This is a genomic window from Ruegeria sp. R14_0 (assembly GCF_017743975.1).
GTDB lineage: Bacteria > Pseudomonadota > Alphaproteobacteria > Rhodobacterales > Rhodobacteraceae > Ruegeria.
In genome coordinates, this window is the sequence record NZ_JAGHRC010000004.1 from 230,687 (window position 1) to 346,029 (window position 115,343).

At 57.6% G+C, this 115,343-nt stretch carries 97 protein-coding genes, 1 tRNA gene and 3 pseudogenes (2 of these 101 running past the window's edge); 55 read left to right on the forward strand and 46 right to left on the reverse strand.

Annotated features, from left to right (window positions below):
• A protein-coding gene (locus J7416_RS13410) for an extracellular solute-binding protein (protein WP_209225356.1) crosses the window boundary here: on the reverse strand, positions 1 to 726 show its 5' portion. It extends 579 nt beyond the left edge of the window; the window shows 726 of its 1,305 coding nt (coding positions 1-726); its start codon is at positions 724 to 726; its stop codon lies off the left edge, out of view.
• A gap of 219 nt (positions 727 to 945) precedes the next feature.
• On the opposite strand from J7416_RS13410, the gene J7416_RS13415 reads away from it, so the two are divergent.
• A complete protein-coding gene (locus J7416_RS13415) occupies positions 946 to 1,959 on the forward strand; it encodes a LacI family DNA-binding transcriptional regulator (RefSeq protein ID WP_209225358.1) in 1,014 nt (337 codons plus the stop codon).
• An 8-nt stretch (positions 1,960 to 1,967) separates the two neighbouring features.
• On the opposite strand, the gene J7416_RS13420 is transcribed toward J7416_RS13415, so the two are convergent.
• The 5 genes and pseudogenes from J7416_RS13420 to J7416_RS13435 form a co-directional block, all read right to left on the reverse strand.
• On the reverse strand, positions 1,968 to 2,633 hold the full coding sequence (locus J7416_RS13420) for a D-lyxose/D-mannose family sugar isomerase (protein WP_209225360.1): 666 nt from the start codon (positions 2,631 to 2,633) through the stop codon (positions 1,968 to 1,970).
• Between the two features lie 17 nt (positions 2,634 to 2,650).
• Positions 2,651 to 3,577 carry a carbohydrate kinase gene (locus tag J7416_RS13425; RefSeq protein ID WP_209225362.1) on the reverse strand — a complete coding sequence of 309 codons (927 nt, stop codon included), beginning with the start codon at positions 3,575 to 3,577 and terminating at the stop codon, positions 2,651 to 2,653.
• A 37-nt stretch (positions 3,578 to 3,614) separates the two neighbouring features.
• The gene (locus tag J7416_RS22650) at positions 3,615 to 4,616 is read right to left on the reverse strand and encodes an ROK family protein (RefSeq protein WP_348540277.1); all 1,002 of its coding nucleotides are present in this window, start codon (positions 4,614 to 4,616) and stop codon (positions 3,615 to 3,617) included.
• Between the two features lie 24 nt (positions 4,617 to 4,640).
• Positions 4,641 to 5,939, reverse strand: a pseudogene (locus tag J7416_RS22655) (GH1 family beta-glucosidase); the annotation flags it as partial.
• A gap of 3 nt (positions 5,940 to 5,942) precedes the next feature.
• Positions 5,943 to 6,974, reverse strand: a complete 1,032-nt coding sequence (locus J7416_RS13435) for a substrate-binding domain-containing protein (protein ID WP_209225366.1) — start codon at positions 6,972 to 6,974, stop codon at positions 5,943 to 5,945.
• A 219-nt stretch (positions 6,975 to 7,193) separates the two neighbouring features.
• Here J7416_RS13435 and J7416_RS13440 point away from each other — a divergent pair, with 219 nt between their 5' ends.
• The 9 genes from J7416_RS13440 to J7416_RS13480 all read left to right on the forward strand — a co-directional run bounded on the left by J7416_RS13440 (position 7,194) and on the right by J7416_RS13480 (position 18,531).
• Positions 7,194 to 8,462 (forward strand): ABC transporter substrate-binding protein, encoded by a 1,269-nt coding sequence (locus J7416_RS13440; RefSeq protein WP_209225368.1) that lies wholly within the window; start codon positions 7,194 to 7,196, stop codon positions 8,460 to 8,462.
• A 67-nt stretch (positions 8,463 to 8,529) separates the two neighbouring features.
• Complete coding sequence (locus tag J7416_RS13445) at positions 8,530 to 9,537, forward strand: sugar ABC transporter permease (RefSeq protein ID WP_209225370.1); 1,008 nt, start codon at positions 8,530 to 8,532, stop codon at positions 9,535 to 9,537.
• 4 nt (positions 9,538 to 9,541) lie between these two features.
• Positions 9,542 to 10,690 carry a carbohydrate ABC transporter permease gene (locus J7416_RS13450; protein ID WP_209225372.1) on the forward strand — a complete coding sequence of 383 codons (1,149 nt, stop codon included), beginning with the start codon at positions 9,542 to 9,544 and terminating at the stop codon, positions 10,688 to 10,690.
• 9 nt (positions 10,691 to 10,699) lie between these two features.
• Entirely contained in the window at positions 10,700 to 12,355 is a 1,656-nt protein-coding gene (locus tag J7416_RS13455; RefSeq protein WP_209225374.1) for an alpha-glucosidase, read from the forward strand.
• A 3-nt stretch (positions 12,356 to 12,358) separates the two neighbouring features.
• Complete coding sequence (ugpC, locus tag J7416_RS13460) at positions 12,359 to 13,441, forward strand: sn-glycerol-3-phosphate ABC transporter ATP-binding protein UgpC (protein ID WP_209225376.1); 1,083 nt, start codon at positions 12,359 to 12,361, stop codon at positions 13,439 to 13,441.
• A 538-nt stretch (positions 13,442 to 13,979) separates the two neighbouring features.
• A complete protein-coding gene (locus J7416_RS13465; RefSeq protein ID WP_209225378.1) occupies positions 13,980 to 15,104 on the forward strand; it encodes an extracellular solute-binding protein in 1,125 nt (374 codons plus the stop codon).
• Positions 15,105 to 15,222: 118 nt separating this feature from the next.
• Positions 15,223 to 16,335, forward strand: coding sequence for an ABC transporter ATP-binding protein (locus tag J7416_RS13470; protein ID WP_209225380.1), 1,113 nt, complete (start codon positions 15,223 to 15,225; stop codon positions 16,333 to 16,335).
• 13 nt (positions 16,336 to 16,348) lie between these two features.
• Positions 16,349 to 17,269, forward strand: a complete 921-nt coding sequence (locus J7416_RS13475; RefSeq protein WP_209225382.1) for an ABC transporter permease — start codon at positions 16,349 to 16,351, stop codon at positions 17,267 to 17,269.
• On the forward strand, positions 17,266 to 18,531 hold the full coding sequence (locus J7416_RS13480; protein WP_209225384.1) for an ABC transporter permease: 1,266 nt from the start codon (positions 17,266 to 17,268) through the stop codon (positions 18,529 to 18,531). Before J7416_RS13475 ends, J7416_RS13480 begins: the two co-directional genes overlap by 4 nt.
• Positions 18,532 to 18,567: 36 nt before the next feature.
• Here the strand turns inward: J7416_RS13480 and J7416_RS13485 are convergent, their stop codons facing one another.
• The 10 genes from J7416_RS13485 to J7416_RS13530 form a co-directional block, all read right to left on the reverse strand.
• The gene (locus tag J7416_RS13485; RefSeq protein WP_209225386.1) at positions 18,568 to 20,484 is read right to left on the reverse strand and encodes a beta-galactosidase; all 1,917 of its coding nucleotides are present in this window, start codon (positions 20,482 to 20,484) and stop codon (positions 18,568 to 18,570) included.
• Entirely contained in the window at positions 20,481 to 21,341 is an 861-nt protein-coding gene (locus tag J7416_RS13490; protein ID WP_209225388.1) for an SMP-30/gluconolactonase/LRE family protein, read from the reverse strand. Before J7416_RS13490 ends, J7416_RS13485 begins: the two co-directional genes overlap by 4 nt.
• A complete protein-coding gene (locus J7416_RS13495) occupies positions 21,338 to 21,943 on the reverse strand; it encodes a 2-dehydro-3-deoxy-6-phosphogalactonate aldolase (protein WP_209225389.1) in 606 nt (201 codons plus the stop codon). Before J7416_RS13495 ends, J7416_RS13490 begins: the two co-directional genes overlap by 4 nt.
• Positions 21,940 to 22,833 carry a 2-dehydro-3-deoxygalactonokinase gene (locus J7416_RS13500; protein ID WP_209225391.1) on the reverse strand — a complete coding sequence of 298 codons (894 nt, stop codon included), beginning with the start codon at positions 22,831 to 22,833 and terminating at the stop codon, positions 21,940 to 21,942. The genes J7416_RS13495 and J7416_RS13500 overlap by 4 nt, the downstream gene beginning before the upstream one ends.
• Positions 22,834 to 22,837: 4 nt before the next feature.
• Positions 22,838 to 23,605: an SDR family oxidoreductase gene (locus J7416_RS13505; protein ID WP_209225393.1), complete on the reverse strand. Its 768-nt coding sequence runs from the start codon at positions 23,603 to 23,605 to the stop codon at positions 22,838 to 22,840.
• Entirely contained in the window at positions 23,605 to 25,311 is a 1,707-nt protein-coding gene (locus J7416_RS13510) for an IlvD/Edd family dehydratase (RefSeq protein ID WP_209225395.1), read from the reverse strand. The genes J7416_RS13505 and J7416_RS13510 overlap by 1 nt, the downstream gene beginning before the upstream one ends.
• 57 nt (positions 25,312 to 25,368) lie before the next feature.
• A complete protein-coding gene (locus J7416_RS13515) occupies positions 25,369 to 26,709 on the reverse strand; it encodes an alpha-glucosidase/alpha-galactosidase (RefSeq protein WP_209225397.1) in 1,341 nt (446 codons plus the stop codon).
• A gap of 22 nt (positions 26,710 to 26,731) precedes the next feature.
• Positions 26,732 to 27,580 (reverse strand): carbohydrate ABC transporter permease, encoded by an 849-nt coding sequence (locus J7416_RS13520; protein WP_209225399.1) that lies wholly within the window; start codon positions 27,578 to 27,580, stop codon positions 26,732 to 26,734.
• Between the two features lies 1 nt (position 27,581).
• Positions 27,582 to 28,505 carry a sugar ABC transporter permease gene (locus tag J7416_RS13525; protein ID WP_170423575.1) on the reverse strand — a complete coding sequence of 308 codons (924 nt, stop codon included), beginning with the start codon at positions 28,503 to 28,505 and terminating at the stop codon, positions 27,582 to 27,584.
• 97 nt (positions 28,506 to 28,602) lie between these two features.
• The gene (locus J7416_RS13530) at positions 28,603 to 29,862 is read right to left on the reverse strand and encodes an extracellular solute-binding protein (RefSeq protein WP_209225401.1); all 1,260 of its coding nucleotides are present in this window, start codon (positions 29,860 to 29,862) and stop codon (positions 28,603 to 28,605) included.
• A 140-nt stretch (positions 29,863 to 30,002) separates the two neighbouring features.
• On the opposite strand from J7416_RS13530, the gene J7416_RS13535 reads away from it, so the two are divergent.
• The 7 genes from J7416_RS13535 to J7416_RS13565 all read left to right on the forward strand — a co-directional run bounded on the left by J7416_RS13535 (position 30,003) and on the right by J7416_RS13565 (position 38,590).
• A complete protein-coding gene (locus tag J7416_RS13535) occupies positions 30,003 to 30,809 on the forward strand; it encodes an IclR family transcriptional regulator (protein WP_209225803.1) in 807 nt (268 codons plus the stop codon).
• Entirely contained in the window at positions 30,806 to 31,864 is a 1,059-nt protein-coding gene (gene ugpC, locus J7416_RS13540; RefSeq protein ID WP_209225403.1) for a sn-glycerol-3-phosphate ABC transporter ATP-binding protein UgpC, read from the forward strand. Before J7416_RS13535 ends, ugpC (J7416_RS13540) begins: the two co-directional genes overlap by 4 nt.
• Before the next feature lie 139 nt (positions 31,865 to 32,003).
• The gene (locus tag J7416_RS13545) at positions 32,004 to 32,963 is read left to right on the forward strand and encodes a dihydrodipicolinate synthase family protein (RefSeq protein ID WP_209225405.1); all 960 of its coding nucleotides are present in this window, start codon (positions 32,004 to 32,006) and stop codon (positions 32,961 to 32,963) included.
• Positions 32,954 to 33,886, forward strand: coding sequence for a proline racemase family protein (locus J7416_RS13550; protein ID WP_209225407.1), 933 nt, complete (start codon positions 32,954 to 32,956; stop codon positions 33,884 to 33,886). The genes J7416_RS13545 and J7416_RS13550 overlap by 10 nt, the downstream gene beginning before the upstream one ends.
• Positions 33,883 to 35,121 carry an FAD-binding oxidoreductase gene (locus tag J7416_RS13555; protein WP_209225409.1) on the forward strand — a complete coding sequence of 413 codons (1,239 nt, stop codon included), beginning with the start codon at positions 33,883 to 33,885 and terminating at the stop codon, positions 35,119 to 35,121. Before J7416_RS13550 ends, J7416_RS13555 begins: the two co-directional genes overlap by 4 nt.
• A 9-nt stretch (positions 35,122 to 35,130) precedes the next feature.
• Positions 35,131 to 36,156 carry a proline racemase family protein gene (locus J7416_RS13560; protein ID WP_209225411.1) on the forward strand — a complete coding sequence of 342 codons (1,026 nt, stop codon included), beginning with the start codon at positions 35,131 to 35,133 and terminating at the stop codon, positions 36,154 to 36,156.
• Between the two features lie 220 nt (positions 36,157 to 36,376).
• Positions 36,377 to 38,590, forward strand: coding sequence for an NADP-dependent isocitrate dehydrogenase (locus J7416_RS13565; protein WP_209225413.1), 2,214 nt, complete (start codon positions 36,377 to 36,379; stop codon positions 38,588 to 38,590).
• Positions 38,591 to 38,836: 246 nt separating this feature from the next.
• On the opposite strand, the gene J7416_RS13570 is transcribed toward J7416_RS13565, so the two are convergent.
• The 13 genes from J7416_RS13570 to J7416_RS13630 form a co-directional block, all read right to left on the reverse strand.
• Positions 38,837 to 39,943, reverse strand: a complete 1,107-nt coding sequence (locus J7416_RS13570; protein ID WP_170464782.1) for a transporter substrate-binding domain-containing protein — start codon at positions 39,941 to 39,943, stop codon at positions 38,837 to 38,839.
• A gap of 40 nt (positions 39,944 to 39,983) precedes the next feature.
• The gene (locus J7416_RS13575; protein ID WP_209225415.1) at positions 39,984 to 41,093 is read right to left on the reverse strand and encodes a transporter substrate-binding domain-containing protein; all 1,110 of its coding nucleotides are present in this window, start codon (positions 41,091 to 41,093) and stop codon (positions 39,984 to 39,986) included.
• A 46-nt stretch (positions 41,094 to 41,139) separates the two neighbouring features.
• A complete protein-coding gene (locus J7416_RS13580; protein WP_209225417.1) occupies positions 41,140 to 42,402 on the reverse strand; it encodes a transporter substrate-binding domain-containing protein in 1,263 nt (420 codons plus the stop codon).
• 22 nt (positions 42,403 to 42,424) lie between these two features.
• Positions 42,425 to 43,210: a PP2C family serine/threonine-protein phosphatase gene (locus J7416_RS13585; RefSeq protein ID WP_209225419.1), complete on the reverse strand. Its 786-nt coding sequence runs from the start codon at positions 43,208 to 43,210 to the stop codon at positions 42,425 to 42,427.
• 3 nt (positions 43,211 to 43,213) lie between these two features.
• Complete coding sequence (locus J7416_RS13590; protein ID WP_209225421.1) at positions 43,214 to 44,188, reverse strand: FHA domain-containing protein; 975 nt, start codon at positions 44,186 to 44,188, stop codon at positions 43,214 to 43,216.
• 201 nt (positions 44,189 to 44,389) lie between these two features.
• A complete protein-coding gene (locus tag J7416_RS13595) occupies positions 44,390 to 46,534 on the reverse strand; it encodes a serine/threonine-protein kinase (protein WP_209225423.1) in 2,145 nt (714 codons plus the stop codon).
• 337 nt (positions 46,535 to 46,871) lie between these two features.
• Positions 46,872 to 48,158 carry a dynamin family protein gene (locus tag J7416_RS13600; protein ID WP_209225425.1) on the reverse strand — a complete coding sequence of 429 codons (1,287 nt, stop codon included), beginning with the start codon at positions 48,156 to 48,158 and terminating at the stop codon, positions 46,872 to 46,874.
• On the reverse strand, positions 48,155 to 50,194 hold the full coding sequence (locus J7416_RS13605) for a dynamin family protein (protein ID WP_209225427.1): 2,040 nt from the start codon (positions 50,192 to 50,194) through the stop codon (positions 48,155 to 48,157). Before J7416_RS13605 ends, J7416_RS13600 begins: the two co-directional genes overlap by 4 nt.
• A gap of 66 nt (positions 50,195 to 50,260) precedes the next feature.
• A complete protein-coding gene (locus J7416_RS13610) occupies positions 50,261 to 51,112 on the reverse strand; it encodes a hypothetical protein (protein WP_209225429.1) in 852 nt (283 codons plus the stop codon).
• Positions 51,113 to 51,135: 23 nt separating this feature from the next.
• Positions 51,136 to 51,537, reverse strand: a complete 402-nt coding sequence (locus J7416_RS13615) for a hypothetical protein (protein ID WP_209225431.1) — start codon at positions 51,535 to 51,537, stop codon at positions 51,136 to 51,138.
• A 30-nt stretch (positions 51,538 to 51,567) separates the two neighbouring features.
• Positions 51,568 to 53,295: a dynamin family protein gene (locus J7416_RS13620; protein WP_209225433.1), complete on the reverse strand. Its 1,728-nt coding sequence runs from the start codon at positions 53,293 to 53,295 to the stop codon at positions 51,568 to 51,570.
• A gap of 8 nt (positions 53,296 to 53,303) precedes the next feature.
• The gene (locus tag J7416_RS13625; protein WP_209225435.1) at positions 53,304 to 55,316 is read right to left on the reverse strand and encodes a dynamin family protein; all 2,013 of its coding nucleotides are present in this window, start codon (positions 55,314 to 55,316) and stop codon (positions 53,304 to 53,306) included.
• 2 nt (positions 55,317 to 55,318) lie between these two features.
• The gene (locus J7416_RS13630) at positions 55,319 to 55,714 is read right to left on the reverse strand and encodes a hypothetical protein (protein WP_247744300.1); all 396 of its coding nucleotides are present in this window, start codon (positions 55,712 to 55,714) and stop codon (positions 55,319 to 55,321) included.
• Between the two features lie 773 nt (positions 55,715 to 56,487).
• Between J7416_RS13630 and J7416_RS13635 the strand changes: the two genes are divergently transcribed.
• Positions 56,488 to 56,572: transfer RNA gene (locus J7416_RS13635), tRNA-Leu, on the forward strand.
• Between the two features lie 513 nt (positions 56,573 to 57,085).
• Here the strand turns inward: J7416_RS13635 and J7416_RS13640 are convergent.
• Positions 57,086 to 59,227 (reverse strand): 3-hydroxyacyl-CoA dehydrogenase NAD-binding domain-containing protein, encoded by a 2,142-nt coding sequence (locus J7416_RS13640; RefSeq protein ID WP_209225439.1) that lies wholly within the window; start codon positions 59,225 to 59,227, stop codon positions 57,086 to 57,088.
• 15 nt (positions 59,228 to 59,242) lie between these two features.
• Complete coding sequence (locus J7416_RS13645; protein WP_209225441.1) at positions 59,243 to 60,451, reverse strand: acetyl-CoA C-acetyltransferase; 1,209 nt, start codon at positions 60,449 to 60,451, stop codon at positions 59,243 to 59,245.
• A 99-nt stretch (positions 60,452 to 60,550) separates the two neighbouring features.
• Between J7416_RS13645 and J7416_RS13650 the strand changes: the two genes are divergently transcribed.
• On the forward strand, positions 60,551 to 61,546 hold the full coding sequence (locus tag J7416_RS13650; RefSeq protein ID WP_209225443.1) for an AraC family transcriptional regulator: 996 nt from the start codon (positions 60,551 to 60,553) through the stop codon (positions 61,544 to 61,546).
• 6 nt (positions 61,547 to 61,552) lie between these two features.
• Here the strand turns inward: J7416_RS13650 and J7416_RS13655 are convergent, their stop codons facing one another.
• Positions 61,553 to 62,710: an acyl-CoA dehydrogenase family protein gene (locus tag J7416_RS13655; RefSeq protein WP_209225445.1), complete on the reverse strand. Its 1,158-nt coding sequence runs from the start codon at positions 62,708 to 62,710 to the stop codon at positions 61,553 to 61,555.
• Entirely contained in the window at positions 62,707 to 63,294 is a 588-nt protein-coding gene (locus tag J7416_RS13660) for a TetR/AcrR family transcriptional regulator (RefSeq protein WP_209225447.1), read from the reverse strand. The genes J7416_RS13655 and J7416_RS13660 overlap by 4 nt, the downstream gene beginning before the upstream one ends.
• A gap of 168 nt (positions 63,295 to 63,462) precedes the next feature.
• On the opposite strand from J7416_RS13660, the gene J7416_RS13665 reads away from it, so the two are divergent.
• The 26 genes and pseudogenes from J7416_RS13665 to J7416_RS22850 form a co-directional block, all read left to right on the forward strand.
• The gene (locus J7416_RS13665) at positions 63,463 to 65,247 is read left to right on the forward strand and encodes an acyclic terpene utilization AtuA family protein (protein ID WP_209225449.1); all 1,785 of its coding nucleotides are present in this window, start codon (positions 63,463 to 63,465) and stop codon (positions 65,245 to 65,247) included.
• Positions 65,247 to 66,866, forward strand: coding sequence for a carboxyl transferase domain-containing protein (locus J7416_RS13670; protein ID WP_209225451.1), 1,620 nt, complete (start codon positions 65,247 to 65,249; stop codon positions 66,864 to 66,866). The genes J7416_RS13665 and J7416_RS13670 overlap by 1 nt, the downstream gene beginning before the upstream one ends.
• A 176-nt stretch (positions 66,867 to 67,042) precedes the next feature.
• Positions 67,043 to 69,016, forward strand: a complete 1,974-nt coding sequence (locus tag J7416_RS13675) for an acetyl-CoA carboxylase biotin carboxylase subunit (protein WP_209225453.1) — start codon at positions 67,043 to 67,045, stop codon at positions 69,014 to 69,016.
• A gap of 270 nt (positions 69,017 to 69,286) precedes the next feature.
• A complete protein-coding gene (locus J7416_RS13680) occupies positions 69,287 to 70,072 on the forward strand; it encodes a TIGR03084 family metal-binding protein (protein WP_209225455.1) in 786 nt (261 codons plus the stop codon).
• Positions 70,073 to 70,147: 75 nt separating this feature from the next.
• Entirely contained in the window at positions 70,148 to 71,197 is a 1,050-nt protein-coding gene (locus tag J7416_RS13685) for an AI-2E family transporter (RefSeq protein ID WP_209225456.1), read from the forward strand.
• Positions 71,198 to 71,333: 136 nt separating this feature from the next.
• Complete coding sequence (locus J7416_RS13690; RefSeq protein ID WP_209225458.1) at positions 71,334 to 71,948, forward strand: DUF4178 domain-containing protein; 615 nt, start codon at positions 71,334 to 71,336, stop codon at positions 71,946 to 71,948.
• Positions 71,945 to 73,246, forward strand: coding sequence for a DUF4178 domain-containing protein (locus tag J7416_RS13695; RefSeq protein ID WP_209225459.1), 1,302 nt, complete (start codon positions 71,945 to 71,947; stop codon positions 73,244 to 73,246). The genes J7416_RS13690 and J7416_RS13695 overlap by 4 nt, the downstream gene beginning before the upstream one ends.
• 2 nt (positions 73,247 to 73,248) lie before the next feature.
• Complete coding sequence (locus tag J7416_RS13700) at positions 73,249 to 73,413, forward strand: hypothetical protein (protein WP_209225461.1); 165 nt, start codon at positions 73,249 to 73,251, stop codon at positions 73,411 to 73,413.
• Positions 73,414 to 73,423: 10 nt separating this feature from the next.
• On the forward strand, positions 73,424 to 73,648 hold the full coding sequence (locus tag J7416_RS13705; protein WP_209225462.1) for a DUF350 domain-containing protein: 225 nt from the start codon (positions 73,424 to 73,426) through the stop codon (positions 73,646 to 73,648).
• On the forward strand, positions 73,645 to 75,186 hold the full coding sequence (locus J7416_RS13710; RefSeq protein ID WP_209225464.1) for a polyamine aminopropyltransferase: 1,542 nt from the start codon (positions 73,645 to 73,647) through the stop codon (positions 75,184 to 75,186). The genes J7416_RS13705 and J7416_RS13710 overlap by 4 nt, the downstream gene beginning before the upstream one ends.
• 190 nt (positions 75,187 to 75,376) lie before the next feature.
• The gene (locus J7416_RS13715; protein WP_209225465.1) at positions 75,377 to 77,116 is read left to right on the forward strand and encodes an ABC transporter substrate-binding protein; all 1,740 of its coding nucleotides are present in this window, start codon (positions 75,377 to 75,379) and stop codon (positions 77,114 to 77,116) included.
• An 83-nt stretch (positions 77,117 to 77,199) separates the two neighbouring features.
• Positions 77,200 to 78,249: an ABC transporter ATP-binding protein gene (locus tag J7416_RS13720; RefSeq protein WP_209225467.1), complete on the forward strand. Its 1,050-nt coding sequence runs from the start codon at positions 77,200 to 77,202 to the stop codon at positions 78,247 to 78,249.
• A gap of 1 nt (position 78,250) precedes the next feature.
• Positions 78,251 to 79,327 carry an ABC transporter ATP-binding protein gene (locus tag J7416_RS13725; protein WP_209225469.1) on the forward strand — a complete coding sequence of 359 codons (1,077 nt, stop codon included), beginning with the start codon at positions 78,251 to 78,253 and terminating at the stop codon, positions 79,325 to 79,327.
• Entirely contained in the window at positions 79,324 to 80,187 is an 864-nt protein-coding gene (locus tag J7416_RS13730) for a sugar ABC transporter permease (protein ID WP_209225470.1), read from the forward strand. Before J7416_RS13725 ends, J7416_RS13730 begins: the two co-directional genes overlap by 4 nt.
• Positions 80,184 to 80,981, forward strand: coding sequence for a carbohydrate ABC transporter permease (locus J7416_RS13735; protein WP_209225472.1), 798 nt, complete (start codon positions 80,184 to 80,186; stop codon positions 80,979 to 80,981). Before J7416_RS13730 ends, J7416_RS13735 begins: the two co-directional genes overlap by 4 nt.
• Before the next feature lie 8 nt (positions 80,982 to 80,989).
• Positions 80,990 to 81,391: a DUF2160 domain-containing protein gene (locus tag J7416_RS13740; protein WP_209225473.1), complete on the forward strand. Its 402-nt coding sequence runs from the start codon at positions 80,990 to 80,992 to the stop codon at positions 81,389 to 81,391.
• A gap of 65 nt (positions 81,392 to 81,456) precedes the next feature.
• Entirely contained in the window at positions 81,457 to 81,852 is a 396-nt protein-coding gene (locus J7416_RS13745) for a BlaI/MecI/CopY family transcriptional regulator (protein ID WP_209225805.1), read from the forward strand.
• Entirely contained in the window at positions 81,839 to 82,936 is a 1,098-nt protein-coding gene (locus tag J7416_RS13750) for a M56 family metallopeptidase (protein WP_209225475.1), read from the forward strand. The genes J7416_RS13745 and J7416_RS13750 overlap by 14 nt, the downstream gene beginning before the upstream one ends.
• A gap of 546 nt (positions 82,937 to 83,482) precedes the next feature.
• Positions 83,483 to 84,394, forward strand: coding sequence for a LysR substrate-binding domain-containing protein (locus J7416_RS13755; RefSeq protein WP_209225476.1), 912 nt, complete (start codon positions 83,483 to 83,485; stop codon positions 84,392 to 84,394).
• A 260-nt stretch (positions 84,395 to 84,654) separates the two neighbouring features.
• Complete coding sequence (locus J7416_RS13760; protein ID WP_209225478.1) at positions 84,655 to 86,577, forward strand: DUF3604 domain-containing protein; 1,923 nt, start codon at positions 84,655 to 84,657, stop codon at positions 86,575 to 86,577.
• 16 nt (positions 86,578 to 86,593) lie between these two features.
• On the forward strand, positions 86,594 to 88,462 hold the full coding sequence (locus J7416_RS13765; RefSeq protein ID WP_209225479.1) for a DUF3604 domain-containing protein: 1,869 nt from the start codon (positions 86,594 to 86,596) through the stop codon (positions 88,460 to 88,462).
• A gap of 53 nt (positions 88,463 to 88,515) precedes the next feature.
• Entirely contained in the window at positions 88,516 to 89,517 is a 1,002-nt protein-coding gene (locus J7416_RS13770; RefSeq protein ID WP_209225481.1) for a transporter, read from the forward strand.
• Positions 89,518 to 89,568: 51 nt separating this feature from the next.
• Positions 89,569 to 90,483, forward strand: coding sequence for a peptidylprolyl isomerase (locus tag J7416_RS13775; protein ID WP_209225482.1), 915 nt, complete (start codon positions 89,569 to 89,571; stop codon positions 90,481 to 90,483).
• Positions 90,480 to 91,490, forward strand: coding sequence for a HupE/UreJ family protein (locus J7416_RS13780; protein WP_209225484.1), 1,011 nt, complete (start codon positions 90,480 to 90,482; stop codon positions 91,488 to 91,490). Before J7416_RS13775 ends, J7416_RS13780 begins: the two co-directional genes overlap by 4 nt.
• Before the next feature lie 26 nt (positions 91,491 to 91,516).
• Complete coding sequence (locus J7416_RS13785) at positions 91,517 to 91,702, forward strand: hypothetical protein (RefSeq protein ID WP_209225486.1); 186 nt, start codon at positions 91,517 to 91,519, stop codon at positions 91,700 to 91,702.
• A 372-nt stretch (positions 91,703 to 92,074) separates the two neighbouring features.
• Positions 92,075 to 92,275 (forward strand): annotated as a pseudogene (locus J7416_RS22850) (integrase); the annotation flags it as partial.
• Positions 92,276 to 92,306: 31 nt separating this feature from the next.
• Here J7416_RS22850 and J7416_RS13790 read toward each other — a convergent pair.
• From J7416_RS13790 to J7416_RS13800, 3 genes and pseudogenes are all read right to left on the reverse strand, one after another.
• A pseudogene (locus J7416_RS13790) lies at positions 92,307 to 92,810 on the reverse strand (YjbH domain-containing protein); the annotation flags it as partial.
• A 112-nt stretch (positions 92,811 to 92,922) separates the two neighbouring features.
• Positions 92,923 to 93,573, reverse strand: coding sequence for a TetR/AcrR family transcriptional regulator (locus tag J7416_RS13795; RefSeq protein WP_209225487.1), 651 nt, complete (start codon positions 93,571 to 93,573; stop codon positions 92,923 to 92,925).
• A gap of 71 nt (positions 93,574 to 93,644) precedes the next feature.
• A complete protein-coding gene (locus tag J7416_RS13800) occupies positions 93,645 to 94,031 on the reverse strand; it encodes a hypothetical protein (RefSeq protein ID WP_209225489.1) in 387 nt (128 codons plus the stop codon).
• A gap of 279 nt (positions 94,032 to 94,310) precedes the next feature.
• Here J7416_RS13800 and J7416_RS13805 point away from each other — a divergent pair, with 279 nt between their 5' ends.
• The 5 genes from J7416_RS13805 (at position 94,311) to J7416_RS13825 (ending at position 99,770) form a co-directional block, all read left to right on the forward strand.
• Complete coding sequence (locus J7416_RS13805) at positions 94,311 to 95,375, forward strand: hypothetical protein (RefSeq protein WP_209225491.1); 1,065 nt, start codon at positions 94,311 to 94,313, stop codon at positions 95,373 to 95,375.
• A gap of 348 nt (positions 95,376 to 95,723) precedes the next feature.
• Entirely contained in the window at positions 95,724 to 95,996 is a 273-nt protein-coding gene (locus J7416_RS13810; protein WP_209225492.1) for a hypothetical protein, read from the forward strand.
• Positions 95,997 to 96,014: 18 nt separating this feature from the next.
• A complete protein-coding gene (locus J7416_RS13815) occupies positions 96,015 to 96,446 on the forward strand; it encodes a DUF2141 domain-containing protein (RefSeq protein ID WP_209225494.1) in 432 nt (143 codons plus the stop codon).
• A 164-nt stretch (positions 96,447 to 96,610) separates the two neighbouring features.
• On the forward strand, positions 96,611 to 98,383 hold the full coding sequence (locus J7416_RS13820) for a DUF1800 family protein (RefSeq protein WP_209225496.1): 1,773 nt from the start codon (positions 96,611 to 96,613) through the stop codon (positions 98,381 to 98,383).
• Positions 98,384 to 98,387: 4 nt separating this feature from the next.
• Positions 98,388 to 99,770, forward strand: coding sequence for a DUF1501 domain-containing protein (locus tag J7416_RS13825; RefSeq protein WP_209225497.1), 1,383 nt, complete (start codon positions 98,388 to 98,390; stop codon positions 99,768 to 99,770).
• A 78-nt stretch (positions 99,771 to 99,848) separates the two neighbouring features.
• Here J7416_RS13825 and J7416_RS13830 read toward each other — a convergent pair whose 3' ends face one another.
• Positions 99,849 to 100,844 (reverse strand): quinone oxidoreductase, encoded by a 996-nt coding sequence (locus tag J7416_RS13830; RefSeq protein WP_209225499.1) that lies wholly within the window; start codon positions 100,842 to 100,844, stop codon positions 99,849 to 99,851.
• 91 nt (positions 100,845 to 100,935) lie between these two features.
• Between J7416_RS13830 and J7416_RS13835 the strand changes: the two genes are divergently transcribed.
• Complete coding sequence (locus tag J7416_RS13835) at positions 100,936 to 101,772, forward strand: LysR family transcriptional regulator (RefSeq protein ID WP_209225501.1); 837 nt, start codon at positions 100,936 to 100,938, stop codon at positions 101,770 to 101,772.
• A 2-nt stretch (positions 101,773 to 101,774) separates the two neighbouring features.
• Here J7416_RS13835 and J7416_RS13840 read toward each other — a convergent pair whose 3' ends face one another.
• From J7416_RS13840 to J7416_RS13860, 5 genes are all read right to left on the reverse strand, one after another.
• The gene (locus tag J7416_RS13840) at positions 101,775 to 102,467 is read right to left on the reverse strand and encodes an SDR family NAD(P)-dependent oxidoreductase (protein WP_209225503.1); all 693 of its coding nucleotides are present in this window, start codon (positions 102,465 to 102,467) and stop codon (positions 101,775 to 101,777) included.
• Between the two features lie 18 nt (positions 102,468 to 102,485).
• Positions 102,486 to 102,863 (reverse strand): nuclear transport factor 2 family protein, encoded by a 378-nt coding sequence (locus J7416_RS13845; RefSeq protein WP_209225504.1) that lies wholly within the window; start codon positions 102,861 to 102,863, stop codon positions 102,486 to 102,488.
• A gap of 25 nt (positions 102,864 to 102,888) precedes the next feature.
• Entirely contained in the window at positions 102,889 to 103,398 is a 510-nt protein-coding gene (locus J7416_RS13850) for a nuclear transport factor 2 family protein (protein WP_209225506.1), read from the reverse strand.
• 64 nt (positions 103,399 to 103,462) lie between these two features.
• The gene (locus J7416_RS13855) at positions 103,463 to 104,416 is read right to left on the reverse strand and encodes an alpha/beta hydrolase (RefSeq protein ID WP_209225508.1); all 954 of its coding nucleotides are present in this window, start codon (positions 104,414 to 104,416) and stop codon (positions 103,463 to 103,465) included.
• Between the two features lie 157 nt (positions 104,417 to 104,573).
• Positions 104,574 to 105,206, reverse strand: coding sequence for a TetR/AcrR family transcriptional regulator (locus J7416_RS13860; protein WP_209225509.1), 633 nt, complete (start codon positions 105,204 to 105,206; stop codon positions 104,574 to 104,576).
• 87 nt (positions 105,207 to 105,293) lie between these two features.
• Here J7416_RS13860 and J7416_RS13865 point away from each other — a divergent pair, with 87 nt between their 5' ends.
• Both J7416_RS13865 and J7416_RS13870 read left to right on the forward strand, forming a co-directional pair.
• The gene (locus tag J7416_RS13865; RefSeq protein WP_209225511.1) at positions 105,294 to 106,454 is read left to right on the forward strand and encodes an efflux RND transporter periplasmic adaptor subunit; all 1,161 of its coding nucleotides are present in this window, start codon (positions 105,294 to 105,296) and stop codon (positions 106,452 to 106,454) included.
• A 12-nt stretch (positions 106,455 to 106,466) separates the two neighbouring features.
• Positions 106,467 to 109,610 (forward strand): efflux RND transporter permease subunit, encoded by a 3,144-nt coding sequence (locus J7416_RS13870; RefSeq protein WP_209225512.1) that lies wholly within the window; start codon positions 106,467 to 106,469, stop codon positions 109,608 to 109,610.
• Positions 109,611 to 109,645: 35 nt separating this feature from the next.
• Here the strand turns inward: J7416_RS13870 and J7416_RS13875 are convergent, their stop codons facing one another.
• The 4 genes from J7416_RS13875 to J7416_RS13890 all read right to left on the reverse strand — a co-directional run bounded on the left by J7416_RS13875 (position 109,646) and on the right by J7416_RS13890 (position 113,146).
• The gene (locus J7416_RS13875) at positions 109,646 to 110,797 is read right to left on the reverse strand and encodes a saccharopine dehydrogenase NADP-binding domain-containing protein (protein WP_209225514.1); all 1,152 of its coding nucleotides are present in this window, start codon (positions 110,795 to 110,797) and stop codon (positions 109,646 to 109,648) included.
• Positions 110,794 to 111,495 (reverse strand): DUF4166 domain-containing protein, encoded by a 702-nt coding sequence (locus J7416_RS13880; RefSeq protein ID WP_209225516.1) that lies wholly within the window; start codon positions 111,493 to 111,495, stop codon positions 110,794 to 110,796. Before J7416_RS13880 ends, J7416_RS13875 begins: the two co-directional genes overlap by 4 nt.
• 42 nt (positions 111,496 to 111,537) lie before the next feature.
• A complete protein-coding gene (locus J7416_RS13885) occupies positions 111,538 to 112,101 on the reverse strand; it encodes a MarR family transcriptional regulator (protein ID WP_209225518.1) in 564 nt (187 codons plus the stop codon).
• Positions 112,102 to 112,267: 166 nt separating this feature from the next.
• Entirely contained in the window at positions 112,268 to 113,146 is an 879-nt protein-coding gene (locus J7416_RS13890; RefSeq protein ID WP_247744284.1) for a LysR substrate-binding domain-containing protein, read from the reverse strand.
• A gap of 120 nt (positions 113,147 to 113,266) precedes the next feature.
• Here J7416_RS13890 and J7416_RS13895 point away from each other — a divergent pair, with 120 nt between their 5' ends.
• Positions 113,267 to 114,811 carry a trimethylamine methyltransferase family protein gene (locus J7416_RS13895; RefSeq protein ID WP_209225521.1) on the forward strand — a complete coding sequence of 515 codons (1,545 nt, stop codon included), beginning with the start codon at positions 113,267 to 113,269 and terminating at the stop codon, positions 114,809 to 114,811.
• Positions 114,808 to 115,343, forward strand: the start of a protein-coding gene (locus tag J7416_RS13900; protein ID WP_209225523.1) for an aminotransferase class III-fold pyridoxal phosphate-dependent enzyme. 754 nt of this gene lie beyond the right edge of the window; only the first 536 of its 1,290 coding nucleotides appear in the window; it begins with the start codon at positions 114,808 to 114,810; its stop codon lies beyond the right edge, outside the window. The genes J7416_RS13895 and J7416_RS13900 overlap by 4 nt, the downstream gene beginning before the upstream one ends.

A 115,343-nucleotide genomic window follows, 5' to 3' on the forward strand; every position in this document is an offset into this window, starting at 1 on the left:
GAACAGACCGTTTTCTTTCCAGTCGGTTACAGCGGTAAAGTGTGCTTTGATGGCGTCGTTGTTGACCAGGATCTGGGTGTCGTTGCCGTCATAGCCGTTGTTGTTGGTCGCGAACGGCAGGTCGTGGCGCGACATGAAGTTCTCGGTGAAGATCCAGGGCAGGTGCGACTGACTGAGTGCGATGTAGCCTGCGTCTTTCAGAGCCGGAGCGGTGGTCGACTGGAACTCTTCCCAGGTTTTCGGCGGGGTCACGCCTGCGGCTTCCAGAGCGTCGACGTTGTAATACAGGATCGGGGTCGACGAGTTGAAGGGCATGCCGATCATCTTGCCGTCGCTGTCGGCATAGAAGTAGCGAACACCTGCAATGTAATCGTTGATGTCGAATTCGACACCGTTGTTGGCCAGCAGATCCTGAACCGGGATGGTTGCGCCCTTTGCACCGATGACGGTGGCGGCACCTGCGTCGAACACCTGCATGATGTTGGGTTGCTCACCCGCACGGAAAGCGGCGATGCCGGCGGTCAGGGTCTCTTCGTAGCTGCCCTTGTAGACCGGAGTGATCTTGTATTCGTCCTGCGACGCGTTGAAGTCTTCGGCAAGCTTGTTGACGGTTTCACCCAGCTGGCCACCCATGGCGTGCCACCAGGTGATCTCGGTTTCAGCGAAGGCTGCGGTCGCGCTAAAGGCGACGGCGGCAGCTGTTGCACAGAGCTTAAGGTTGGTCATTTCATAACTCCGGTTCAGCACCGGCCCCGTTCTTGGGCTGGCGCGTCAGGTTGCGGGGCATGCGCCCCTTGCAGCAAAAAGGTCAGTCGTAAGCAGGCGATTGCCGCATACGATGCACATGATGTGCACACGTGGGCAGATACGGGGAGTGTGTGACAGTTCGGTGAAGCTTTTGTAGTAATATTGACAAATTGTTCCCAAACAGAGGACAGCTTATGCGTGAGTGATGATCAGAGCAAAACGACACACCGTCCGCGCCGGGTAACGGCGCAAACCGTGGCTGACGCCGCGGGTGTTTCCCGTTCGGCAGTGTCGCGCGCATTTACGCCAGGCGCGTATCTGGATGCAGGTAAACGAAAAAAGATCCACGAAGTTGCTGCCAACATGGGATACCAACCCAACGCTTTGGCGGCGGGGCTCAAGGATGGCCGGTCGCATCTTGTGGCCGTTTTTGTTGGGAATATGCGCAGCGCCTATGACACCGAGTTCGTCATGGCTTTGGTGGGAAAACTCAATGCGCTGAACAAGTGGCCGATTCTGATTGATGGCGCGGATCAAACGACCGAGCAGGCAATTCAGCAGGTGCTGCGATACCCGTTGGACGCTTTGATTCTGCGCGGTGGCAGTATGCAGGGCGAAATCGTAACCCATTGCAGCAAGATCGGTGTTCCCATGATTTCCGCGGGGCGCATCGTCGAGGCCAAGGGCGTGGATAACGTTTGCTGCCGCAACGCCGATGGAACTGGCCTTGCCACCACCGTGTTGATTGAGTCTGGGCGCAAAAGGTTCGGATACATCGGCGGACCAGCACAGTTCTACTCGTCCAATGACCGAAGACAGGGGGTGGAGGACGCGTTGTCCAAGGCCGGGTTGCAGTTGGAGGCCATCGCCGACGGGGATTTCACGGTAGATGCCGGGTTTCAGGCCGCGGCAGCATTGTTGAAAGAACGCAGTCTGGATGCGTTGGTTTGCGCCAATGACGCAACCGCTATAGGCGCATTGGCGGCGGCCCGAGACTTGGGAATCGCCGTGCCCCAAGAGTTGTCGGTTGTCGGGTTTGACGACATTGAAATGGCCGGATGGCCGAGCTTTGATCTCTCGACCGTGTGCAATCCGATCGATGACGCGGTCGAGCGCGTCATCAGCTTGTTGGAACAGCGCCTCGCCAACCCTTCAAAGCGAAGCGAAACAGTTTTGATCGATCCGTATTTCGTGCCGCGCGGGACACACTGAGCAGAGCCTCAGTAGTCAGAGACCAGTAGAAAATCCGGCGCGGTATCCTCTTCGATTGTCGCAAATCGCGGGATTGGGTCTTCGAACACATTGTCGGTTCGGTCATCATTCACCGTTGAAACTTCGCCAATCAGACAGTCGCCCTGTTCGGCCCAAAACGCATGCCAGATACCAGGCATCAGCGTCACGCTTTGACCCGGTTTCAACCGCAGCAGTTCGCCCGGTTGGATGGTCACAGGGCAGCTGTCGCTGGGAACAACCACAGGATTGTCCCGGTCGATACCACCTTCGGGGTCCGAGGCGTAGATCTCCATCACCAGATCACCGCCGCCCCGATTGATGATATCTTCGGCTTTGATGATATGGCGATGCATCGGCGACAGTTGTTTTTCTCGCGAAATCAGCAGCTTTTCCGCGTAGAGCATACCGCGACCCTTATTGAGGTCCTGAACGTCGCCATTTCGCAGAGTGAACAGGAACAGACCAAGCTCATCGAACCGGCCCTGGCCATAATCGGTTATGTCCCAACCGAGCCCGCGGTCACGGATGCCCTGTGCCTGCGCGCTTCGCATCTGATCAGGCGACCAGTTGGCAAAAGGGGGCAGGACAGCGCCGAAAGAGCGGATAAACGCCTCGGCCTCCGTTTTGATGTTATTGATGTCCGATCTTTTCATCTTGGTCCCTCGTCGGGTCATAGTTCATGCGCCCAAGGCGGATTGGCTCCGGCGCGGGAAACGGTGATGGCGGCAACTTCTGCACCTTTGGCCAGAGCCGACCGCAGTTCGTCTAGGTCCAAATTTCGCAAATTGGCCTTGGTCAATTGACCTGCGCGATCCAATTCAGCCAGAACGCCAGCGTTGAATGTGTCACCCGCGCCGACAGTATCGACGACCTCGACCGGTTTTACGGGGATCGAGGTTTCTGACCCGTTTGCCAGGTAGCCTGATGCCCCCTCGCTGCCGCGTGTGACGATCACAACAGCAGGTCCGGCCTGAAGAAGTAACGGAACTTTCTGTTCCAGAGGCTCAGGGCCGGGAATGATCCAGTCCAGATCTTCATCCGAAACCTTTATGATGTCGGACTGCGCGATCATATGGTTCAGCCGTGTGCGATACCGGGTCTGGTCTTTTATAAAATCGGGCCGGATGTTTGGGTCCAGCATTACAGCGCGGTCTGGTCCATGGCGGTCCAGTAAGGCAGCATAGGCGTCGGCGCAGGGTTCGCACGCCAGACTGATGCCACCGAAATACAGCGCTGACACCGCTGGCAGCTGTTTGGGTATGTCCTCAGGCGCCAGCATCCGACCTGCCGAGTTTTCGTCGATAAAACTGTAGGTTGCGTGCCCGTCCTTTAGCTGGACAAAGGCCAGCGTTGTCGGGCGGTCAGACCGGATCACATTGCTTGCATCGACATGACTGGCTTTAAGCGCGTCTGCCAGTTGTTGCCCGAACATGTCTGATGAGAGGCCAGTCAGCATACCTGCCGATGTATCAAGGCGGCCCAATGCGATGGCTGTATTGAAGATGGCACCGCCCGAATGGGGCACGAACCCTTGTGCCCCGGAAACGGTGGGCTCGGCGATCATGTCGATCAGTGCTTCACCGCAGCACAGTATCATGCCGTGGTCCTTTCTGTAACGGGATCAGGCGGCCAGTTTACCGCGCGAGCGCACTTTTGCAGAAATTGTTAGCGCCAACAATGCCAAATTCGCTCTGTTCCGACACATAAAGGTTCATGGAACGCCGCAGATCGCTGAATCGCCCACCGGCATTGAACGCATCCCGGAAGGCATCCTTAAACAGCCACCGGTTCTTTTCGGCCACGCCACCCACAAGAAAAACGCCACCTGTAGGCATGAAAGCTACAGCAAGATCGCCCATCAACGCCCCTAGATGGGTTGTGAACATATGCGCGGTCTTTACCGCAACCGGATCGGACTCTGCCAGAGCATCTGCAAGGATGTCTTTTGCGTTGCGCGTCGGTAAGTCGAGTTGACCTGCGGCCATGCAGGCTGCCTGATACAAGATCGGCAAGCCCGTTCCGCTCAGGAACATTTCGGCCTCCAGTACGAGGCTGTCATCAAAGAAACACTCTGGCGCGATCTGGCGCGCGGCTTTGAAGATTGCCACTTCATCCTCGTGGCGGGGTGCCAGGCCGACATGGCCACCTTCGCCGGATGCGGTATGGAAGCGCCCTTGGGAATACAACAACGCGCCTACGCCCAGACCCGTGCCGGGCCCAACCACCAGTCGGGTTCCAGTTGGGGGCGTTTCAGCCCCTTGTAGAACTTCGACATCATTGGCAGTGATTTCCGCGACCGACCATGCCGCAGCGGTGAAGTCATTGATAACAAACGTGTGCTGTGCGCCGGTCGCCTTGCCAATGTCGCGCTCGGACAAGTCCAGGTGAGCGTTTGTCAGCCGGATGGTGCCATCCTTGACCGGTCCTGCGCCAGCAGCGACGACGGCGCGAGGGTCGGTGCCGATTTCGTCGCGAAGGCTATGGAATGCCTCCAGCAGTTCAGGAAGCGTGCCGGTTGGGTGCTTGCGCAGATCGGTGAGCTTTCCATCCGAGATGACGCCCAAACGCGTGTTTGTCCCGCCGATATCCGCCACAAGGTTCCAATGCTCATGCATGGTGCCGGCAGGCTGCGCCATCGGTACGGAGACAGAGCCTCCGGCCAGTGCGGACTTTAGCGCGATGTATGAGGCTTTGGGCCTTCGTTCCAGGGTTTCAAAGTCTACGTCCACCAGACCAAACCGCTTTTCATAGCCGAACGACCACTCGTAGTTGTCCAGCAGAGACCAGATGAAGTAGCCCTTGACCGGAACACCTTGGTCCAGCGCGTCCTGAACCGCTGCTAGGTGTTGGTCGAGGTATTCGATACGGTCGTCATCCTGCCGACGCTCGGGGCTGGCCATGCCGTTTTCAGTGACGTAGATCGGCAGGTCTCCGGTATAGTCCTGCTTGGCGCGGGTCAGGAAGCGAGTCAGCGCGCTCGGCTCGATTTCCCATTCCATCTGGGTTTTGGGCAGCGGGCCGGGGACCTCTTTCAAGCTCGGCCACGCGGTGTCAGCGGGCGCAATCAGTTTGCGGGTATAGTAGTTCAGGCCGCACCAATCGACAGGCGCGCCGATGATATCGAAGTCGTCCTGCCAGCCGGAGGGCAGGTAAGACTCGAGCCCATCCAGCACATTTTGCGGATAGGATTTGTTGAAGACACCCCCAAGAAAGAACCGGTTGTAGATCCCATCATAAAGATCTGCGGCCTTGCGCGCGGCGGCGCTGTCATCAGCGGGTTCGGCCCATTCCAGATTGAACACTGCGCCCAAATTGGACATTCCCAGCCCGCGCATCGCCTCAATCGCACGACCATGCGCAAGCAGGACATGGTGCATGGCGCGAGCCGTGGCGCGGATATCGCGCATGCCGGGCGCGTGATGCCCGTCAAAATGGCTCAGCCAGCTGACGCACCAAGGTTCGTTGATTGGTGCGACGCTGAACATGCGGTCGCCGATCCGGCCCATGATGATCTCGGTGAAATCGGCAAACCAGTTTGCAATGTCGCGATTGCGCCAGCCGCCCAGATCGGCCAGCGGAGAAGGCAGTTCCCAATGATACAAGGTCGCGCAGGGGCGAATGCCACGTTCCAACAGCGCGTCGGCAAGCCGGTCATAATAATCCAGACCTTCTTGGTTTACGGGGCCGCGCCCTTCGGGCAGGACGCGTGCCCAACTGGTCGAGAACCGGTAACAGTCGAACCCCGCGTCGCGAACCAGATCGAAATCCTGCGGAAAACGGTTCAGGTGGTCGCAGGCCAGGTCCCCGTTCTCATTTCGAACGACGTTGCCAGGAGAGGCCGCAAAGCTATCCCAATGGGTTTGCCCTGCGCCGCCCTGTGCGTGCCCTTCAATCTGGTAAGCTGAGGTTGCGACGCCAAAGAGGAAATCTTTGGGGAAGTCCGAACGTGTGTGTTTCATTTTTCAGAGCCTGTTAGGTGCGGGGCCGGTCGAGCCGCCAACTACCAGCTCGGCCTCCAGCAATCTAGTTTTAACCGGGTCGTTCGGAGATTTGATCCGTTCGATCAGCATTTCAGCGGCCATTTCTCCGGCTTTTCGCACAGATGACCGCGTAGCTGTGAAAATGGGCACGTCCTGCCCGTTCTTGAGATAGGACAGGTCGTCATCATGGGCGATGACCGAGACGTCCTTACCCATCTTCAATCCCGCCTCGTTCAGCGCGCGACGCACACCAATGGCGGAAATCATGGATGAGGTCAGAATAGCGGTAGGTGGGTTATCAAGGCCAAGCATATCGCGCGTTTCATGGTGGCCGTATACCTCGGTCATCTCGGCGCTGCGCATCAGCTCCGGATCGGGGGATACGCCTGCCTCTCGCAACGCTTCGAGATACCCGTCCCGGCGGCGCTGTGCGAAATCCATATCCTCAAGTCCGTTGATCAGGGCGATGCGGCGATGCCCGAGGTCGATCAGAAATCGGGTGGCGCGTAGAAACGACCGTTTGTTGTTCACATCGATCCAGTCATAGGGCACGTCCAAACCGGTCGATCTGCCATGCACAATGAACGGCACGTTCATCCGGGTCAGAACTTCAATCCGATGTTCGTTGACCTTGGGACCTTGCAGCACGACGCCATCGACCGCACCGCGTTGGAACAGGCTGCGATAGGCATCTTCGATCGACGTGTCGTCGGCATTGGTGAACATCAGATCATAGCCGTGATCTGCATATTTGCGAGCGGCACCGGCAACAAAGTCACCAAAGATGGGGTTCACCATTTCATGTCGGGATGAGCTTGGAATCACATGCCCGATCACCATGGATCGACCTGTCGCCAGCCCTTTGGCGCGGCTATTGGGCCGGTAGCCATGTCTTTCTGCGGCAGCCTGAACCCGAACGCGCGTATCCTCGTTCACCTCGGGATAACCGTTCAGCGCGCGGCTGACCGTCGTTTGGGAAAGCCCAAGGATTTCTGACAGCTGTTTCAGGTTCATCGGTACTTCAAAGCGCCTTCAAATTCTGCCTGACTGGTGCGTTGCGCGCGGCTTAGACGGCGTAGCCCATACGACGTAGACTGCTTTTTGAATATTAAGTTTAAGGCAATTCGTAAACAGATTATTGACACAAATTGAATGTTAGCGGATAAAGCATGATATCCAAAGCGCTTTGAAAATGAGTCTTTTGAGCGCTTAGAAACGTTGGGAGGAATCTTCATGAAACACTCGCTTTACGCAGGCGCGGCCACGTTCGCCCTGATGGCGGGCGCGGCGCATGCCGACAAGGTCACAGTGTTTGGTCCCTGGCTTGGGCCGGATCAGGAAAATGTCGAAAAGGTTCTGGACGGCTTTGCGGCAGCAACCGGGCACGAGTACGCCTATGTCGGCTCGGATAGTTTTGAGCAACAGATCAGAATCGACGCCGAAGCTGGGTCCGCTCCGAACGTTGCGGTGTTTCCCCAGCCCGGACTGGCATCTGACATGGCCAAGTCTGGCTTCCTGACGCCTCTGGGCGACGGAACGGCGGACTGGATTCGCGACAACTATGCGGCGGGGCAGTCTTGGGTTGATCTTGGCACCTATGCGGGCCCAGACGGTCAAGACCACCTGTACGGCTTCTTCTATAAAGTTGATGTGAAATCCCTCGTCTGGTTTGTGCCAGAGAACTTCGAAGATGCTGGTTACGAAGTGCCGACCACTATGGAAGAGCTAAAGGCGCTTTCGGATCAGATCGTCGCTGATGGTGAGACGCCTTGGTGCATCGGTTTGGGTTCCGGTGGCGCGACCGGCTGGCCTGCGACCGATTGGGTCGAGGACATGATGCTGCGCACTCAGTCACCCGAGGATTACGATGCTTGGGTCGCCAATGAGCTAAAGTTCAACGATCCCAAGGTCGTCGGAGCAATTGAAGAATTCGGCGCGTTCGCGCGAAACGATGACTACGTTGCCGGTGGTGCCGGCGCGGTTGCAACCACGGACTTCCGCGACAGCCCAAAGGGCATGTTCAGCTCGCCTCCGCAGTGCTACATGCATCGCCAGGCGTCGTTCATTCCGGCCTTCTTCCCAGAAGGAACGGTTGTGGGTGAAGATGCAGACTTCTTCTACTTCCCGGCTTACGAAAGCAAGGATCTGGGTAGCCCGGTTCTGGGTGCAGGCACCTTGTGGGCCATTACAAATGACAGCCCGGGCGCACATGCTTTGATCGAGTATCTGCAAACACCCGAGGCGCATGAAACATGGATGCAACTGACCGGCTTCCTGACACCGCATAAGGGTGTCGATACCTCATTGTTCTCGGACCCGACGTTGAAGAAGATGAATGATATTCTTCTGGGGGCCACCACCTTCCGGTTCGACGGGTCTGACCTGATGCCGGGCGGCGTCGGTGCAGGCACCTTCTGGACTGGAATGGTCGACTATGCGGGCGGAACGTCCGCGCAAGAAGTCGCCGATGAAATCCAGTCCTCGTGGGATGCGCTGGACTAAAGGCGTCTGAGACTGGGCAACCCGCGCCGTCGGGTTGCCCGAACCTACCGTCGCAAGGGAGAGCGGCATGCATCCGGCATTTCAAGGCCTACTGACCATCGCAATCGGCGTGTCAGGTTGTGTGGGTTATTTCTACCTATCCAATCAGTTTCTGGACAAAGTTCTGTTCCCGCCCCGCGGGCCGAATGCCGGGCGCAATATCAATCGGGCCAACATAATCCGGCCATGGTTGTTCCTGTTTCCAGCGCTGGCCGCTTTGGGACTGTATCTGGCCTATCCCGTGGTCGAAACACTGCGCCTTTCGCTGACGGATCGGGTCCCGGGCGGTGGTTATGAGTGGGTTGGATTGGAAAACTACATCCAGATGGCAAACGAGCCCAAGTTCTGGGAAGCGATGCGCAACAACATGTTCTGGCTGATTATTGTGCCTGCAATGTCGACCGCGTTTGGTCTGCTGGTTGCGCAACTGACGGACCGTATTCGCTGGGGGAATGTTGCCAAGTCCTTGATCTTTATGCCCATGGCGATTTCGTTCGTCGGGGCTTCGGTTATCTGGAAACTGGTTTACGATACGCGTCCTGCAGAGCAGGATCAGATAGGTATGCTCAATGCGCTCTACCTGTTTTTTGGCGGTACCGAGCCGCAGACATGGCTGACAATCCCATTCTGGAACAGTTTCTTACTGATGGTTGTTCTGATCTGGATTCAGACCGGCTTTGCGATGGTCATCCTTTCTGCCGCACTGCGCGGTATCCCAGAGGAGACGATTGAGGCAGCCATTTTGGATGGTGCGAACCCGTTTCAGATCTTTTTCAAAATCAAGGTGCCGCAGATTAAGACGACGATCCTGGTCGTTTGGACCACGATCACCATCACTGTCCTCAAGGTCTTTGACATCGTCTTTGCCATGACAAACGGCCAATGGGAGACGCAGGTTCTGGCCAATTACATGTACGACAAGCTGTTTCGGGCGAACGACTGGGGCGTTGGCTCGGCCTCGGCCATGGTGATCATGCTGCTGGTTGCTCCGATCCTTGTCTGGAACGTGCGCAACGCGCGTAAAGAGATGGAGTAGGGCAATGAGCGATATTGCAGGAACCAAGCCCGCCCTTAGATGGGTCGTGCATGCCTCAGTCATTTTCCTGGTTGTTCTTTGGGTCGTCCCCACACTTGGGTTGCTGATCTCATCCTTCCGCACGGCGGACCAGATCGCGACCAGCGGTTGGTGGAGATCGTTGTTCCCGTCGGAACAAAACCTGACACTTCGAAGTGCCGCCCCCGAAACGCAGGTGCAGGAAAACGGTCTTTATGTGATCGAAGGCAATTTGTTCGAGGGTGAATCCGCGGCAAAAATCTCGAAATGGGGTGTCAGTTCGCGCGCGGTAGACGCTTTTGTGCCCGGCGAGACAGCCGAGTTGCGGCGCGGCGGTACGATCACCGTGGATGCCGACGGAAATTACCGCATGGAGAACCCCGAAGAGTTCACAGGAAGCCGGGGCGCGCGTGTCTTTGTCACCGCAGAATTGCCGCCTGAATTCACATTGGCTAACTACCATAAGGTTCTGTTGGCCGAGGAAAGCACCGACAGTATGGGCCGGGCGTTTTTCAACACGCTGACCGTGACAATTCCCGCGACGATCATCCCGATCCTCGTGGCGGCGTTTGCGGCCTATGCCCTGGCTTGGATGGATTTTCCCGGACGGGCACTGCTGATTGCTGCGGTGGTTGGCCTGCTTGTGGTGCCTCTGCAGCTTGCCTTGATACCATTGCTGAAATTCCATCTGAATATCGGCATCGGCAAAGGGTATCTGGGCGTCTGGTTGGCCCATACCGGGTTTGGGATGCCGCTCGCGATTTACTTGCTGCGCAACTACATGGCCGGCCTGCCGCGAGACTTGATTGAGAACGCGCGCGTCGATGGCGCGACCGAGTTCCAGATTTTCACCAAGCTGATCCTGCCGCTCAGCTTCCCGGCGCTGGCCTCGTTTGCGATCTTCCAGTTCTTGTGGACTTGGAACGATCTTCTGGTGGCCAAGGTCTTCCTGATCGACGCATCAGGCCAGACCACCGTCATGACCAACCGCATCGTCGAGCTTTTGGGCACGCGCGGCGGAAATTGGGAAATCCTCGCCACGGCTGCGTTCGTCTCGATCGCCGTACCGTTGGCTGTCTTCTTCGCAATGCAGAAATATCTGGTCCGTGGCCTGTTGGCCGGATCCGTTAAATAGAGGCGTCTGATGAACGTGCAGAACACCGTAGTACTCGAAAACGCAACCAAAGCATCCGCCGATTGGTGGCGGGGCGGCGTAATCTATCAAATCTACCCGCGCAGCTTTCAGGACAGTAATGGCGATGGGATCGGCGACCTGCGGGGTATCACCCAGCGCCTGGACTACATCGCGTCGCTGGGCGTTGATGCGATCTGGATATCGCCCTTCTTCAAATCCCCGATGAAGGATTTTGGTTATGACGTCAGCGATTACCGTGATGTCGACCCGATGTTCGGCACGATGGAGGATTTCAAAGAGCTTTTGGATCAGGCTCATGCGCGCGATCTGAAGATCATGATCGACCTTGTTTTGTCACATACGTCGGACCAACATCCGTGGTTCAAGGAAAGCCGGTCGAGCCGCGAAAACGACAAATCAGACTGGTACGTCTGGGCAGACCCCAAGCCCGATGGCACGCCGCCGAATAACTGGTTGTCCATCTTTGGGGGCTCTGCGTGGCAGTGGGATTCCCGGCGTCTGCAGTATTACCTGCACAATTTCCTGACCTCTCAGCCCGATTTGAACTTTCACTGCCGGGATGTTCAGGATGCGTTGCTGGACGTCGCGCGGTTCTGGTTGGATCTGGGCGTGGATGGGTTCCGTTTGGACACAATCAACTTCTATTTCCATGACGAACAGCTGCGCGACAATCCGGGTCTGCCGCTGGATCAGCGCAACGCTTCCATCGCGCCTATGGTGAACCCCTATAACCATCAGGATCACCTTTATTCCAAAAGCCAGCCCGAGAATATCGCGTTTCTCGAGCGTCTGCGCGCCCTGACTGACGAATACGAAGGCCGCGCCTGTCTGGGTGAGGTCGGTGACGCGCAGCGCGGGCTTGAGATCATGGGCGAATACACCAGCGGTGATAAACGCATGCACATGTGCTATGCGTTTGAGTTCCTGGAAAAGCGCGTATTGACAGCCGCTTATGCCAAACAAGTGTTTGACCAACTTGAGCAGAAGGCAGGCGATGCGTGGCCATGCTGGGCGTTTTCGAACCACGACGTACAGCGCCACGCCTCCCGGTGGGAGCTGAGCGATGCGGCGATCCGCCAGCACGCGGTTCTGATGATGTGCCTGCGTGGCTCGGCCTGCTTGTATCAGGGCGAAGAACTGGGCCTGCCTGAAGCCGATGTTGCGTTTGAGGACCTGCAAGATCCTTACGGCATCGAATTCTGGCCGGAATTCAAAGGCCGGGATGGTTGCCGTACTCCGATGGTCTGGGCGGCACAGGATGAACAATCCGGCTTTACGACCGGGGCCCCATGGCTGCCCGTCAGCCAAACACAGGCCGCAAGCGCAGTTGACCGGCTAGAGCATGAGCCGAACTCGATGCTGCACCACTATCGCCGCGCCATCGCGCTGCGCCACGCGAATTCTGCGCTGATGTCTGGACAGCAGATCGATATGTCACAATCGGGCCCGATCCTGACTTTCCTGCGTGAAGACAGCACCCAGCAGGTCTTTTGCGCGTTCAATCTGGGCTCAAAAAGCGCAGAAATCACTCTGCCCGACGGCAATTGGAAGCATATCGGGGAGGAATTGGGCGGTGTCGCCGGGGCCGGAACAGCGACCCTCGACCCCGCCCAGTTCTGCCTGATGATGCGCGAGAAGGAGTAAGCCATGTCTGAACTCAACCTCACGGATGTGGCCAAAACCTACGGCAGCGTCGACGTCCTGAAGAATATCAATCTGGATATCGAACGTGGCGAACTGATTGTTTTTGTTGGGCCTTCGGGCTGTGGTAAATCCACGTTGCTGCGGATGATTGCGGGTCTTGAAAAGATCTCGGGCGGAACGCTTGAGATCGAGGGTCAGGTGATGAACGATGTGCCGCCCGCACAGCGAGGCATCGCCATGGTGTTCCAAAGCTATGCTTTGTACCCGCACATGACCGTGCGCGAGAACATGGCCTTTGCCCTGAAAATCGCCAAGATGCCATCCGCCGAGGTTGACGCCGCAGTCGAACGGGCTGCGCGCATTCTTCAGCTTGAACCGTTTTTGGATCGCTTGCCCAAGGCCCTGTCCGGCGGTCAACGTCAGCGTGTTGCGATTGGCCGGGCCATTGTGCGGGATCCCAAAGTCTATTTGTTCGACGAACCGCTTTCGAATCTGGATGCAGCGCTGCGTGTCGCCACGCGGATCGAAATCGCCCGCCTGAAAGAGGCGATGCCGGATAGCACGATGATTTACGTAACCCACGACCAGGTCGAGGCGATGACCTTGGCCAGCCGGATTGTTGTGCTGGCCAACAAGGGGGTTGCGCAGGTTGGCACTCCGCTTGAGCTGTATGAAACACCTGACAATGAGTTTGTGGCCCAGTTCATTGGCTCACCCGCAATGAACTTGTTGCCGGGTGTCATTACCAAGACGGGCGAGCGTACTGTGGTGCAGCTGGATGGCGGTGGAACAGCAGTGTCCAGCATTCCGACAGACTCCTCCGACGAAGGAAAAAAGGTCAACATTGGTGTCCGTCCCGAGGACTTTCTCCCAGTGGATAGCGATCCGATTTTGCAGGGACTTGTGGACTTTACCGAAGCCTTGGGTGAGGTGACGCTGCTGTATTTTGCAGCCAATGAGGGCGAAGACCCCACCATCGCAAAACTGCCCGGGGTGCAGCGGAATATGCGCGGTCAAACCGTCGCCGTTTCGGCGGAACCCGACAAGGTTCATCTGTTCCACGACGGGATTTCCATGCGCAAGTGACGTGCTTGAGAGCAAACTCATAGAAATTGTCGAATCAAAGTCCTGCTGCGCATTTCCACAGCAGGACTTTTCGATTTGCGGTCAGTGTATTCGTTTTTTCTTTTAAGGGATTGTTTTTTAATCAGTTACCCAAAATTGGGATCAAATTAGGGATCGCGAAAAAAGGCGACCGAAACGCATTAGGTTGAGACACAAGTCGCTTCTGTATAGCCCCGCTTTCTTCTGTCTTCGATTCTGATTGCTCTTTTGCCTGGACCGCGCAGGCAACCGGTTCGACCTTAGAATTAGTGACAAGTGGTGCGATTGGCTTCAGGAATGACCGTTCGACCGGCAAGTAAACCCCGAATTACCGGGACTGCTGTAAAGCCATGAATGCCAAGGGCAGGTGGGCGCCAGATTGCTTGCGAACAAACAAGCCCGGGAATCTGGACTTACTAAAAATGGAAACTGTCACTTTTGGCCTGACAACGTCCTCGCAAAGTTCTAGCGTGACATCCATAACAACAAACAACACAGTCCAATAACGGGAGATCCTACTATGGCTGAACGGAAAAACCTTTCCAGACGCTCGGTCCTGAAAGGCGCGGGTGCGGCTGCTTTGGCGGCACCTCTGTATAGCAAAAGCGCGCTGGCATCGTCGGGGGAAATCAACATTCTGATGTGGTCGGACTATCTGCCGCCCACATTCCTGCAAGAGTTTGAAACTCTGACCGGAATCAAGGTGAATTACACCGGCATCGGGTCGAATGAAGAAATCATCAACAAGATGAAGGCGACCAAGGGTCAGGGCTTTGACATTGTCTCGCCCACGAACAACCGTTCGCTGCAGTGGGAGCCGCTGGAGCTGCTGCAGCCCTTCGATATGAACAAGGTCCCGATTGATCTGGTGAACCCGGCAATGGCGCAAATCGGCACCGATGCATGGAACTTTGGTGACAGCGGCGTGCACTGGCTGCCACATATCTGGGGTACCGAAGGTATCGCCTATCGCACCGACCTTTGGCTGCCTGAAGGTGATGCGCCATCTTATGGCGACGTCTGGTCGGAAGAGAACGCTGGCAAGACAATGGGTCGTGCGCATTCCATGATGCTGGGCGCTGGTCTCTACATGGAGCGGGCGGGCGAGATGGAGCCGGGCTCTGTTTGGGCCGCGTATGGTGACGAAGAAACCATGCGTAAGGTTTGGGGTCAGATCACCGACTGGTGCATCGCGCGGAAAGACCGGATCAAGCTGATCTGGAACGACGCTGACACCCAGAAAAACGGCCTGCTGAACGAAGGCGTTGTGGTCGGTCAGACCTGGGACGGCCCGCCGCTGGCCCTGAAATCCGCTGGCGAGCCGGTGCATTATCAAGCTCCGGTCGAAGGTGCTATGGCCTGGGTCGACGGCATCGCGATGCCAACCGGCGCTGCCAACATCGATCAGATCTATGCCTTCATCGACTTCGCCTATCAGGCGAAACCGGCTGGTGTGGCGATCGACAGCCACGGCTATAACTCGCCGGTTCTGGGCGCCGACCAGTATTCAGGCGACACCTACAAAAAGAACTTTGCCGAGGCCTATCCGGGCGACTCGCTCGCGAACCTCAACCCGTGGCCTGCTGAGGCTCCGTGGTACGCCGAAACTCGGACCGAGTTCGTCAACAAGTTCAAAAGCGCCTGATCGCTATGATAATCTGCCCTCCGCCTTTGTGCGGAGGGCAATGAAACCGCACGCTCATTCGGCGTGACGGACCCTATTTCGGTGCGACGGGGACACGCACCAGACGGAGATACCAAAAATGAGTGCAGGGGTCGGTGTAGATCTTGAAAACCTGTGGATCCGTTTCGGAGACTTTGTGGCCGTACGGGACGCCAATGTGAACATCAACGGGGGCGATTTCTTTTCGTTCCTTGGGCCCTCGGGCTGCGGCAAGACGACGATCCTGCGCGCGGTGTCGGGTTTCCTGGACCCAAGCGAGGGCAGAGTTCTGATCGGCGGCAACGACATGCGCGGTATCGGACCGAACAAACGCCCGACTGCCCTGATCTTTCAGAACCTCGCCCTGTTCCCCCTGATGAAAGTCTGGGAAAACATCACGTTCTCGATGGAAATTAAAGGTGCCAGCGCATCCCAGCGTCGCAAACGCGCTGATGAGCTTTTGGATATGATTGCCCTGCCGGGGCAGGGGGACAAGCTGCCCAGCGAGCTGTCGGGTGGTCAGCGTCAGCGGGTTGCAATTGCGCGTGCGCTTTGTGCCGAACCAGATGTGCTGTTGCTGGACGAACCGCTGTCGGCGCTTGACTTGAAGCTGCGCCAGCACATGCGCACCGAACTGCGCGAGATTCAGCAGCGCGTCGGGATCACCTTCATCTACATTACCCACGACCAGGGTGAAGCGCTGACCATGTCGGACAACATCGCCGTGATGCGGGCCGGTGTGATTGACCAGATTGCGGACGGCAAGACCATCTACAACGATCCCAACACTGCCTTTGCGGCCTCTTTCGTTGGGGAAAACAACGTCTTCCGCGGCAAGATTAAACAAGTCATGGGTAATGAGGCGATGATTGCCACCAACCGTTCCGGCGATCTGGTAGCGCGGATTTCGACGGCGAACCAAGGCAAGCTGCAAGAGGGGGATGACGCAATGTTGTTCATTCGCCCCGAAGCATTCTCAATTGCCGCGGATGGTGCCACGGGCGACCATTTCGTCACTGCACGGGTGACCCACGAAGAGTTCGAAGGCAACGTCTATAACATCTTCACCGAAGGCGAGGGCGGCAAAGAGATCAAGGTCTCGCTACCCAACCTCGGCCAGTCTTTTGAGGATCACACAGGTCAGAACATCACGCTGGAATATGAGACCCGCAACGCGGTGCTGGTTCCGGCGGGTGAACTGGCGGCAGAGTGAGGGGTTAGAACCGATGCCCCGATTTCTGAAAGACTTTTTCAATCGCAACGGTTTTGGCATGGGATTGGCGATCCTCGGCCTTGTCCTGTTCTGGACCGTCGGCCTGATCATCCTGCCGCAGCTGTCGATGCTGGACTTCTCTTTCCGTCCGAACCTGCCACCGCCAGAGATTGGCGGCCCCAAGGACGTCTATACGCTGGAGAACTACAAGTACCTGATCTACGGCCCGGAAGGCGGCAGCCAAGCCTATAACGCGGTCGATCTGAGGGTCTTTTTCCGCACCCTTCTGGCAGCGGTCTGTGTGACGATTTTCAACCTGATTCTGTGCTATCCGATTGCCTATTACCTCGGCCAGTCCAAGGGCAGCCACATTCGCATCTTCGCGATTATGCTGATCATTCCTTATTGGATTAACGAGATCCTGCGCGCCTTTGCCCTGCGCATCATCTTTGGCGAGACGGGTGTGCTGAACACGCTGTTCGTTGGTCTGGGGATTTGGGACACGCCGTTTGACTTCATCCGCAATGACATCGCGCTCTATGCAGGTCTCGGCTATGCCTACATCCTGTTGATGATTTTCCCGATGTACAACGTGATCGAAAGCCTGGATGGCAACCAGATCGAAGCCGCGCGCGACCTTGGTGCGCCGTGGTGGCGGATTCACTGGCGGGTGGTCATTCCCTATGCCAAACCGGGCATCAGCTCGGGCTGTACGATGGTGTTCATGCTAAGCGCCGGTGCGCTGGCTGCGCCGCAGATTTTGGGCGGGCCGTCCAGCTTGTGGTTCACGCAGCTGATCTATCAGCAGTTCAACGACAACAATGACTGGCCGCAGGGTGCCGCTTACGCCATCGTGCTTTTGGTGACCTGTATCCTGTTCGTGCTGGCGATGATGCGCCTGTTCAAAGTGAACATGGGGGATATCGGGAAATGAATAATTCCTTCCTCCGTGTAAGCATCTGGGTCTATCTGGTCATCTTCTTCCTGTACCTGCTGGGCCCGCTGGTGATCATGTCGGTCACGGCATTCAACTCTTCGGCTTTCCCGAGAATGACGCCATGGGAATGCCTGACCTTTCAGTGGTTCGGCGAGCTGTTTCAAGACCAGCGTATCCTGAACGGCATCAAGAACTCGCTGATCATCGGGGCCGGGACGGTTGTTCTGTCGGTGGCAATGGGGCTGGCCGGGGCGCTGATGCTGACGCAGATCTGGCCCAAGTTGCGGGCGACCTACTATACGATCATCATCGCGCCGATCCTGATCCCGGGCGTTGTTCTGGGTATCTCGACGCTGGTGTTCTGGGACCGGATCAACCGGATGTTAGGGCTAGGCGCAGATAGCGTTTTGTCGAACGGGATCTTCCTGACGGTGATCGGCCAATCCACCTTTATCGCCAGCTACTGCATGCTGGTTCTGGTGGCCCGGCTTCAGCGCTATGACGTGGCCCTGACCGAAGCAGCGCTGGACCTTGGTGCCACGCATGCGCAGGCCTTCCGCAAAATCCTGTTGCCCTTCATGCGCCCGGCGATTGCCTCGGCGGCGGTGTTGGCGTTCCTCGCTTCGTTCGAGAACTACAACACTACCACTTTCACCTTCGGCGAATACCCGACGCTGACAATCGAATTGGCTCAAAAAGTTCGCTACGGGATCACCCCCGCAATCTCGGCTTTGGCGTTCATCATCGTGGCGCTGACCGTGTTCTTTGCCCTTCTGAACGAGGCCAAGTTGAAGCGCCAGGAACTGGTGGCTGCTGCACGAAAAAAAGCGACCGTTGAGGAACTGGCAGGCAAGATCAAGCTACCCAGCTTCTTTGCCGGGAACATGGCGGCAGTTCTGCTGGTTGTGTTCGCCGTGGCCACGATTACCGTTGTTGGTACCGCAACCGCCTATAACCCGGGCCAGTGCATCGCCAACGTCAAAGAGCAGAAACGCCTGGAAGCCGAACAGCGCATTCAAGAGCTGCGCAAGCAGCGCGAAGAGCAGCGCAAAAAGCGTGAGGCTGAAGAGGCCCAACAAGGTGGAGCTCAGCAATCTGCGCCGAAGCCGTCGAATAACAGCGGTTTTGGTAACGTGTTTGCGCCGAATACTCTGGGTGGTGACACCGAAGAAGAAAGCTCCGAGCCCGAAACTCCGCCGTCCAACAATGGCGGGTTCGGTGGGGCTTTTGACCCCAACAGCCTGCAAACCGATCAGTAGGCTGGAGGGATTACATAAGGGCCACGCCCGAAGAGGTTACCCCTCTTCGGGCGTTTCTTTTTTCAGAACAACGACGCCGCAGGCATCCACAACCTGACCATTCCAGGCGACCGGCTGGGCGTTGTAGTTGATCAGGAACTCATGGGTCGCGGTTTCTCGGCGGCGCAAGCCATTGGGCAACGGACGCAGTCGCACACCGGTTTCGCGCCCGGCCATATCAATCACCCGGTCCCACAATTGTTCGTCGGGGAATCCGGCCAGATACCAGAGACCGTTCTCACCCAGCAGCGCAGGGTTGCCGTCTGCAAAACGTATCAGACACGGAGACGTCCCAGAGATACGGTCGACCCAATGCTGCGCGGCGCCGCCGCCCTCAACATTGCGGTGCACGCTGGGTGGAAGGGACTCCACCAGTTCGACGTCACAATCCATTCCATTCAGACCGGGGCGTGCTTGCTGGATCTGGAAGTCATGCGTGATCGCCCCGCTGCGGGGCCCGACGATCGCCAGATCGCAGCCTTGGGTCAGGTCTCGTTGCAGATCACCGCCCATTGTGGCCAGCCCAGGCGCGAGAATGATTTTGTAACCAGCTTTCGGAATGTCAGTCGGAGATACAAAGTCCACGGACAAACCCGCTCGCCTCAAGGCGCGATAGGCCGAGAAAACCAATCGGAAATAGTCGAACCCGGCCCCTTGCGGCTGTGTCGCCCAAGCCCAGTCCGATGCATAGTCGAACAGGATGGCAACGTCGGCTTGTTTCTGCACCACGTCACCAAGCCCAGACAACAAGTCCGCGGTTTGTTTCGCCTCGGTTAATGCGGGGGCGGGGCTGTTGTTGGGGGTTAGTAGACCGGCGTGCATTTGCTCTTGCGCGAACGGCGCCTGCCGCCAGCGGAAGTAGCTGACAACCTCTGCCCCATGCGCCACGGCCTCAAGGGACCACAGGCGCACCATGCCGGGTAGGGGGGCGGGATTGTAAGGTGCCCAGTTCACCGGACCGGGTTGTTGCTCCATCACCCACCAACGTCCTCGGCCCACTGCTCGGTAGAGGTCGTGGTGAAAGGCCTGCATGTCTGGGTCGCCCTGCTGCAGAAAGGCAGTCTTGTGCGCCTCGTCCGCTTCAAGCCGGTCGGACAGGAAGCCGATGGGATAGCTGTCCCATGTTGCGATATCCAGATCCTCACCGACCTTGAAATGGTCGAAATCCAGTACGCGTCCCATGTAGTTGTGCAGCAGCGGCGCGTCCGTCAGTTCGCGCAGCACATCGACCTGAGCCTTGTTATACGCCACAACCTGATCCGAGCTGAACCGTCGAAAAGCGAGCACATGGGCCGGGTTGGGTTCAGTAACCGTCAGGTTGGGTAAATCGATTTGATCGAAGTCCCCATACTCCATCGACCAAAAGATGTTTCCCCATGCTTCGTTCAGCGCTTGAATGCTGCCATACTGTTCCCTGAGCCACAGTTGAAAAGCCTGCAAAGCAACAGGGCTGTAGCTAACCGTCGTATCGTGGCAGCCGTATTCATTGTCGATCTGCCACGCCGCAACGTGAGCGTTGCGGCCATAGCGCTCGCCCATGATCTGGGCGATGCGAACCGACTCTTGAACATAGCCCTGATGACTGAAGCAGTAGTGCCTGCGTGATCCGAATTTCCGGGGGTTACCCTGTTCGTCCACCGCCAACATATCGGGGTGCTTCTCGAGCATCCAACGTGGAGGTGTCGCCGTCGGCGTGCCCAGCACGACCTTGAGGCCAGCAGCGCCGAGCGTTTCAATTGCGCGATCCAGCCAGTCAAAATGCAGAACGCCGGGTGTCGGTTCCATGCGGCTCCAGGCGAATTCCCCGATCCGAACCCAGGTTAGCCCGGTTTCGACCATACGGGCCGCGTCTTCGGCCCACATGTCTTCGGGCCAGTGTTCCGGGTAATAGCAAACGCCAAGTTCTGGTTTCATAAAACGACTCTGTGTTCTGGTTGGCCTTTGCCCACATCGCGGGCGGCAAAAGTCATGCCGTTGGTCGGTTGTGTTTCAATGGTCGCTGCATCCAACCCTTCGCGGGCCGTGGTGCAGAACAGGGTTGTCAGGTTGCTGCCACCAAAGGCTGGACAGGAGGCTTGCGCAGCCTCAAACGTGACCGCTTTCAGGAACTGCCCTTGCGGATCATAAGCCGCCACCCTGTTGGCCCCCCACTGGGCGATCCAGATGTTGCCCTCGGCATCCACCACAGCGCCGTCGGGGTTGAGGTTGTCGTCGCGCAGGTCCAGAAAAACCGCGCTTTCGCCCTCGGGCCAGCCGGTTTCGGGGTCCAAAGACCAACGCATGACCAGCTTGGTCACCGTGTCCGTAAAAAACGCACAAGAGCGGTCGGGTGCAAAGCAGATCGCGTTCGATATTGTGACATTCGGTACAAGCCGGCGCAGTTCACCTTGCCAATACCGATAGATCGCGCCTGCACCCGGCTCGGCATTCTTGCCCATCGTTCCGATCCAAAAGCCGCCCCAGGAATCGGCGCGCCCATCGTTGGAGCGGGTCACCGGATTGTCCGCCTCAAGCGGGGCAATCAGGTTTTTTTCACCACTTGCCAGATCGAACCGCCAAAGGGCAGTTTCCGAGGCCATCAGCAATGTGTCCCGATCTACCCAACCCGCTGCAGACACATGTTCAGAAAACTGCCAGCTTTGTTGTTCACCTGATGACTGGGTCAAAAGCTGCTTGTTGACAATGTCGAACCAGAACAATTGTTGCCGCTCGGGATGCCACAAGGGACCTTCTCCGAGTTCACAGGGCCGGTCGTCAAACACAAAGCTCATCCAGCAGCCTCATCATAGGCTGCAACGATCTGCCTGGCCCGGTCCCCGATTTCATCAACGGACATGCCCGGTTTAAACAAGGCAGATCCGATGCCAAACCCGTCAGCCCCGGCCTTGATCCATTCTCCAAAATTCTCGGGGCCCGCACCACCCACAGCGTATACCAGCGCGCCCTTGGGCAAGACCGGGCGCAATGCGGCAAGCCCGGATGGTCCGGCCATGACGCCGGGGAAAAGCTTCAAGCCTGTGGCACCCGCCGTGAGCGCGGCAAACGCTTCGGTCGGGGTGTAAATCCCAGGCCAGCTTTCCATTCCTAATGCGACGGTTCGGGCTATGACCTCAACATCGCAGTTGGGCGACACGATCAGCTTGCCGCCAACACTGTGCACGGCCTCAACCTGGTCTGCCGTCAATACAGTTCCAGCACCGATCAGCGCTTGATCGCCGCAGGTCTTGGCCAAAGCCTCGATGCTGATCAGTGGGTCAGGAGAGTTCAGGGGCACCTCGATCTTGTCGATGCCAGTTGCGATCAGGGCCTGGCCCACATCAACGGCGTCTGACGGGTCAAGGCCACGCAGAATTGCAATGATTGGGCGGCTCATACGGTTTGCCTCGTAAGTTTGCGGGCCTGAGACAAGCCAGCGAGTGTACATTGAGTGGCATTGACGGTGTCAACGAGAGCACCCTGCAATTGCAGAGCACCCGCATAGATTTGGGAAATCTCTTCAGCGCCGATAATTGCGAGTTGTTGCCCCAGCCAATAGGGGCGAGTCGCGGCGAGCTCGGCCCCGATCAGCATGCCCGACAGCTTTGCCCGCGCTGTGCCTTTGTCCTGATCGTGCAGCAAATCGGCGGCTCGCAAACCAAACAGCCGGGCGGCCAGTTGCTCGGGTTTCGACAGCGCATCAGCAACCGCATCAGCAAAAGCGTCCGCATCCCACCCGTCCGAGACCGAGTGCTTTAGAACGGACTGGTCACTGAGCAGTTCGAACATCTCACCGGTCATGAAGGTGCGAAAGCTGACGACCTCTCCGGCGCTGATCTGAACCCACTTCGAATGGGTTCCGGGCAGGCAAATCACGCCGTCCCAATTTGACCGACCGGCCAGAAAACCCGCGATCTGTGTTTCTTCGCCGCGCATGACATCCGGCGGTGTGTTTTGCTTTATGCCGGGCACAACAAATGCTCGGATCCTGGGATCGGTGCCGGGTACCCGGATTGGTGCATCCGGCAGAGGGGCCGACGGAACGGCCGCATAGGGTGCCTCGACCCATCCTTGCCGCGCGCCGACCATGCCGCAGGCGATGACATCAACAGGTTCAGCGCCAAGCCAACCCCCGACCAAGTCCAACAACGCCGGCTCGAAGGCCTCTTTCCTGAGACGCGCCATACCGCGATCAGACTGTGCCTGGTCCAAAACAGTTTCACCCCGCATGGCCCAGACCCGCAGATGAGATGTCCCCCAGTCAACAGCTATCCATTCTGTAGTCATGGTCTTATCCCGTTACTACGACGCCGCCATCCACCGCCATACACTGGCCGGTCATCGCGCGGCTGGCTTCCGAGGCAAGGAAAAGGGTGGGTGCGATCATGTCTTCGGGCGTCAGGTGTTCTTTCAGGCACTGGCGGTCAAGGTGTGCGGCCAAATCCTCGGGCGTGGCCCACATATCCAGTTGTTTTTGCGTCAGAACCCAGCCTGGGGCCAATGCATTCACCCGGATGTTTTGCGGTCCCAACTCGCGCGCCAGCGAGCGTGTCATGCCGGTGATGCCCGCGTTTGAGGTGGTGTAAATCGGATAACCCGCATTGCCCATCATATAGCTGATCGAGCTGAAATTGACGATTGAACCGCCCTTGTTGGCCATCTGGCGGGCGGCTTCCTGACAGGCAAAATAGTAGGCCTTTAGGTTTACCTCGATCATCCAATCCCAGAATTCCGGAGTGGTTTCTTCCAGCGAATGGCGTTTGTCATTGGCTGCGTTGTTGATCAGAACACTCAGCGGACCATGGGCCTCGGAAGCCTTTTGCATGGTTGCGTGAAGCAGCTCGGTATCTGTCATGTCGCCCTGCATGAACAGAGGGGCGCGGCCATGTTTGTCGCGCATTTCCTCGACGAAACCGCTGGCGTCAGACCGGCCGATAAAGGCGACGTTCGCGCCTTGGGCCAGGAACCCATCGGTCAATGCGGCCCCAACACCCGAGCCTCCGCCGGTGATATAGACCGATGCGCCGTTCAGGTCGTGAAATGTGGCTGGTTGATCCATCAGTGGCTCTCTCTGGTCACAAGGCGGGTGTCTTTGCCGACAAGGAAATCAAGGTCTGCGCCCTGATCAGCTTGCAGCACGTGGTCGATATAGAGTTTCGCGTAGCCGCGCGTGTAGTGTGGCGCATCCGGCTGCCACGCGGCGCGGCGGGCGTCCAGTTCGTGTGCATCAACCAGCAATTCCAGCTCTCCGTTGCTGGCCGAAACGCGGATGCGGTCGCCGGTCTTGACCAGCGCCAGCGGACCTCCGGCTTGCGCTTCGGGGCTGACATGCAGGATGACGGTGCCAAAGGCGGTGCCAGACATGCGGGCGTCTGAGATGCGGATCATGTCGCGCACGCCTTCCTTCACAAGCTTGGCCGGGATCGGCATATTGCCAACCTCGGGCATGCCCGGATAGCCCTTCGGCCCGCAGCCCTTGAGGACCAGAATGGTCTCGGGCGTGACTGGCAGATCGTCCCGGTCGATATTGGCCTTGAGGTCTTCGATGCTTTCGAAAACGTATGCCTCGGCTTCGGTTTCCAACAGTTCATCCGTTGCTGCCGAAGGTTTCACGATTGCGCCATTCGGGGCGAGGTTGCCACGCAGCACCCGAAGACCCGCGGCGGGTTTTACCGGGTCGTCAAAGGGGCGGATGACGTCAGTGTTGAAATACTCAGCGCCCTCATAATGGGCCGAGATGTCCTTGTTCAAAACGGTCTTTGCCGGACGCAGGAATGGTTTGAGTTCGCTGAGAACAACTGGCACGCCGCCTGCGTAGCAAAAATCCTCCATCAGGTATTTGCCCGAGGGCATACAGTTGACCAGCAGAGGGATATCCGACCCGATTTCAAAGTCTTTCAGCGTCAGATCAACGCCAACACGGCCCGCAAGCGCCAACAGGTGCACCACCGCGTTGGTCGAACCCCCAACAGCTGCATTGGCCAGAATGGCGTTTTCGAACGCTTCCTTGGTCAGAATGTCCGAGGGTTTCAGGTCTTCATCCACCATCTCGACAATCCGCTTGCCGGTCAGATGCGCAAGCGCCATGCGGCGAGCATCGACCGCTGGAAGGGCTGCATTGGTGGGCAGGCTCATGCCCATCGCCTCGACCAAAGACGCCATGGTTGAGGCCGTTCCCATGGTCATGCAGACACCAGCGCTGCGTGACATGCCGGACTCGGCATTCATAAAGTCTTTCAGCGTCATTTCTCCGGCGCGGACGGCTTCGGAGAACTTCCAGACATCCGTCCCCGATCCAATATCCTTACCGCGGTATTTTCCGTTCAGCATCGGGCCAGAGCTGACCACAATCGACGGCAGATCAACCGACGCCGCACCCATCAATTGCCCGGGCGTGGTCTTGTCACAGCCGCCGAGCAGGACCACACCATCGATGCCATAGGCCCGGATCGATTCTTCGACATCCATCGCCAGTAGGTTGCGAAACAGCATGGCTGTCGGTTTCATCTGGGTCTCGCCCAGCGACATGACGGGGAATTCGACAGGGAAGCCACCAGCCTCCCACACGCCGCGTTTGACACCTTCGGCCAGATCACGCAGGCCAGAGTTACAGGGCGTCAATTCCGACCATGTGTTGCAGATGCCGATGATCGGACGACCGTCGAAGGCGTGATCGGGAAAACCCTGGTTTTTCATCCACGATCGATGAATGAACCCATCCTTGTCCAGTTTTCCATACCAATGCTGTGAGCGGCGTTTTGTCATTTCTGGCGTTTCTTTTTTGGCTGCGGTTGCATTTGAGTATTTATGAAAAGATGAAGATCAGGCGGCGCGGGCCGGGCGGCACCAGTTCGGCAACCAATCGGCATGCGCCACCAGCAAATCGTCAACCATCCTGCGAATCTGGCGCAGGTCCAGTTCGGCAGCGGTATGCGGATCCATCATGGCGGCGTGATAGATGTGTTCGGGGTTCTGCTCAACCAACGCGCGGACCGTCAGTTCCTGAACGTTGATCTGTGTCCGCATCAGGGCGATCAGTTGAGGCGGAATGTCCGTGACGACCGAGGGCTGCACGCCGTTTGTATCTACAAGGCACGGGGTTTCGACCGCTGCACCAAGCGGAAGTTGCGGGATCTGTCCAGTGTTCGGCAAGTTCCCGTACGCCACGTATGGGGTGTCGGTGATGATCGCATTCATCAAGTCGGCCGCGAATTCGTGGCTACGGGTCACGTCTATGTCGCGCCCGTCCGTCAGGGTCTTTGCCTGTTCCTTCCAACTGGCGATCTGTTCCTCGCAGCGGGTTGGGTATTCATCCAGAGGGATGCTGAACTGCTCGATCAGGTCTTGTCGGCCATCTTTGATGAACCACGGGACGTATTCCGCCAGGTGTTCCGAGCTTTCGGTGCAGAAGTAGCCCAGGTGCTCCATCACTTCGTAGCGCACCTTGTTCGCGCAGCGGGGCATCAAAAGAGGCGGTTTGGGCAACTGACCGCTAGCATATCCCTGCCGCAGGGCAGGGTAGAGGTCGCGGCCCTCGTGATCCAGCCGAAGGAAAAACGCGACGTGGTTCACGCCTGCCACCTTGTACCGGATGTCCTGCTTTGGCAGGTCCAGATCGTGGGCCAGTTCCTCAACCGTGTTCTGTACGGAATGGCACAGGCCAACATGTTTCAACGCGGGAAAACGTTCCGCCAATGCCCAGGTGTTTATCGCCATTGGGTTGACATATTGCAGAAGCGTCGCGTTCGGACAGAGCTGCATCATGTCCTGCGCCACCTCCCAAAGCACCGGGACGGTGCGAAGACCACGCATGATGCCGCCAATGCCCAGCGTGTCCGCGATGGTCTGGCGCAACCCGTACTGTTTTGGGATTTCAAAATCCGTCACGGTACAGGGTTTGTAACCGCCGATTTGAAAGGCGGTAATCACGAAATCCGCACCTTCCAGCGCGGCGCGACGATCGGTATGGGTCGACACCGTGGCTCCGGTCCCGACGGATCGGATCATCGCTTTGGCAACCGCCTCGCTTTCAGCAAGGCGTTGCGTGTTGATGTCCACCAACGCAAAATGACTGTCGGCCAGCGCCGGTGTCAGAAGGGCATCGCCCACGATATTCTGCATGAAAATCGTGGAACCGGCCCCGATAAAGGTGATCTTGGTCATGTGGCAAACCTTTGGTTTGACGTTATTTGACGGCACCGAGGGTCAGACCCGCGATGAAGTGTTTCTGCATTAGGAAAAACATGGCCACCGGCGGCAGGGCCGCAACGATAGAACCGGCACTCATCAACTGATAAGCCGCTCGGAACTGAGCGTTAAAACTGGTGATACCTGCCGTAACAGGCTGGCTTTCGGCCCCCTGGGTCAGGACCACGGCCCAGAAATAATCGTTCCAGATAAAGGTAAAGATCAGCACGCTGAGTGCCGCAATCGCAGGCTTCATCAGCGGCAGGACGACGTACCAGAAGATACGCCATTCGCTGATGCCTTCGACCCGTGCGGCCTCGATCAATTCAAAGGGCAGGGCGCGGATAAAGTTGCGCATGAACAAGGTGCAAAAGCCGGTCTGGAACGCGATATGGAACAGGACGAGGCCGGTTTTGGTATTGTACAGACCAAGTTCCAAAGTCAGGTCACGGACGGGTACCATCAGGATCTGGAAAGGCACGAAATTTCCCGCGACGAACATGAAAAAGATCCAGAGGTTTGATTTGAACTTATAGATGCCCAGTGCGAACCCGGTCATGCAACTCAGCGCCACCGCGCCGATCACTGTTGGAACGGTGATCATGAACGAATTCAGCAAATAGCGCGGCATGTCAGAGTTGAAGAACACCTGCCCATAGTTGTAGGCACCCTCAAAACTGGACGGCAGGCCCCAGTAGTTCGCATTGGTAAAATCCGCAGCCGGTTTGACCGAGAACAGAGCGACCGCAAGCAGGGGGCCAAGCCACAGCAGCAAGGCCAGTGGCAACATAGCCTGATAAGTGATCTGTGCTGATCGCGGTTGTTTTTCGATGGGTTTGGGAAACATCTCAGTGCCCCCTTTCTTCGCGGTACATCGACCACAGGAAATAGGCGATGAAACAGAGCATGATCAGGAACAGGATCACGGCGATGGCGGCACCATATCCCATGCGGAAGCCGTATTCGGACAAGGCGACCTCGAACATGTAATAGGCCAGAACGCGGGACGACCCGAAAGGACCACCCTGGGTCATGATCGAGATCAGGTCAAACGACCGCAGCGCGCCAATGATTGTCACAACAAAGGCAATGAAGGTGGCCGGGCGCAGTTGAGGCAGGATGATGTGCCAGAGCATGCGCCATCCCTTTGCACCGTCCAGCCGCCCGGCCTCGATCTGTTCGGGGTCCACAGCGTTCAGGCCGGTGAGATACAAGATCATGCAGTAGGCCGTCTGCGGCCAGAGACCAGCAAAGATGATACCGTAGGTGACGAACCGTTCATCTCCCAGCACGTTCAGGGGGCCAAAGCCAAAGAGTCCGAGGAATTCGTTCAACAGCCCGAAGGTCGGGTCGTAGAACCATGTGAAAACAAGGCCAACGACGACCTGAGAAATAACGAAGGGAAAGAAAAACAGCGACTTATAGAGGCGGATTCCCCAGACGGTCTGGTTCAGGAACAATGCGATGAACAGACCTGCAGGAATCGCCAGGAGGTACATGATCAGCCAGATCAGATTGTTCTTGAGCGAAGTATAGAAGGCGTCTCGATCGACCCACTCCCAATAGAGGTCTTCGTAGTTGCGAAAGCCCACATATTCCGCCGCGCCAAGCCCGTCCCATTCGTAGAGCGACAGGTTGAAGGATTGGAACACCGGGATGATCACATAGACCATGAAGAACAGCAGACCCGGGGCCAGAAACAGCCAGGGTGCGATGCGCTGTTGGTTTCTGTGGAACCAGCTTTCCTGTTCAGGGACGTCGACGGCTGACATGCGCTCTCTCGGGGTTTAGGTCAAAGGGGTAAGCCGGGTTTGCACCCGCCTTACGCTCAAAAAGGTGCAGGCCGGGCAGATGCCCGGCCCGACCGGTTTAGTTGTCGTAGATGCGCTGACGTGCGCGTTCCAGTTTGGACAGGATACGGTCAGCGTTGTCCGGCTTGACCATGAACTCCTGGAAGCCTTCCATCGACACTTTAGCCATCTCAGCAGGTGCATCGCGATCCCAGAACTGGGCAACGCCGCCAGGGCTGTTGGCCGACAGCATCGCAAAGCCCTGCTGCAGGAACTTGTCGTCATCGACGGACGACTGGGCGTTCACGGGCAGCTGACCGAGGTTGGCACCGTTGTTGATCTCGGTCTGCTCATCCGCCGAGACCACAAAGCGCAGGAACTCGCGCGCGGCTTCTTTGTTCGACGCATTTGCCGGGATGTGGAATGTGTCGGTCGGTGCGTCTTCGGCCAGTTCAACATCGGGGTTGATGGCGACGAACTGGTAGAAGTCCAGCTGGTCGTCAGTCAGACCCGCCTCGCGCAGCGGAGCAACTGCGAAGTTACCCATCAGGTACGCGGCGGCTTCGCCGTTGACCATGAAGGGCAGGGCTTCTTGCCAGCTGTAGGTCTGGTGGTTGTCGATGAACGCGCCCATGTCGATCAGCTGTTTCCAGTTGGCGAAGGTTTGCTTGACCCGGTCATCTTCCCAGCTGATTTCGCCATTGGCGAGTTGGTTGTGGAAGTCGAACCCGTTGGTGCGCATGTTCAGATAGTCGAACCAGCCACCAGCGGTCCACAGGAACTTGGTCCCGATGGTATAGCAGGCACGGCCCGAGTCGACGATTTTCTGGCAGTTCGCCAGCTCTTCTTCCCACGTGGTGGGTTCGGTCAGGCCCAGTTCGTCAAAGATGTCCTTGCGATAGTAAACGCCCCACTGATAGTAGGTGTAAGGCACGCCCCACTGTTTGCCATCTATGGTCATCGCGCCTTTGGTTGAGGCAAGGTTTTCGGCAATCTCAGGTTCGGCCCACAGGTCCGATACGTCCTCGAACAGGCCGGCCTCGACATAAGGCTTCATCCGATTTGCGGCATACCAGGTCGCCACGTCCGGTGTGTCGGCCGTCAGGAAGTTGCGGATCTGGGTCTTGTATGCCTCACGGTCGATGACCGTGGTCTCGATTTCCAGCCCGGGGTGCTGTTCTGCGAACCGCTCGATCATCGCCTCCATCGTCGCGCGCGGCGCCGGGTTGGATGTATCGAGGAAGATTCGCAGCTCACCGGTCAGTTCGGCGGCAACGGGCGCAGCAAGTGCGACACTGGCTGCCAGAGCTGCGGCAGTGCGCTTGAACATGGAATGCATGGTTTCCTCCCTTAGCTTCCATTTTGGTTCCAAATATTGAAACCATGTTTTATATATTGAAAACTACACATCGACTCGGTTAGTCTTGTCAAGACCCTCGTGAGGAAGGCGGTGGGTTAATGGGAGGAGAACAGGCACTCGTGGCTGGTGACGGAACAATAGGCAAAGCATGTGACGTGCTGGATCAGGTGGCCGCGTTCGAGCGCCCGGTCCGATTCGCAGAACTGCTGGAAAGCAGCGATTTTCCCAAGGCGACCCTGTATCGGTTTCTGCAAACTCTGACCAATCAGGGCATGCTGTCCTATGACCCCGACCGGCAGACCTATACGCCGGGATTGCGGTTGGTGCGCTTGGCGCATGCGGCTTGGACGCAAAGCTCGCTTGCCCCTATCGCGCGACCATTTCTGGATGGGCTCAGCCGTGAGACTGGGGAAACGGTGCACTTGGCACAGCTGGATTCCAACCAGGTGCTGTATGTGGATAAGCGCAACGCGGCCCACCCGATCGAGATGTATTCCCAAGCTGGTAAAGTTGGTCCGGCTTATTGCACCGGGGTGGGTAAGGCCATGATGGCGTTTCTGGGTGATGCCGCACTGGATCGCGCGGTGTCCCAGCAAAGCTATCATCGGTTCACCGACAAAACTCTGACTTCCGAGGCCGCGCTACGCGCCGATCTCGACCTGATTCGAAGCCGGGGCTATGCGGTCGACGACGAAGAGCATGAGCCTGGCATTATCTGCATTGCCTGCCCCATCCTCACGGCGGGCGGGCGGATGTTGGGCGCGATCTCCGTGACCGGATCGACCGAAAGAATGAACTTCAAACAGTTGGAAACCTGGGTTCCTCGTGTTCGCCGCGTGGCCGAACAGATCGGAGCCGAAGCACAGGCTTGGCGGTTCCCTGAAACCAACCCAAGCGCCGACACAGACAGGATGCAAGCAACATGACGGGTGTGACTCTGAACCAGGCGATCAAGCGGTATGGCGAGACGCAGGTAATTCACGGCATTGACCTGGAAATCGAAGATGGCGAGTTCTGCGTCTTTGTAGGCCCCTCAGGCTGTGGCAAATCCACTTTGCTGCGGATGATCGCAGGCCTTGAAGAAACAACCGAGGGGCAGATTCATATTGGGGCCCGCGAAGTGACCCATATGGACCCGGCCAAGCGTGGGGTTGCGATGGTGTTTCAGACATATGCTCTGTATCCGCATATGACGGTGGCCGAGAATATGGGGTTTGGCCTGCGCATGAACGGTGTTGCCAAATCGGAAATTGACACGAAGGTTCAGGAAGCATCCAGCATTCTGAAACTGGACCAATACCTGAAACGCAAGCCCAAAGCCCTGTCGGGTGGTCAGCGTCAACGGGTCGCCATCGGCCGCGCTATCGTACGTGGCCCCGAGGTGTTCTTGTTCGACGAACCGCTGTCAAACCTCGATGCGGAACTGCGGGTCGAGATGCGGGTTGAGATCGCGCGTCTGCACAATGAGATCGGCGCAACAATGATCTACGTGACTCATGATCAGGTCGAGGCGATGACCATGGCCGACAAGATCGTCGTATTGCGGGATGGGCGGATCGAACAGGTCGGCGCGCCTATGGATTTGTATCGCGACCCGGACAATCGGTTCGTTGCTGGATTTATTGGCTCGCCTGCCATGAATTTCCTAGAGTGCGATTTTGTCGACGGCAAGGTCTCGCACCCCGCGCTCAGTGAGCCACTGGAAATGGCTGTAAACGTGCCTGCAGGACTAACGAAAGTGACCCTTGGCATTCGCCCAGAGCACATCGCCGTGGATCGTGCAGGCGACACCTGCACAGTTGATCTGACCGAAGCGCTAGGAGGTGTCAGCTATTCCTATCTGCTAACACCCAACGGTGATAAACTGATCGTCGAAGAGCGCGAGGATGAGCGTAGCAAGCAGGGTGAGCGCATTGGCATCGTCGTGCGCCCGGAACGCGCCATGTTGTTTGATCCCGAGACAGGCCACCGGCTTCGCTGAAGCAATCGAAACGGAAATTAGGCACGCTTGATCATAGATCTGGCGCGTCTTCAATTTTTCTGGATTTTGTATCCAATATCCGTTATGGCGAGTCCAAAGGGGGCATAATTCGTGGCCCCGGCCATCGAGGATTTCACCCATGTCGACCAATGTTTTCACCGGCACGATGCCTGCCCTGATGACCCCTTGCAAACCGGACCGGACGCCTGATTTTGACGCGTTGGTCCGCAAAGGTCAGCAGATGATCGACGCGGGGATGTCTGCGGTGGTCTATTGCGGTTCGATGGGGGACTGGCCGTTGCTGACCGACGCGCAGCGCATGGAAGGGGTCGAGCGTTTGGTCGATGCAGGGTTACCCGTTGTTGTCGGCACCGGGGCCATAAACACAAATTCCGCTGTGGCGCACGCGGCTCATGCTCAAAAAGTAGGTGCGGTGGGTCTGATGGTCATTCCGCGTGTGCTGTCGCGCGGCAGTTCACCGGTCGCGCAAAAGAACCATTTTAAGGCGATCCTGTCTGCTGCACCTGATGTCCCTGCCATCATCTACAACAGCCCCTATTATGGCTTTGCCACACGCGCTGATCTGTTCTTTGCCTTGCGCGCAGAGCATCCGAACCTGATTGGTTTCAAGGAGTTTGGAGGCAAGTATGACCTGCGCTATGCGGCCGAGAACATCACCAGCCAGGATGATCAAGTGACTTTGATGGTTGGCGTCGATACCGAGGTTTACCATGGCTTTGTCAATTGTGGTGCGACGGGCTCGATCACTGGTATCGGCGCGGCCCTACCGCGCCAAGCGTTGCTGCTGGCCGCGCTGTCCCAAAAGGCCGCTCGGGGCCATGCAGAGGCACGCCTGCGTGCGCAGGAATTGACCGAGGCGATCCATGTCCTGTCCAGCTTTGATGAAGGGCCGGATCTTGTGCTGTATTACAAGCACTTGCTGGTACTGAACGGGGAACCCGAGTACCGTTTGCACTTCAATGAAACGGATGAGCTGACCGATGCGCAACGACATTATTGTGAACAGCAATATAAGCTGTTCTGCAGTTGGTTTGCTGATTGGTCCCAACAGGGCGGGGTGATCGCTGAATGCATGTGATCGACAGCCACACAGGCGGTGAACCCACGCGCGTCATATTAGATGGCGCGCCCGATCTGGGGTGCGGGTCCTTGGCTGAACGTGCGCGACGGCTGGCCACTGAACATGAGGCGTTCTACCGGTCGGTCATGCTCGAGCCGCGCGGGCAGCCCGCGATGGTTGGCGCGTTGCTGGTTGAGCCTGTTGATCCAACCTGTGTCACTGGTGTGATCTATTTTGACGTCGATGCCGTTCTGGGCATGTGTGGTCACGGGACCATCGGGCTGGCGGTGACGCTGGCACATCTGGGACGGATCGGACTGGGCCAACACCGGATCGAAACGCCCGCCGGGGTGGTAACGGTTGAACTGGCCGATCCCAACACCGTGACCGTGACCAATATCGAAAGCCGCAGGGTGCATCAGGGTGTCAGCCTTGAAGTCCCGGGATACGGCGCGGTTTCAGGGGATGTCGCCTATGGCGGAAATTGGTTTTTTATCATCGACCCCAGTCCGGTCCCGGTCGTTCCAGCCAATATTCGTAAACTAACCGATTTGTCGATCGCTGTTCGAGAGGCGTCGATCGCGCAGGGGATAGGTGGTGAAAACGGCGAACCCATTGACCACGTCATCTTGCAAGATGACTCACCCGATCCGACAGTGCACAGCCGCAATTTTGTACTTTGCCCCGACGATAATTATGACCGCTCTCCCTGCGGGACGGGCAGTTCAGCGCGGTTGGCCTGTCTTGCCGCCGACGGACACTTGGCCCCGGGTCAGGAAATCATACAGCACAGCGTGATCGGCAGCTCTTATCGCTTGTCTTACCAACCCGGGCCGACAGGCGGAGTGATCCCATCAATCACCGGGCAGGCCTTTGTCGTGGCCGAGGCAAAGCTCTTGTTTCACGAGGCCGATCCATTCAAATCCGGGATCGAAACATGACCCGGCAAGTCGTCGTCATCGGCGCAGGAGTGATCGGAATCACAACCGCGCTCGAGCTTCAACGACGTGGTCATTCCGTTTTGGTCCTGGATCGCACAGGCGTTGCATCCGAGGCGTCCGCCGGGAACGCAGGGGCCTTTGCCTTTCCCGAGATCGAGCCGCTGGCCACGCCCGGCATTATGCGCAAGGCTCCAAAATGGTTGCTGGATCCGCTGGGGCCGCTCTCGATCCCTCCGGCCTATGCGCTGCGTATTGCGCCGTGGATGTATCGTTTTTGGCGGGCCAGTCGCCCTGATCACTATGGTGAATTGCTTGGCGCTCAGGCTCGTTTAACTGGTTTGTCTCGTGAAGCACTCGGCCGCTTGATCCCGAGCGTGAATGGCGAAGGCCTTCTGCAACGTGATGGTCAGATGCAGTTATATGAAGGCGAGGCTGAATTTCGTGCCAGCCTGCCGACGTGGGACCTGCGTCGCAAACATGGAATTGAGTTCGAGTTGTTGGAGAGTCCCGCTGCCATAGCCAAAAAACAACCGGGTCTCAGTTCACGATTTACCCACGCCGGGTTCACGCCCAACTGGTTGAATACCGTTGATCCCAACACATGGGTTGACCACCTGGCTGCTGCCTTTCTGGATCGCGGTGGTCAAATTCAGAGACGAGAGATTCGTGCTTTGTCCCCCCTCAAGAACGGTGTTCTGGTTGTTTGCGCCGATGAAACACTTGATGCAGACAAAGTGGTTGTGGCTGCAGGGGCTTGGTCGCACCACATCGCTCAGACCTTGGGTGACGGAATTCCTTTAGAGACCGAGCGCGGATACAACACCACTTTGCCGAAGGGCGCGTTTGATCTGCGCATGCACCTGACGTTTTCAGGCCACGGGTTCGTCGCGAGCAAGATCAATGGCGGCGTACGCATTGGCGGGGCGGTTGAATTGGGCGGGTTGACCCTGCCGCCGAATTTCAAACGGGCAGATGTATTGCTGCAAAAGGCAGCTGAGTTCTTGCCTGGGCTGAAAACCGAGAATGGTACCCAATGGATGGGGTTCCGTCCGTCTTTGCCTGACAGCATTCCGGTGATTGGCCCGTCGCCCAAATCTCCGCACGTTGTTTACGCTTTCGGGCACGGCCATCTGGGTTTGACTCAATCTGCCGGAACGGCCGAATTGGTTGGCGCTTTGGTTGGCGGGCAAAGCCCGCCTATTTCTGTGTCACCCTACGCCGCCACCCGGTTTTAAGGAGAGCCCATGCGCAGCGTCAAAACCATCCAGGTAATTTCTGCCCATGCCGAGGGCGAGGTGGGCGACGTGATCGTTGGCGGCGTTACGCCTCCGCCCGGTGACACGATCTGGGACCAACGCTCAAATATTGCAAAGGATCAGACCCTCAGAGATTTTGTGCTGAACGAACCGCGCGGGGGCGTGTTTCGACATGTGAACCTTCTGGTGCCGCCGAAAGATCCAAGGGCCGATGCGGCCTTTATCATCATGGAGCCCGAAGACACGCCGCCCATGTCCGGCTCAAACTCAATCTGTGTCGCAACGGTGTTGCTGGATAGCGGGATCATCCCGATGCGGGAGCCCGAGACTACGCTGACGCTCGAAGCGCCAGGTGGGCTGGTGTGCGTTCGTGCTGAATGTCGAAACGGCAAGGCCGAGCGCATACATGTTCAGAACCTGCCCAGCTTTGCAGACAAGCTCTCGGTTCCATTGGAGGTTCCGGGCCTCGGCACGCTGACGGTGGATACGGCTTATGGGGGCGACAGTTTCGTGATTGTAGACGCCGCTGCGCTGGGGTTTGAGATCGTCCAGAAGGAAGCCCGCGCTATTGCCCGCCTTGGCGTCAGAATCACCAACGCCGCCAACGAACAGTTGGGCTTCACTCACCCCGAAAATCCTGATTGGACCCATATCTCGTTCTGTGCCTTCTGCGGCCCTCTTGAAAGAACGCCCACGGGTTGGCGCGGCAGGTCTGCTGTCGCTATCCAGCCCGGCAAGGTCGACCGGTCCCCCACCGGTACAGCCGTGTCTGCGCGTATGGCGCTGATGGAGGCCAAAGGGCAGATGACGCCCGGCCAGACTTTCGAGGCGGTGTCCATTATCGGCTCGACGTTCACAGGCCGGATTGTGCAGGCCGCCCAGGTTGGTTCGCAGCCAGCGATCATACCCGAGATCAGCGGCCGAGGATGGATAACCGGAACGCATCAGCACATGCTGGACCCGGATGATCCCTGGCCCGGCGGGTATCGGCTAAGCGACACTTGGGGTGCCTAAATTCCGTGCGGCAGGCCCGGAATTCCCGGGATTTTTGCATACCGTGTCAATATGCGCCCCCTCAGAACGATTGATCCCAAGCCAAACGTGATTTAAGGGAGGCCCTGTCAAAACAGAGTCACCGTTGGGCGGTAGGTTAAAACGCGCCCACCCCTCGCCACCTGAATGTGGCACACTCTTGGATCGCACGCCCCGAAAGGCTTAAAAAAGGTAAAAGAATATGGCAGATAAATCGAACTTCGACATATTGTATACCATTGTAGACGAAGCGCCCGAGCTGGCCAGCGCCTCGTTCCTGCCCATCATTCGCAAATTCGCCGGCGCTGCGGGTGTCAGTGTTGGGACCAAGGATATTTCGCTGGCAGGCCGTATTCTGGCAACCTTCCCGGAAAACCTGACCGACGCGCAGCGCATCACCGATGATCTGGCCGCGTTGGGCGAACTGGTAAAAACTCCGGATGCCAACGTGATCAAGCTGCCGAACATCTCGGCCTCGGTCCCACAGCTGGTTGCCGCCATCGAAGAGCTGCAGTCGCAAGGCTACGACATCCCAAATTATCCCGAAGAGCCCTCGACCGACGAAGAAAAAGCGATCCGCGCGCGTTATGACGCCATCAAAGGGTCGGCTGTTAACCCGGTTCTGCGCGAAGGCAACTCGGATCGCCGCGCGGCCCGCGCAGTGAAGAACTATGCGCAGAAAAACCCGCATTCGATGGGTGAATGGGTGTCGGACAGCAAAACCAAGGTTTCGTCGATGTCCGACAACGACTTTTACGCCAATGAAAAGTCGGCGACCATCACTGCCGCGCAGGCGGGCGACGCCAAGATCGAATTTGTCGCCAAAGACGGCAGCATCACAGTCCTGAAAGACGCATGGCCACTGGCCGAAGGTACCGTCGCAGATGCGACCTTCATGTCTGTCAAAGCACTGTCGGCATTCCTGGCTGATGCGATTGAGGACACCAAAAAAGACGGCACCATGTTCTCGCTGCACATGAAAGCCACGATGATGAAGGTCAGTGACCCGATCATCTTTGGCTATGCGGTCAAAGCTTGGCTTGCGCCTGTGTTCGAAAAATATGGCGCGGAATTGGAAGCCCTGGGCGTGAACCCGAATTCGGGTCTGGGTGACCTGCTGGAGCGTGTGAAAGACAACGCTGACATCGTGGCTGCAATTGACGCGATCAAGGGCGACCGTCCGTCCATGTATATGGTCGACAGCGACAAGGGCATCACCAACCTGCACGTACCGTCAGACGTGATCATCGACGCCTCGATGCCTGCCGTGATCCGCGCAGGCGGTAAAGGTTGGGACGAAACCGGCGCCAAGGGCGACACCAACTGTGTCATTCCAGACCGCTGTTACGCGCCTGTGTACGACGAAACCATCAAATTCTTCAAAGCCAACGGCGCGCTGAACCCGGCCACGGCCGGTGCCGTCGCCAACGTCGGTCTGATGGCGCAGAAAGCCGAGGAATACGGCTCGCATCCGACCACGTTCCAGGCACCCGCTGATGGCTCAATCCGCATCGTACTGGCCAACGGCGAGACGCTGCATTCCCATGATGTTGAACAAGGCGACATCTGGCGTTCCTGCACTGTCAAAAAAGCGCCGATCGAGAACTGGATCCAACTGGCGATGGATCGCCAGCGCCTGACTGGTTCCGAGGCGATTTTCTGGCTGGACGCGAACCGCGCCCATGACGCCGAACTGATCAAGTACGTCAAACCAGCGCTTGAGGCGGCAGGTGTGGCCGATAAGTTCCAGATCCTGGCTCCGCGTGAAGCGACCCGTCAGTCGTTGGAGACGATCACTGCGGGCAAGGACAGCATCGCCATTACTGGCAACGTACTGCGTGACTACCTGACCGACCTGTTCCCGATCCTCGAACTGGGCACCTCGGCGAAGATGCTGTCGATCGTCAAGCTGATGAACGGTGGCGGTCTGTTCGAAACCGGTGCCGGCGGGTCGGCCCCGAAACACGTTCAACAGTTGGTCGAAGAAAACCACCTGCGTTGGGACTCGATGGGTGAGTTCTGTGCCTTGGGTGAATCGCTGAACTTTCTTGCCGACAGCAAAGGCAACGCCAAGGCTGGCGTTCTGGGGGCCGCGGCCGAGGTGGCGACACAGGGCATTCTGGACAACAACAAATCGCCCAGCCGCAAGGTCGGTCAGCCGGACAACCGCGACAGCCACTATTGGTTCGCGCGCTATTGGGCCGAGGCACTGGCCGCGCAATCGGATGATGCGGAATTGGCAGCCGAGTTTGCTCCGATCGCCAAAGAACTTGCCGACAAAGAAGGCCAGATCCTGTCAGAACTGGCAGCAGCGCAGGGGCCCGAAGCGGATCTGGGTGGTTACTATCACACCGATCCGGCCAAGACTGCTGCAGTCATGCGCCCCAGCGCAACTTTGAACGCGATCATCGACTGAGTGCTGGCACCCACGCTTAGCGGCGTGGGTACTATTGCTCCCGCCAAGACATAGAAAAAGGGCCGACCCCCAAAGTCGGCCCTTTTTTTGAGTGAGCAGTCAGGCCATGGCCTTACCGGTACAGTTGTGTTCACCCTATCAACTTCATTGGGATTTGATATTGGGGGATTCCCGTAGACCAATTCCAGAGTGCAGAAAAAAGGCCGGTCAAAAGACCGGCCCTAATTCAACAAGATGAAGTTGGGGTCAGTTAGACGCCGCGTTCAGCTTTTCGTTCTGTTCGCGCAGGGTGTCCGAAATGATCGCATACCATTCGCCGGATTCACGCATTTCGTTCAGACCTTTGTTCATCATCGCAATGTACTCACGCGCGAACGGGTTTGTGCGGTGCGCAAGGAAGCTCATCGATGACAATGTCGAAACATATGGGTTTTCAACGATATCAGCTGATGTCAGTCCCATGTCTTTCATGGTCGAAGCGAACAGATCAACTTCGAACGCGGCGACATCTGCAGTGCCGGTCAGGACGGCGTCAAGGCATTCGCGGGCCGAGTTGGGCTGCACCACAGTTGTGTTCTCGCGGTTCAAGCCGACTTCCTCCAGAACCACCATGCTCCAACCTGCCATGCGGCAAATGGTGGACCCTTCGAGATCTTCGAACTTTGTCGCGCTTGCATAGTCGCTTTCCGGCAGCGTGAAGAAGCCACCAACAACGTCATAGACGGGAACCGAAGCGACGAATTGGGTGCAGCGCGCCTCAGTTTCTTTGGACCACTCATAAGTGCGGTTCGTACAATCCGGGATGGTCCAGGCGATTGAGATGTCGAAAGCGCCAAGCGGCAGCAGGGTGTCCAGGTGCGAACTCCAATCGTCGACAAAGCTCACCGAGTAGTCACGACTGTTACCAGCACGTTGCAGGCTGGTTGTCGCAAGGCGAGTCATAATACCGCCGCCGCCCAGAGATTCACTGGTGAACGGTTCCCATCCGTTGCCTGCAACCATCTTGATCGGCGGCGCATAGACGTTTGAGCGTTTGACACTTGCTGCACGCTGCTCTTCTGCGGCGATCAGTTCCTGTGCGGACTGACCGTTAGGCAGGCTGCCGTCTTCACATGGCAGAGCCAGAACCAAGCCAGGTTCAAGCGAGTTTGGGTTCGTGATCGAGTTGCGGTTCGCGTTGAAGATCGGCTGGTAGTTCGAGGTGCCGTAGGCTGCGATCGCGATGGTGGCCATCGTGTCACCATCTTGCACGGTGTAGTTTGTACAGGCTTCCTGCGCTGCCGCTGCGCCTGCGGTGAGTGTGAGGACGGCAGTCGCCGTCATCACCTTGGTGTTAAGTTTTTGTTTATGCATTGCTTTTCCTCCCGTGGGTTGGAATGTGGAAAGTGGATCCTTAGCCGGATGAGGCTATCAGTCGTTCATTGTGCTCAGTCAGTGTGTCCGAGATGATGGCGTACCATTCGCCGGACTCCCGCATTTCGTTCAGGCCTTTGTTCAGCATCGCCAGGTATTGTTTGCCCATTGGGTTAGACCGGTGAGTGATGAACCGCAGGGCTGAGAGGGTCGTGACATACGGGTTTTCGACGAGATCGTTCTCGTTCAGACCCATTTCAGCCATTGCGTCGGCAAAAAGCTGAACTTCAAAGGTCGCGACATCCGCGGAGCCGGTCAGGACGGCATCCAAGCATTCCCGCGCGGTAACGGGTTGCAGCAGATCAATGGATTTTTCTGGTTGCAGACCTTCTTGTTCGAGGTCGTGGATGAACCATCCTTCCATACGGCAGACGGTTGCACCTTTTAGGTCTTCAAAGCTGGTCGCACTGGCATAGTCGCTTTGGGGAAGCGTGTAGAAACCCAGGACGATGTCATACACGGGTGCTGACGCATGGAACTGTGTGCAGCGGATTTCTGTTTCCCAGGACCATTCGTAACTGCGGTTGGTGCAATCGGGCATGTTCCACGCCATCGACACGTCAAACGCGCCCAGCGGAAGCAGGGTTTCGATATGCGAGTTCCAATCATCCACAAAGCTGATCGAATATTCGTGAGCGTTACCAGCCCGTTGCAGAGCTGTCGTTCCCAGACGTGTGATGAAACCACCGCCGTTCAGGGTCTCATCCGCGAATGGCGCCCAGCCGTTGCCCGTAACCAGTTTGATTGGGGCTTTGAACGAACTTGTTTGGGTCGAGTTGGCAAAGCGTTCTTGCTGTTGGGCGATGATTTCGCGTGCGCTTTGACCGTTCGGTAGGCTTCCGTCTTCACATGGAAGCACAAGCGACAATCCAGGCGCCAGATCGTTAGGGTTGCTAATCGAGTTTCGGTTTGCGTTGAAAATCGGCTGGTAGTTCGAGGTGCCGTATGCAGCAATCGCGATGGTGGCCATCGTGTCACCATCCTGTACCGTATAATTCGTACAGGCTTGCTGGGCGGCGGCGGCTCCGGCGCTTAGAGCAATGACGGCAGCAGAGGTCATCGCAACGTTATGGAGCGGTAGTTTAGGCATTAGTTGTTTTCTCCAGAGATATTATTTGAGAAGGCTTTTTAGTGTTTCAGCCGTTTTCCATTTGATGGCGTAGGGCGGTTGACACGATGTCGCGCCATTCGCCGGATTGCTGCATGATCGCCAGACCCTGATTCAGCGTCTCAAGGATCGCTTCCCCATCTGGATTATCTTTGTGGGTCATGACGTTAAGCGATTTGATCGCTGCCAGATTGGGGTTTTCGATGATACGGTGTTCGTAGCCCAGCCGTGCGATCGCCTCGACAGCCAGGTGAGCTTCGATTGCGACGATATCGGCAGTGCCTTCCATTACGGCGTGGAAGCACTCATCAGGCGAGACCGGGCGAATAAGTGAGATGGCCGGTTCATACAATCCGACCGAGTCCATGTGCGACAGCGACCAGCCTTCTGGGCGGCAGATGGTGGTTCCGGCAAAGTCCGCGTAGGTCAGCGTTTGCTCGTATCCGGAACCTTCGCGGGCAAAGAACGTGTCCACGACCTCATAGAACGGGTTCGAGAAGTTGTATGTTTCACACCGGTTGCGATCTTTTTCCGACAGCGCCGCCGCTTCTTCGCAATTTGGACGCGACCATGGGAAGGTGGCATCAAAAGCCAGCGTTGGCATCAGCAGATCCAGGTGCGACGACCAGTCGTTGACGAACTGAATTTTATAGGCCTGCTCGGGTGCAGCGCGCAGCATCGCCGTTTCGACAAGGTAGGTGTAGAGGCCACGATTGGGCAACGCTTCATCGGTAAACGGAGCATAGTCCCCACCGGTAATCAGCAAAACCTGCCGGTCGCGGATCTCGGGGCGTTCACCGGAGTCTGCGTTGCGGATCAGCGCAGCTGCTTCCGCGCGGGCGGCTTCAATCTCGTCCTTGGCTGCCTCTTTCGCAGCAACCACAGCGTCTTCGCTGGCTTTCTTGGCTTCGGCCTCGGCTTCGGCAACACGGGCTTCGGCCTCGGCGATCGCTTTCGCTGCGCGATCCTCTGCGGCTTTGACCAGCTCTGCCGCCATTTCCGCAGCCATGGCTTCGGCTTCGGTGCGGGGCAGGGCGGGTGCGCGCCCGATGTCTTCCAGACAGGGCAGGGTCAGAACGTCGCCAACGCGAATGATGTTGGGGTTGTTACCAATGACGTCTCGGTTTGCATCATAGATTATGCGAAAGTCTTCGGTCGAATAGACGTCGATGGTCAGTTCGCGCAGGCTGTCGCCGCGTTGAATTTCATAGGTTGAGCATGCCTGTTGCGCCGAGGCTGTGCCTGCTGCGGCAGCGAGTGCCAGGCTCGATATGATCAGATGAGGTCTCATGGGTCCTGTTACTTTGCCTTGTTTAGTTTTTTGTAAGTTTCACAACGCCGATTGACGCGTTGTCCTGATCCGGATCGCCCTTGGCCCGCAATGCGGACTGGAGTGCTCCGGCGATGTCTTGCGCCAGCGCGTTCGCATTGCTGCGCAGGATGTCCTGAATCTGAGTATTGCTGAGATATTGCAGGCCATCGCTTCCAAGGATCAGGATGTCAGACGGTGTCAGATCAAGCGGTTCTTCCGGACAATCGACCTTGGGAATCGCAGCCCCCATGATGACCGAGGTCAATTGGTTCCTATCGGGATGCGCCAACGCTTCAGCCTCGGTCAGAGTCCCTTCGGCCAACTGTGCATCAATTACGGGCGCCATCGAATGGTCTTCGTTGATCTGGTGCAGCGAACCATTCCGGAAAAGGTAAAGCGGGCTGTCGCCGATCGAAATCCAGAACAGACGTTGACCTAACAGAAGCACGCCCAACAAGGTCGACCCCATGTTGAATCCGGCACCCTGTTCTTCGCAATGGTTTGCGATCAGGGCATTGGCCTGCATGGCCGCCAGCGGCAAAGCGTCGATCAGAGCGGTTTGGGACGGGGCGTCACCTTCAAGTTCGGCATCCAGTGAATCCCGCCATGCGCGGATCACCAGATCAGAGGCAACCTCGCCCGCAGCGTGCCCGCCCATACCGTCGGCCACGACCACATAGCCCGCATTTGCCGCGTCAAACACGCGCGACGCTACCGCGTCTTCCTGCGTGTCGCGCTGGCCCTTGTCCAGGATCAACGCAATATCATATGCCGGAGTCGCCAGCATCTATCAGGAGTCCCGCCAATCAAAGCCTTCGTCACAGAAGGCGGCAAAACGGATCGAGGTGTCGCTGATACGGATCAGATCACCGCTGGATAGGGCAACGGTGCTGAGAACGGGCTTGCCATTGAGGCGCACGAGGTTGGCTTTGCCGCCATGACCCAGATAGCATTTGCGATCTTCGGGATCGTAGGCAATCACAGCATGGTTACTGCGCGAAATCCCTGTGTCGCCAAAATCCAGCTGAATGGCCTGATCGTCGTTGCGGCCGATCTGCATCAAACCTTCGGTCAAGGTAATGCTGGCGCCACGGCCAGGGCCACCTGTGATGACAAGCCAACCCACCGGGAAGGATTGTTCGGCATTTTCGGTTTTCGCGACCGGTTCCGTCGTTTCAATCAGATCCTGAACATGCGTATCGGCACGTTCAAAACCCAGGAACGTTGTTTTGACGCGGCCCCGGCGATCTTCGACCGGTGCAGGTTCTGGTGCCGGGGTAGCCTCGGCAACTGGGTCGATGACTTCAGGTTCTTCGACCACGACGTCCACAACCGGTTCGGGTTCGGAAACTTCGACCTGAACGATCTCTTCCTCTGTGACCACTTCCGTGGTTACCTCGACAGGCTCCTCGACTGTCGTGTGCAGGGTCATCACGGGCTCGGCCTCGGGCTCAGCGGCTTCGACGGCCTCTTCCTGAACTTCGGCGATGACCTCGGCTACGACGACTTCATCCTCTGCCTCAACGGTATCCGCTTCGGCACCTTCCGCGAACTCGGGCATCTTTTCTTCCGGGATCAGCTCGTCGGTTTCTTCGTAGCTGTCCGAAGTCATGTTGCCGCCTGCCAGCGCCTCGCGCAGAGCATTGAAATCGGCGATAGGCTCGACCTTTTCGGTCTCGGGCGCTTCGGTCTGCTCGACGTCGGCTTCTTTTGGTTTGCCGGCACCTTCGAGAAGCCGGCTAAGAGGGCTTTTGTATTTAAACATGGTGTCGACACCTTTGTTTCTTTGCACAGGACCAGAGTCCTATGGGGCTGCTTTTTGCCTGTACGCGGGGGCACAACGGCACGAAAAATTCGTTAACAAGGTCACTTTTGACTTCTGCGGCGGGCTGGTTCCCGCCAGGGACACCTTTTGCGGTAACCCTCAGCAAACACACACTGGCAGATCAGATACGAACCGGTCAGATTACTCCTGCGCTAAGGACATTGTGGCATTGGTCTCAGCCCCGCTTCGCAACACGTTGAAGCGGGCCAGAGGCTGGTCTTCTGAGACCAGTGCTGCTGTCAGGGCATCCAGGCTTTCCGATCCGTCCAGCGCAGTGCCGGTCGTCGCTTCGGACACGAGGACGTCACCCTTTTGCAGATCACCTTGGGCAGATGGCGGAACCGAGCTGACCACCGTTTGCCAACCCGTGCTATTCGCGTTCTGAACGGTGAACACGTAACCGTTTTCCAGGCCAACTACACGCATAGCGGGCAATGCCAGCAAACCGTTCTGCGGACGGGTTTCACCCAAGGGGCGATAGCGGGCGGACACACGAATGTATCCATCCGGGTCAATATTCATTTCGTTCAGAACCTGTGCGGCAAACGTCATATCTGCCTGGACCGGTCTGCCGTTCAGAGTGAAAATGGTAGCACCGCGTGCGACCCATTCGCCGACAACCGACGGGTCCATCCCTGCGTCGACACCGGTAATTGCGATGATGCTGCCGGTCGATGCCCGGCGACGGGATGTCTGGAACGGAATATCGACATCCCAATGCGAGAACGCGATCTGCTGTTCAGACAGGTCTACCGGTTGCGCCGGAGCAGGTGGGGTTTCCGGAACAGGGGCCGCTGCGACCGTTTCTGTTTCGGGGGCCTCATTTGGTTCTGCGATAACGGGTTCTTCTTGTGCCTGCTCGACAGGCTCTGCCGCAGCCTCGACCACTGGCTGGGCGGGCTCAGCTTGTGCTGGCTCTGCTTCGGTGGTCGCTACCTGCTCGACCGGTTCCTGCACGGATGTTTCGACTGCCGCGGTTTCTTCGACCGCTGGCGTTTGTGTTGATGCTGTATCTTCTACCGGAGTTTCTTCGCCCGACATCAGGAAGAAACCACCTGCCGCCAAAACTGCAAGAACGGCCACACCGGCAACGAGCTTGCCTGCCCCACTCGATCCGCTTTTGACAACCGTATCGACAGCAACAGGGGTCTCTTCTTTCGAGTTGAAGGTGGCGAGCTCGTCGTCCTTCTTATCCTCGTTCCCCAGCGCAATATCGGTGTTGCCTGCCAGCAGAGCGGTGACAACAGCTTCGGCGTTTTCGCTTTCGGCCTTGATCCGCGCTTTTTCTTCTTCTTCGTCCTTGTGGTCCATGGCGACGATCACAGAAACCGGCCGGTAGTCGAAGCTGTCGAACATCACGCCGGGGCCGCGGAACATGCGCAGCCAATCCAGAGCGGCCTGCAAACGGTCGGTCGCGTGAACCTCCATCGCCTTGTCGATGGCCTCAAGGAAACCATCTGGATATCCCTCAAAACGTCCAGCCAGAGGTTCGTAGGGATCTTTTTGTCCATTGTTGAACGCGTTCAGACGGGTCTGACCGTCAACCGGACGTTCGCCGCTGATGGCGTGATACAGGGTTGCCGCCAGAACGTAGAGGTCACTGCTGGGACCTTGTTCCGCGCCGCGCACGTAAAACTCATGTGGTGAATAACCATCCTTGATCACCCGCAGTGTCAGCAGCGCCGCAGACTGGTTTGCAGCCTGTTCCCGCGCCGCACCAAAGTCGATCAGAACCGGGTCACCGTTTTCATCGATCAGAATGTTATCGGGCGAGATATCGCGGTGGAGCATGCCGCTTTGGTGGATGAAGGACACCGCCGACAGCATCTTTTCGGTGACCTGAACGATGAAATCAGGACCGGTCTTGTTTTTGGAATCTTCGACATAATCCAGCAGATCGCAGCCGCGGATGTAATCCATCGCGATATACGCGGTGTCGTTATCCTCGAACACCTGATGAACGTCGACGATGTTTGGGTGAACCAAGCGCGCGTGATTGCGCGCTTCGAGAATGAAGAGGTCAATGATCGAACGCAGGTCGTCTTTGAACTCCGGCTCGACCGGCTCGACCATGTCGCCATTGCGGCGGCACAGAGCGCCCGGATAGCACTCTTTGATCACCACTTCGCGCTCCAGACTGTCGCGCGCGAGATACGTGATCCCGAACCCGCCATTGCTGATAAAACGCAGGATTTCATATTGCCCGCGCAAAAGCTTGGCGCCGGGTTGAAGTCCTTCAATTTTCGGTTCGTCGTGCGTTGCGCCGACGGCCTGGTTGTGGCTCATTTCATTCCGCCCGTTCTAATCGTTTTGCGGTATTTTCAACTGGGCAAACTGCCCGCGAACTCACAACCAAACACAACCGCAGGACACTTAAGAACGTTAGACGTTTCAAATTTGACTTTATTGGGGCCGCCTCGTGGCTTCACTAAGAAGCAGTAAACTTGAATGTCAATATGTGGTGCAAAGGCGGCAGAACAATCTACATATTGAAGTCAGGGCGTTTGAAATCGCGGACTGAAGACCGAATTTATGTAGATTGGTCTTCGATCACGAAACAATCGCGCAGCGATTCTGACGCCTTCGAATCGCTGCAATGCGGCTCAATTACTACGGGAAAAGGTCAGGTTCCGGTTTTTGTCTGAACGGACTCGACCCTGCTGCCGGCCCAGGCGAGGTTGTCGCTGAGCTGCGCAAGGATGCTGATTGCATCCTTCAGCGGCGCATCGCCGCTTTCAAATTGCAGCAACAACAGCAGGTCAGTGGCCTTTTCGAACTCGCCGGGAATCCAATCTGCTTCGGGGGTAATTTCGTGCCCTTGCTCCAGACGTTCGGCAAAGTCTTCGACGATCTCCTGGCAGCTGTTCAGGAAAGCCGCTGGTTCGATGTCCGAAGTCTCGCGCAGATCGTCGTAGATGCTAGCAATCGCCGCGAGCCAATCCTCGAGAATAGGGTTTTCGAGCGGCGGCAGCGCAGATTCCAGCGTTGCATGGATCGATGGGGCCTCGGTTTGCTCAGCCTCGTCTTTGTCACCTTCGATGCTGGCCAGGAATGGCAAAAAATCGTCTTCCAGGTCCTTTTGGGCGGCTTCCAGATCCGCCATACGCTTCGCCGACGCGATTTCCAGCACCTGTTCTGCCAGGTTTTGGCCGCCGCAGGTTTCCCAAAGATCAAAATCAGGCTCAGGTTCCTGCGCCATGGCCCGAACGGCGACTGGTGTCCCAATAGGAACGACCGCGCGGAACATGTCGCCTTTTTCTTTCTCCAATCGGCCCAGAACGCGGTCAAGCGCGTCACGAACCGGCGGCAAATCCGTGTGGGTTACGGCCAGCAAGCTGTTCGAACGCAGCTCTTGCGGTACCTGCGCCCAAAGATGGCGTTCGGTTTCACGCCACGCGTTGGTGCCGTTTGTGCACCAGATCGCGCAATCGACATAAGTCAGCAAATCGAGAGTCGGTTTGTAAGTGTCGTCTAACGCCCCGGTGCCGGGCAGGTCAAACAGCGATATCTCTTGCAAAGCAGGCGTATTCAAGCCGACCGAGATGAAGTCAGGATCGTCAGCCGCCGCCTTTTCCAGTGCAATACCGGAATAAACCTTGGGTTCTTTGTCCCACCAGCCAACTGTGGTTTCCGGGGCATCGGCATAAGCCACTATGACCAAGGGCAACTTCAGATGCTGCGGGCCGGTTGGCAAAATATCCGCCCCGGCCAGCATATTGGCCAAGCTGGACTTTCCGGCGCCAAATTCGCCGGCGAAACCGATATTGACCGCATTCGAAAGCCGTTCTGCATGGGCCAAGGCGCGCTCGCGCATCTTGTCCAGCGCCGCGTCCGACGGCAAGTTTTCAGTGGCGGTCAGGAAGCGTTCGAGTTTGCGTACTTCCTGTTCGGTTCCGGGAAATTCTATCATTCCGCTGCCTCTGCTATTTTCTTGTCGGCAGTGTCACCGCCGAACACCGCATCCAAATCATCTGCCACACGTTGTGCTTGATCGAACGCCGCCTGCGCCTCTGCACGTGCATTGGTTTGACCAGTATCGACCCGCTGTTCAAGATGTCCCGCCAGCAAAGCCAGATAGTGATCAAGAACAGTGTTCAGGCGTTCCAGCAGATCGCTGCGTGCTGTATCGACCAGATCATCGCCGATCATTTCAAATTCCTGCACAATCATACGTTCGGCACGTGCAACCACGCTTTTGCGCGAAATCAGGCGCGATAGCCAGCTGACGCGCAGTTCCACTGTGATACCACGAGTCAATGCCGTGGTATCGGGGCGGAACCACCGAACCGCACTGGTGTTCATGCGGTTGTCGGTCGGATCTTGCCAACCGGGCAGGGCACGCAACGCAGCGTTGCTGTTCATGTCGATGGCATAAAGCTCACTGAGCATGCGCTGCCGGACGACCTGCGTTGCCCCCTGAACCAATTCGCGCATGCGATCCCGCAACGGTGCAAAGTTCAGCTCGGTATCGCCGCCCTTGGCCAAAAGCGGAGATTGCCCGTTCGGCCCGCGTACCACGGCGGAGACCGCTTCGGACACAGTGTCATCCATAACGCCCCGCAGGTTGGCCAAAACGTCGTCCATATCGTCGATGATTTCAGACGTTTTTTGCGCAATCGTCGCGCGTAGCTCACCCAGTGTTTTGTCGTTTTCGTCACCGCCCGGATCGGTTGTCCCATCATCGTCGATGGCGCGCAGATGTGCTTTGGACCGCTCCAGCTCACCTTGGGCGAAACTGTTCAGGTGCTGCCATGCCATTTTTAGCTGTTCGTCCCGCGGGCCTTGGGCCAGCGCATGGGTCACATGCCGACGCAGGTCCGGCAAGCCCGAAGCAATCATCGCCGCAAAACGCAAAACACCTTCGCGGCTGATCGGGCCCGGGCCTTGTTTGATTTCTTCGACGCCGTCCAGGTATTGTTTCATCTGTTCGGGATGAGCGCGCAGCCAGGCCAGAACGTGGTCGTGGTTCACGCCTGTTTCGTCACCGGTCAAAGCGTAATGGGCCCATTGGGCGCTTCCCATGAGAACGTCGATGTCCGAGTTGCCCAGTGCCTTTTCCAGCCCATCCAAAACATCTGCACGGACTTTTCCGGCATCCTCGGCACCGCCGCCCAACTCGTCAACACGGTTGATAAACACGACGATCTGGCCCAGTTCCAGGGCCTGCATCAGGCGGAACAGTTTAAGGTCCGCCCGCGACAAAGCCTGGTGCGCGGACAAGACAACCACGAAGAAGTCCGACTCCTTTAGGTACTGGCGCGAGATTTCCTCGCGGATCAACAGCGGGTCGTTGACGCCGGGCGTATCCGTGACGGTCAGGGGGAAGGGGAAGTGGCCGATATCAAAATACACTTCGGCCTTGCGCGTAATGTCGCTGTAAAGCCCGCGGTCCGAACCCGGATCATGGGCCTCACCATCAGTGGGATCATCGCCTGCGCAAACATAGCGGGCCAGATCGTCCGAGTTCAGCTGTTCCAAATCGTGATGCTGGCCCAACAGTTGTTCGTAGCTGTCGCCCAGACGCAAACGGGCGCGGGTTTTCATCGCCTCGACCTGCTCTTCGATCATCTCGCGCTTATAGCTGTCCTCGTCATCGGGGAACATATTGCGCAGCTCTTCACCTTCGGCGATCAGAGCGTGCCATTGGCGGTTGTCAAAGAAATGGAACTCCGCCCCATTTGTCCGGCCCGAAGGGTGCCCGAAATGCATATCGGTGATCACCGTCGTCCAGGGATTTACATCTGACGGCAGATATTCGGCCTGACCTGTAAAACCATTGATCAAGCGGGATTTGCCAGCCTTGATTTGGCCGACAAACGCGATCGATGGCTTTAAGTTCGACAGATCGTTTACGATCCGCGAAATGAATTGACGGGTCTCATCATTACTGACCCCGTTCATGTCTTCGGCAATGCGAATTAACTCGCGACGGTTATTTTCACTCATACTGCTACCCTGAGTACTGATAATCAAAGATCGAATTAGTCAAAAAGTTGAATGTTATGGGCGCACTCATTCGGTGCGCCCCGTTAGAGATGTCCAAAGAGTCACGATCGCACCAAGTTTGCGCGCCTCATGGACGACAACAGAAAACTCGTCGCCGTCGTTCAGAACAGCAAGGCTTGCGCCCTTACCGCCCGACGGACGCATGACGATCAGCTGCGGGTGCGCCAATATCTCGGCGGCGTCTGCATCCCACCCGGCCAGATCACGGGCAAAGTTCTTAAGCAACTCCTGATCCGCATGCAGGGCCTGCTCTTCTGCACAATCACCATCGGCCCGCTTCATTGCGCCGTTTCCGGCACTGGCCTGAACGCGCCCCAGTGCAAATCGTTCGGCGTCAACATAAAACTGGCTGGCCAAACTGTCTGAGGCTTCGTCCTCGGTCACAGGTTCCGGAGCGTCCGGGACGATCGAAACAACCGGGTCCACGGGCATTTCGATCGATGTGCAGGCGTTGGCAATTTCGCTGAAGGTAATGCCAACATCGTCAGCTTCGAGTGCATTGTCGGGCCGCAGGGACATCATGCTTAGCGGGGCAGGTGCCATCGCGATGTCAGAGACGAGCTGTGCCAACTGCGCCGCCAGCACTTCGCGCTGATCGGTTGCAAAATCTGGTGCGACGCCAACACGGACGCGGAATACATCCGTAACCCGAGAGCTGTTGACCTCAATCGCCAGACAATCGCCGTTTGCCGCCGTGAATTCCAAGCGGCGGGGTAACACGGTGCCCCGGATGGCCTGCAAAACCTTTTCACGGCGTTCAACTGCGGTATCCCCTGCAAGCGTAACAGCGGGATCAATCCGTGCTACCGCCGAGCGACCAATGTCCCCAAGCAGGTCGAGTATGTCTGTATCCATCATGCCGTGACCCCCTCTGGTCCTGACTAAACTGCGGCCGCGACCGGCCCCAGACTGAGATGCGATTTCGTTAGGGCCAAACCCACATTGGCGCTATTGCGACAGACGTAACAGACGACGTGATCCGGGTAGGCCTGCGTGCGCAGAAAGATATTCAGCCTATCCTTTGAAAACACCGCGATTTCCCCAAATCCCGGATTTTCAGTGTCCGCATTTCCCGATTGCCGCAACAGGGCTTCAAACGCGCTGACGCCGCGACCCTGAAACAGGTTTGCAACCGCCAAAGCCAAGCCTTCCAAAACCCGATCATCCTCTGCATCGCTAACGCTGGTTCCCAGCAACATCCCCGTTTCCATGTCGACATACCCGGCTGCAACGCAGTCGGGTATCGTTTCCATCGCGGATTTCAATGCGGTTTCGATAGACATCGGATCCCGCCTTTCTAACTTGGGTTCACGTTATAAAACATGCCATTCGGCCCCGCCCTTGTTGCCGGTTTTCGGAATGGAAGGAACGTCGTCTTTGTCGCGACGCGCGCTGTGTTCCGCCGCGATCTTGTCGAACTCTTCCAGGAAGGCCGTGAACACCTTTTTCAGACCATCTGCGTCTTGAGGAAGGTCTTCGCCAACTGTGATCTCGCGCCACATGGCCGCAGCACTCAGGCTCGATCCTGCGTCAACGCTCAACAACTCTTCCAGAGACTCAGGCGCAGTTTCGTCCTCGGACTCCTTGCCGCCCGGCATCGCAACAACCTGCGTTTCGATCAGCCCATTGGTTTCCGGCTCGGGTTCAAACTCATCCTCAACGCCACCTGATTGTTTCGCAAGCAATGCAGCGATGGACGAAACAGATACATCCGCACTTTGTGTTTCTGCTTCGAGGTTGTCGGTTTCCGCCTGTTCCGGCGTATCGGCCAGTTTGTCCCCAAGCGAAGCCATAACGGGATCTTCGTCCTGAGTGTCGCCGTTTGGCGGCGTACCTTCTGCCTCAGCCTCCAGCTCTGGGCTTTCGCCGTTCTCAATCTCTTCGTCCTCAAGATCTTCTTCATCCAGATCAAGAAACGCGTTCTGCTCTGACGGAATCTCGGTCACGTCAGCAAGGTTCAGAGGCTGGCTCGGCGTTTCCTTGAAGAACGAGCGCAGTTCATCTTCTGCAACCTCGGGATTGTTTTCTTCTTCGAGCGCGGTCATTTCGGCCCGCATCCGCTCTGCCTCATCCGCGTTGATGCGCGTGGACCGTTCCGTGTCATCCGAACGCGCAACGCGAGATGGTCGAACAGGGAAGCTGGTGACAACATCGTCCGGTTCATTGTCTGCGGAAACGGGATTGACCAGTTTCAACGGTGCCGGCTGTTCCGAAGCAACAGAGGGTTTTCTTGGACGCAGCGGCTGCACACGCGGCGTTTCAGCAAGGCTGTTGTCGATCTGATAACGCGCCAGCATATCGGCGCGGTTGTCCATGATCTGTTCGGTGATCTCAAGGAAGCTGTCCACCATCTTGCCGCCACCGCTACGGCCCCACAGCTCGGCGTCACCGCTTTTGTCGCGGGCCGTGATCGCATCGCGGGCCGAAAACAGGATCGAGCGGTTGAAGAGGTGCCCGGCCTCACGGTTGACGCGACGCAGAACCTTCTGGCGATCCTTTGCGCCCAGCGTGTCCGCCCGCGTGATCAGAAGCAACGAGTTGTGCTGCAGGCGTTCCGGCAAAGCCACCCAGGTTGCCCGTTCGGTTTCACGCCAGGCTTGCGTCGCGTGGGTGCACCACAGCACGCCATTGGCTTGACCAACAGCACGACGCCAGACATCGGTTGAAATCTTGGGATCCGAGATGCCGGGCGTGTCAATAAGATCGACAGCTTCAAGAATGTCGGATTCAAGGAAAATGCGAACGAATTGGGCGTCGTTGACACCGACGGATTCCAACTGATCCAACTCGATGTTTTCGCGCGAGCCATCGTGACGTTGCACGTAAGCGGATTGCTTGCCCCAACTGAACCAGACAGGTGGCAACTGGGTGGCCGTCACCTGCGTTGGCAGCGTGTGTGACCGCAACAGAAAGTTCATCAGCGTCGATTTGCCTGCACTGAACTCTCCCATAAGCGCAAAGATGGGCTTGCGGCGGGACCACTGCTCGATGCGTTCCCATGCCTTGGGCGAGACGAAACGGGTTTGTGAGTCTTTTGCCATATCGCTACTTATGCTGCCTCGTTACTAAGATCTTTCAGGATGTCGCCCAGAATGTCGTCTCGCGATTTCTGGGGCGTCAGTCCCGCCATCAGAGCCGCGTTGCGACTGGGATCATTCTCGGCCGATGCTGAAATGCTCAGCAACGTCTCCTTCTGCTCACGCAGGAAATCCGACAGGACGGCGCGTACGTTTTCCAACACCGCAGCAACCTGATTTTCTTCGATGTCCTTGGTGATCGAATTTGCCTCGGAGGCGATCAGGCGAGTGTAGTCGGCCGCGTAGGCTTCGAACCCTTTGCGGCGCTGCCACCACCTGCGCCACCACGTGCTTTGCAAGTCCAATGCGATCGTGCGTCCGATGCCAAGTGGCGGTGGAACGCGAGGTACGATTGGCGCTTCGATGCTGAACTCACCCAAGTGATTGCCCAGGATTTTCTGGTACAGCGCCTCAATATCGGCTGCGGCGGCACCGTACAGTGCGCCCGCCTCTTTACGCATGGACCGCGCAAAGCTGAAATAGGCCGCTTTCTGCAATGTCCGCAGACCTGCAGGGTCATACTGCCACGTGCCCTGTTCGCCATTCACCTCAAGGTGCGCGATCAGCGAATCTGTCGCGCGTTTGACAAAATTGGTTTCTGCTGAATTCAACCGCTCGAGCACCTTGGCACGTAACGAGGCCGTCAGTTCAGCCGCCTTCTTGTCATACTGATCTGTGATCTTCGCGACCGCTTCTTCGGGCGAAACTCCGTCCAGATCACGGGCCAGACCTTCGGAACCCGAGAGGTTCTTGGCAACCGCAGTGGCGCGTATCTGGCTGGCGATGTTGCGGGCGCGATGACGCACACGATCCAACAGACGATTGCCCGCGCCTTCGGCGATGCGTTCGTTCATGGCCAACAAAAGGTCGGGCAGGCCCGACAACGCCCAGATTTTATCAAGCGAGGGTGCCTGATCACCGAATCCGGCGGCTAGGTAGAAGGTGTTCAGCGCCTCGCGGGATTCATCCGTCAGAATCTCGGGATTGCCCGTCAACGCTGCCTCGGCCCAGAGCGCGCTGCCAAATACAACGCTGGTGTTCACGTCGATGTTGTTTTGCTTCAACGTGTCCTGAATACGGTCGCGGATTTCCGGGACCTGGTTCACTGGATCGGCAAGCTCGTCGATCCGGTTTACGAACAGTATGATCTGCCGGTTTTCGAACTGCGCGATAATCCGCATCAGCGCCATATCCATGGTCGTCAGCGCCTGGCTTGCAGCCAGAACAACAACGCAAACCTCAGACCCGCGTAAGCTGCGCAGGGTGATCTGCTCGCGCACCATGAAAGTATCGTTCACACCCGGCGTATCGCAGAGTTTTAGCGAAATCGGATATTGCGGAATGTCCATGTACAGTTCCGCCGACTTGGTTACATCGGCAAACCGCCCAGTTTTGGGGTTGATGTCCGGATCATCCTCATCCCCCAGGCAGACATAGCGCTGGATCAGTTCTTCGTCGAAATAGTCGTATTGGTGGCTTTGGCCCAGAATCAGATCAAAATGCTGGCCCAAGCGCGCCTCGGATTTCGCCTTCATCTCACCGATCTGACGGCGGATATCCTCCATCTCGTCATCCGCGCCTGCACGGTTGGCCAGTTCGCCCAAGCGGCCGCCACCGACCATAAGATTGTCCCATTCTTCTTGCTCGAAGAAGGTGAACTTGGCCCGCTTATCGCCTTCGGTCCGGGTGTTGATGTTCAGCGTGGTCACCACTGAGGTCCACGGGTTCACGTCAGACGGCAGCAGGGCAGGGCGCCCAGCCAGAATGTTCACGATCGAGGACTTGCCAGCCTTGACCTGCCCAACCATCGTAACGCTGGCTGTAAAGTTTTCCATCCGAGTCTTGAGCGTGGCAAGACGGGCGGTTGATCGCGCATCCGCCACCTCTGTCAATTGATCGATCTGTGTTGTCAGCGCCGTCATTGCCGACGTCATGGGCGTCAGTGCCTCATTGCCAACTGACAGAAGATGGTCGTTGCGCGCCATGTTCAGCCTCCGGTTCCTGTGGCGGCCAACTGTTCAGCTGGCGTGCTGGTCAACGAGTCGATGCGTGCGATCAGGTTCAATGCGTTGCCCAGGATGGCCGCTTCGGCACCCGGCGTCATCGACTCATAGGCGTTGCAATCGGCCAGAACTTCGATCGAGCGGAAGCGCTCACTGTTCTCTAGGCATGCTACCCGGCGGCCAGTCGGGAACCCTTCGGATTTGGTTTCCGGCAGGGGCATCCGCGCGTTGGCCAACAGGTATTGTCGCCCGGAATGCGTGCGCAGCGAGACACCAAAGCCGGTGTTCGGATGATTTCGGTTCAGGGTTTTGAGTTCACCAAGAAAACTTTCGCGCGCAAGGCCAACGGCTTCTTGCTCGGCAGCAGCGGAGTTCATCATATTGGTCACGGTTCAGACCCTTGTGCTGGAGTTGAGCTGGAACACTCGTACAACGCCCTTAGGCAAAAAGACTCATTAACTCCTACCCGACCAAGCATGACGTCTAAGGCGGTCTTATTTTGACGCGAATAAGATATTTTGGCGTTTGAATTGTGGCGCAATTGTGTTTGGCGCCAGTAATCGCCGCGCAACTTTTAGGGGAGTTTCTCTGCTGAGATCGGCTTTGAATATCCTACTCAAAACTCTGACTTAGTTGCGACTGGTCGACAAGCAGCACGCTTGCTTATCTGCGTCTGATGTTAACAATTATTTGTTATTTCATAGAAAACTAGGATGTATGAATCGCAGCAACGCACTCCAACGGTATCAGATTTCCAGAACTCTCGCACCTGAAACTTTGATCAAATCAGGCGCCCAAGCGTCACGCTTCCGCGCAATCAATAAGGGGTACTCAACGTAAGCGAGTTTAAAATTGATGGATAATCCGGTGTAAATGTATCTTTTTCGTCAACAATAATGGTGGTGATATCAAGTCGATTAAAGGGCCAGTTTTCCGCAATTTCCAACTACTGCGGCACAGCTGTATGAATACATGACCCGCGATCTGGATTGGAAAACCGACTTGAAGAGCATCTTCAGTCTGCTGCGCCTGGCCCCAAACTTCTACTGCCGTTACGTAATCAATAATCTTGAGTGCAACGCTATTTTACCTCTCGCACTCCACCTCAACCTTTGCTATTCAGCGCGTCATTCTGGCACCGCGTGTCAGGGTTGCGGGTGTGGCGAAATTGGTAGACGCACCAGATTTAGGTTCTGGCGCCGTAAGGCGTGGGGGTTCAAGTCCCTCCACCCGCACCACCTTAGAATCTGATGCCGTGTGGAAGCCTAAAGCCTTGAAGGGTAAGTTGGTTTCTCTGGTTCGAAGACCCCTCTCCCTGTTAACAACCAATGGCTTGTTATAAGCGAGCCTCAATACAGTTTTTTTGAACGCAAGGTCACCTTTTCTCTATATCTCTTAAGGGTTTGAAAGAGATTTCATTGCGTGTTCAAACAGTTCTTCGAACGAGGGCTGAGGCTTTCCGAATTGTAATGCCTCGTCATCGCAGAGAGCCGTTTCCTGTTCGAGTTACAACGGCTCTCATGCGGTTTCCAGCCCAAGCAAATGACTCCGGAAGAGCTGGAGCAGGGCGCAGACGCCTTTGATCGCAGGTGCTTTTCCACCGGCTGCTGCCTATCCCGTGCCGTGCGCCAGATTGGCGGCTTTGGGCTTTCCACTGCGATGCAGATTCAATCCTGAACACGGGGCAGATTTGGGATGGCCCAATATAGCGGCAAAAGGGGGTAACCCCTGTTACCGTCTTGCTCATGGGATCAGTGGAATTCCAACTGCTTTGCCGCATGGTTTCTCAGAATGTCTGGCGGGTCAAAGCGGTTGCCGTACTGTTCGGCGAGTTCGTCGCAACGTTCAACAAAACGGCTCAGGCCATACGTGTTGACGAACTGGATGTAGCCACCGGTATGAACCGGAGCGCCAATACCAAGGATCGACCCAACATTGCCATCGGCAACCGAACGCAAAACGCCCTCTTCCAGACAGCGCAGGGTTTCCAGAATTGCCCGAAACATGATGCGATCCTGAATGTCCTGATCGGGCAGAACGTCGTCCTCTTTGCGCCACGCTGCCAAACCGGGCCAGATTTCTTTGCCTCCGGCTGAGTAATCATAGAATCCTTTGCCGGTTGCGCGGCCCTTGCGGTCATGGCCGGTAACCAACTCGGCAATCATTTTTCGAGCCTCGGGAGTGGCTTCATCCGCCGGGTCCACAAGGCCCATGGCAATTTGAGTTGTGTAAATATCATGGATCAGTTTCAACTGGACTTCGTCCAGCAGGGACAACATTCCGGTCGGCATACCCGTGAGGCGTGACAGATTATCCACCCGTACGGGGTCTTGTCCCTCTGCGACCAGTTGCACAGCCTCCAGTATCTTGGTTCCGATGGTGCGAGACGTGTAGAACCCGGTTTGGTCGCCCACAATGATCGGTGTCTTTTTGATCTGGCGCGCAAAGTCAAAGGCGCGTGCAAGGGTCTCGTTCGAGGTTTTCTCGCCCGCGATGATTTCAAGCAAAGGCATCTTATCTACGGGCGAGAAGAAATGCAGGCCGACGAAGTTATCCGGTTTTGACGAGCCCTCGGCCAGGCGCGTGATCGGCAGAGTCGACGTATTCGAACCCCAAAATCCATCCTCGGCCAATAAGTCTTCGTGCTCGCCCAGTACCGCGTTCTTGACATCGATACGTTCGAATACGGCTTCGATGATCAGATCGCATCCTTTGATGTCCTCGGCCTTGTCGGTCGGTGTAATCAGGGCCAGAACTGCGTCGCGTTCTTCAGCGGTCATTCGACCTTTGTCGACGCGCTTGCTCAACAGCTTCTCGGAATAGGCTTTTCCACCTTGTGCCGCCTCAAGTGTCATGTCCTTCAGAACCACCGGAATCCCCGCCATCGCAGCCGAGTAGGCGATACCTTGACCCATCATCCCCGCGCCCAGAATGCCCAGACGCTGTACTTTCGAGCGTGGAATGTCCTTGGGACGCGAGGCGCCGCCATTCACCTTGTTCATGCCGAAGAACAAGGTCTCGATCATATTCTTGGTCGATGGCATGGGGGCCAGTGACGCGAAACGGCGACTTTCGTAACGCTGGGCTGTATCGAAATCGACGCGACCGGCGGCTTCGGTCATGATGTCCAGAATGCGTGCGGGTCCGGGCTGCAATCCCCTGGTCTTTTTGAACAACATCGCAGCCACACCGGCAATCCGAGGCGCGTTCTTGGGTGAAGCCGATGGGCCGCCGGGGATTTTGTAGCCTTTGACATCCCAAGGCTGCGTCACAGCAGCGGAATTGCCCTGAACCGATACGATGTACTCTTTTGCGCGATCCAAAAGCTGGTCAGGGGCCACAACCTCATGCACCAACCCTGCAGCCAACGCCTTTGTGGGTGAGACTTGGCGGCCTTCCAGAAGGAAAGGCATTGCCGCCTCCAAACCCAGCAACCATGTCAGGCGCACCGTACCGCCACCGCCGGGCAAAAGGCCGAGTGTCACCTCGGGCAGGCCGATCTTGGATTTTGGGTTTTCGGCGGCGATGCGATAATTGCACGCCAGGCACAACTCGTATCCACCGCCAAGCGCCGCGCCGTTGATCGCGGCCACAACCGGGACCGGCAGCTTTTCCATCCGCCGCATGACAGCTTTGGTGCCTTCGACGCTTTCAAAGAGCGCCTCGACGCCGTCCGGGGTGACCGATTTAAGCATATTCAGGTCGCCGCCCGCAAAGAAGGTTTCCTTTGCCGAAGTCCAGATGACCCCTTTCAGGCCATCTTCAGTTTCGATCCGGTCCATCGTGTCACGGAACAAGGGCAGAAAGGCGCTGTTCATCGCATTAACCGGGCCTTCCATATCCATGGTGACGGTCACGATGCCATTGGCGTCTTTTTCGTATGCAAATGCCATATGTCAGATCCTTCCTTACACGCGCTCGATCAGGGTCGAGATGCCCATCCCGCCGCCGACGCACAGCGATAGCATGGCGCGTTTGGCATTGCGCCGTTCCAGTTCATCCAACATGGTCGATACCAGCATTGCCCCGGTTGCACCCAGCGGGTGGCCCATAGCGATAGAGCCGCCGTTGACATTGGTGATCTCGTGATCGATGCCCAGATCCTTCATGTACCGCAGGGCGACCGAGGCGAACGCCTCGTTGATTTCCCACAGGTCGATGTCCTCTGCGGTCAATTCGGCCTTATCCAAACATTTCTTGGCCGCTGGCCCGGGACCCGCCAGCATGATGACCGGATCGGTTGAGATCATCGCCGCCTGCACAATACGCCCGCGCGGCTCAAGCCCCAGATCCTTGCCTGCCTGCTCCGAGCCGATCAGCACCGCTGCCGATCCATCCACGATGCCAGAAGAGTTTCCCGGCGTGTGAACATGGTTGATGCGTGCGACTTCGGGGTATTTCGACAGCGCCATGTCGTCAAAACCGTAGGTTCCCATGGCCGCAAAGGATGGATTAAGTGACCCCAATTTCTGCATGTCAGTGTCCGGCTTGATGAAATCATCGCGTTCGAGGATTGTTAGCCCACCTTCATCCCGGACCGGCACCACAGATCTATCGAACCAACCGCTGTCTCGTGCGTGCGCCGCGCGGCGTTGGCTTGCCATCGCAAAGGTATCGACATCCTCGCGACTGTAGCCGTCGATTGTCGCAATCAAATCTGCGCCAATACCCTGCGGCACCGCGCGTTGATCGATGATCATGTCGGGATCCAAATACATGGCGCCACCAGCCGAGCCCATGGGAACACGGCTCATGGACTCCACGCCCCCGGCAACCATCAGATCTTCCTGACCGGCCACGATCTTGGCCGCGGCCGTGTTCACGGCCTCTAATCCAGACGCGCAGAACCGGTCAATTTGAACGCCGGACACTGCTTCGTCCCAATGCGCGGCCTGAACCGCAGCTTTTGCAATATCGCTGCCCTGATCACCGATAGGGGATACACATCCCAGCACCACGTCACCGACTCGGCTGGTGTCCAGGTCGTGACGGCTCTGCATTTCGCGCAGCAGTCCTGCGGCAAGTTGCAATGGCTTGACCTCATGCAGCGTTCCGTTGGCCTTCCCCCTCGAACGCGGGGTGCGGATGGCATCGTAGATGTAAGCGGCGCTCGCCATTTTGGTCCTCCAGCGTCAATTTTGCTTGCCAAAGTGACAGTGCTGGCGGTCGGCAACAATGATCTGGAGATACAAAAAAATGGACATTATCTTACATCCATGACTGTAAGCATTCCGGCCGTTTTTGCCGAAAATCTATTGCAAGGTGTGACGCGGCGTGGGGCTGATCCGGCGGCCATACTGAAACGAGCGGGATTGAGCGCCGCCAACCGTTCGATGACGCACCCAAGTTTTGTAAAACTGGTTCGGACCGTGACTTTGACACTGGATGACGAATTGGGCGGTTTACAGGATCGGCCACAACGCATCGGCAGCACTGCAATACTTGCCGCCCATGCCAGTCATGCCGAGAACCTGGGCGAAGCCTATCGGCGAACCGTGCAATTTATGGATGTTCTGGACAACTCGTTTCGCTACCGATTCCGCGAAGAAGGCGAGAGCGCCATTTTCGAGATGGAGCGCATCCCCGGCCGAGTTGTCCTGAACGAGTTGGCCGTTGAAATGATCATGGTATTGGTCAATCGCATGCTCGGCTGGCTTGCGGGGAACAAAGGGGCCGTAAACCGAGCGTGGTTCGACTATGCAAGCCCTAGTCACGCGCCAATCTACCGGGCCATGTTCCTGCAAGCGCCTGTGCGATTTGAACAATCGACCAGCGGGTTGGCAATCCCGCGTGCCCTGATGAAATTGCCTTTGGTGCGGACCGAAGATCAGGCCATGGCTTATGCACGGCGGACGCCATTGGACGCGTTTCTGCCGATGGATGGGACGACCGGCCTTGCGCTAGAAGCCGCGCTAGCCATCGACACGATCCTGACACGGGACGGGCGACTGGCCGATATGGAGGAGATTGGCCGCCTCCTGAACATGCCCAGCCATCGGCTACGACGCACCCTCAAACGTGAGGGCGTGGATTACTCGGACTTGCGAAAACAGGTCCGGCGGGATCTGGCAGTACGGTTGCTTACAACAACGGACTTACCCATTGAGGTTGTTGCCTCAAGATGCGGCTTCAGTGAGGCCAGCGCGTTTATTCGTGCCTTCCGCGGATGGACGGGCCTGACGCCGCGCACGTATCGGGTCTCGGACCTTTGAATCGACCTATTGGCCCAGTAACCCCATCTGGCGCACCGCCAGATCGCGCATGATCTCTTCCGAGCCGCCGCCAATGGCCATGATCTTGATCTCACGCCAAACACGCTCAACCGGATTGCCCCGCATATAGGCGGCGCCTCCAAAGACCTGCATCGCCTCAGAGGCGACGAATTCCAACGACTTGGTGGCCTGAACCTTGGCCTTTGCCAATTCTGCAACGGGCATAAGACCTTGTTCTATCGCCCAGCAAATGCGCTCAATATAGGCTTCGTTCATATCAATCCGGGCCGATATTTCGGCGAATTTGTGATTGATAACCTGATGTTCGATCAACCGCTTCCCAAAGGTTTCCCGCTCACGCGCCCATTCCAGCGCGCTGTTGTAACACAGCTTCATCATACCTAGCGACGCCGAGGTCAGCCCGAGGCGTTCAAAGTTGAAGTTGTTCATGATCGCGATGAAGCCCTTGTTTTCAGGGCCAAGCAAAGCGCTGCTGTCCACTTCACAATCTTCAAGGTGTAGTGTGGCCTGCTGTGAGCTATGCCAACCCATCTTGCGCCCCAGCGGTGTCCGACTGAAACCCGGCGCGTCATAGGGCACTAGGAACAGCGAGATGCCGGCCAGACCCGGCCCTCCGGTACGGGCACCGATTACGAACCACTCGGCATCCATTCCGCCGGTGATATAGGTTTTCTCGCCGTTCAGGACCCATTTTCCACCCTTAAGCTCGGCCCACGTCTGGATGTTGGCAACGTCCGAACCCGCGCCGGGTTCGGTGATGCCCAATGATGACATCATCCGGCCCGCGATGATTTCGGGAAGCACCGTTTTTTTGAACTGCTCAGAAGCAAACTTCGCGATTGGACTGATCGAAATCGTCCGCCCGCCAAGCGCTGCGCCAACGCCGGACGCGCCGCAGCCGAACAAGATCTCACTGTAATCGTGGCGCATGAACGCATTGTCGAAGCCCAACCCGCCGTACTCCTCGGAGATGCCAAATCCGAAAACGCCGAACTCGGCGACTTTCGCGTGCAGCTCCCATGGAATGCCGCGATCTGCTTCCCACTGCTCGATGTTGGGCTTGATTTCCGTATCCACAAAGCGGGCGAAACTCTGTCGAAAGGCTTCGCGTTCAGGTGTCATGAACGGGGAGGGCAGGGTCATTCGACATCCTCGATTTGTATGCCTGTTTCAGGCTGCACCTGCAGTTGACTTTCCATCATGCGGGCAAACCGGTCCATCATCTGCGTCAGATATTCAGGCGAAGAAACGAACCGTTCGTGCAACAGCAGTCCGCGTAAAAATGTCCGCGCGATGCTCCACAAAAGGTCAGTGTCATCGCGGTCTTCGGTAACACTGACATATTGGCCCGAGATCAGATCAAGGTTCGACCTGTCCCAGTCGCGCAGGCTTTGTTCCAACAGTCCAAACAAGGCGGCATCTGTCCGGCAGGCGACAAGAATTTCGACGATGGCGCGCCCGCCTGAGGAATTCACGATGTTGGCCCAGGACGACATGATCAGTTCATAGACGGGGGGAGGGGTACTGCCTCCATTCCAGATCGGGGTCTGCGCATTATCCAAAAGGCGCATCGCAGTCGCCGCGACTAAGGCCTGCTTGGTGGGGAAATGATGTGTTATGGCCCCACGCGATATACCTGCCTTGGCCTGCACCTTTGCAAAGGTCGTCTCGGCATATCCCAGCTGATCCAGACAGCTGACTGCGGCGTTGTAGATCTTAGCTCGCATATCGCGCGACCGGCGATCCTGCACCGAAGGTTTCTTTGATGCTATGTTCATCATGTTCCGTGGCGTCGTGGCGGCAGTTCACGGTTGACCGCTGCAATCGACAAATCATAAAAACAGAACAGTCGGTCTGTAAAGCATGGATCGCGACCCAGGTGGGAGAGACGTAGCGTGACGAAACCTCTGCGGATCGGAGGAGCGAGTGGGTTCTGGGGGGATGCCCCTCATGCCACACAGCAATTGCTGTGCACGCCGGGCCTGGATTTCCTAGTGTACGACTACCTGGCCGAAATCACGATGTCGATCATGGCGCGCGCGCGCCTGAAGGATCCGCAAAAAGGATACGCGGTGGACTTCGTTTCAGACGTTATGGCCCAAAACCTGACCCGGATCGCCGAGGCAGGGGTAAAGGTTCTGTCGAATGCAGGCGGCGTCAACCCAACGGCCTGCGCCGAAGCATTGCGCCTGAAGTCCGCCGAATTTGGGTTGGATTTGAAGATTGCAGTCGTCCAAGGCGATGATCTGATGCCGCGCGTGGCCGAGTTCGCGGACCGAACCGAGATGTTCTCGGGCGCGCCCATGCCCAGTGAAGACAAAATCGCGTCGGTCAACGCCTATATTGGCGCGGGCCCGATTGTAGCTGCCCTGCAGGCCGGGGCGGATATTGTCATCACGGGACGGTGCGTGGACAGCGCGCTGACGCTAGCGGCGTGCATGCATCACTTTGGCTGGCCGCACGACAATTATGATCTGCTGGTCGCCGGGTCGCTTGCGGGTCATCTTTTAGAGTGCGGACCGCAAGCGACAGGCGGCAATTTCACCGATTGGGAGTTGGCAGGCGACCTCGCCCAGATCGGATACCCCGTAGCCGAGATCAGCGCGGAAGGTGCGATCATTCTGACCAAGCCCGAGGGTACATCCGGCTGCGTGACACCTGCTTCGGTCGGCGAGCAGATGCTGTACGAGATCGGCGATCCACAATCGTATATACTGCCGGATGTGATTTGTGATTTTTCGAATGTTCAATTGGCACAAACCGATCCTGACCGGGTGCGGGTCACGGGTGCAAGAGGGCGCGCGCCAACAGGGCAGCTCAAGGTTTCTGCGACTTGGGCGGACGGATACCGTTCAGGCGTGACCTTTCTGATCAATGGGCGCGATGCCAGAAAAAAGGCAGAGGCATTTGCGCAAGCTGGTCTGGCACGGGCCCGCGCCGTTCTAAAGCAAATGGGCGCGCCAGACTATCGTGACGTCTCGTTCGAGGCGTTCGGTGGGCGACCAAGTAACAGTGATTACGAAGAGATTTCGTTCAAAGCGGCTGTGAAGCACGATGACCCCCGCGCGGTTGGCCTGTTCTTGCGAGAGTTGACCGGGGCCGCTCTGGCCACACCACCGGGGATGCACATCTTTACCGGAGGCGGGCGTCCCAAACCATCGCCGGTGGTGGCCTTGTTTTCATTTCTGGTTCCGGAAACCACACTGAACTATCGGGTGACCGTTGACGGAAAGGACATTTCCTACAACTCACCACCGGTTCCGCCACACGGCCCCGCGCCAGTCCGGGCCATCATCCCTAAACCTATCGAGCAGCGTAAAACTGATTGGGAAGAACGCCCGCTGGAACACCTGGCTTGGGCAAGATCTGGGGACAAAGGTGACAAAGCGAATATCGGGGTTATCGAGCGCAACCCAGCCTATCTACCCTATATCTGGTCCGCATTAACCGAGGACACGCTGTCAGCCATTTTTGCTGATTACCTATCGGGTTCTGTCGAACGATACTATCTGCCCGGCACGCACGCGATGAACATCATCCTGAACGAAGTTCTGGGTGGGGGTGGCGTCGCTTCGCTGCGCAACGACGCACAGGGCAAAAGCTTTGCCCAGATCCTGCTTGCCATACCAGTTAAGGTCCCGGCGGGACTGATCGCAAATTCCGAGCAAGGAGATTACTGATGGGATTTGTCAGCCAGGTTGTCCGCGACTCTGAGACCTTTGCAAAGAACCGGGCCGATATGCTGGCCCTTGTCGATCAGATGCGCGCGCTCGAGGCACGGCCCGTTGCGCTGTCAGAAAAACGGCGCGAACGGATGGAGGCGCGCGGTCAGATCACGCCTCGTGACCGCTTGGCACATCTGCTGGACCCGGGGATGCCGTTTTTGCAACTGCATGGGCTGGCAGGATTTTGCGTCGATACGGATGATCCGGAAAAGTCGGTGCCGGGAGCCTCGCTGATCATCGGGATCGGCTTCATCTCGGGCGTACGTTGCATGATCATCGTTGACGACGCGGGGATCAAGGCAGGCGCCATGGTAGAAATGTCCGCCGTCGCCTTCCTGAGTGCGCAGGACATGGCGTTGAAACAAAATCTGCCCTTTGTGCATCTGGTCGAAAGCGCCGGGGCGAACCTTATGGAATACAAGGTCGAGTTCTGGGCCAATGGTGGCAAGCTGTTTCGCAATCTGGCCCGCCATTCGGCCGCTGGCTTGCCCAACCTCGCCGTGCTTCACGGTCCGTCGACCGCAGGCGGGGCTTACATGCCCGGCCTTGCCGACTATGTTGTCGGCGTCAAACAGAACGGCATGGCCGCGCTGGCCGGGGCGGCGTTGGTCTATGCGGCGACAGGCGAAAAGGCCAATGATCGCGATTTGGGCGGCACTGAGATGCACGCAACGACGTCGGGGCTTGTCGACTATCTGGCCGAGAACGACGCCCACGGAATTGAAATGGCGCGCAGTGTGATAGCGCGACTGGATTGGAACAAATCTCTGCCGCAGCGCCATAGCCACGAGGTACAAGCGCCGAAATACGACATAGATGAAATCGCGGGCATTGTGCCAACCGATTACCGAATTCCCTACGATGTCCGTGAAGTTGTGGCACGGATCGTGGACGGTTCGGACTTTGACGATTTCAAACCCGATTATGGTTCGGCCACTGTCTGCCTGCAGGCCGCAATCAACGGGATCGCAGTGGGTATCATTGGAAACAACGGTCCGCTTGATCCGGCGGGGGCCAACAAGGCCTCGCAGTTCATTCAGCTATGCGGTCAGGCCGATATTCCACTGATCTTCCTCAACAATATCACAGGGTTCATGGTCGGCACTCAATATGAGCAGGGCGGCATGATCAAACATGGTGCCAAGATGATTCAGGCTGTGACCTCGGTCGATGTGCCCAAAATCACGCTGTATATAGGGGCAAGTTTCGGGGCCGGAAACTACGGTATGTGCGGTTATGCCTATGACCCGGATTTCCTGTTCGCATGGCCCAATGCCGCGACTGGTGTGATGGGCGGCGAGCAGGCGGCCGGAACGATGGAAATGGTGGCGCGCGCGGGGTTCAAACGCAAGGGGATCGAACCGGATGAACAGGCGCTGGCCGCACAAAAAGCCGGGATAACAGAGCATTTTACCCGGCAGGAGAATGCGTTTTATACGTCGGGCCGATGCATCGACCACGGAGTCATTGATCCGCGTGACACCCGCCGTGTTCTGGGGTTCTGCCTCGAGACCTGCCTTGAGGCGCGCGCGCGCAAGGTCAAACCCAGCTCTTACGGCGTTCACAGATTCTAGTCATGCTGCCAAACTCACCACACTCGGACCTTGAACATAGTAATCGAGGTTTGACCGTCGGGTTCAACGATCCTGAACAACGCAGGCCGTCGACCGCATGTCTTCGGACAAAGCGCGTGAAGGGGATATCGGCCTTTGTGCAGAAACAAAAACCCAATTGGGCAAGGGGATGAGCAATGGCATTTGACACAGTTCTGGTCGCCAACCGTGGTGAAATTGCTGCGCGTATCCTTCGAACGGTCCAGTCGCTGGGTCTTCGCACGGTAGCGGTTTACACGACTGCGGACGCCGGGGCACCGCATGTTGCGCTGGCGGACGCAGCCGCCTGGATTGGCGACGGTCCTGTTGGCGACAGCTATCTGAACGGCGACCGGATCATAGCGGCTGCTTTGAAAACTGGGGCATCGGCAATCCATCCCGGCTATGGCTTTTTGTCTGAAAACGCCGACTTTGCCGCAGCGGTTGAGGCTGCTGGGCTGAATTTTATTGGGCCCGATCCTGAAGCCATCCGTTTGATGGGCGACAAAGCCGATGCAAAACGCCTGATGATCGCCGCAGGAGTACCTTGCGTGCCGGGCTATGAAGGCGCAGAACAGTCCGACGCGGCCCTGATTGCAGAGGCCAACAAGATCGGGTTTCCCATCATGGTCAAGGCCGCCGCGGGCGGGGGCGGGCGCGGGATGCGGCTGGTCCGGGATGAAGAGGAACTGCCGCAGGCGATTGCACTGGCCCGATCCGAGGCTGAAAACGCTTTTGGCTCGGGCGCGTTGATCCTGGAAAAAGCGATCACCAACGCGCGCCATGTTGAGTTGCAGGTCCTTGCAGATACGCACGGAAACATCATTCATTTAGGTGAAAGGGACTGCTCGGTCCAACGCCGTCACCAAAAGGTGGTGGAAGAGGCACCTTGTCCGACACTGTCATCGGAAATGCGCGCAAATATGGGCGCGGTGGCGATCGAAGCGGCGCGCGCGGTCAACTACCGCGGGGCTGGCACGGTCGAGTTTCTTTTGGAGCCGTCCGGTGCCTTCTATTTCCTTGAGATGAACACGCGCCTTCAGGTTGAGCATCCTGTGACCGAGATGATTACCGGCCTTGATCTTGTGGCGCTGCAGATCGCGGTGGCCCAGGGCAATGCCTTGCCGATTTCGCAAGAAGACGTATCGCTTGAAGGTCACGCAATCGAGGTCCGTCTGTATGCCGAAGACCCCGCCAACGGGTACCTGCCAGCAACCGGCCCTGTCGATTTGTGGCAGCCTGCCACCGGGCCGGGCGTGCGCGTGGACGCAGGGGTGCAGACAGGGCAGGAAATTTCGCCTTTCTACGACCCAATGCTAGCAAAGATCATCGCATATGGACCGGACCGAGAAACAGCTCGAGCCAGGGTGATCAAAGCCGTGGAGGAAACCGTGCTGCTGGGAACGGTGACGAATTCCGCTTTTTTGGCCGATATTCTTGCGCATCAGACGTTCGCCGTGGGGGAGGCAACGATTAATTTTTTGGATCGAACCTATCCCAACGGCTTCCCCTCCGATCAGGTTAAAGATCGCGATGTCGCTTTGGCGCTCGCGCTGCTGCTGGAGGCTGACAAAACACGCGCCAAGGCGACGGCCGGTTACGTTTCACAAGATCAACTCGGCTGGTCCAGCGCGGCCTTGCCGCTGATCTCGGTTACCATGCTTTGCGGTGAGGTCCAGACGCAGATCCGCGCCGGCGCACATCCCGACGGTTGGGCTGTCTGGATCGGGGGGCACAAGTTCGACATCGCCTTTTCAGAAGGTCGCAACGGGACCACGCGCGCGCGAGTGAACGACCAAGTCGTCGAGGTCGTCGCGCATATCCGCGACGATACAGTACAACTCGCCTTTAACGCCCGGCGTTTGACCTTTCGACGCCTGCGCCCCGGTCAGCGTGAGGAAACAGACCATGCCGGAGGTCGCATCACGGCTCCAATGCCCGGGCTGCTGATTGAAGTCGCGGCCAAGCCGGGTCAAAAAGTGGCCAAAGGCGATCGTCTTGCCGTGCTGGAAGCGATGAAGATGCAGCATCTGATCACCGCTACCGTGGATGGAGTCGTCAGCGCCGTTCATGTGGCGGCAGGTCAGCAAGTGACCCTGGGCGTCGTAATGATCGAGATTGATGAGAGCTAGATGTCTTCGGGCCGATATCACGCCAGGGTGGCCACAAGGCCGGACCCATTGGAGATGTCTTTCCAAGCGCTCGTTTTTGAACCTGCCTTGCGCAAGAGTGAAAAACGGATCGAGGCTAGCCATGAGGGAACCAAGCAGCTTTTCCCTTGCTGTGTCGGGCAGGGGTCGTCTGCTGAATCCGGCAACCTCGGCCACTGGGGTGGTCCGGGACTTTAAGCAAGACTACCTGGCCGACATCGAACGGCTGAACGCAAAGTTGGAGGAAAAAGGGTGCAACAGGCGAAGGACTTTCTGGACGAGAGCGAGGCACTGCATGCCGTTATGGCCGACTTGTCGGCCAACCAATGGGAAACGCCGACGCAGTTCAAAGGGTGGACGCTGAATGACGTGCTTGTCCACTTGCACTACTGGAACCAGATGGCCGATCTGTCGCTGCAGGACCCGGATGCCTTCACGACCCGCATCGGCGCTTTGTTCGTCAAAGCCAAGGCTGAGGGGCTGCGCACTGCAGAAAACGAGGCAATCGCACTGCGCGGAGTTGAGCTGCGCGATGCATGGCGGGCGCTGTATACCGACATCGGAAATCGTTGGGCTGATCTTGACCCCAAGCACAGGGTTAAATGGGCCGGGCCGGATATGTCCGTGCGCTCATCGATCACCGCTCGCCAGATGGAGACGTGGGCACATGGGCAAGAGGTGTTCGACATCCTTGGCGTCGAACGGGTCGAAAAGGACCGGATCAAAAATGTCGTCATCCTGGGCGTCAACACTTTTGGCTGGGCCTATCAGGTCAATGGAAAGCCTGTGCCAGAGGCAATGCCGCGTCTGGAACTGACCGCACCGTCCGGGGCCGTATGGGAGTTTGGCGAACCGGGTGACAACCGTATCACGGGATCAGCAGTGGAGTTTGCGCAGGTCTCTGCCCAAACACGAAACATCGCGGATACCTCGCTTCGGGTTGAAGGGCCTATCGCAACCGAATGGATGTCGATCGCGCAGTGTTTTGCCGGCGGGCGGGAAACGCCACCCGAACCCGGCAGCCGCCACATTGCGTGAGTTGCAACACAGATAGGATTGCTGGTTGAATGTAAGAGGCACACCCGTCACAACAAAGCAAAACAAGGCGACAACATGCTTCAGTTCAACGTGACAAAACTGGCCGCTGGCCTGATTGTGGCTGTCATCATAGGCTGGGTTTTAATAATCGGAAAAAGCCTGCTGTTGCCTGTGCTGTTGGGTATCATCGGCATCTACATTCTGGATTCGACAGCCTCAACAATTGCAAGAGTACCCGGTTTGCGAAAAATCCCGCGCCGCGGACGACGTTTGCTGGCTCTGCTCGCGATTTTCCTGCTGTTTGTCCTGATGGGCGTGTTTCTCGAAGCAAACGCGCAGGCCGTCGCCCAGAATATCCCACGCTACAAGACCAACCTGAACGCGCTGATTGAATCCGCCATGTCCATCCTGGGGGTCAAAAAGCTACCGGACTGGTCCACGATCGAACAGACGCTGTCAGGAAAGTTTGATTTTCTGGGCTTTCTGCAGGGAACACTTTCGACGGTTCAAGGTTTCGGAACAGTTATGATGATGACAATCCTGTACATCATCTTCATCCTGACCGATCTGGACGATATGCCGGAAAAAGTTCGAAAAGCGTTTGGAGATGCCGATACGGCCGACCGGTCCCTTAAAATCGTCGCGCAGATCAACCAGAAAATCGGCAGCTACCTCAGCGCCAAAACCCTGATCAACGTTATCCTTGCGCTGATCTCTTTCGTGATCATGCTGCTATTGGGGATCGAGTTTGCCCTGTTCTGGGCCATCCTGATCGGGCTTTTGAACTACATCCCCTATTTGGGCTCGATCCTTGGGGTTCTGTTCCCGGTTATGCTCAGCCTCGTGCAATTTGGCGGCCTTTGGCACGCTGGCGTTGCTTTTGTCGCGCTGATGGCGGCTCAGCTTTTTGTGGGGAATATTCTCGAACCCCGTTTAGTCGGTAACTCAGTGAACCTGAGCGGGTTCATGGTGCTGTTTTCCCTGACAATCTGGACCTCAATGTGGGGGCTGGCCGGTACAATCCTGGCAATTCCATTGACCGCTGTCGTGATGATCATCCTGTCACAAATCCAGTCAACGCGCCCGCTGGCCATTTTGATGTCGGAAAGTGGCGAACTGGACTGATCGCCGCAACTTGCCTCAAAGCCCATCGTACAGAGGAAAGACCGTTTGCTGACCCGATCAACACAGTTGAAAGCTGTCGACCAACTTGAGGCGACTCCCGGCTTGCACTTCCGCAACCGTTAGGCGACTGCAGGGCATGGATTGTTTGAACTGTCCCAATTGCGGGTCGGAAAACCCAAAACTGCTGCAGCAGCTCAAGGTTGCGACCTGTCTTTCGTGTGGCACGACGCTGATGATCAACGATGAGCATGTTCAACTGGCCGGTGACCAAGGCATAATGCACGATGCGCCAATGTTGTTCGGGCTTGGCGATACGGTAACACTTGGCCGGACGTCAGTGCGGATTCTGGGTCATGCACGGTATTCCTATGGCCGCGGTTTTTGGGATGAGTTCTGCGGTGCCGATGACGCCGGCGCGACTTACTGGATCTCTGTGGATGAAGGCGATGTCGTGATGCAGACGCGTTTGCATGGTCAGGACGTGCCCAAATCCCCTCCACCTTTTAGGCCAGGTGAGACGCTCGACTTTGATGCCGCCACCTTTACCGTAACCGAGGTCGAAACTGCAGAGTGCATCGCCCTGCGCGGACAGTTTGACGAAGCGCTTCAGGTCGGTGAGCGCCACGATTTCGTCAACGCGTCAGCCGGAGACGAAGCCCTGTTGTCCGGTGAGTTTTGGGCAGATAGTGCCCTGTGGTTCTATGGCCGCTGGTATGACCCCTTTGACATTAAGGTTGAACGCAACGCATGACCCGGAATCCCGAGCTTGTTTCGATCAACTGCACCAGCTGCGGCGCTGGTCTGGATGTGCTGGGCGGGGGCAGGGTGGTTGTGCAGATCTGCCCCTATTGCGGATCTGAGCTGGACGCTCAGGACAACTATCGTACCTTGCGTCAGTTCACAGGTTTGAAACGGCCCGAGACTCCATTCTCGCTGGGTCAAAAAGGTACTCTGTACGGTGTGGAGTTTACGATCATCGGCTTGATGGAACGTCAGGAACGATGGGCCGGTCGGCTGTACAGCTGGGTCGATCATCAGTTGTTTTCCCCAACCCACGGGTATGCCTGGCTGACAGTGGATAACCAGCATCTGGTGTTCACCCGACGCTATCGCGGATCTGCCTGGATGTCCGAGCAATGGGTGGAGACCGCAGATTATCCGCCCACGGTTACGACCGAATATGGGCGTTTCAAGTATTACGAAACCGCCACAAGCTCGATCACCTATGTCGAAGGTGAGTTCACCTGGCGACCGAAGGTTGGCGAAAAGACCACCACCATCTCGGCCATGTCCGAGGATGCGATGCTGGATTTCTCGACGACCGGGTCCGAGCGTGAAATCTATCGTTCGGTCTACGTTCCGAAAGAACAGGCCGAGGCCGCATTTGGGGTCGACCTGAACCTCAAGCCATATCGCGTGCATCCGTTGCAGCCGTTTGCAAAAGGCCCCAATTATGGGTTTCTGCGGAATGCGGCGTTTGTCTTTGCTGCGATCTGCCTGATGATGGCGTTCGTTTTGACAACACGCACGGGGTATCCGGTGATGCGTGATTTCAACGTAGACTTCCGGAACCTGCCGGTCGAGATTCCGATCCCATTGCAGGCCGACAGTCAACTGACCCGGATTTCGTTTCTTGGGGATGTGCGAAACAGCTGGGCCTATCTCGATCTCGAACTGCGCGACCCGACGGGTGAACCTGTATTCGAGGCCGGGCGCATGATCGAATACTACACCGGGCGGGACGCGGACGGAACGTGGGGTGAAGGGTCGCAACGCGCCAGTCTGACATTCCGGCCGGAACAGACCGGCAACTACACCTTGGTGATGGATGTGCCAGAGCAGGGCGTGTGGAATGACCGAATGGCGGACCGGGTGCCAAGCCGGCCCTTTAGTAACTTGCGGGTTGATGTGACCTCAGGCCTGTCCAGCGGGCTCTGGGCTCTGGCGTTGGCAGGCGCGTTCGGGCTGTTGTTCCTGTTTCAGTTCGGGCGTAAACACCTGCATCAACGCGCAAGGTGGTCCGGCACGGATTGGGTGGACGAGGAGTAGCAGTGACACTGTTCAGGATCATATTCATCGTCATCTCGACCACGGCAATTGCAGCCTCGGGCTATGTCGCCTGGCATGGCTATGGGGCCCAAAGCCGCGATTTGGACACCTCTGTCCGGGTTGGCAGCGGTGGCGGCGGGTACTATCGATCAAATCGAATAAAATAACGAGGAACCAATGGATTATATTGCGGCAATTCAAATTGCAGAGATCATAAGCACCGTATTCTATACCATTCTGGGCGTGTCGCTGATGTGGGGCGTTTGGAAAGTGATCGATTGGATGACGCCGTTTTCGGTCGTGCATGAGATTGAGAAGGACCAGAACATCGCCCTCGCGATCCTGATAGGGCTGTTGTTTGTAGCGGTGTCCATTATCATTGCGGCTGTCATCCTGTCATGACACCGGACCGCGCGGTCGAGGCGCGCGCCGCGTGGCTTTTGACTGCAACCTTCCTGGTCGCCGTTGCAGGCCTGATCTATGAGCTGATTGCCGCGACGCTCTCCAGTTATCTGCTGGGCGACTCTGTGCGGCAGTTTTCGCTGGTGATCGGGATCTTTCTGTCAGCGATGGGTGTAGGGGCCTGGCTTTCGCGTTTCGTGACACACGCATTTTCGGGCTTTGTCTGGGCGCAGATCCTGCTGGGGATCGTCGGCGGGTTTATGGCACCCGTGCTTTTTCTGAATTATGCTTGGATGGGGCAAGTGGCTCTGCCGCTTTACGCAGCGCTGATTGCAATCGGCATCTTGTCGGGGATGGAAATCCCGCTGATTGCCCGCGTGTTGGAACAGATTGGCGCCCTGAAGTTCCGGTTCGAAAACGTGCTGAGTGTGGACTACATCGGCGCTCTGGTCGCCTCACTGGCATTTCCCTTGCTGGTGATCCCACATCTGGGGTTGATGTCCGCCAGTCTGGCCTTTGGTGGGTTGAACCTTGCCGTGGCGGGGCTGTCCTTGCTGTTGTTCCGGGAATGGGCGACGCGGGTGCAGGTGGCAGTCTGGGCGCTGGCCTTCGCCGCCACTCTGGTCGCCTTGTGGCATTCGGAACGGCTGGTTTCCGTGACCGAGGCCGAGCTGTTCGAAGATGACATCATCCTGACCGAAGCCACGCCCTATCAGCAGATCACTGTGACCCGGTATCGCGACCGGGTGCGCCTGTTTCTGAACCACTCTATCCAGTTCGACTCTCTGGACGAGCATCGCTATCACGAGCCGTTGGTGCATCCGGCGATGGCGCTGGCTCCACGACGGGACAGCGTGCTGATCCTGGGCGGCGGCGATGGCATGGCCGTGCGCGAGGTGCTGCGTTATGGGGACGTTCAGACCGTAACTCTGGTGGACCTCGATCCGCGAGTAACCGAGCTGTTCCGCGATCATCCTGAGCTTTCGGTTCTGAACGACAACGCGTTGCGCGATCCACGGGTGACCGTTGTCAACGAAGATGCATGGCAATTTCTAGAACGTGACACGGGTCTTTATGACGTCGTCATCATCGATTTACCCGATCCCAAGTCGATTGCACTGTCACGACTTTACACCCGGCAATTCTATGGGCTGCTGGCAGAGCGGTTAAGCGGGCAGGGGGTCTTTGTCACACAAGCCGGATCGCCGTTCTTTGCGCGGCAGGCGTTCTGGTCCGTGGTCGAAACGATTGAGAGCAGCCGCAATCCGCAGCAGCCGGGGCAGGGGATGCAGACCATCCCGTATCACAGCTATGTGCCCAGCTTTGGCGAATGGGGCTTTGTCCTGGCCTCGTTCGAACCGATACGGGATCGGCGGATCAGACTGCCCGATGGTTTGAGCTATCTTAATGCTGATGTCTGGCGTGCGGCGCAGGTTTTCGGTGGCGATATTGACCGGCTTGATGCACTGCCCAACACGCTGCAATCGCACGCACTGATCGGGTATTATCTGGATGGGTGGGACTACTGGTTCCGGTAAACCGTGTGAAATCTGGGGGTAGGGGGCGGACCCAATTGCTTCGATCACCCCACAAAACTTAGTTTTATCAGACCCTTGTCGAAGAATTTTTCCAATTACTAAAAATTTAGTTTGACAGATGCGCAACAAATCGCTGATGCTGATCGCCATCCGGTTCGCGCCGGAAACCATAATCTTTGGGAGGAGACAGATGCGGAGACATCTACTTTCCGCAGTGGCGGCGGCTGCCGTCATTGCGGGGCACGGTCCCGTTTGGGCCGACGAAGCCGCAGCACAACGTTGGATTGACGACGAATTCCAGCCATCGACCCTGTCGAAAGACGAACAGATGGGTGAGATGAAGTGGTTCATCGAAGCTGCACAACCCTACGCCGGCATGGAAATCAATGTCCTGTCCGAAGGTATCCCGACCCACTCGTACGAGTCCGAGGTCCTGACCAAGGCGTTCGAGGAAATCACCGGCATCAAGGTCAACCACCAGATCTTGGGTGAAGGCGAAGTTGTTCAGGCCGTTCAGACCCAGATGCAGACCGGACGGAACCTGTATGACGGCTATGTCAACGACAGCGACCTGATCGGCACGCATTCGCGCCTGCAACTGGCCTATAACCTGACCGAACAGATGGGCGGCGATTGGGCGGCGACGACATCGCCGACGCTGGATCTGGATGACTTCATGGGCATTCAGTTCACGACCGGCCCGGACGGCAATCTGTATCAACTGCCAGACCAGCAGTTTGCGAACCTGTACTGGTTCCGCAAGGACTGGTTCGATGACGAAGCCAACAAGGCCGCGTTCAAAGAGAAGTATGGCTATGACCTCGGCGTCCCGGTCAACTGGTCAGCCTATGAGGACATCGCCGAATTCTTCACCAATGACGTGAAGGAAATCGACGGCGTGGCGATCTATGGCCATATGGACTACGGCAAACGCGCGCCTGACCTGGGCTGGCGCATGACCGACGCGTGGCTGTCGATGGCCGGTGCCGGAGACGTGGGCGAGCCGAACGGCGTTCCCGTCGACGAATGGGGCATCCGCATGGAAGCGGGCACCTGTAACCCTGTTGGTGCATCCGTTTCGCGCGGTGGTGCTGCAAACGGTCCGGCTGCGGTCTATGCGATCCGCAAATGGGACGAATGGCTGCGCAACTATGCGCCTCCGGGTGCGGCGTCTTATGACTTTTACCAGTCGCTGCCGGCGCTCAGCCAAGGCAACGTGGCCCAGCAGATCTTCTGGTACACCGCCTTCACCGCCGACATGGTGAAGCCGAAGTCCGAAGGCAACAACACCGTGGATGACGAAGGCACGCCGCTGTGGCGGATGGCGCCCAGCCCACACGGTCCTTACTGGGAAGACGGCCAGAAGGTTGGTTATCAGGACGTGGGGTCGTGGACCTTCCTGAAATCTACACCTTCGGATCGTGCCCAGGCCGCGTGGCTGTACGCTCAGTTCGTGACGTCCAAGACTGTTGACGTGAAGAAGTCCCACGTGGGTCTGACCTTCATCCGCGACAGCTCGGTCAACCACGAGTCGTTCACCGAACGCGCGCCCAAGCTGGGTGGTCTGGTTGAGTTCTATCGCTCGCCTGATCGTGTGGCATGGTCGCCGACCGGCATCAACGTGCCGGATTATCCGAAGCTGGCCCAGATCTGGTGGCAGCAGATCGGTGACGTGAACTCGGGTGCCTTTACACCGCAAGAGGCGATGGACCGTCTGGCAGAAGAGATGGACATCACCATGGCCCGGATGCAGGCCGCGGATGAAAGCGCCGGTGTTTACGGTGGTTGCGGTCCGCGCCTGAACGAGCCGCAAGATGCGTCTTTCTGGCTGGAAAAGGCAGGTTCGCCGAAAGCGAAGCTGGAGAACGAAAAGCCGCAGGGCCAGACCGTCAACTATGACGAACTGGTGGCGCGCTGGCAGGCTCAGTAAGTCCCTGACAACCGGGGATGCCGGCTGCGGCATCCCCACCCCTAAGACCAGTGCCAAGCGCTGCAGGACCGGAACCCACGGACATGATCGAACTTCAAGACGCGACCAAGCGGGTCGGTAACGTCATCCATATCAAACCCACATCCCTGACGCTGCAAACCGGCCATTTCAACGTGCTGTTGGGGGCGACCGGATCGGGCAAAACCTCTCTGATCAAGATGATGGCCGGGCTGGACCCGATTGCTTCGGGCAAGGTCTTTATGGACGGGCAGGATGTGACACGGTTGAACACGCAAAAGCGGCAGATCAGCCTGGTGCACCAATTCTTTGTGAATTACCCGCATATGACCGTGTTCGACAATATTGCCTCGCCGCTGCGCGTGGCAGGCATGGCAAAATCCGAAATAGAAGGCCGCGTGGAGGAGGCCGCCGATCTGCTGCAACTGCGCCCGATGCTGCACCGCCGCCCGCATGAACTGTCGGGCGGGCAGCAACAACGCACCGCGCTGGCGCGTGCCATTGCGAAAGAGAGCCGCGCGGTGTTCCTGGACGAACCGCTGGCCAACCTCGATTACAAGCTGCGCGAAGAATTGCGCGAGCAGTTGCCCGACCTGTTTGCAGGGCGCGGGGCCGTGGTGGTCTATGCAACTTCGGAGCCGGAAGAGGCACTGCTGCTGGGCGGTTACACGGCGTTGATGGAGGATGGTCGCGTGACGCAATTCGGTCCGACCGCCGACATCTATCGCAACCCCGAAAACCTTGCCGCTGCGCGGGTGTTTTCCGATCCGCCGATCAACGTGGCCCGCATCACCGTCTCCGGCGCGCAAGCGCAATTGGCCGGGGGAGGGGGCTGGACCGTCCCCGAGATGGCCGATGGCGAGTACATGGTCGCCGTACGGCCGCACCGGGTCACGCCGACCCGTACATCCGACGCGGATGTGGAGCTGACGGGCCGGGTGATCGTGACCGAATTGTCGGGTTCGGATTCCAGCGCGCATTTCCGCCACGGCGCGGATGACTGGGTGTCTCTGGCTGCAGGCGTGCATCCTTATCAGGTCGGTGAGGATCACAGTTTCTACATGAACCCGGCGCATTGCCGGTATTTCGGCCAAGACGGCCAAAGGGTCGCGTGACATGGCACAGATCAAGCTTTCAAACCTGCGACACAGCTATATGCCCGCGCCAAAAGGCCCCGAGGATTACGCGCTGAAGGAAATCGACGTAACGTGGCGCGACGGCGGGGCATATGCACTGCTGGGGCCATCAGGCTGCGGCAAGTCGACGTTACTGAACATCATCTCGGGTCTGCTGACCCCGTCCGAAGGGCAGATCCTGTTCGACGGTCAGGACGTGACCGCCTTGCCCCCCGATCAGCGCAACATTGCGCAGGTTTTCCAGTTCCCGGTGATTTACGACACGATGACCGTGGGCGAAAACCTGGCCTTTCCACTGAAGAACCGCGGTGTCGATCCGGCGACGATAAAACGTCGCGTCGATGAGATCGCCGAGATGTTGGACGTCACGGATATGCTGAGTACCCGCGCCAGCGGTCTCAGCCCGGACAACAAGCAGAAGATCTCGATGGGGCGCGGTCTGGTCCGCGATGATGTGAACGCAGTGATGTTCGATGAGCCGCTGACCGTGATCGACCCGCATCTGAAATGGAAACTGCGGTCCAAGCTGAAAGAGCTGCATCAGCGTGTGCAGGCCACGATGATCTACGTGACCCACGACCAGACCGAAGCCCTGACCTTCGCGGACGAGGTGGTTGTGATGCAGGAAGGCGAGGTGGTGCAGATCGGTACGCCGGTGGAACTGTTCGAGCGCCCTCAGCACACATTTGTGGGCCATTTCATCGGATCACCCGGCATGAACGTTCTGCCTTGCGAGGCCAAAGGCGATCGCGCCGTTTTCGAAGGCCATGAGGTGATGCTGGAAGGCCCAACCCATGGCGACGGAGGCCGCACCGATCTGGGTATCCGCCCAGAATATGTGGGCTTTGGCGACACTGGTATTCCGGCGCACGTGACCAAGGTGTCCGACATCGGCCGCCACTATGTGGTCAGCGCCATGGTGGGCAATACGGCCCTCAAAGCCGTGACGGAACATGAGGTGCCAGAGCCGGGATCCGAGGTCTTCCTGCAATTCAAACCTGAACAATCCCGCGTCTATCGCGATGGCTGGATTGCAACCGAGGAGCGGGCACAATGAGAACGGAAAACCAAAAGGCGTGGTTCTTTGTCCTGCCGGTGCTGGCACTGGTCGCGTTCAACGCGCTGGTGCCGATGATGACAGTGGTCAACTATTCGGTGCAGGAAACCTTTGGCAACAACCAGTTCTTCTGGGAAGGGCTGGGGTGGTTCGAGCAGATTCTGCGGTCGGACCGCTTTCAGGCGGCCCTCGGTCGGCAGTTCCTCTTTACCTTCCTGATCCTGCTGATCGAGGTGCCCCTTGGCATCATCGTCGCGCTGTCCATGCCGCGCAAAGGGTTATGGGTGCCGGTGTGTCTGGTGCTGATGGCCTTGCCGATGCTGATCCCGTGGAACGTGGTCGGCTCGATGTGGAACATCTTTACCCTGCCGAAAATTGGTCTGATGGGGTACTTCCTGAATGACGTGCTGGGCATCAACTATGACATGACGCAACAGCCGCTGTCGGCCTGGATCACCATCGTCGTCATGGATGTCTGGCACTGGACGTCGCTGGTTGTTCTGCTGTGCTATGCGGGCCTCGTGTCGATCCCGGACGCCTATTATCAAGCCGCCAAGATCGACGGTGCCAGCCCTTGGTCGGTGTTCCGCTATATCCAGCTGCCCAAGATGAAAACCGTCCTGACCATCGCCGTTCTGCTGCGCTTTATGGACAGTTTCAACATCTATACCGAGCCCTTCGTTCTGACCGGCGGTGGCCCCGGCAACTCAACGACCTTGCTGTCGATCGACCTTGTGAAGATCGCGCTGGGACAGTTCGACCTTGGCCCTGCGGCCGCGATGAGCCTGATCTATTTCGCCATCACGCTGCTGGTCTCTTGGGTCTTCTACACTCTGATGACAAAGGATGACGCGCAATGAAGAAGCGGTCCATCATCCCGATCCTCTATATCGCGTTCCTGATGCTGCCGATCTATTGGCTGGTGGCGATGTCCTTCAAGACCACGAACGAGATCCTGTCGGGATTTTCCCTTTTTCCCCAGACCTTTACGCTGGAGAATTACATTACCATCTTCACCGATCCGACGTGGTACTGGGGCTACATTAACTCGATCATCTATGTGACTATAAACACGGTGCTTTCAGTCTGTGTTGCTCTGCCTGCGGCCTATGCGTTCTCGCGCTATCGGTTTCTGGGGGACAAGCAGCTGTTCTTCTGGCTGCTGACCAACCGGATGGCCCCGGCGGCCGTGTTCGCCCTGCCATTCTTCCAGCTGTATTCGTCGATCCACCTGTTCGACACCTATCTGGCTGTGGCGCTGGCGCACACGCTGTTTAACGTGCCGCTGGCGGTGTGGATCCTAGAAGGCTTCATGCGTGGGATTCCAAAAGAACTGGACGAGACAGCCTATGTCGACGGCTATTCCTTCCCGCGCTTTTTCGTGACGATCTTTTTGCCCAACATCAAAGCGGGTGTCGGCGTCGCAGCCTTCTTCTGCTTCATGTTCTCGTGGGTCGAGATGCTACTGGCCAAGACGCTCACCGCAGTCGAGGCGAAACCCATCGCCGCCGTGATGACCCGTACCGCCTCCAGCGCGGGGTATGAGCTGGGCCTCCTGGCCGCTGCCGGGACTCTCACCATCATCCCCGGAGCAATCGTCATCTGGTTTGTCCGCAACTACATCGCTCGCGGGTTCGCGATGGGACGTGTATGAGGAACGATATGCGTAAACTTCTTCTCTCTCTCTTTTTCCTGCCCTCCATGGCCGTGGCTCAACAGGCCGGGTGGGGCAGCGTCGGTCAGCAAGAGGAAAAGGGCTTTTCCTGGACCGATCCGCTGTGGCCCGATTTCTGGATGGCCTGGACGTCGGCCACGCTGGCGCTGTTTGTCGGCATTTTTTCCGCCATTGCCCTGATCGGTGTGCTGGAAGGGTTCAAGTATCGCGACGGTATCGAACGACGCGGCGTGCTGGGACTGACCACCACTTTGGGCGACCGGTTGTTTATCACCCTGCTTGGCTCGGTCTATATCTTCCTGGCCTGGCTGGGGCTGGTGGGCCAACCGGTCTGGACCCCTCTGTTCCTCTCTATCGGCTGGGGCGTTTTTGTCTTCTGGAAAGTTTAAGCTTTGCGAAACTTCAAAAGGATGCTTGTCTGTCTGGCATAACAAAAATGGCGACACCGAGATCGATGCGAAAGAAAAAGACAACAAACCTGCTGACCGAAGTTGAGCTTGAGTTCATGAACGAACTCTGGGCGCTGGGTCGGGGCTCGGTCCGTGATGTCCTTGATCGCCTGCCACCTGATCGCAATCTGGCCTACACATCCGGCGCGACCATTCTGCGCATCCTTGATGACAAAGGGTTTGTTGAAAGCGAAAAGAGTGGCAAGTCTTTGATTTATAAGCCTCTGCTGGAAAAGGACAGGTACCAGTCGCGGTCGCTGCAGAACCTTTCCCGGACACTGTTTGACGACACACCCGCGACGCTGGTTGCAAGGCTGGTCGACGATGAGGGGCTGACAGAAGACGATCTGGAGGAAATTCGAGCACTGGTAGAGAGGAGACTGCAAAATGACAGCGGTTAAACCGGTTCTCGATGCGTTTCTCGAGTTCAACGTTGTGCTTGGATTGTCAGCACTGATCTGGCTGGTAATGCGTGGGGCCGTTGCCCTCACACCCATGCGATACGGCTTTGTTGCTCAGCTTCGTTCTCTCAAGATACTCTGCATCTGCGTTTTGCTCAGCCCGGTTCTGGCGATCGGTGTTTCAGGTTTTGTCAGTCAGGTATGGCCCGGACGCGTTGTCTCGCTGGGGGATATCGCCGTGGCGGCCTATTTGCGCGGCGAAATTGCCATGCCAGCCGCGCAGTTCGAAACCCTCCTGAATACGCGTGAACGCTGGGTCGATTACATGCTGTCTGGCGCTTCTGTCTTTGTGACTTGCGCGTTGATTGTGCTGGCCTTGGTGGCGACTGTTTTGGCAATTCGGGTTGCCCGCAATGCGCTTGCAATACGTAGTGCCGTGCGGTCCAGCTTTCTTTGGCGGCAGTCGGCCAAGGTGGACATTCGTCTTTCGGATCGGGTCACCGTGCCCTTTGCGGTGCGTGGCCTTCGTCGCCGCCACGTCGTTTTGCCAAGCCATTTGCTGAACTCGCCACGCGATTTGCGCTTTGCGCTGGCACATGAATTCCAGCACATACGCGCGCTGGACGTGGAATGGGAACTGGGTTTCGAGCTACTGCGCCCAGTACTGTTCTGGAACCCGGCATATCTGGTCATGAAGCATCAATTTGACCGCCTTCGCGAATTGGCCTGCGATCAGTCCGTCGTGTCGCGCAAAGGGATTGACGCATCCGACTACACCGCGTGTCTACTGGACTACTGTACACGATCGGTAAAGCTAAAAGGTCCCCGCATTCTTCATGTTGCCTTGGTCAACGGATCCAAAACGAAGCATGTTTTGCGTCAGCGTGTGATTGCCCTTGCAGCTGCGCCCATGACGACAACCCAATTGTCAGCTGTTTTCCTTGGTTTGACGCTTTCGTTGGTTGTTGTGCTTGCCATTGGTTCCGCCTCGGTACGCCAAACTCAGGATTGGAGCCATGATCGCCTGATGCTTTCCACGGTTGTAAATCTGGAACGGCTGGAAGCCCGGAATCAGGCGAATTGATGGGCCTTAAGCAACGTCCAACACAAGCTGGAGATTTCGCATTCGCGGTCTTAGTCTGCAAATCTAGTCTTCTCAGTTGGTCGTTGGAGATTCCCTGAACGTCCAGATTCGGATAGCAATTCACCGCCTTTTCATCCTGCTTCAACGCAACTTTGCCACAGATAGAGCATCGTCCGGATTGGGTTGAAGCTGATATTCGTACGGCCTGTCTCGGCGTTGAATACAAAGCTGACTTAGCAAGTATGGACTGGGGGTAAAAACGGCCAAAGTCGGCAATGCCCACGTCGGCCGCATACACTAGGTTTCGCTCTGAAGAGCGCAGAAGAGTTCAAGGGGCGACCTGTTTACGTTTAGCTTTTGCCAACGAGTTTAAGTACAATCCGAAATTAACATAACTACTATTATGAGAAAAGTAATTCGGAACAGGGTGGGTCACAAACGAAGTGCGAATTTTTCATGAAAGGCTAAAATTTCGCGGCAAGAACGGATCTTCAGGCAATTCCATTATGGGAAAACGCGGACTACCTTATGCCGGAAAGGAATTGAATGACCATGGACATTCGCCAAGTTGAAACTTTTCAGGCCGTCATGACCTATGGCACAACTGCTCGCGCCGCCGAAGTTCTAGGGCTTTCGCAACCTGCTGTGAGCAAGGCAATTTCGGCTTTGGAGCGATCCATCGAGTTCAAACTTTTCGATCGCCACAAGGGCCGCTTGGTCCCCACTGCCGAGGGCCAGCTTTATTTTCGCGAAGTTCAGGCCGCCTTTGTTGGCATCGCAAAACTCCGCAGTGCGGCAGCGCGAATTCGAAACTATGGATCGGGCGACATACGAGTTGCCTGCCGGTCCGCTTTGTCTACAAGTTTTGTTCCGACCGCCGTAAGTGCGTTCAAGAAAAAAGCGCCGGGAGTTGCCATAACACTCCACGTCGCGTCGTCATCGACGATCCGAGATATGGTTGCGGCAGACCAGATCGATATTGCACTTGTTGCGGATGAAGTAGATGTTTCAGGTGTCGAAGCCGTTACGTTTAATGATGCGCCCGCGGTTGTCGCGCTACCGCCCGAGCACCCGTTGGCGGCGCGCGATGTGATTGCGCCGTCCGACTTGCATGACATCGACTTTATCACTTTGGCGCCAGAGGATACCACAAGACGAGCTGTCGAAGCGCTTTTTGCCAAGCACAACGTGACCCCGAAGGTCGTGGCAGAGACGTCTTATTCCGCAACAATATGCGCCCTGGCCTTGGGGGGTGCAGGTTGTGGTATCGTTCACCCGTTCGCCACGGTAGGGTTTGTGGAACGTGGCCTTGTCACGCGACCAATGGTACCTTCGGTCCTCATCAGAACCCTGCTTTTGTTCCCACCAAGACAGAAATCAGAGCTAGTGAAGCTTATGCAGGATTGCTTCAAGGAACAGAACGAACGCGAAGCTCGGTCTAAACAGCCTCTTGGCTGACGCAATAGTTCTATTCGCATGTCCTGTTTTGCCGCATGGCGCGTAGCCATGATTGCGGATCGTTTGCCGGAACTCGTCTATAACCAAACGGAATAGAACCGGGCGAAGTCTGTATTGGACAGAATTGATTAGCCGCATCATCCTTTTTCAGAAGGCTCGATGCTCGATTGGCCGCCGTCACGCACAATTTCGCGACCGCTGAAGCTTGAGTAAACGCAAACGCATAGCGTTAGAGGTTTTGATCACGAGGTGGATAAAATATGAAATATTTTGTTCTGACGACTGCAATTGTGTCTTTGCATATCTCCGGGCCGTTGGTCGCGCAGGAAGTACCCTCGGACGCGACCGCAAACGTCTTGAAAGGCAGACCGTATTCTCCTTATGCGGATCGCGCCTATCCCGAACGCGTGCTTTTCGGCGACACGCACGTTCATACAGCGCTTTCTGCGGATGCTGGCGGTGGTGGTACGCGGCTGATGCCGCGCGACGCCTATCGGTTTGCCCGTGGCGAACAGGTCATGTCGAACACAGGCCAGCCCGTTAAGCTGTCTCGTCCTTTCGACTTTTACATGATCACCGACCACTCTGACGGGATGGGGGCGATCACGGATATCCTGTCGGGCGCGCCGAACATTATGGCGGATGAACAGGGACGCAGGTATCACGAGGCCTTTAACGAGGGCGGCGAGGCCGCGCTGCGGGCATCGCAGGAGCTCACCGCAAGTTTTGCGCAAGGCACGATCAGCTCGGCACTCAACTATCAGCCAGGCAACCCAGCTTATGAGCGGGTGTGGGACGATCTTGTCAACATTGCCGAAGAGTTCAACCAGCCCGGCATCTTCACCACCTTTGCCGCTTTTGAGTGGACATCGCTTGTGAGTGGCAACAACCTGCATCGCAATGTCATCCTGCGGGACGGGCCGGACAAGACGCGGCAACTTGTGCCTTATACCACCACCCCGCCCTTGGGATCGCCTAACCCACGTGACCTGTATGCCTGGTTGCAGACCTACGAGGACACAACCGGCGGCGATGCGCTGGCGATTGCACATAACGGCAACCTGTCCAATGGCTGGATGTTCTCTTTGGTGGATGATTTTGCCGAAGGTACTCCCCCGCTGGACGCGGACTATGCGCGCGCCCGACAAAAATGGGAGCCGCTTTACGAATGGACACAGTTCAAAGGCGACGGTGAGGCCCATCCTTTCCTATCGCCCGAGGATGAGTTCGCGGATTACGAAACCTGGGACTGGGCCAACCTCGACGTCAGCGAACGCAAGACGCCTGACATGTTGCCGGGGGAATACGCGCGGTCGGGCCTTTTGCGTGGTTTGGCGATGCAGGCAGAACTTGGCGTGAACCCCTATAAATTTGGCGCAAGTGCCGCGACCGACACCCATACCGGTTTGTCGACCGTGGCCGATGATAACTTCTTTGGGAAATTTGCCGCCTATGAACCGAATGCCGAGCGTGCCAGCCACGCCGCGCGCACGTTTGCCGATGGTGAAACGGCATATTACAGTTCTGCATACAGCTCTGCAGGTATGACAGCGGTTTGGGCGCGCGAGAACACGCGTGGCGAGATTTTTGATGCCATGCAACGGCGCGAGGCTTATGCAACGACTGGCCCCCGCATGATCGTGCGCTTCTTTGGCGGCGACTATGCTGACGATGTCCTTGCCCGCCGCGATCTGGCGCGTATCGGTTATTCCGGCGGGGTCCCCATGGGGGGTGATCTTGCCGTGCCTGCCAATGGCGAAGCACCAGACTTTCTCGTTTACTCGCTGCGCGATCCCATGGGCGCCAACCTTGACCGTATTCAGATCATAAAAGGCTGGATCGACGCCGAAACTGGCGAGGCGATGGAGCAGGTCTATGACGTCGCATGGGGCGGTGACCGAAGTCCGGACGAAAACGGCCAGCTGCCCCACGTGGGCAACACGGTTGATCTGTCTATTCCATCTTGGACCAACACAATCGGGTCCCCGGAATTGGGGGCGGTCTGGTCGGACCCGGATTTCGATCCTGAAGAATCCGCCTTTTACTACGCTCGCGTCATCGAAATCCCGACTCCGCGCTGGACAGCCTACGACGCCGTGAAATTCGGGGCCGAAATGCCTGAAGGCACGAAAATGGTCACGCAAGAACGCGCCTATACCTCACCCATTTGGTACACGCCGTAAGGTTCAGGAGGTTCCCATGCGATCGCTTTTGATCATTGCTCTGGGCTTGGTCTGCGGGACGACTGTATATGCGCAGGACACCCCGCCTGTTGGGCCGGCCGAAACATATTCCCCTTATCCTGAGCAGAATTTCCCAAACCAGGTTTTCTTCGGCGACACCCATCTGCACACAACTTACTCGGCAGATGCGGGACTGTTCGGCAATACGCTTGGCCCCGATGAAGCGTACCGTTTCGCCAAAGGTGAAACGGTCACCTCTTCAACCGGACTGCGCGCGCGCCTTGCACGACCACTCGATTTTCTCGTTGTGGCAGATCACGCTGAGAATATTGGGACAGCGCCGCTTCTGGCTGCGCGGGACCCGCGCCTTCTGGAGACCGAATACGGGTCGTCTCTGCTGGAGGCTCTGGATGCAGATGATCTTCCCCGGGCTTGGGAGATTTTCTCGGTGACCAAAGCAAGCGGCGAAGACCCCCTGGCTGACATCCCAGGCATCTACGACAGCGTTTGGCAGGAGATGACAGCCGCCGCCGAAAGGCACAATCAGCCCGGAGGTTTCACGGCCTTCATCGGCTTCGAATGGTCTTCGACCTTTGACCGTTCGAATTTGCATCGCAATGTCATTTATCGCGGCGGAAAAGAAAACGCCGATACGCGTTTGCCGTTCTCTCAATACGACAGCGCCAACCCCGAGGATCTTTGGGATTGGATGGAAGCCTATGAGGCTGATACCGGAGACAAGCTGTTGGCGATCCCGCACAACGGGAACCTCTCCAACGGGCTGATGTTTGACAGCGTCAAGCTTGGCAGCGATGAACCGCTTGATGCGGCCTACGCCGAGCGCCGTGCACGGTGGGAGCCGCTCTACGAAGTGACCCAGATGAAAGGCGACGGCGAAGCGCATCCGATGCTGTCGCCGGATGACGCATTCGCGGATTTTGAAACCTGGGACAAAGGTCAACTTGGCCCAAATCCAAAGACCCCCGAAATGATCCCAAATGAATATGCGCGCGAAGCCCTTAAACGCGGTCTCGCCTATCGCACTGAACTTGGGATCAATCCGTTCAAGTTTGGCATGATCGGCTCAACGGACAGCCACACATCGCTTGCGACCTCGAGAGAGGACAATCACTTCGGAAAAGTTGTAGCGCTTGAACCAACGGCCGACCCGATCCGTTTCGAGGAGGTTGTTGGCGGCGTCGGAGGGGACGAGAGCGTAGCGCAATATGCCTGGCAGACCTCTGCGTCTGGATTGGCAGCAGTTTGGGCGCGCGAGAACACGCGCGAGGCACTGTTCGACGCGATGATGCGCAAAGAGGTGTATGCCACGACCGGTACGCGGCTCCGGGTTCGTGTATTTGCGGGATATGAGTTTGAAGAATCCGATCTCCCTCGGTCGGACTTCGCGGCGCATGGCTACGCCAATGGCGTACCTATGGGGGGTGATTTGGGAAAGAGTGAAGGCCGTGCGCCGCGATTCCTTGTGCGGGCCTTGCGTGACCCGGACGGGGCCAATCTGGATCGGGTTCAGATCATCAAGGGTTGGCTGAACGCAGATGGCTCCACCAGCGAACAGGTCTATGACATATCTTGCGGCGGGCGCGAAGTGATTGACGGGGTCTGCGATGGGATGGTCGGCAACACCGTCAACGCGCAAGAGGCCACCTATACCAACGACATCGGTCAGGCGATCCTTGGTGGCTTTTGGGTAGACCCAGATTTCGACCCGGCCCAGAGCGCATTTTACTACGTCCGTGTTCTGGAAATCCCGACACCACGCTGGACGACCTATGACCGCAAGTTTTTTGGCGTCGAACTGCCCGAAGGCGCGCCCAAGGCCATTCAGGACCGGGCCTATACATCACCCATTTGGTACGCGCCCTGACCCGACACCCAAACAGCGCGGCTAGCGCGCGAAGATTTAGAACGAGGTGACGAATGAAGACATGTCTACGCGGTTTGCGCCCAATGGCGGGCGCAGCGACCCTTGCGGCCTCGTTGGTTTTGCCGGTCAACCCGGCGGTTGCAGTTGAAGGGGGGCTGGGCGCTTATTTTCTGGGGACGCGGGATTCTTTTGCCGGATTTGTGCCAGAACCCGGAACCTATACAAGCCTGACATTCGACCACCTGAATGGCAACGTAGAAGGCGTTTCCCTTGCCGGCCTTCCGATTGCGGCGGACGCGGATCTGGAGCTCAACCTGTGGCGTCTGGGTGTAACGCAGGTATTTGACGCGCAGCTTTTTGGCGGGACACCTGCCTTTAACCTGACCATCCCGTTTCCCGTCGCCGATCTCACCTTTACCGCGATCCGCCCCCCGTTGCAGGGTGCGAACATCGACGATTCTATCTCAAGCTTCGGTGACATCAGTCTGACCGGTCTGGTGGGTTGGCATCGGGGCAACCTTCATTACAGCACGGGTATGACCGTCTATGCCCCGACCGGCGAGTATGAAACCGCGTCGATCAACGTGCAGGAGCGTACGGTCAGCGTATTGAACTCGGGCAAGAATGTCTGGTCTTTCCAACCCTTCTTCGCCGCCACCTGGTTCGTCCCCGAGCGCGGTTTTGAAGCCTCGGGGGCGATCAGCCTGCTATTCAGCGAAGAGAACGACGCCACGGATTACCAAACCGCCCCCGCGGTTCAGCTTGAAGGCGCAGTGGTGCAACGATTTCGATCAGGCTGGGGTGTCGGGCTTGCAGGCTATACGTATCAGCAGCTTGAAGATGACGGCGGCGCAGGTGCCGAACTGACCCGGATTGCTCTGGGGGCCAGCAGTCTGAAAGCGAGGGTCAGTGGCATTGGCCCACTGGTCACCTATGAGGGCGGCACGCTGTTGGGCGCGGACGCGTCGCTCAAACTCAAATACACACATGAATTTGCAGCAAAACGGCGGTTTGAAAGCGACATCCTGACGGCCGTGATCTCACTGTCTTTTTAATGCTGAAGCTATTGGGGGCCAAGAGTGGCTGAACGCATGGATGATAAACCGATGAATGAGAGCCGGCAGACAACCAACCCTCCGCGCGGGGCAGAGCCGCCGCGCGGTAAACAAAGCCTGTTTCACCGCCTTGCCACGGAACCATTTGTCCATTTTGCGCTGCTCAGCCTGGCGATATTTGGCTGGTTCAAGCTGGAGCAGCCTACCGAATGGGCTGCTGAGCCAGACACGCGGGTGATCGTCATCGACCAACGGCAGGTCGACGTTCTGGCCGGTCAGTTCGAAGACACCTGGCGGCGGCCTCCGACGGAAGATGAGTTGTCTGCCCTCAGGGAGGATTGGCTCAAGCGAGAGGTGCTGGTGCGCGAGGCGATGGCACTGGGTTTGGACGGTAATGATGAGATCATCCGCAACCGGCTGGTGCAGAAGATGAACTTCCTTCTGGCCTCTCAGGCGGGTGCGGCCCGCCCGGATGACGCGGTGTTGCAAACCTATCTTGCGGACAATGCCGACACCTTCACGATCCCCGCGCGGCTTGCGGTCAGCCTTGTGTATCTGGGGCAAAACCCCGGCACCACGTTTGTCGAGCAGACCCAGGCACGTTTGGCTGCCGGGGAAGATCACCGCCAGTTGGGTCAGGCCTCGTTGCTGCCATCTGACTTTGGTCTGAGCGCTCGTAATGCTGTTGACGGAAACTTCGGAACGGGTTTCTTCGATCAGGTGCAACCACTGCCGTTGGGGGAATGGAGCGGGCCTGTTCAGTCCTCCTTCGGGTTTCACTTGGTTCGGCTCGACGACAGATGGGATGCTGTCTTGCCGCCTTTTGGCGCGATACGCGATCGCGTTTTGGCGGATTGGCGCGAGAAACAAGTTCAAAGCGCGACACAGAGGTTCATAGACAATCTTCGGTCCACCTACACGGTGCAGGATCTGACTGAGACAGGTGCGCCTGCAGGTGAATCATGAGGCACCTTCTGACACTGGTCGCGCTGCTGGCCGGGCTGTTGCCACCCATCCGCGCCCATGCCCATGCGTTGGAACCGGGCTATCTCGAGATCTCGCAGGAAACCGACAGCGACTGGCATGTCTTCTGGCGCAAGCCCGACGTACGCGGCGCGCCGATGGATATCGACGTAACGCTGCCCGAGAACTGTTCTGCGCCCGCCTTCGACGCGCCGGTCTTTGACGGCCGCGCCTGGACACAGGTCTGGCGGATGACCTGCGGGCAGGATCTGCGCGGCAACATGATCGGGATCGACAGGCTCGAGGCGCAAAGGACGGATGTCCTGCTGCGGGTTGGGTATCTGGATACGGTGAACATGGCGACCTTCCGCCTGACCCCGGATGCACCTTCGGTGATGTTGCCTGCACAGCACAGCTTGCTGCAAACCCTGTGGCAATATGGGGTGTTGGGCTTCGAACATATCCTCGAAGGCTGGGATCACCTGCTGTTTGTCTTTGCCCTGCTGGTTCTGATCCGCAATCTGCGTCAGTTGATCTGGACGGTCACGGCCTTTACCGTCGCGCATTCGATAACGCTGGGCCTTGCGACCTTCGGCGTACTGAACGTGCCCGGTCCTCCGGTTGAAGCTGTCATAGCCCTGTCGATTGTCTTTCTGGCGACCGAGGTTCTGCGGTCGGATGACAAACCAAAGACACTGGCCAGCCGGTTCCCTTGGGTGATTTCCTTTGGTTTCGGTCTGCTGCACGGGCTTGGTTTTGCCGGAGCCTTGGCCGAGATCGGTCTGCCGGAACAGGATATCCCGGCGGCCTTGCTTGCCTTCAACCTCGGGGTTGAGGCGGGGCAGTTGGCGTTCATCTTTGCCGTACTGGCCGTGTTCGTGACACTGAAAAAGACACTGCAAGTTGTCTGGGGCTGGACAATGGCGCAAGGCCCCTCGCGCCAGATCCTTGGCTATCCGATCGGATGCATTGCCGCGTTCTGGCTGGCTGAGAGACTGGCCGGATTTTGATCCAACAAAGAAAAGGAGAATGGACAGTGAACAGGGTACTGGGGTGTGCAATGGCGGTCGCGATGCTTGCGGTTAGCGGCTGCGAAATAGCGGATCCTGATTGCACACCGGAAAAGGCTGCGAAGCGCCAGGTCCAACAGGCAACGATTGGGGTCAGCAATCGCTGCACACCGGCCGAGACCGCGCGGGATACCGCCGGGATCGAAAGTTGAAGTATTCGGGTGTTTAAAACCCTGAGCGCAATTTGAGTGGTGGCGAAGTGGCACCCGATATCGTCCATTAGAAACGGTTGTCACTGCCTCAGGTTTTGAAAGCCCGGATCGGTTCCCCGTTCAAACCTAGTTCAACGGGGAACCGTCAAAACTTGTCAGTGAATCCACCAGATGGATTGGTGGGAGGGTTCAGATGCAAGCAATAGAATGCATGCACGCGCGGGTTGGCCAGACAAGGGTTCGACGCATACATCGTTTAACGCGTGGAGGGTGCCACAGATGAACGACCAAACCACTTTATCGTCGAAGCCTTGTGGCCCGCTCCACGTTCTGCAAGGTGTCTTGAACCGGTTTTCAGGTTTGACCCTGTTGGTCATCGGCGTGATGGCATCAGGTTAGATCAAAGTGCGCGCGCCGGTGTTGCAAAGCAAGACGCAAAAGCCGGTTCGGTTCGAAATATCGGAAGGAACCCGCGCCGCGATTGCGAAATGGATGGGAAATGAGCTGATGGTCGGCTCAGAATATCTCTGGCCAGGCCGTTTTCATGAGCGCCTTCATATCTCGACCCGCCAGTGTACAGGTCGGGCGAACACTCGGTCGCATAAATGCCGGTGCCGCCAAAGCTTCGCAGGCCCATCACGATGGCAGGGCCGGTCCTGCTGTCTTCGCGCAACCGGAAGTGGACATCAAAACTGCGGTCATACCGGTCGCCGCTTTCTCCGTCGAACCCGCAGATATAGGCATAGCGAAAACTGCCATGGGCCCATGGCAACAGCTGAAAGGTCAGCGTCGCCCGGCCCGTGTTCCGCGAGCCTGCCGCAGTAAAAACCAGCTCGCCATCATCGAACGTCTCGGCGGTTGGAATCTCGATCAGCCCGGGGGTTCCATAGATCGATACCGACTGCGCCTGTGCAAGGCCCGTCGCCAAAACGCAAACCAGGGCCAAAAGGCCCGTTCGCCGCTGTGTCACTGCTCGAATATTCGCGTCAGTTTCGCCGCAGTCACCCAGACGCATTAAGCAAGAACGTCTTGCCTCAGTTCCACACACAAACGGCTTTTTTTCTTTTAGCTCAAAATACAATCCAAAAAAAATATACAACCCAACCATATACTTAATAAAACCAACAGTTTTGTTGATAACCTCTGAAAACTGCAGGTTCGGCCAATAATCGGGGCGCGAAAAATCGTATGCGCCGGCCGGTCTTCAACGCAGTTTTGAGCTATTTGTCTCTGGTGAGCCGGTCAATAAGCCGGTTGAGCGTTTCTGTCATATCTTCTGCGGTGACAGGCATTCCCGCAACGCTTTGCTGGATGAAGTATCGATAGGCTCCGTCCAGGATAACATAGATCTCGACGCCCGTGACATCCTTTGCGGCAAACTTCTTTCCCAACTCGTCGCAGATTTCGATAAACCGTGCTTCGACGTCGGCAACTCGACCTCTGAGCTGGCCGTCGAACATGGCCTGATTGCGGATGTCATACCAAAGCCGGTGCATGTTCGCGTGGTTGATGATCGAATAGGCGAACAGCTCGACATAGGCACTGCGCGCTGCTTCCGGGCTGAGGTTGGCATCAAGGATTGCTGTCAACTGTCGTGTAAAACGATCAACCGACAGGTCTATGCAATATAGCAGCAACCCCTCTTTTTCGGGAAAATAGTACTGAATCTTTCCCAGCGACACGCCGGTCGAGGCCGCAATGTCCCGCAAGGTCGTGTTTGCATACCCGGCCTGCGCAATCGTTTTGATCGCGTTTTCGGCAAGTTCGCGGCGTTTGTGTTCTCGGTTTCTGTCGCGCAGCTTGGCGCGATTCTCGGGCAAATTTTGCATCATCCGCACCTCATAGCGCAGTTTGCTCAAAAGTGTGAGCATCTCCCGCGAATTCCTCAGACGTGAGCCAAAGCGCTGAAAATGCAACATTTGTCACGCATTAAAGTTTCAGTTCATCCGTACAATACAAATGTATTGAAAAAATGCAAATTTATGTGTAACAAAAGATTGTCATTACCGACAAACAAGCCAGCCAACTGGCAAGCAACAGGGACAGAACCATGACCAATCCAGGATATGCCCGGATTATTGGCAGGATTTGTGCAGGACAGATTAGTCCAATGCGCCACGTTTTTTCGGGAGGGGAACGGTGTTCGCGACCGGACTGAATTATTCACCAAACTCAAACAAGCGACAAGGAGATGCCAGGCCGGTGCGTCGCGCACCACAACAAAAATAGACCAAAAAACCGGCCTGAGATTGGGCTGCAAGAACGACTGGGACAATGAAAAATCGCGCAACCGGCCTTTGGCCGAACCAATTCCTGTTGCCTGCTGCATACATACCCGCTCACGGGGCAAAGAAGGGATTGCAAACGGGGGATCACGGTCCGCTTTCGCACGCCATTGCGATGCAACCAATCTGCGCGCTTCTTTACTGTACTGCACACAGCCCTTCAAGCCGGAAAAAGCACTCGATCGGTGACGCGGTCGTGGATCGGGTGTCCAACAATACGCCGTTCGCGGCGCATGCAACAGATGGCCGGGCGATATGCGCAACGGCCACACAAAATCCTCTGGGTCGCCTCACGAACTGACACCAGAGAAAGGGAGGGAAGTATGAAGATAATTGCAACATTGGCATTGGGCGCCGGCCTGATTTCAAGCCCCGTTTTTGCGGGCGGAATCGAGGGGTTCCCATCCGAAACCCGGTTCCTGTTCGAACAGGGCCGCTATGTCGAGATCACCGGTGGATGGGCTGACGGCAAAACCGAAGGCACAGAGTTCGGCCAGCCCACGGGTGACGTTACGCCCAGCATCAGTGGCCTGTCCCTGGCATATAAGCAGGACCTTGGGGAAAAGTGGGTGTTTGCAATCCGCGGGTTCAATTCGATCAACTATAAACTGCAGTATCCTACGGGAACGGGCGCTCCGTCGGCGGGTACAAACGTCCGCTATCGTGGCACCGAAGTCGCCGTGATGGCGCGCTACAAGTTCAACGAGAACATCAGCGCCTATGCCGGTATACGCTTTGAAAAACTGAACGACTTCAGCGGTGCTCTGATCAACCCCTCCCTAAGCTATTCGCTGGATTCCGAAGGTGACTACAACCCCGGATTCCTTGTGGGTGCGGCTTATGAGATCCCGTCGCTCGCGTTTCGTGCTGACCTGACCTATTTCTCGAAAATCGACCACGATCTGGATGGGGTCGAACAGCTCCAGCCGCTGCCACCAAGCGACGTGACAACCCAACTGACCACACCGCAGACCGTTGCGCTGAACGTGCAAAGTTCGATCAGCGGCCCATGGGGCGCATTCGGGTCGATACGTTGGAGAAACTGGGATGACACCGCAGTGCAATCGCCCGCACTTGGTGGCCCGCTGGCAGAGTTTGCAGAAAACTCGGTCGATTATCAGTTGGGGGTCGGATACCTGCTGAACCCGAAGTGGTACTTCTACGGCATCCTGTCCCGGTCCCAGCCCGAAGGCGGTTTTGTGGGCTTTGATTATCAGGGCGGCGGCAAAGGGATCACGCTGGGTGCGGTGCATTCAATCGGCCAGACCCGCATCCTGGTTGATGTCACCTACGGAACGCTTGGTGATGTCAACGAACCGGATGCCGGCCTTCAGATCCGGAACGTATCCGGCACTGCTGTTCGAGTGAGTGTTTCGCACAACTTCTGATCACCTGTTCAGCCGTCATTGGCGGTCGCACCCCAATCGCAAATGGCCGCTGTAACGCGTCCGCTGCATCGGCGGCCATTTGCTTGCTTGGGGCTTTCCGATGCCAAAGCAGCCTGCCAGCTTTGACAATAAACCGCGGGCATGATCTGCTATGAGTGATCGTTCACTATCGAAGGCGTTGAGGAGACCTAAATGGATGATCTGTTGGCTGGCAATCGGCGGATCAACAAAGCAAACGGCGTTGCCAATGGCATTATGCTTCGCGGGCTCATCTTATGACCCCGCAAAAGTACTGACGTAACCCAAGTATCAAATGCGGGCAGCAAGCCCCACTAAAACGAGAACCTAATGCAATACATCAAATCCAACCCGTTTTCCTGGATCGTCTTCGTGTGCCTGCTGCTGGCAACATGGTTTCAGGTCTTTTCGATCTGGGGCGCACTCTTCATGTGGTGGGCCGTCTCGTCCTTCATGACCGGACAGGCCTTTCTGATTGAAACAATCGACAGCCAGGAAAACCCGCCCCTCTTCTACGCCATCACGACCATGTGGTTCCTGTTCGGTCTGCTTTACGTCGTGCAGGACCTCGCGTGGCGTCTGTTCGGAATATACATCGGTTAACTGTTCAGGAGAAACTCAATGACCAAGACTGCATTTTTCGCCGGTATCATGGCCCTTGTGGCATCTCAGGCTGCGGCCGGGGATATACAGGTCGACATCTCTGGTGTTGAGGCCGGACGCGGAGGGGTCATCCACGTCCTGGCGTTTGATGACAAGACCGCTTTCGATCAAAGCCAGATGGCAAAGATCGTAGGTTACGCAAAGATTCCCGCCTCGGGCAGCTCGGTTTCCGGAACGCTCAAGAACCAAAATCCGGGGTCGCTGGCGATCATGGTTCACCATGACGAAAACGACAACGGTCAGTTCGAGATGAAAGGCCCGGTTCCGCAAGAAGGCTGGGCCTATTCCAAAGGTGCGGGCGCCCGATCTGTCCCCGTCTTCGAGGACGTGGCGATCGACTATGACGGCAATAATTCCTCGGTCGGGCTGAAAATGAACTACGCAAACTAAGGCCGCCCCAAAGCTTGGACCTCGACTGCCCCGGAAACGGGGCATTTTTTTTGCCGGACACAGCTTCTTAGGGTTGAAAGATTTGGATTGCCCTTTACTTTGTCTTTTGTGACAATTTAAAGTCTATCTCTGCCATCCAATCAGGTCTCAAGGACAGCGCGCACATGAAAACATCTCTGGAAGACACCAGTCGGTTTTTGATGCAGGCCACGCTAGGAGCAGATCAATCTCTGCTACAACAGGTTAGCAAGACTGGCCCGGAAAGTTGGTTGGATGATCAGTTGGACGCCCGCGTCGCAACCAGGGACCCGTTCGAAAAGTCCACGCGCAGGATCTGGAAAAGCTTCCGCAAGCGCCTGAAGCGCGCGCATGGGGAATGGGCGATCAATGGCGATGGCAACAACCCCGCCCTGCCCTACAAGTGGTATTTTCACATGGCCTGGTGGAACCACACCCTGACCGAGCGGGACGACCTGCTGCGCCAACGCGTGGCGCAGGCTTTGTCTGAAATTCTGGTGATCTCTGACGCCTCGTCGCTTGAGTTGGATGCCATCGGCATGGCGAATTACTACGACCTGCTCTACAAACATGCGTTCGGCAGCTATGCGGATCTTTTGTACGATGTGTCGATGCACCCGATGATGGGCATCTACCTGTCGCACATGACCAACCAAAAAGCGAACAAGGCCAAGAACATTCACCCCGACGAAAACTATGCGCGTGAGATCATGCAGCTGTTTTCAATTGGACTGTTCGAGCTGAACCCAGATGGGACCGAGAAGCTGGATGCCAGCGGTGATCCGATCCCGACTTATGACAACCGCGACATTAAGGAACTGGCGCGCGTCTTCACCGGCCTGCTGCCTGCCGCCTATGAATACGAATGGAACACCTCGTTCTGGGAAAACAGCTATAACGGCTATCCCGTGACCTTCGATGACGGGATCGAAAAAGCCTATAAAACTGTGCCCTTCATCGACGCGACCAAACCGATGGTTGTTGAGGAGGAGTATCACGACCGCGGTGCCAAATCCCTGCTGAATGGCCGCCTCAGCCTGCCGGGCAATCAGTCGGGCCCGAAAGAAATCCGATCGACCGTCAATCAGCTGGTGGCCCATCCGACAACCGCGCCCTTTATCGCCACCCATTTGATCAACCGCCTGGTCACCTCGAACCCCTCACCGGCTTATGTCGAGGCAGTCTCGCGCGCCTTTGGCCCGACCGGCGATCTGAAAAGCGCGGTTCGCACTATACTGACCTACCCGCTGACCAACGAAGTTGCGTCCAAGCGTCTGCCGTCGGCCTACAAAACTTCGTCCAAGATCGTACAGTCACAAAAGCTGAAATCACCCCTGCACCGCGTGACGCAGGTTTTGCTGGCGTTCGGCGCCCATAACCAAAGCGGCAAGTTGTGGTTGCTGGGGGATGACATTCAGGACGCCTTGCAGATGCATCCGCTGTCCGCACCCACGGTCTTCAACTTCTACAAACCCGATTTCACCCCGCACGGGGCCCTGCAGAAAATGGGCTTGCGTGCGCCCGAATTCGAATTGCACACCGCCGCGACCTCAGTCGCCTATGTCAACAATATCTACTACTGGTTCTTCGGGGGCTATTTGCCTCTGGTCTCAAACCAGATCGGGTCCGGCCCTGAACAGATGATGGTGATGGAGATGGACCCGGATACCCTCTGGGCCAACACCAAGAACGCCCTGCGGTTCGATCTGAGCGAAGAGATCAAGATTGCCCAGAACCGGGGTCGGCATGATGAACTGATCAACCGGATCTCGGTCCTGTTGACCGGGCAGACGAATGCGGCGGCGCGCAAGCGGATCAAACAGGCATACGTGCATTATGCCGACAATCCCGAATGGGTGGTACAGACCATCGCCTTCATGATCGCCGTTTCCCCAGAATTCACCGTGCAGGAGGCTTAAGCCCATGCTGACCAAATCCTTTACCCGCCGTCAGTTCCTGGCCTCGACCGGTGTGGCCGCGACCGGTGCAATGATGGGGGCCGCCCTGCCCGGTCTGGCGCAGGCCGGAACCGGCATGATCAAGCCCGCCCGCAAGGCGCTTGTCTTTGTGATGCTGGACGGTGGCAATGACAGCTTCAACATGCTGGTGCCAAGCGACAAGATCGCCCACGGTCAATATGCCGAAACCCGCGCCAACCTAGCCCTGTCGCGGGGCGAGCTTCTGGATCTGGACACGCCCAAAGACCGGCTGGGCCGCAGCTTTGGACTGCATCCGTCGATGCCCGAGGTGGCCGAACTGTTTAATCAGAAACGCCTGTCCTTTGTCTCGAATGTCGGCCCACTGGTCGAACGCGTGCGCAAGGAGCAGTTCTATGACGGCTCAGCCGCGCTGCCCCTGGGCTTGCTAAGCCACGCTGACCAGTTCAAGCACTGGCAAACCTCGCGTCCCGATCTGCGGGTCAATGACGGCTGGTTCGGCTTCTTTGCTGACGATCTGCAGCCGTCGAAATCGGCCCACGAGGTCGGGATGAACATCTCCCTTGCCGGAAACAATATCGCTCAGAACGGCAAGATCGACCTGCCCTATGCGATCACAGGCAAGGGTAGCGTCGGACTCTATTTGAAAGAGGAAAGAAGCCAGCTGAACGATCTGCTGCTGGACAGTTTCAACCGGATGATGAACGCCGATCAGGGCGGCGATCCTTTCCGCGAGACCTATCTGAACCTGACCCGCGATGCCCAGGCCAAGCATGAGACGTTCAAATCGGCAACCCGAGGTATCAAGATACCGCGGTCCTTCCCGTCCTCGGATCTGGCGCAGCAATTGCGTATGGTTGCCAAGACGATTGCCGCCTCGGACCGGCTGGGTCACGAACAGCAGACCTTCTTTGTGCGCTATATCGGCTGGGACCATCATGATGAACTGCTCGCCAACCATGGCCGCATGCTGCGCGTACTGTCCGAGGCTTTGGGCGCGTTTCAGGCCACGCTGGATGACATGGGGTTGGCGGACCGCGTCGTGACCTTCACCGGTTCAGATTTCGGCCGCACACTGACCTCGAACGGCAACGGCACGGATCATGGCTGGGGTGGAAATACGCTGGTCATGGGCAACTCGGTCAAAGGCGGGCAGATTTTGGGGGATTATCCCGAACTGGGTCTGGCCAGCGACAACGCGCTGGATGTAGGGGATGGGGTGCTGATCCCAACAACCTCGACCGATCAGCTTTACGCGGATCTGTCCCTTTGGTTCGGCGTTCAGCCTTCGGCCCTGAACACCCTGTTCCCGAATCTTGAACGGTTCGCGGATGTGGCGGGCGGCGAAAGGCTTGGCCTGTTCACCTGAACCCACCACCCCGAGCATCCTGCCCACCGGGGTGCTCGGGGCCTAAGTCTAGCGGCCTTGATGCCAGTTTCCGGTCGGTCAGTCGAAGCTCAGCACCAGTTTGCCGGTGGTTTCACCCGCTTCCAAACGACGGTGCGCTTCGGCGGCCTCGGCGATGGGCAGCGTGGTGATGTTAGGGCGCAGAACGCCTTCCTGCAGAAGATCAAACACGGTCGCCATGTCGGCACTGAATTCCTCTGGCCGGTTGACAAAATAGGTGTAGATATCGCTGGCCCGGACTGCGACGGATTTCTGGAAATGCTTGATCAGATCTTCGGCAAAGCTGCCTGCGGGCGGACCGGCAAGGAACCCGAACAGAACGGCTGTGCCCAGCGGTGCAAGCGCATCGAGGTCGGACTTGAGCGACTCGCCCGAGATCGGGTTCAGCGTCAGATCCACGCCGCGCCCGTCGGTGAGTTCCATCACCCGTGCGGTGACATCCTCAGTACGATAGTCGATGACATGGTCCGCGCCCTGATCCTTGGCATACCCGACCTTGTCGGTGCTGGCCGAGGCGATCACGGTCATGCCCAGATGCTTGGCGATATGCAGGATCATAGTGCCGACACCCCCTGCCGCTGCGTGCACCAGAACGGATTTACCCGCCGCCGCGCCGCCCAGATTGACCAGCATGTGATAGGCGGTCATCGCGTTGACCGGAACCGAAGCCCCGGTGTCAAAACCGACCGTATCGGCCAGCCGGGTCACATAAGGTGCCCCGATGACCGAGTGTGTGCCATATCCACCGGCACCAATCGGCCCCATCCAGGCAACCCGATCACCCACGGCAAGACCTTGGACGCCGTCACCCAGGGCCTCAATAACTCCGGCCCCTTCAACTCCTGGCACATGGGGCAGATCGGGCATCATTCCCTCGGGCATCTCGTCCCGGCGGATGATCGTGTCGATAAAGTTGACAGCCGCGGCGTGGTTGCGGATCAAAACCTCATTTGCGCCGGGGGTCGGAACCGCAAGTTCAGATTCGCGCAGAACGTCCGGGCCGCCGGTCTGAGTGATTTCAATAACGAATGACATGATGTGTCTCCTTCTGTTGAGCAGAAGGTAGAACTCTGATCATTTGAAGATAATAGTTGATTTCGAAAGATATTATTCCATTAGTAGAACAATGATCTATAACGACCTCGTCCTGTTTACAGTTGTTGCCAGCCACCTCAGCTTTTCCAAGGCGGCCGAGCGTTTGGGGATGCCGCCTAGCAGGGTCAGTCGCCGCGTGGCTGAATTGGAGGACCATCTGGGCACCAAACTGTTTGAAAGAACAACCCGACGGGTTCGCCTGACCGAAGAAGGACGCCGCCTTTTGGATCGCTGTCAGGACCCGATCGAGGCATTACAGGGCGTGGCCGGATTTTCCGACGACACACGGCATCACATCATTCGGATCACCGCACCGCCGCTGGCCGCCCGAACGACCATTGGTCCCCGGTTACTGGACTTTGCCCAGCAGAACCCGGATGTGGAGCTGGATCTGACCACAACGAATGTCATGATGGATTTCTTTCGCGACAACATTGATCTGGCATTTCGCGTCGGCCCGTTGACGGATTCCAGCCTTGTGGCCAAGCGGCTCTGGTCGATCCCGTACTGCTTTTGTGCGGGCCAGGGGTTTATCGAAGATCATGAGTTGAAGGGTCCGATTCCGCGCAAGCACTTCTTGGGCCTGCCAGCGCTCTCGGCTGGTCAGCCTTGGGTTCTTGCAACCGGTGAAACGCTGCAGCCCTCTCATGTCGCACACAGCTTTGCCGATCTGGACGTTGTTGCCCAGGCCGCGCGCCGCAACCTGGGTGCCGCCATGCTGCCGCAAGATATGGTGGGGGACGGGCTGCAGTCACTGACGGTCGAAGGCACAACCCCGCTGACCCGAGAGATGTTCGCCGTCTATCCCAGCCGCCGCCTGTTGCCCGCGCGGGTCCGGGCGCTGATTGATTTCATGGCACCTGGATAGACCTACCAGTCGATCGCCCGACCATCGCGAAAGAACCCGCCGGTTGGGCCGGTTGCGGGCAAAGTTGCGGCCCAGACGACGCCTTTGGCTCCGTCAGGCACGGGACGGCCCCCGCCGCCCATATCGGTTGCGACCCAACCGGGGCACACGGCGTTGACAAGAATGCCATAGGGTTTCAGCTCGGCCGCTGTTTTGATGGTCAACGCGTTCAGAGCCGCTTTGGAGATACCATACCCCGCCGTGCCTGCAGACATGTCCGACAACGCGCCAGAGCCTGAGGACACATTGACGATCCGCGCATCCTCGCCCCGTCGCAATAACGGAACTGCAGTGATCGTCGTGTCCCATGGACCAAAGAGGTTGGTATCAAAAGCGCGGCGCACACGGTTCAGATCGGCGCGATGCGCTTGTTGATCGGTGTCATAATCCACGCCTGCATTGTTCACCAGAATGTCGAGACGTCCATGCACTGCCATGATCTGCGCAAAGGCCTCCGCAACCGATACAGGATCAGAGACATCCAGTTGTAGGGCGTCCGCGCCATACCCGATCTCTTGCGCTGCCCTTTTGCCTTTGGCCAGATCGCGCGACCCAACAAGAACTTTCAGCCCATGGTCGCGGGCCAGTTGAAGGGCAACCTCTTTGCCGATGCCGCGATTGGCGCCAGTTACTAGTGCAATGCGTTGGCTGGTCATCTGGTCACCCTTTCAAGGTCAATCGGCGTATTGCAGGGACATTTTGGTGATCTTGCCGTTGTCATTCCACCAATAATGGTAGTGCGCGACCCAGCTGGCCCAGTTTACCTCGGTCTTGGCATAGCCAGGATCGCTTTCGAGGATTGCACGGTGCTTAAAGCTTTGGCCGCCGGGCATGACCTCACGCTCGGCCCAGGCGCGGATTGCGTCCTTGCCCTGAAAGGTTCGGCTGACGTCGATCATTTCTGCGTCGTCGGTGAAGCACGCCATATAGGCATCGATATTTTTGCCATTGGTCGCAGTCTGGTAGCAACTGATAGCCGCAGGCAAAGCGTCGTCAGCAAAGGCCGGAGCGGCCATGGCCAGCACTGCAACGGGGATTAACTTGCGCAGCATGGGGTAATCCGTTCAGGTTTCGGGTTCAGTTGGCTTCGGTCGCGCGCTCACCAGCAAGAGCGACAAGGCCCCGGTCACCGGTTTCCCACAGCGCGGTCATCGTCATCGAGCTAACAACCCAGCGGTCATCCGATTTTTCAAGCGCATAGTCATAACGGCCACCCAGGACCCACAGATCGTCATCCAGACGATGTGTTGCGGTGAAATCGGCTTGTGCCGTTGCCTTATCGTCGGACAGCGCGGTAATCGTGTGGTTTGTCACCATGTGATGTGTGCTGTCGAAGCCGGGCAGAAAGGCGGACCAGGCCGCGACAAGCGCATCAGCGGGTTGTGTGGCTGGTTCACCGCCCCAAAGGCTGGTGTAGTCGATGGTGACAGTGTCGGCAAAAGCACCGCGCACCCGGTCCCAGTCATGGCGGTCGGCACCGGCGGCGATATCGGTGATCGCTGTGGAAATCGCGACGTGTTGTTCCGCAAAGGCCGCACCGCTGATCAGTGTTGCGGCGGCGATGGTGGTTGTGAGTTTCTTGCACATCTGGTTGCTCCGAGGGGATGGAGGGAAAGGCGCCGAAGGATACTCCGGCGCCTGCAAGGGGGGCTTAGTTTTCCAAACCGGCGCGGAAGTGATCGGCAACCGTGTCAGCCGCGCGGGTCACGTCCTCGGGGTTGTCGTAAAAGTCGAATTGCGTCACGTCTTCAAGCCATTGCGCGGTAGCGTCACCCGCAAAACCGGCAAGGAAGGTCTGAACGCCCTGGGGGATCGCTGCACTTTCCGAATGAACGATGGCCAGAGGCTTGTCCAAGCGCTGCGGGTTGTCAGCAGGGTGATAGGTCAGCCAGCCTTCCCAGCCCGCATTGTTCCACTTGTCGTCATATTCCGGGATCGCGCCCCTGTCGGCCTCGTAATAGTAACCACCGATCGGCATCAGCACGCCTTCGGCTCCTTCAGGGCCTGCGGCGGGAATGATCTGGCCGCCTGCAGCTTCGGCTGCGTGGGACACCTCGATCAGACCGGCGACGCCTTCCTTACCGCCATAGACGGCTTCGACGATGTTTTCATTCTGTAGCCAGGGGGCGACCAGTCCGACGCGCTCAACCAGCGGGTTACCAGACACCGCGTCGACCATGTAACCGGCCGAGGCGCAGATCCCCAGACCATTGATATGATTGGCGTCCACTTCGGGAAGGGTCGAAACGAACTGGATTGCAGCTTTGATGTCCGAGGTTTTGGCCTCGGGGCTTTCGACAAAGCGCACGTTGTTCGGAAGGTCCCCCGATTTGCCCCAGCCGCGGAAATCGAAGGTAAAGGCCGCAAAGCCCCGCTCGGCCATTTCACGCGCGTAATTGGCTGGCATTTGTTCCTGCACAGATGTCCAGGCACCGGTGACGACAACGACAGGCAGGGGTTCGTCGCTGCGTTCTTCCGGCAGGTACAGCGTGCCGGACAGGGTCGCGCCCTCATTCTCGAAGGTCACGGTGCGAGTTTCGACTTGTGCGATGGCTGCGGTCGACGCCAGCAGCGTGGCGGCAGTGGTGAGCGCAAGGGTTTTCATGATAGCATCTCCGTTGGTCTGACTGGCTGGGCAATTGCCCGATGACCAAAGAGATACGACGCGCCGATCCGGTATTATTGCACCGGACTGCGCGCTTTTTGAATGATCCTGCTCAGCGCATTGCTCAGTTGGATTCAGCCGCGCGGATCCTTGGTGGCTACCTCAGCATTCTTTCGGACACGTCCTCAAGCAGGCTGTGAAGCTCGAATTCCTTGCCTTTGTCGGCAAGACCGTGATCGCGCAGGATGAAGGACAGGCCGTGCACAAAGCTCCACATCAAAAAGCTTCGCTTGCGAACATCTTCGGTGACCTCCGATTCTCCCATACATTTCGCGACCTCTGACAGCAGAATGCCAAAGCTTTGCTGCCCGCCTTCTTCCAGGCGGGGGTCGGCGATGCGGTCGGTAAACCCCCCGAACTTGAGCCGAAAGATACCTGGCTCGTTCAAGGCAAAGGCAACGTATTCCATGCCGATTGCGGTGACGCGTTCCGGCGATCCTTCGGGGATGCCTTCCAGTGCGGCCTGCATGTTTCCCCGCAGCCTTACCATCCCTTCCAGAACGGCGGCTGACAGCATTTCTGTTTTGTCTTTGAAGTGTTTATACGGGGCCGCAGTAGACACCCCTGCCCTGCGGCAGGCCTCGGAAACCGAAAAACTGTCCGGGCCCTTTTCCTCGACCAGTTGTCGCGTTGCTTCGATGAGTGCTGCCCGAAGGTCGCCGTGGTGGTACGCTTTTTTGCCCGCGGGCGTCTGGCCAGTATTTTCTTCAATTTTTTTTGTGCTCGTCATGATCCAACATGTGGCAGATCGCGTATCCCTTGTCAAAGTGAGAAGTTCTAACATATGTTAGAGATGCTAACTTGATGAGGTCCCAAAATGCAGAACCCTGCGCCATCCCCTACTGAGACCACTCAGCCCAGCCTGATTTTACGCCTGTTGCGCGGCACCGTTCGGCTTGGCGTTACCGTCAGTTTCATCGCGGTTGCAGCTGCCGCCGTATATTTCGGCGCGTCAGAGTTGACACGCAGGGCAGAGGCTGTTCCGCCGCCGGATGCCGCCGCAGTGACCCCGGTTTCGGTGACGCCGATCACCTCCGAAAGCGAATACATCGTGGACCGCGTGTTTATCGGGCAGGTCGAACCGCAGCGCTCGGCCAATGTATCGTTCGAGCTGAATGGGCAGCTGGACCAGATCCTGGTCGACGAAGGGGATGAGGTCGCAAAGGGTCAGCTTTTGGCGACGCTGGACACCGCCTTGCTTGAGGTTGAGCGTGACCGGCTGACTGCCTCGCGCGATGCCATCGCGGCGCAGCTGTCCTTTGCCCGCAAAACAGTCGAGCGGAATGCCAAGCTGATCGAGCAGGGCTTTACCAGCCAGGCCCGTCTGGACGAGGCAGTGGCGCAGCAGGATGAGCTGCTGTCCCGGATTAGCGAGTTGGACGCCGGGCTGCGCGACGTGTCGGTTCGGATCGAAAAGTCCAGCATCGAGGCACCCTTTGCGGGCCAGATCACCGCCCGCCACGTGGACGGGGGCGAGACATTGCGTGCGGGAGAGTTGGTGTTGGGTATGGTCGAGGTTGTCTCGCCACAAGTACGGATCGGAATTCCTCTGGACGTCGATCCAATGCTGCTGACGGATGTTGAGATCGAAGTCGCGGGTCAGAGCTACCGCGCCGATCTTGCGACGCTGCGACCGGATGTGGACCCCGTGACTCGCACCCGAACCGCGCTGTTCAACCTGCAGGACGGGCCGGACGTCACATTTGGCCAAACTGCCCGTGTACACGTGCTTGATCCGGTGCAAAGCGCCGGGACATGGGTGCCTACTACCGCATTGAAAGAAGGGACGCGCGGGCAGTGGACCATGTTGGTTGCCGATGCGCAGAAAACGGTGCGTCTGGCGGTCGTCGAAGTGCTGCACGCCGAGAATGACCGGGTCTTCGTGCGTGGGGCCTTTCCTGACGGCACCGTTTTGATCAACCAGGGGCCGCAGCGTGTCACCGTTGGACAGCGCGTCGCCTTCGGCACAGCTGAGTAACGGAGCTGACCCATGGAAACCCTGACCTTTCGCCATCCCAGACTCGTTGCCCTGATCATTTTGGTTCTGGTCTCGGCCGGATTGTCTTCACTGCTGTCGCTTGGTCGTCAGGAAGACCCGACAATCACCAATCTGTTCGCAACCGTGACAACCCAGTTCCCCGGCGCAGATCCCGAGCGGGTCGAGGCTTTGGTTACAGCGGAAATCGAAGAAGAACTGCGCAAGATCGCCGAGGTTGACGAGGTCAGTTCCGTTTCGCGCTCGGGCGTGTCGGTCGTGTCGATCGAACTGCTGGAAACACTGGACGAGGCCACCATCGAACAGGTTTGGGCCGAGGCACGGGACGCGGTTGACGATGCCAGTCAGAACTTCCCTGCAGGTGCCCTGCCCCCGGAGTTCGATGCCGAGGGGATTTCGGCCTATTCCGCCGTGATCGCTGTGGCCGCCGACAATGCCGACTTTCCGGTGACCCTGCTGTCGCGCCATGCTGAGGCTCTGGGTGACCGCCTGCGTGCGATCCCGGCAACGCGGGCTGTCGAGTATTTTGGTCAGCCTGAAGAAGAGGTGCTGGTCAGCGTTGATATGGACAGCGCCGCGGCGCTGGGGCTGAGCGCGGCGGAAATCTCGGGTCGGATCGCAGAAGCGGATGGCAAGGTACAGTCGGGGCGCCTGCAATCCGATGTCGATCTGACGATCAACATCAGCGGCGAAATCGAAACGCTGGACCGCATTCGCAACATTGTACTGCGTGAAAGCGCCGATGGGGCGGTGGTGCAATTGGGCGACATTGCCAGCATCGACCGGGGTGCGCGCGACCCGCAATCTTCGATCGCATTTGCCAATGGCAAGCCCGCCGTTCTGGTCGGCGTTCTGGCCCAGGACGGGGTGCAGATCGACCGCTGGACCAGTTTTGTGCGCGAGGAATTGCAGGCCGGTGCCGCCTCGGTTCCGGTGGGGATTCAGGAGATCCTTCTGTTTGACCAAAGCCAATACACGACCGAGCGCCTGACCGAGGTCGGCGTGAACATGGCCATCGGCGTGGCGCTGGTGGTGGCTGTGCTGTTCATCACGCTGGGGGTGCGGGCGGCTGCGATTGTGGCTCTGGTGCTGCCGGTTGTTTCGCTGGCGACGCTGGCGACCATGAACATGATTGGCCTGCCCATTCACCAGATGTCGGTTACGGGTCTGATTGTGGCGCTGGGTCTGCTGGTCGACGCGGCCATCGTGATGACCGACGAAATTCGCCGCCGCCTTCAGGACGGGATGCAGCGTCTAACTGCTGTGCGCGATGCTGTTCGCCGGCTCGCCGCTCCGCTTTTGGCATCGACCGTCACAACGGCACTGGCCTTTACGCCGATGATCCTGTTGCCCGGTCCAGCCGGGGACTTTGTTGGCGCCATCGCCATTGCCGTGGTTTTGATGCTGGTATGGTCACTGGTGGTTGCCCTGACTGTCACGCCGGCGCTTGCCGGTTGGGTTCTGTCGGATCGCGCGGACGCTGGCGTCCTGAGCCGGGGCCTCAGCATCCCGCCGCTGGCCCGTCTGTTCGAAGCTTCGATCCGGTTGTCTGTGGCGAACCCCATCCGATCCATCGCGTTGGCGCTGGTTCTGCCGGTCCTGGGCTTTGCGGCCTTTCCGACCCTGACTGCGCAGTTCTTTCCAGGTGTGGATCGCAACCAGTTCTATATCGAGGTTGACATGCCAGGCGGCACGTCGATCGCCAGCACCGAGGCCACCGCACGTCAGATCGACGACATATTACTGGCCGATGAAGGTGTTCAAAGCGTCTATTGGACAGTGGGCGAGTCCGGTCCGGCCTTTTACTACAACATCGTCGGCAATCGCTCGCGCGAGCCCGGATTTGCGCAGGCCATGATCACGACTGAAACGGCGGACGACGCCGCCCGGCTTGTCGCCGCGCTGCAAGCCCAACTGGATACCGCTTTTCCCGACGCCCAGATTATCGTGCGCAATCTGGTTCAGGGTCCACCGGTTGCAGCCCCGGTCGAGGTCAAAATCCAGGGGCAGGACATCACGGTTCTGCGCAACCTGGGAGACGAGGTGCGCTCGGTCATGGCCAACCTGGATCTGGTCACCCAGGCCCGCGCCAGCGTGAACGGCGGAAACCCCCAGATCCGGTTCGAAATTGATGAGGTTAAAGCTCGCTTGCTGGGTCTGGACGTGGCCGATATCGCGGGTCAGCTGGATACGGCGTTGGTCGGCGTTACCGGCGGTTCGTTGATAGAGGGGACCGAGCAACTGCCGGTCCGTGTGCGCCTGGGCGACAGTGTGCGTTCTGACCTCAACACAATTGTCAGCATGCCGATCCTTCTGCCGAACGCGGCTGCGGTCTCGGCGACCGGGGTGTTTCCCGCCGTCCCGCTGTCAGAGCTGGCCCGCCCGGTCATTGAACCGGCAGAAAGCGTCATAACTCGGACAGACGGCATTCGGGAGAACACCATTCAAGCCTTCATCGTGCCAGGTGTCTTGCCCGAAGAGGCCCTGCAGGACGTTCTGCAGGCACTGGACGCCTCTGGGTTTGTCCTGCCGCAGGGCTATTCGATGTCCCTGGGCGGAGACAGCGACGCGCGCTCGAACACCGTGGGCAATCTGCTGGCCTCGGTTGGCCTGATCGTCACCCTATCCATCGCGACCATTGTTCTGACATTCAATTCCTTCCGGCTGACAGTGGTCACTCTGGTCGTGTGCGTTTTGTCCGCAGGCCTGTCGATGCTGTCCCTTGCGATCATGCAATTCCCGTTTGGCATTACCGCGATCATCGGTGTCATTGGCTCGATCGGTGTTTCGATCAACGCGGCCATCATCATCCTGACCGGCCTGCAACAGGACCCTGAGGCCAGTCGCGGCGACCGTGCCGCCATGGCGCGGGTCGTTTCCGGATCTAGCCGTCATATCATCTCGACAACGGTCACAACCTTTGGCGGGTTCCTGCCGCTGATCCTGGGTGGTGGCGCGTTCTGGCCCCCCTTCGCGGTTGCCATCGCGGGTGGTGTTCTGTTGTCGACTGTTGTGTCGTTCTACTTCACCCCACCGGTTTTCGCATTGGTGTACCGGGGCCGGTTCCGAGAGCGGTCAGTGCCCACTCATCGAGCCGCCGAAGCCGACAAGGCGGTTGTCGCACTGGTCGCAGAATGAAGAGTTCGGCTGATCTGAGTTCAATGCAGCTGCGTTCAGAGGGCTGCAGGGTCAATCATATGGTGGCTCTGCCCGCCTGACTGTCCGTAACTTTGCGCAGGTTGATCTCGCACTTCGGAGGCCTCAATTCGGATCTCCAGATCGGTCATTGCGCGCTCGACCTTAGTCCGTGGCAACTCTGCGAGGCAGGGACGCGCACCGGCCTTTATGGTGTCGGGTTCTCTCAGTAGCGCGCGGCACATGACCCCTGGCACAAAGGGTCCGTGCCCATTCTCAGCGATCAGCTTCCATTGGCGCGTTACGCTCTGCTTGCCCAGCTTACCGGAAACGCTCACCACCATACCGCCACGGTCGGTCCCAAAGGGATAGAGCGCTTTGGAAAGCAGGTAGAGACCCGCGTAACCCATCTCTGGTACATCAAAGCGGCCGTGTTGCCGCAGCTTTGCCAGAAACTGCAAAGCCCGGTTCATCACCGAAAGCTCCAGCCCGGCGCGGAATACAACGCTTTTTGCGCCAGTCCATTTCGGAAACAGCGCGATGTCGGGAACATCCACGCTGTATCCGGCGCGTTTCAGGCCCGGTTCCAGTTGGTACAGCTTGCGATCAGTCCAACCGGTGGCCCTTTGCCAGCCACCGTCGCGCCACATGTGATAGGGCCGCCCGACCCCACTGACGATGCTTTTGATAACGGACATGCCGCGCGGTGCCCGATTGCCTGGCAGGATTGCGATATCGATAAGGTCGATCTCGTCAAGGTCTGAGATCAGATCCGCAACAATGCTCGAAGACAGGCCCGGCACGCTGGATGCGCCAGAAAGCGAGAAGACACCTGCGGCGCGGGCCTTGGTGTCCAAGGCTGCGATACCTTGGGTGAATTTGGCGCTGTCAGACAGGTCCAGATAGTGACAGCGCTGAGCGATGCAGAGCCTTGGAACCCTGTAGGGATCGCTGCCGTAGTGTTGAAAGGGACCAGTAGCATCGATGACCACGTCCGGTTGGGCGTCGAACAAATCCTCTGGTGCCTTACCGATATCCACCGCCAGCGTTTGCGCCCCAAGCTCTTGCGCCAAAGCGCGGCCCTTTTCAGGGTGCCGCCCGGCCAGCCAAAGTTGGTGGCCGTCGCGCGCCAGCAATCGCGCGGTCAGGGACCCAAAAACCCCGTACCCGCCGATAATCACGACGTTCATGAAAGCACACCTCCGACAATCTCGGCGTCGTGGAATACTGCGTCCTGCCAGATCAGTTCCCCGAACAGCGGATGCGCCAGTTCCAAGGTGAACCGAAACTGCCCACCGCCCAGTTCTTCGTGGCCCACAACCAACTCGCCCGGACAGACCCACCGCGGCAATGAGATGCGCCGCCGGCCCAGCTTCACGAAGTACCGGTCGCTGACAAAGTATAGGCCGGTTGAGGTGCTTTTCAGCCGCAACGAGATGCCGATGCCGAAACCAATGTATTCTTCCAACCCGGTTGGCCCTGCAAACCGTTTAGAGCTGCCAACCATTTGCGGAAAACCGGAGGCCCGACCATATTGCCGGATCCAATACTGCCCGCCGGTCGCCGCATCTTCGGTCACGGTCACCACGGCGGATCGACCGACAGAGGTGCGGTCAAACGGCAACGGCGCACCTAGTGCGCGCAAAGCCAAGGCCAGTGCGCGCCCAACGGGGTTCATCCGCATCTGGGTCACGCGGCCCTGATAGGCCAGGCTGGCGTCACCCATCAATCGCTTGCTGAAACGGCGTTGAATCTCCGCAGGCAAACGCGCCCATGCAGTGACACCCAGCAGGGTTTTGAACCGATCGTCCCTGCAACTGGCCGTATCAGTTTTCGTTTGAGACGACTTAAGGCCGGGCGGTGCGGATAAAGGTTTTCTTTCGAGCATTCTGTTATTTCCGTTGCAAGAGAAATTAGATGTCAAAATTTTTTAGCCGCTCTTTTTTCCTCCGGTGAAATTGAGGAGAGAGACAACTTTAGTGCCCATTTTCATCAACATCACAAGCTTGGGACGGGGAACCGTCAGCATGTCGCGGAACCAGGTGTCAGCCGTCGCAAGGAAGTCCTGCATGTCTTGCATCCGCTTCAACGCGATCGGGTCCAGCCCGCTTTCGGTTTCAGCCTGCGCCACGCAGGCACGCAGGGCTTGTGTGGCGGGATCAATCTCGCGTTCCTTGCGTCCTTGCGCGATACGGATCCCCATTTCCCAGACATCGACTTCGGCCTCGTAATGCTCTCGCCTGTCCCCGGGCACGGGAACACGGCGGATAAGCCGCCAGCTCACCAATTCCTTGAGCGAGTTGGACACGTTGGATCGTGCAATGCCCAAAGCCTCGGCGATCTGTTCGGCATTAAGGGGTTTGGCGCTGAGATAGAGCAGCGCATGAATCTGCGCGACCGAGCGATTGACCCCCCATTGATTGCCCATGTCACCCCAGTACAGGATAAACTGACTAGCGGCGTTGGATTTCGTTATGTCTATTATTTCTGTCATGACAGAAATATCAGATCAAACAGTGCAAAAATCAAGACTAAATCTGTTTCCTGAACCTTTGATCCCGAGCGGATGTTGCGGCGTGTAAGTTGGTGAACGCACGAAAGCGCTGAAAAATAATACGATTTTTACATCAGACGGCGACCACTCTAAGTCCGGATGATCGTCACATGCGCGCGGTTGCGTCGGGTTTCACCCCCTTCGTCAACCACTCGACCACTTGGCGCACTTCCTGTCGCGATTCCCTGCCGTCTCGCACCTCAAGAAAGTATCCGTGGGTTGGGGCAATGCTCTCGTCAAAGACGCGAACGACCCGATGTTCCGACAGATCCTGATCGATCAGTGGCCGCCAACCAACCACCACGCCTTGTCCTTCAGCGGCGCCACGTAAAAGCACATTCGCATCCTCAAACACGGGACCCTGCAGTGGCTGATCCAAAGGCACACCCATCGCAGCAAACCAATCCAGCCAACCCCAGTGGTTTTTTTGATGCAGCAAGGGCAGCTCCAGCAGGTCGGCGGGGTGCTTGATCGGTCCATGTTTGGTGAGAAAATCTTGGGATGCAATCGCGACTGGGTTTAGTTCCAACAGCTTGATGGCGGCCTCATCCGCCCCTGCCAAACGATCCCAGCGGATCACGATATCAACGTTTTCCCGGCTGTGCGTTCCGGGCTGGAATGAGGGGACGACTTCAAGTTCGACGTCCTGGTGCGCCTCCCAGAAATCACTGATCTGCGGCATGAGCCACCGGGCGGTTAAGATTGGCCCAGCCGAGACGCGAACAGCTTTGCGCGCACTGTTCTGCAAGGCAAGAACGGCATCATCCAAAAGCCCAAAGGCCTGCCGCGTCGCCTTGGCAAGCCGCCTGCCCTGTTCTGTCAGGGCAACCTCGCGCCCCTCTCGCTCGAACAGCGTCAGCCCCATTTGGCTTTCCAGACCACGGATATGGTGGCTGATCGCTGTCGGCGTCACCGAAAGGTCTTCGGCGGCCGCCCGGAAACTGCCTTGCCGGGCGGCAGCATCAAAGGCGCGTAGTGCTGGCAAAGAAGGTCTCATCAGAACCTATTGATAAGTTTTATTCATTATTCGATGAGAAAGTTGCTTTTGTAAATAAGGTTACTATTCGGGCAAAGTAACGCCGAATGAACCTGAGCTCATGAGTCGATGTCCAAAACAAACCGCCGGCGCGGCCGCAAAGAACGCCTGATGCAAGGATCGGAGGTTGACCCCAGCCCCCCTGTTTGGCCCGGGGTAGTCGGAGGGCGTCTGAAACCCCTGTCGCCCGAGGAAGAGACGCGGGTCGAAGAAGCGGCCCTGACGATCCTTGAGGATCTGGGGCTGAGCCAGGCCATCCCGTCAATGATTGAAAAAGTCACTGCAGCAGGCGGCTCCATGACTGCGGACGGCCGGTTGCTGTTCCCGCGCGATCTGGTCAAATGGGCGATCGACGGTGCCCAGCGTGGATTTAGCTTGTGCGGGCAACGGCCCGAGAATGACCTGATCATCGAAGCGGCGCGGGTTCATATGTCGACCGGCGGCGCGGCGCCGGGTGTGTTTGATCTGGACACACATGAATATCGCGAGTCCTCGCTGCAGGATCTCTACGACGCCGCTCGGATTGTCGACACGATGGACAACATACACCATTTCAGCCGGTCGGTTGTCGCACGCGACATCGAAGACAACAGTTTGTTGGACATCAACACGGCCTATGCCTGTCTGGCGGGCACGTCCAAGCATGTCTCGACCTCGATTACCGAGCCTCAGAATGTCGCCGAGATCGCCGCGCTTTGCTATAGTATCGCAGATGGTGAGGCGGCGTTTCGGGCCCGGCCATTTCTGACAGTGATGGTGTGTCACGTGGTTCCACCGATGCGGTTCGCCGAAGAAGCCTGTGAGGTTCTGGAACTGGCCATTGAGGCGGGCTTTCCCGTTCAGCTGATCAGCGCAGGTCAGGCGGGTGCCACCAGCCCGGCCACAATCGCGGGGTCTTTGGTGCAGGCCGTGGCCGAGACGCTGGCGGGCCTTGTGTTCGCCCGTCTGGTTGATCCCGAGGCCAAAGCCATTTTTGCCCCCAAGCCTCTGGTCGCCGATCTGCGCACCGGCTCGATGAGCGGCGGAGGCGGTGAACAGGCCATTCTGATGGCCGGTGCCGCGCAAATGGGTCGGCGCTGGAATCTGCCGACCAGTTCGATTGCCGGGATAACGGATTCCAAGCGCCTGGATGCGCAATACGGCGCCGAAAAGGCTCTGGCGGTGACGATGGCGGCCCATGCCGGGTCCAACCTGATCACGCAAGCGGCGGGCATGATGTCCAGCCTTCTGGGTGTCAGCCACGCGGCTTATGTCAGTGACAACGATCTGTTGGGCAATATCCTGCGAACGATCCGGGGCATTGAGGCGACGCCGGACAACATAGCGGCAGATGTCATTGCCGAAGTGTGCCGTGGCGAGGGCCACTATCTAGGCGAACAACACACGTTCAGCCGCATGAAATCGGACTATTTCTACCCCGAGATCGGTGATCGCCGCGCCCCCGCAGACTGGCAAGATGACGGTGCACTGCGTGTCGGCGATGTTGCACGCGAAAAGACACGCGAGATTCTGAGCACCAATTTCCCAGACCATTTGCCGGATGCTGTGGATCAAACGCTGCGACAACGGTTCGACATTCGCCTGACGCGGGCACAGATGGGACGATCGGAATGAAAAACCAAGATCTGAGTACACGCGCGCGAACCGCTTTGCCGGGCGGCGTCAGCCATGAGCTGCGTTACCGCGATCCGCATCCTGTGTTCATCGACCGCGCCTTGGGGGCCGAAAAATGGGACCGGGAAGGCCGGCGATACGTTGACTTCAAGATGGGCAGCGCCAGCCAGATGCTGGGGCATTGCCATCCGACGATTGTAGACGCGATACAAAGACAGGCTGCGCGTTCGATTTTCTGCGCTGACTGTCATGAAGCAGAGATCGAATGGGCCGAGTGGGTCAATCGCCTGTATCCCTCTGCCGAACTGACCCGGTTTACCGCGTCGGGCACCGAGGCCACGATGCTGGCCCTGCGATTGGCACGCGCCTATTCCGGCAAGGATCATGTATTGCGCGTGGATGGTCACTTTCATGGGTGGCACGATCATGCGCTAAAAGGGGCCAAACCCGGCAGCGAACAGGCCCCGTCGCTTGGGATTCCGGATGCCATCAATGATCTGGTCCACATCTGCGCCGCTGACCCTCAGGCGAT

Excerpts from the sequence above, each read along its gene's own strand:
- J7416_RS13420 (WP_209225360.1), bottom strand. The coding sequence starts at position 2,633 with ATGAAAAGATCGGACATCAATAACATCAAAACGGAGGCCGAGGCGTTT.
- J7416_RS13425 (WP_209225362.1), bottom strand. The coding sequence starts at position 3,577 with ATGATACTGTGCTGCGGTGAAGCACTGATCGACATGATCGCCGAGCCC.
- J7416_RS22650 (WP_348540277.1), bottom strand. The coding sequence starts at position 4,616 with ATGGCGCAGCCTGCCGGCACCATGCATGAGCATTGGAACCTTGTGGCG.
- J7416_RS13435 (WP_209225366.1), bottom strand. The coding sequence starts at position 6,974 with ATGAACCTGAAACAGCTGTCAGAAATCCTTGGGCTTTCCCAAACGACG.
- J7416_RS13440 (WP_209225368.1), top strand. The coding sequence starts at position 7,194 with ATGAAACACTCGCTTTACGCAGGCGCGGCCACGTTCGCCCTGATGGCG.
- J7416_RS13445 (WP_209225370.1), top strand. The coding sequence starts at position 8,530 with ATGCATCCGGCATTTCAAGGCCTACTGACCATCGCAATCGGCGTGTCA.
- J7416_RS13450 (WP_209225372.1), top strand. The coding sequence starts at position 9,542 with ATGAGCGATATTGCAGGAACCAAGCCCGCCCTTAGATGGGTCGTGCAT.
- J7416_RS13455 (WP_209225374.1), top strand. The coding sequence starts at position 10,700 with ATGAACGTGCAGAACACCGTAGTACTCGAAAACGCAACCAAAGCATCC.
- ugpC (WP_209225376.1), top strand. The coding sequence starts at position 12,359 with ATGTCTGAACTCAACCTCACGGATGTGGCCAAAACCTACGGCAGCGTC.
- J7416_RS13465 (WP_209225378.1), top strand. The coding sequence starts at position 13,980 with ATGGCTGAACGGAAAAACCTTTCCAGACGCTCGGTCCTGAAAGGCGCG.
- J7416_RS13470 (WP_209225380.1), top strand. The coding sequence starts at position 15,223 with ATGAGTGCAGGGGTCGGTGTAGATCTTGAAAACCTGTGGATCCGTTTC.
- J7416_RS13475 (WP_209225382.1), top strand. The coding sequence starts at position 16,349 with ATGCCCCGATTTCTGAAAGACTTTTTCAATCGCAACGGTTTTGGCATG.
- J7416_RS13480 (WP_209225384.1), top strand. The coding sequence starts at position 17,266 with ATGAATAATTCCTTCCTCCGTGTAAGCATCTGGGTCTATCTGGTCATC.
- J7416_RS13485 (WP_209225386.1), bottom strand. The coding sequence starts at position 20,484 with ATGAAACCAGAACTTGGCGTTTGCTATTACCCGGAACACTGGCCCGAA.
- J7416_RS13490 (WP_209225388.1), bottom strand. The coding sequence starts at position 21,341 with ATGAGCTTTGTGTTTGACGACCGGCCCTGTGAACTCGGAGAAGGTCCC.
- J7416_RS13495 (WP_209225389.1), bottom strand. The coding sequence starts at position 21,943 with ATGAGCCGCCCAATCATTGCAATTCTGCGTGGCCTTGACCCGTCAGAC.
- J7416_RS13500 (WP_209225391.1), bottom strand. The coding sequence starts at position 22,833 with ATGACTACAGAATGGATAGCTGTTGACTGGGGGACATCTCATCTGCGG.
- J7416_RS13505 (WP_209225393.1), bottom strand. The coding sequence starts at position 23,605 with ATGGATCAACCAGCCACATTTCACGACCTGAACGGCGCATCGGTCTAT.
- J7416_RS13510 (WP_209225395.1), bottom strand. The coding sequence starts at position 25,311 with ATGACAAAACGCCGCTCACAGCATTGGTATGGAAAACTGGACAAGGAT.
- J7416_RS13515 (WP_209225397.1), bottom strand. The coding sequence starts at position 26,709 with ATGACCAAGATCACCTTTATCGGGGCCGGTTCCACGATTTTCATGCAG.
- J7416_RS13520 (WP_209225399.1), bottom strand. The coding sequence starts at position 27,580 with ATGTTTCCCAAACCCATCGAAAAACAACCGCGATCAGCACAGATCACT.
- J7416_RS13525 (WP_170423575.1), bottom strand. The coding sequence starts at position 28,505 with ATGTCAGCCGTCGACGTCCCTGAACAGGAAAGCTGGTTCCACAGAAAC.
- J7416_RS13530 (WP_209225401.1), bottom strand. The coding sequence starts at position 29,862 with ATGCATTCCATGTTCAAGCGCACTGCCGCAGCTCTGGCAGCCAGTGTC.
- ugpC (WP_209225403.1), top strand. The coding sequence starts at position 30,806 with ATGACGGGTGTGACTCTGAACCAGGCGATCAAGCGGTATGGCGAGACG.
- J7416_RS13545 (WP_209225405.1), top strand. The coding sequence starts at position 32,004 with ATGTCGACCAATGTTTTCACCGGCACGATGCCTGCCCTGATGACCCCT.
- J7416_RS13550 (WP_209225407.1), top strand. The coding sequence starts at position 32,954 with ATGCATGTGATCGACAGCCACACAGGCGGTGAACCCACGCGCGTCATA.
- J7416_RS13555 (WP_209225409.1), top strand. The coding sequence starts at position 33,883 with ATGACCCGGCAAGTCGTCGTCATCGGCGCAGGAGTGATCGGAATCACA.
- J7416_RS13560 (WP_209225411.1), top strand. The coding sequence starts at position 35,131 with ATGCGCAGCGTCAAAACCATCCAGGTAATTTCTGCCCATGCCGAGGGC.
- J7416_RS13565 (WP_209225413.1), top strand. The coding sequence starts at position 36,377 with ATGGCAGATAAATCGAACTTCGACATATTGTATACCATTGTAGACGAA.
- J7416_RS13570 (WP_170464782.1), bottom strand. The coding sequence starts at position 39,943 with ATGCATAAACAAAAACTTAACACCAAGGTGATGACGGCGACTGCCGTC.
- J7416_RS13575 (WP_209225415.1), bottom strand. The coding sequence starts at position 41,093 with ATGCCTAAACTACCGCTCCATAACGTTGCGATGACCTCTGCTGCCGTC.
- J7416_RS13580 (WP_209225417.1), bottom strand. The coding sequence starts at position 42,402 with ATGAGACCTCATCTGATCATATCGAGCCTGGCACTCGCTGCCGCAGCA.
- J7416_RS13585 (WP_209225419.1), bottom strand. The coding sequence starts at position 43,210 with ATGCTGGCGACTCCGGCATATGATATTGCGTTGATCCTGGACAAGGGC.
- J7416_RS13590 (WP_209225421.1), bottom strand. The coding sequence starts at position 44,188 with ATGTTTAAATACAAAAGCCCTCTTAGCCGGCTTCTCGAAGGTGCCGGC.
- J7416_RS13595 (WP_209225423.1), bottom strand. The coding sequence starts at position 46,534 with ATGAGCCACAACCAGGCCGTCGGCGCAACGCACGACGAACCGAAAATT.
- J7416_RS13600 (WP_209225425.1), bottom strand. The coding sequence starts at position 48,158 with ATGATAGAATTTCCCGGAACCGAACAGGAAGTACGCAAACTCGAACGC.
- J7416_RS13605 (WP_209225427.1), bottom strand. The coding sequence starts at position 50,194 with ATGAGTGAAAATAACCGTCGCGAGTTAATTCGCATTGCCGAAGACATG.
- J7416_RS13610 (WP_209225429.1), bottom strand. The coding sequence starts at position 51,112 with ATGATGGATACAGACATACTCGACCTGCTTGGGGACATTGGTCGCTCG.
- J7416_RS13615 (WP_209225431.1), bottom strand. The coding sequence starts at position 51,537 with ATGTCTATCGAAACCGCATTGAAATCCGCGATGGAAACGATACCCGAC.
- J7416_RS13620 (WP_209225433.1), bottom strand. The coding sequence starts at position 53,295 with ATGGCAAAAGACTCACAAACCCGTTTCGTCTCGCCCAAGGCATGGGAA.
- J7416_RS13625 (WP_209225435.1), bottom strand. The coding sequence starts at position 55,316 with ATGGCGCGCAACGACCATCTTCTGTCAGTTGGCAATGAGGCACTGACG.
- J7416_RS13630 (WP_247744300.1), bottom strand. The coding sequence starts at position 55,714 with ATGATGAACTCCGCTGCTGCCGAGCAAGAAGCCGTTGGCCTTGCGCGC.
- J7416_RS13640 (WP_209225439.1), bottom strand. The coding sequence starts at position 59,227 with ATGGCATTTGCATACGAAAAAGACGCCAATGGCATCGTGACCGTCACC.
- J7416_RS13645 (WP_209225441.1), bottom strand. The coding sequence starts at position 60,451 with ATGGCGAGCGCCGCTTACATCTACGATGCCATCCGCACCCCGCGTTCG.
- J7416_RS13650 (WP_209225443.1), top strand. The coding sequence starts at position 60,551 with ATGACTGTAAGCATTCCGGCCGTTTTTGCCGAAAATCTATTGCAAGGT.
- J7416_RS13655 (WP_209225445.1), bottom strand. The coding sequence starts at position 62,710 with ATGACCCTGCCCTCCCCGTTCATGACACCTGAACGCGAAGCCTTTCGA.
- J7416_RS13660 (WP_209225447.1), bottom strand. The coding sequence starts at position 63,294 with ATGCGAGCTAAGATCTACAACGCCGCAGTCAGCTGTCTGGATCAGCTG.
- J7416_RS13670 (WP_209225451.1), top strand. The coding sequence starts at position 65,247 with ATGGGATTTGTCAGCCAGGTTGTCCGCGACTCTGAGACCTTTGCAAAG.
- J7416_RS13675 (WP_209225453.1), top strand. The coding sequence starts at position 67,043 with ATGGCATTTGACACAGTTCTGGTCGCCAACCGTGGTGAAATTGCTGCG.
- J7416_RS13685 (WP_209225456.1), top strand. The coding sequence starts at position 70,148 with ATGCTTCAGTTCAACGTGACAAAACTGGCCGCTGGCCTGATTGTGGCT.
- J7416_RS13690 (WP_209225458.1), top strand. The coding sequence starts at position 71,334 with ATGGATTGTTTGAACTGTCCCAATTGCGGGTCGGAAAACCCAAAACTG.
- J7416_RS13695 (WP_209225459.1), top strand. The coding sequence starts at position 71,945 with ATGACCCGGAATCCCGAGCTTGTTTCGATCAACTGCACCAGCTGCGGC.
- J7416_RS13705 (WP_209225462.1), top strand. The coding sequence starts at position 73,424 with ATGGATTATATTGCGGCAATTCAAATTGCAGAGATCATAAGCACCGTA.
- J7416_RS13710 (WP_209225464.1), top strand. The coding sequence starts at position 73,645 with ATGACACCGGACCGCGCGGTCGAGGCGCGCGCCGCGTGGCTTTTGACT.
- J7416_RS13715 (WP_209225465.1), top strand. The coding sequence starts at position 75,377 with ATGCGGAGACATCTACTTTCCGCAGTGGCGGCGGCTGCCGTCATTGCG.
- J7416_RS13720 (WP_209225467.1), top strand. The coding sequence starts at position 77,200 with ATGATCGAACTTCAAGACGCGACCAAGCGGGTCGGTAACGTCATCCAT.
- J7416_RS13725 (WP_209225469.1), top strand. The coding sequence starts at position 78,251 with ATGGCACAGATCAAGCTTTCAAACCTGCGACACAGCTATATGCCCGCG.
- J7416_RS13730 (WP_209225470.1), top strand. The coding sequence starts at position 79,324 with ATGAGAACGGAAAACCAAAAGGCGTGGTTCTTTGTCCTGCCGGTGCTG.
- J7416_RS13735 (WP_209225472.1), top strand. The coding sequence starts at position 80,184 with ATGAAGAAGCGGTCCATCATCCCGATCCTCTATATCGCGTTCCTGATG.
- J7416_RS13740 (WP_209225473.1), top strand. The coding sequence starts at position 80,990 with ATGCGTAAACTTCTTCTCTCTCTCTTTTTCCTGCCCTCCATGGCCGTG.
- J7416_RS13745 (WP_209225805.1), top strand. The coding sequence starts at position 81,457 with ATGCGAAAGAAAAAGACAACAAACCTGCTGACCGAAGTTGAGCTTGAG.
- J7416_RS13750 (WP_209225475.1), top strand. The coding sequence starts at position 81,839 with ATGACAGCGGTTAAACCGGTTCTCGATGCGTTTCTCGAGTTCAACGTT.
- J7416_RS13755 (WP_209225476.1), top strand. The coding sequence starts at position 83,483 with ATGACCATGGACATTCGCCAAGTTGAAACTTTTCAGGCCGTCATGACC.
- J7416_RS13760 (WP_209225478.1), top strand. The coding sequence starts at position 84,655 with ATGAAATATTTTGTTCTGACGACTGCAATTGTGTCTTTGCATATCTCC.
- J7416_RS13765 (WP_209225479.1), top strand. The coding sequence starts at position 86,594 with ATGCGATCGCTTTTGATCATTGCTCTGGGCTTGGTCTGCGGGACGACT.
- J7416_RS13770 (WP_209225481.1), top strand. The coding sequence starts at position 88,516 with ATGAAGACATGTCTACGCGGTTTGCGCCCAATGGCGGGCGCAGCGACC.
- J7416_RS13775 (WP_209225482.1), top strand. The coding sequence starts at position 89,569 with ATGAATGAGAGCCGGCAGACAACCAACCCTCCGCGCGGGGCAGAGCCG.
- J7416_RS13780 (WP_209225484.1), top strand. The coding sequence starts at position 90,480 with ATGAGGCACCTTCTGACACTGGTCGCGCTGCTGGCCGGGCTGTTGCCA.
- J7416_RS13795 (WP_209225487.1), bottom strand. The coding sequence starts at position 93,573 with ATGCTCACACTTTTGAGCAAACTGCGCTATGAGGTGCGGATGATGCAA.
- J7416_RS13800 (WP_209225489.1), bottom strand. The coding sequence starts at position 94,031 with ATGCAGCAGGCAACAGGAATTGGTTCGGCCAAAGGCCGGTTGCGCGAT.
- J7416_RS13805 (WP_209225491.1), top strand. The coding sequence starts at position 94,311 with ATGAAGATAATTGCAACATTGGCATTGGGCGCCGGCCTGATTTCAAGC.
- J7416_RS13810 (WP_209225492.1), top strand. The coding sequence starts at position 95,724 with ATGCAATACATCAAATCCAACCCGTTTTCCTGGATCGTCTTCGTGTGC.
- J7416_RS13815 (WP_209225494.1), top strand. The coding sequence starts at position 96,015 with ATGACCAAGACTGCATTTTTCGCCGGTATCATGGCCCTTGTGGCATCT.
- J7416_RS13820 (WP_209225496.1), top strand. The coding sequence starts at position 96,611 with ATGAAAACATCTCTGGAAGACACCAGTCGGTTTTTGATGCAGGCCACG.
- J7416_RS13825 (WP_209225497.1), top strand. The coding sequence starts at position 98,388 with ATGCTGACCAAATCCTTTACCCGCCGTCAGTTCCTGGCCTCGACCGGT.
- J7416_RS13830 (WP_209225499.1), bottom strand. The coding sequence starts at position 100,844 with ATGTCATTCGTTATTGAAATCACTCAGACCGGCGGCCCGGACGTTCTG.
- J7416_RS13835 (WP_209225501.1), top strand. The coding sequence starts at position 100,936 with ATGATCTATAACGACCTCGTCCTGTTTACAGTTGTTGCCAGCCACCTC.
- J7416_RS13840 (WP_209225503.1), bottom strand. The coding sequence starts at position 102,467 with ATGACCAGCCAACGCATTGCACTAGTAACTGGCGCCAATCGCGGCATC.
- J7416_RS13845 (WP_209225504.1), bottom strand. The coding sequence starts at position 102,863 with ATGCTGCGCAAGTTAATCCCCGTTGCAGTGCTGGCCATGGCCGCTCCG.
- J7416_RS13850 (WP_209225506.1), bottom strand. The coding sequence starts at position 103,398 with ATGTGCAAGAAACTCACAACCACCATCGCCGCCGCAACACTGATCAGC.
- J7416_RS13855 (WP_209225508.1), bottom strand. The coding sequence starts at position 104,416 with ATGAAAACCCTTGCGCTCACCACTGCCGCCACGCTGCTGGCGTCGACC.
- J7416_RS13860 (WP_209225509.1), bottom strand. The coding sequence starts at position 105,206 with ATGACGAGCACAAAAAAAATTGAAGAAAATACTGGCCAGACGCCCGCG.
- J7416_RS13865 (WP_209225511.1), top strand. The coding sequence starts at position 105,294 with ATGCAGAACCCTGCGCCATCCCCTACTGAGACCACTCAGCCCAGCCTG.
- J7416_RS13870 (WP_209225512.1), top strand. The coding sequence starts at position 106,467 with ATGGAAACCCTGACCTTTCGCCATCCCAGACTCGTTGCCCTGATCATT.
- J7416_RS13875 (WP_209225514.1), bottom strand. The coding sequence starts at position 110,797 with ATGAACGTCGTGATTATCGGCGGGTACGGGGTTTTTGGGTCCCTGACC.
- J7416_RS13880 (WP_209225516.1), bottom strand. The coding sequence starts at position 111,495 with ATGCTCGAAAGAAAACCTTTATCCGCACCGCCCGGCCTTAAGTCGTCT.
- J7416_RS13885 (WP_209225518.1), bottom strand. The coding sequence starts at position 112,101 with ATGACAGAAATAATAGACATAACGAAATCCAACGCCGCTAGTCAGTTT.
- J7416_RS13895 (WP_209225521.1), top strand. The coding sequence starts at position 113,267 with ATGTCCAAAACAAACCGCCGGCGCGGCCGCAAAGAACGCCTGATGCAA.